This window comes from Arthrobacter sp. TRD_SC_6 (genome assembly GCF_055361185.1).
On sequence record NZ_CM143953.1, the window covers coordinates 112055 to 224489 of the forward strand.

112 protein-coding genes, 1 tRNA gene, 1 pseudogene and 3 riboswitches (2 of these 117 cut by a window edge) are annotated in these 112435 nt (G+C 64.3%); of the genes and pseudogenes, 48 read left to right on the forward strand and 66 right to left on the reverse strand.

What is annotated here, in order from left to right:
• Positions 1 to 118, reverse strand: partial view of an endo-1,4-beta-xylanase gene (locus ACWA1U_RS00525; protein WP_463723397.1) — the 5' end (the start) only. 1022 nt of this gene lie to the left of the window's left edge; only the first 118 of its 1140 coding nucleotides appear in the window; its start codon is at positions 116 to 118; the stop codon falls past the left edge of the window.
• A 191-nt stretch (positions 119 to 309) separates the two neighbouring features.
• Here ACWA1U_RS00525 and ACWA1U_RS00530 point away from each other — a divergent pair, with 191 nt between their 5' ends.
• The 3 genes from ACWA1U_RS00530 to xylB all read left to right on the forward strand — a co-directional run bounded on the left by ACWA1U_RS00530 (position 310) and on the right by xylB (position 4094).
• Positions 310 to 1311, forward strand: a complete 1002-nt coding sequence (locus ACWA1U_RS00530; protein WP_463723398.1) for a LacI family DNA-binding transcriptional regulator — start codon at positions 310 to 312, stop codon at positions 1309 to 1311.
• 101 nt (positions 1312 to 1412) lie between these two features.
• On the forward strand, positions 1413 to 2603 hold the full coding sequence (xylA, locus tag ACWA1U_RS00535) for a xylose isomerase (protein WP_463723399.1): 1191 nt from the start codon (positions 1413 to 1415) through the stop codon (positions 2601 to 2603).
• A gap of 3 nt (positions 2604 to 2606) precedes the next feature.
• The gene (gene xylB, locus ACWA1U_RS00540; protein ID WP_463723400.1) at positions 2607 to 4094 is read left to right on the forward strand and encodes a xylulokinase; all 1488 of its coding nucleotides are present in this window, start codon (positions 2607 to 2609) and stop codon (positions 4092 to 4094) included.
• A gap of 52 nt (positions 4095 to 4146) precedes the next feature.
• Here the strand turns inward: xylB and ACWA1U_RS00545 are convergent, their stop codons facing one another.
• The 4 genes from ACWA1U_RS00545 to ACWA1U_RS00560 are packed head-to-tail and all read right to left on the reverse strand — an operon-like array spanning position 4147 to position 9571.
• Positions 4147 to 6489: a beta-xylosidase/alpha-l-arabinosidase gene (locus ACWA1U_RS00545; protein WP_463723401.1), complete on the reverse strand. Its 2343-nt coding sequence runs from the start codon at positions 6487 to 6489 to the stop codon at positions 4147 to 4149.
• A gap of 2 nt (positions 6490 to 6491) precedes the next feature.
• Positions 6492 to 7310, reverse strand: coding sequence for a carbohydrate ABC transporter permease (locus ACWA1U_RS00550; protein WP_463723402.1), 819 nt, complete (start codon positions 7308 to 7310; stop codon positions 6492 to 6494).
• Positions 7310 to 8257 (reverse strand): carbohydrate ABC transporter permease, encoded by a 948-nt coding sequence (locus ACWA1U_RS00555; RefSeq protein ID WP_463723403.1) that lies wholly within the window; start codon positions 8255 to 8257, stop codon positions 7310 to 7312. The genes ACWA1U_RS00550 and ACWA1U_RS00555 overlap by 1 nt, the downstream gene beginning before the upstream one ends.
• 9 nt (positions 8258 to 8266) lie before the next feature.
• On the reverse strand, positions 8267 to 9571 hold the full coding sequence (locus ACWA1U_RS00560) for an ABC transporter substrate-binding protein (RefSeq protein WP_463723404.1): 1305 nt from the start codon (positions 9569 to 9571) through the stop codon (positions 8267 to 8269).
• A gap of 160 nt (positions 9572 to 9731) precedes the next feature.
• Here ACWA1U_RS00560 and ACWA1U_RS00565 point away from each other — a divergent pair, with 160 nt between their 5' ends.
• Positions 9732 to 10790 (forward strand): LacI family DNA-binding transcriptional regulator, encoded by a 1059-nt coding sequence (locus ACWA1U_RS00565; RefSeq protein ID WP_463723405.1) that lies wholly within the window; start codon positions 9732 to 9734, stop codon positions 10788 to 10790.
• Between the two features lie 104 nt (positions 10791 to 10894).
• Positions 10895 to 12055 carry an ROK family transcriptional regulator gene (locus tag ACWA1U_RS00570; protein WP_463723406.1) on the forward strand — a complete coding sequence of 387 codons (1161 nt, stop codon included), beginning with the start codon at positions 10895 to 10897 and terminating at the stop codon, positions 12053 to 12055.
• A 5-nt stretch (positions 12056 to 12060) separates the two neighbouring features.
• On the opposite strand, the gene ACWA1U_RS00575 is transcribed toward ACWA1U_RS00570, so the two are convergent.
• From ACWA1U_RS00575 to ACWA1U_RS00585, 3 genes are all read right to left on the reverse strand, one after another.
• Positions 12061 to 12297: a DUF1059 domain-containing protein gene (locus ACWA1U_RS00575; protein ID WP_463723407.1), complete on the reverse strand. Its 237-nt coding sequence runs from the start codon at positions 12295 to 12297 to the stop codon at positions 12061 to 12063.
• A gap of 122 nt (positions 12298 to 12419) precedes the next feature.
• Entirely contained in the window at positions 12420 to 13259 is an 840-nt protein-coding gene (locus ACWA1U_RS00580) for a sigma factor (protein WP_463723408.1), read from the reverse strand.
• A 39-nt stretch (positions 13260 to 13298) separates the two neighbouring features.
• Positions 13299 to 14021, reverse strand: coding sequence for a helix-turn-helix transcriptional regulator (locus ACWA1U_RS00585; protein ID WP_463723409.1), 723 nt, complete (start codon positions 14019 to 14021; stop codon positions 13299 to 13301).
• A 69-nt stretch (positions 14022 to 14090) separates the two neighbouring features.
• On the opposite strand from ACWA1U_RS00585, the gene ACWA1U_RS00590 reads away from it, so the two are divergent.
• On the forward strand, positions 14091 to 14969 hold the full coding sequence (locus ACWA1U_RS00590) for an NAD(P)H-binding protein (protein ID WP_463723410.1): 879 nt from the start codon (positions 14091 to 14093) through the stop codon (positions 14967 to 14969).
• Between the two features lie 6 nt (positions 14970 to 14975).
• Here the strand turns inward: ACWA1U_RS00590 and nhaA are convergent, their stop codons facing one another.
• Both nhaA and ACWA1U_RS00600 read right to left on the reverse strand, forming a co-directional pair.
• Positions 14976 to 16334: a Na+/H+ antiporter NhaA gene (nhaA, locus tag ACWA1U_RS00595; protein ID WP_463723411.1), complete on the reverse strand. Its 1359-nt coding sequence runs from the start codon at positions 16332 to 16334 to the stop codon at positions 14976 to 14978.
• Between the two features lie 212 nt (positions 16335 to 16546).
• Positions 16547 to 16774 (reverse strand): DUF3073 domain-containing protein, encoded by a 228-nt coding sequence (locus ACWA1U_RS00600; protein ID WP_463723412.1) that lies wholly within the window; start codon positions 16772 to 16774, stop codon positions 16547 to 16549.
• 267 nt (positions 16775 to 17041) lie between these two features.
• On the opposite strand from ACWA1U_RS00600, the gene ACWA1U_RS00605 reads away from it, so the two are divergent.
• Positions 17042 to 18472, forward strand: a complete 1431-nt coding sequence (locus ACWA1U_RS00605; protein ID WP_463723413.1) for a septum formation family protein — start codon at positions 17042 to 17044, stop codon at positions 18470 to 18472.
• Here ACWA1U_RS00605 and clpB read toward each other — a convergent pair whose 3' ends face one another.
• Together clpB and ACWA1U_RS00615 are read right to left on the reverse strand one after the other, a co-directional pair.
• Complete coding sequence (gene clpB / locus ACWA1U_RS00610; RefSeq protein ID WP_463723414.1) at positions 18473 to 21082, reverse strand: ATP-dependent chaperone ClpB; 2610 nt, start codon at positions 21080 to 21082, stop codon at positions 18473 to 18475. It lies immediately after the preceding gene.
• A gap of 119 nt (positions 21083 to 21201) precedes the next feature.
• Positions 21202 to 22200 carry an aldo/keto reductase gene (locus ACWA1U_RS00615; RefSeq protein ID WP_463723415.1) on the reverse strand — a complete coding sequence of 333 codons (999 nt, stop codon included), beginning with the start codon at positions 22198 to 22200 and terminating at the stop codon, positions 21202 to 21204.
• A 55-nt stretch (positions 22201 to 22255) separates the two neighbouring features.
• Between ACWA1U_RS00615 and ACWA1U_RS00620 the strand changes: the two genes are divergently transcribed.
• Positions 22256 to 24232 (forward strand): penicillin-binding transpeptidase domain-containing protein, encoded by a 1977-nt coding sequence (locus ACWA1U_RS00620; protein ID WP_463723416.1) that lies wholly within the window; start codon positions 22256 to 22258, stop codon positions 24230 to 24232.
• Positions 24233 to 24244: 12 nt separating this feature from the next.
• Here ACWA1U_RS00620 and ACWA1U_RS00625 read toward each other — a convergent pair whose 3' ends face one another.
• The 3 genes from ACWA1U_RS00625 to ACWA1U_RS00635 form a co-directional block, all read right to left on the reverse strand.
• A complete protein-coding gene (locus tag ACWA1U_RS00625) occupies positions 24245 to 24646 on the reverse strand; it encodes a YccF domain-containing protein (RefSeq protein WP_463723417.1) in 402 nt (133 codons plus the stop codon).
• Positions 24647 to 24823: 177 nt separating this feature from the next.
• Positions 24824 to 26308, reverse strand: a complete 1485-nt coding sequence (locus tag ACWA1U_RS00630) for a glycoside hydrolase family 3 protein (protein WP_463723418.1) — start codon at positions 26306 to 26308, stop codon at positions 24824 to 24826.
• A 149-nt stretch (positions 26309 to 26457) separates the two neighbouring features.
• A complete protein-coding gene (locus ACWA1U_RS00635; protein WP_463723419.1) occupies positions 26458 to 28119 on the reverse strand; it encodes a DEAD/DEAH box helicase in 1662 nt (553 codons plus the stop codon).
• 329 nt (positions 28120 to 28448) lie between these two features.
• On the opposite strand from ACWA1U_RS00635, the gene ACWA1U_RS00640 reads away from it, so the two are divergent.
• Together ACWA1U_RS00640 and trmB are read left to right on the forward strand one after the other, a co-directional pair.
• Complete coding sequence (locus ACWA1U_RS00640; RefSeq protein WP_463723420.1) at positions 28449 to 29681, forward strand: M20 metallopeptidase family protein; 1233 nt, start codon at positions 28449 to 28451, stop codon at positions 29679 to 29681.
• Positions 29682 to 29736: 55 nt separating this feature from the next.
• Positions 29737 to 30612: a tRNA (guanosine(46)-N7)-methyltransferase TrmB gene (gene trmB / locus ACWA1U_RS00645; RefSeq protein WP_463723421.1), complete on the forward strand. Its 876-nt coding sequence runs from the start codon at positions 29737 to 29739 to the stop codon at positions 30610 to 30612.
• A 39-nt stretch (positions 30613 to 30651) separates the two neighbouring features.
• On the opposite strand, the gene ACWA1U_RS00650 is transcribed toward trmB, so the two are convergent.
• The 5 genes from ACWA1U_RS00650 to ACWA1U_RS00670 form a co-directional block, all read right to left on the reverse strand.
• Positions 30652 to 31131 carry a mycothiol transferase gene (locus tag ACWA1U_RS00650; RefSeq protein ID WP_463723422.1) on the reverse strand — a complete coding sequence of 160 codons (480 nt, stop codon included), beginning with the start codon at positions 31129 to 31131 and terminating at the stop codon, positions 30652 to 30654.
• Between the two features lie 24 nt (positions 31132 to 31155).
• A complete protein-coding gene (locus ACWA1U_RS00655; protein WP_463723423.1) occupies positions 31156 to 31494 on the reverse strand; it encodes a YciI family protein in 339 nt (112 codons plus the stop codon).
• A gap of 50 nt (positions 31495 to 31544) precedes the next feature.
• Positions 31545 to 32831, reverse strand: a complete 1287-nt coding sequence (locus tag ACWA1U_RS00660) for an RNA polymerase sigma factor (protein WP_463723424.1) — start codon at positions 32829 to 32831, stop codon at positions 31545 to 31547.
• A 47-nt stretch (positions 32832 to 32878) separates the two neighbouring features.
• On the reverse strand, positions 32879 to 33217 hold the full coding sequence (locus ACWA1U_RS00665) for a YciI family protein (RefSeq protein WP_463723425.1): 339 nt from the start codon (positions 33215 to 33217) through the stop codon (positions 32879 to 32881).
• Between the two features lie 104 nt (positions 33218 to 33321).
• Positions 33322 to 33834 (reverse strand): DinB family protein, encoded by a 513-nt coding sequence (locus tag ACWA1U_RS00670; protein WP_463723426.1) that lies wholly within the window; start codon positions 33832 to 33834, stop codon positions 33322 to 33324.
• 85 nt (positions 33835 to 33919) lie between these two features.
• Here ACWA1U_RS00670 and ACWA1U_RS00675 point away from each other — a divergent pair, with 85 nt between their 5' ends.
• The 6 genes from ACWA1U_RS00675 (at position 33920) to ACWA1U_RS00700 (ending at position 37682) form a co-directional block, all read left to right on the forward strand.
• Entirely contained in the window at positions 33920 to 34588 is a 669-nt protein-coding gene (locus ACWA1U_RS00675; protein ID WP_463723427.1) for a hypothetical protein, read from the forward strand.
• Positions 34581 to 34889, forward strand: coding sequence for a transcriptional regulator (locus ACWA1U_RS00680; RefSeq protein WP_463723428.1), 309 nt, complete (start codon positions 34581 to 34583; stop codon positions 34887 to 34889). The genes ACWA1U_RS00675 and ACWA1U_RS00680 overlap by 8 nt, the downstream gene beginning before the upstream one ends.
• Entirely contained in the window at positions 34886 to 35824 is a 939-nt protein-coding gene (locus ACWA1U_RS00685; RefSeq protein ID WP_463723429.1) for an ABC transporter ATP-binding protein, read from the forward strand. The genes ACWA1U_RS00680 and ACWA1U_RS00685 overlap by 4 nt, the downstream gene beginning before the upstream one ends.
• A complete protein-coding gene (locus ACWA1U_RS00690; protein WP_463723430.1) occupies positions 35821 to 36612 on the forward strand; it encodes an ABC transporter permease in 792 nt (263 codons plus the stop codon). The genes ACWA1U_RS00685 and ACWA1U_RS00690 overlap by 4 nt, the downstream gene beginning before the upstream one ends.
• Before the next feature lie 111 nt (positions 36613 to 36723).
• Positions 36724 to 37095 (forward strand): DUF4267 domain-containing protein, encoded by a 372-nt coding sequence (locus ACWA1U_RS00695; protein ID WP_463723431.1) that lies wholly within the window; start codon positions 36724 to 36726, stop codon positions 37093 to 37095.
• On the forward strand, positions 37092 to 37682 hold the full coding sequence (locus ACWA1U_RS00700) for a TetR/AcrR family transcriptional regulator (protein WP_463723432.1): 591 nt from the start codon (positions 37092 to 37094) through the stop codon (positions 37680 to 37682). Before ACWA1U_RS00695 ends, ACWA1U_RS00700 begins: the two co-directional genes overlap by 4 nt.
• A 17-nt stretch (positions 37683 to 37699) precedes the next feature.
• Here the strand turns inward: ACWA1U_RS00700 and ACWA1U_RS00705 are convergent, their stop codons facing one another.
• From ACWA1U_RS00705 to dnaK, 7 genes are all read right to left on the reverse strand, one after another.
• Positions 37700 to 38377: an SDR family NAD(P)-dependent oxidoreductase gene (locus tag ACWA1U_RS00705; RefSeq protein WP_463723433.1), complete on the reverse strand. Its 678-nt coding sequence runs from the start codon at positions 38375 to 38377 to the stop codon at positions 37700 to 37702.
• Positions 38378 to 38500: 123 nt separating this feature from the next.
• Positions 38501 to 39193, reverse strand: a complete 693-nt coding sequence (locus ACWA1U_RS00710) for a PspA/IM30 family protein (protein ID WP_463723434.1) — start codon at positions 39191 to 39193, stop codon at positions 38501 to 38503.
• Between the two features lie 4 nt (positions 39194 to 39197).
• Positions 39198 to 39791 carry a hypothetical protein gene (locus ACWA1U_RS00715; protein ID WP_463723435.1) on the reverse strand — a complete coding sequence of 198 codons (594 nt, stop codon included), beginning with the start codon at positions 39789 to 39791 and terminating at the stop codon, positions 39198 to 39200.
• Between the two features lie 65 nt (positions 39792 to 39856).
• Positions 39857 to 40282 (reverse strand): heat shock protein transcriptional repressor HspR, encoded by a 426-nt coding sequence (locus ACWA1U_RS00720; protein ID WP_463723436.1) that lies wholly within the window; start codon positions 40280 to 40282, stop codon positions 39857 to 39859.
• A 17-nt stretch (positions 40283 to 40299) separates the two neighbouring features.
• The gene (locus ACWA1U_RS00725) at positions 40300 to 41304 is read right to left on the reverse strand and encodes a DnaJ C-terminal domain-containing protein (RefSeq protein WP_463723437.1); all 1005 of its coding nucleotides are present in this window, start codon (positions 41302 to 41304) and stop codon (positions 40300 to 40302) included.
• Positions 41305 to 41453: 149 nt separating this feature from the next.
• The gene (locus ACWA1U_RS00730) at positions 41454 to 42146 is read right to left on the reverse strand and encodes a nucleotide exchange factor GrpE (RefSeq protein ID WP_463723438.1); all 693 of its coding nucleotides are present in this window, start codon (positions 42144 to 42146) and stop codon (positions 41454 to 41456) included.
• Positions 42147 to 42148: 2 nt separating this feature from the next.
• Positions 42149 to 44023 (reverse strand): molecular chaperone DnaK, encoded by a 1875-nt coding sequence (gene dnaK / locus ACWA1U_RS00735; RefSeq protein ID WP_463723439.1) that lies wholly within the window; start codon positions 44021 to 44023, stop codon positions 42149 to 42151.
• 361 nt (positions 44024 to 44384) lie between these two features.
• On the opposite strand from dnaK, the gene ACWA1U_RS00740 reads away from it, so the two are divergent.
• From ACWA1U_RS00740 to ACWA1U_RS00750, 3 genes are all read left to right on the forward strand, one after another.
• Complete coding sequence (locus ACWA1U_RS00740) at positions 44385 to 45419, forward strand: WXG100 family type VII secretion target (RefSeq protein ID WP_463723440.1); 1035 nt, start codon at positions 44385 to 44387, stop codon at positions 45417 to 45419.
• Positions 45420 to 45490: 71 nt separating this feature from the next.
• Positions 45491 to 46171, forward strand: a complete 681-nt coding sequence (locus ACWA1U_RS00745) for a hypothetical protein (protein WP_463723441.1) — start codon at positions 45491 to 45493, stop codon at positions 46169 to 46171.
• Position 46172: 1 nt separating this feature from the next.
• Positions 46173 to 46529, forward strand: a complete 357-nt coding sequence (locus ACWA1U_RS00750) for a hypothetical protein (RefSeq protein WP_463723442.1) — start codon at positions 46173 to 46175, stop codon at positions 46527 to 46529.
• Between the two features lie 5 nt (positions 46530 to 46534).
• On the opposite strand, the gene ACWA1U_RS00755 is transcribed toward ACWA1U_RS00750, so the two are convergent.
• Positions 46535 to 48676 carry an MMPL family transporter gene (locus tag ACWA1U_RS00755; protein WP_463723443.1) on the reverse strand — a complete coding sequence of 714 codons (2142 nt, stop codon included), beginning with the start codon at positions 48674 to 48676 and terminating at the stop codon, positions 46535 to 46537.
• A gap of 92 nt (positions 48677 to 48768) precedes the next feature.
• Here ACWA1U_RS00755 and ACWA1U_RS00760 point away from each other — a divergent pair, with 92 nt between their 5' ends.
• The 4 genes from ACWA1U_RS00760 (at position 48769) to ACWA1U_RS00775 (ending at position 52310) form a co-directional block, all read left to right on the forward strand.
• Positions 48769 to 49242 (forward strand): MarR family winged helix-turn-helix transcriptional regulator, encoded by a 474-nt coding sequence (locus ACWA1U_RS00760; protein ID WP_463723444.1) that lies wholly within the window; start codon positions 48769 to 48771, stop codon positions 49240 to 49242.
• Between the two features lie 10 nt (positions 49243 to 49252).
• Entirely contained in the window at positions 49253 to 50050 is a 798-nt protein-coding gene (locus ACWA1U_RS00765) for a methyltransferase domain-containing protein (protein WP_463723445.1), read from the forward strand.
• 42 nt (positions 50051 to 50092) lie between these two features.
• Complete coding sequence (locus tag ACWA1U_RS00770; protein ID WP_463723446.1) at positions 50093 to 51739, forward strand: phytoene desaturase family protein; 1647 nt, start codon at positions 50093 to 50095, stop codon at positions 51737 to 51739.
• 61 nt (positions 51740 to 51800) lie between these two features.
• Positions 51801 to 52310 carry a low molecular weight protein-tyrosine-phosphatase gene (locus tag ACWA1U_RS00775; RefSeq protein WP_463723447.1) on the forward strand — a complete coding sequence of 170 codons (510 nt, stop codon included), beginning with the start codon at positions 51801 to 51803 and terminating at the stop codon, positions 52308 to 52310.
• A gap of 23 nt (positions 52311 to 52333) precedes the next feature.
• On the opposite strand, the gene ACWA1U_RS00780 is transcribed toward ACWA1U_RS00775, so the two are convergent.
• Complete coding sequence (locus tag ACWA1U_RS00780) at positions 52334 to 53050, reverse strand: TetR/AcrR family transcriptional regulator (RefSeq protein ID WP_463723448.1); 717 nt, start codon at positions 53048 to 53050, stop codon at positions 52334 to 52336.
• 134 nt (positions 53051 to 53184) lie between these two features.
• On the opposite strand from ACWA1U_RS00780, the gene ACWA1U_RS00785 reads away from it, so the two are divergent.
• From ACWA1U_RS00785 to ACWA1U_RS00810, 6 genes are all read left to right on the forward strand, one after another.
• Positions 53185 to 54132, forward strand: a complete 948-nt coding sequence (locus ACWA1U_RS00785; protein ID WP_463723449.1) for an NAD-dependent epimerase/dehydratase family protein — start codon at positions 53185 to 53187, stop codon at positions 54130 to 54132.
• Positions 54133 to 54159: 27 nt separating this feature from the next.
• Entirely contained in the window at positions 54160 to 54777 is a 618-nt protein-coding gene (locus ACWA1U_RS00790) for a LysE family transporter (protein WP_463723450.1), read from the forward strand.
• A gap of 42 nt (positions 54778 to 54819) precedes the next feature.
• Positions 54820 to 56859, forward strand: coding sequence for an aminodeoxychorismate synthase component I (pabB, locus tag ACWA1U_RS00795; protein ID WP_463723451.1), 2040 nt, complete (start codon positions 54820 to 54822; stop codon positions 56857 to 56859).
• Positions 56860 to 56961: 102 nt separating this feature from the next.
• Positions 56962 to 57828: an aminodeoxychorismate lyase gene (locus tag ACWA1U_RS00800; RefSeq protein ID WP_463723452.1), complete on the forward strand. Its 867-nt coding sequence runs from the start codon at positions 56962 to 56964 to the stop codon at positions 57826 to 57828.
• 83 nt (positions 57829 to 57911) lie between these two features.
• Positions 57912 to 58036, forward strand: a riboswitch (SAM riboswitch).
• Between the two features lie 7 nt (positions 58037 to 58043).
• A complete protein-coding gene (locus ACWA1U_RS00805) occupies positions 58044 to 58487 on the forward strand; it encodes a rhodanese-like domain-containing protein (RefSeq protein ID WP_463723453.1) in 444 nt (147 codons plus the stop codon).
• Positions 58480 to 59781 carry an O-succinylhomoserine sulfhydrylase gene (locus ACWA1U_RS00810; protein ID WP_463723454.1) on the forward strand — a complete coding sequence of 434 codons (1302 nt, stop codon included), beginning with the start codon at positions 58480 to 58482 and terminating at the stop codon, positions 59779 to 59781. Before ACWA1U_RS00805 ends, ACWA1U_RS00810 begins: the two co-directional genes overlap by 8 nt.
• 40 nt (positions 59782 to 59821) lie before the next feature.
• Here the strand turns inward: ACWA1U_RS00810 and ACWA1U_RS00815 are convergent, their stop codons facing one another.
• From ACWA1U_RS00815 to ACWA1U_RS00825, 3 genes are read right to left on the reverse strand one after another with little or no spacing between them, the layout of a single operon-like run.
• The gene (locus ACWA1U_RS00815; protein WP_463723455.1) at positions 59822 to 60619 is read right to left on the reverse strand and encodes an energy-coupling factor transporter transmembrane component T family protein; all 798 of its coding nucleotides are present in this window, start codon (positions 60617 to 60619) and stop codon (positions 59822 to 59824) included.
• Positions 60616 to 62088 carry an ABC transporter ATP-binding protein gene (locus ACWA1U_RS00820; protein WP_463723456.1) on the reverse strand — a complete coding sequence of 491 codons (1473 nt, stop codon included), beginning with the start codon at positions 62086 to 62088 and terminating at the stop codon, positions 60616 to 60618. The genes ACWA1U_RS00815 and ACWA1U_RS00820 overlap by 4 nt, the downstream gene beginning before the upstream one ends.
• A 1-nt stretch (position 62089) precedes the next feature.
• Positions 62090 to 62716, reverse strand: coding sequence for an ECF transporter S component (locus ACWA1U_RS00825; protein WP_463723457.1), 627 nt, complete (start codon positions 62714 to 62716; stop codon positions 62090 to 62092).
• A gap of 53 nt (positions 62717 to 62769) precedes the next feature.
• Positions 62770 to 62883, reverse strand: a riboswitch (TPP riboswitch).
• A gap of 134 nt (positions 62884 to 63017) precedes the next feature.
• Between ACWA1U_RS00825 and ACWA1U_RS00830 the strand changes: the two genes are divergently transcribed.
• Positions 63018 to 63278, forward strand: coding sequence for a DUF4235 domain-containing protein (locus ACWA1U_RS00830; protein ID WP_463723458.1), 261 nt, complete (start codon positions 63018 to 63020; stop codon positions 63276 to 63278).
• A 3-nt stretch (positions 63279 to 63281) separates the two neighbouring features.
• Here ACWA1U_RS00830 and mnhG read toward each other — a convergent pair whose 3' ends face one another.
• Genes mnhG through ACWA1U_RS00860 form a run of 6 tightly spaced genes read right to left on the reverse strand, consistent with a single transcriptional unit; the run spans position 63282 to position 69638 of the window.
• A complete protein-coding gene (gene mnhG, locus ACWA1U_RS00835; protein WP_463723459.1) occupies positions 63282 to 63665 on the reverse strand; it encodes a monovalent cation/H(+) antiporter subunit G in 384 nt (127 codons plus the stop codon).
• A gap of 7 nt (positions 63666 to 63672) precedes the next feature.
• On the reverse strand, positions 63673 to 63930 hold the full coding sequence (locus ACWA1U_RS00840) for an MrpF/PhaF family protein (RefSeq protein WP_463723460.1): 258 nt from the start codon (positions 63928 to 63930) through the stop codon (positions 63673 to 63675).
• On the reverse strand, positions 63927 to 64496 hold the full coding sequence (locus ACWA1U_RS00845; protein WP_463723461.1) for a Na+/H+ antiporter subunit E: 570 nt from the start codon (positions 64494 to 64496) through the stop codon (positions 63927 to 63929). Before ACWA1U_RS00845 ends, ACWA1U_RS00840 begins: the two co-directional genes overlap by 4 nt.
• Complete coding sequence (locus tag ACWA1U_RS00850) at positions 64493 to 66130, reverse strand: Na+/H+ antiporter subunit D (protein ID WP_463723462.1); 1638 nt, start codon at positions 66128 to 66130, stop codon at positions 64493 to 64495. The genes ACWA1U_RS00845 and ACWA1U_RS00850 overlap by 4 nt, the downstream gene beginning before the upstream one ends.
• Entirely contained in the window at positions 66127 to 66624 is a 498-nt protein-coding gene (locus ACWA1U_RS00855; protein ID WP_463723463.1) for a Na(+)/H(+) antiporter subunit C, read from the reverse strand. Before ACWA1U_RS00855 ends, ACWA1U_RS00850 begins: the two co-directional genes overlap by 4 nt.
• Positions 66621 to 69638 (reverse strand): Na+/H+ antiporter subunit A, encoded by a 3018-nt coding sequence (locus ACWA1U_RS00860; protein WP_463723464.1) that lies wholly within the window; start codon positions 69636 to 69638, stop codon positions 66621 to 66623. Before ACWA1U_RS00860 ends, ACWA1U_RS00855 begins: the two co-directional genes overlap by 4 nt.
• Positions 69639 to 69826: 188 nt before the next feature.
• Between ACWA1U_RS00860 and ACWA1U_RS00865 the strand changes: the two genes are divergently transcribed.
• Positions 69827 to 71176, forward strand: coding sequence for an MFS transporter (locus ACWA1U_RS00865; RefSeq protein WP_463723465.1), 1350 nt, complete (start codon positions 69827 to 69829; stop codon positions 71174 to 71176).
• An 80-nt stretch (positions 71177 to 71256) separates the two neighbouring features.
• On the opposite strand, the gene ACWA1U_RS00870 is transcribed toward ACWA1U_RS00865, so the two are convergent.
• The 3 genes from ACWA1U_RS00870 to ACWA1U_RS00880 all read right to left on the reverse strand — a co-directional run bounded on the left by ACWA1U_RS00870 (position 71257) and on the right by ACWA1U_RS00880 (position 73354).
• The gene (locus ACWA1U_RS00870; RefSeq protein ID WP_463723466.1) at positions 71257 to 71523 is read right to left on the reverse strand and encodes a hypothetical protein; all 267 of its coding nucleotides are present in this window, start codon (positions 71521 to 71523) and stop codon (positions 71257 to 71259) included.
• Between the two features lie 356 nt (positions 71524 to 71879).
• Positions 71880 to 72467, reverse strand: coding sequence for a dCTP deaminase (gene dcd / locus ACWA1U_RS00875; protein WP_463723467.1), 588 nt, complete (start codon positions 72465 to 72467; stop codon positions 71880 to 71882).
• 32 nt (positions 72468 to 72499) lie between these two features.
• Complete coding sequence (locus tag ACWA1U_RS00880; RefSeq protein ID WP_463723468.1) at positions 72500 to 73354, reverse strand: tryptophan 2,3-dioxygenase; 855 nt, start codon at positions 73352 to 73354, stop codon at positions 72500 to 72502.
• A 100-nt stretch (positions 73355 to 73454) separates the two neighbouring features.
• Here ACWA1U_RS00880 and ACWA1U_RS00885 point away from each other — a divergent pair, with 100 nt between their 5' ends.
• From ACWA1U_RS00885 to ACWA1U_RS00895, 3 genes are all read left to right on the forward strand, one after another.
• Complete coding sequence (locus ACWA1U_RS00885) at positions 73455 to 74525, forward strand: M4 family metallopeptidase (RefSeq protein WP_463723469.1); 1071 nt, start codon at positions 73455 to 73457, stop codon at positions 74523 to 74525.
• A complete protein-coding gene (locus tag ACWA1U_RS00890) occupies positions 74522 to 74797 on the forward strand; it encodes a protealysin inhibitor emfourin (protein ID WP_463723470.1) in 276 nt (91 codons plus the stop codon). The genes ACWA1U_RS00885 and ACWA1U_RS00890 overlap by 4 nt, the downstream gene beginning before the upstream one ends.
• 63 nt (positions 74798 to 74860) lie before the next feature.
• Positions 74861 to 74934: transfer RNA gene (locus ACWA1U_RS00895), tRNA-Gly, on the forward strand.
• Positions 74935 to 74959: 25 nt separating this feature from the next.
• Here the strand turns inward: ACWA1U_RS00895 and ACWA1U_RS00900 are convergent.
• Entirely contained in the window at positions 74960 to 75298 is a 339-nt protein-coding gene (locus ACWA1U_RS00900) for a YnfA family protein (protein WP_463723471.1), read from the reverse strand.
• A 62-nt stretch (positions 75299 to 75360) separates the two neighbouring features.
• Positions 75361 to 76743, reverse strand: a complete 1383-nt coding sequence (locus tag ACWA1U_RS00905) for an MFS transporter (RefSeq protein WP_463723472.1) — start codon at positions 76741 to 76743, stop codon at positions 75361 to 75363.
• Positions 76744 to 76874: 131 nt separating this feature from the next.
• Between ACWA1U_RS00905 and ACWA1U_RS00910 the strand changes: the two genes are divergently transcribed.
• The 8 genes from ACWA1U_RS00910 (at position 76875) to ACWA1U_RS00945 (ending at position 85864) form a co-directional block, all read left to right on the forward strand.
• Entirely contained in the window at positions 76875 to 77735 is an 861-nt protein-coding gene (locus tag ACWA1U_RS00910) for a LysR substrate-binding domain-containing protein (RefSeq protein WP_463723473.1), read from the forward strand.
• 95 nt (positions 77736 to 77830) lie between these two features.
• The gene (panD, locus tag ACWA1U_RS00915) at positions 77831 to 78259 is read left to right on the forward strand and encodes an aspartate 1-decarboxylase (RefSeq protein WP_463723474.1); all 429 of its coding nucleotides are present in this window, start codon (positions 77831 to 77833) and stop codon (positions 78257 to 78259) included.
• 211 nt (positions 78260 to 78470) lie between these two features.
• Positions 78471 to 79775, forward strand: a complete 1305-nt coding sequence (locus ACWA1U_RS00920) for an extracellular solute-binding protein (protein ID WP_463723475.1) — start codon at positions 78471 to 78473, stop codon at positions 79773 to 79775.
• Positions 79776 to 79804: 29 nt separating this feature from the next.
• A complete protein-coding gene (locus ACWA1U_RS00925) occupies positions 79805 to 80746 on the forward strand; it encodes a carbohydrate ABC transporter permease (RefSeq protein ID WP_463724920.1) in 942 nt (313 codons plus the stop codon).
• Positions 80746 to 81591, forward strand: a complete 846-nt coding sequence (locus tag ACWA1U_RS00930) for a carbohydrate ABC transporter permease (protein ID WP_463723476.1) — start codon at positions 80746 to 80748, stop codon at positions 81589 to 81591. Before ACWA1U_RS00925 ends, ACWA1U_RS00930 begins: the two co-directional genes overlap by 1 nt.
• 53 nt (positions 81592 to 81644) lie before the next feature.
• Positions 81645 to 82940, forward strand: coding sequence for an ABC transporter ATP-binding protein (locus ACWA1U_RS00935; RefSeq protein ID WP_463723477.1), 1296 nt, complete (start codon positions 81645 to 81647; stop codon positions 82938 to 82940).
• Positions 82941 to 83059: 119 nt separating this feature from the next.
• Positions 83060 to 84790: a helicase HerA-like domain-containing protein gene (locus ACWA1U_RS00940; RefSeq protein ID WP_463723478.1), complete on the forward strand. Its 1731-nt coding sequence runs from the start codon at positions 83060 to 83062 to the stop codon at positions 84788 to 84790.
• Between the two features lie 90 nt (positions 84791 to 84880).
• A complete protein-coding gene (locus ACWA1U_RS00945) occupies positions 84881 to 85864 on the forward strand; it encodes a hypothetical protein (RefSeq protein WP_463723479.1) in 984 nt (327 codons plus the stop codon).
• 12 nt (positions 85865 to 85876) lie between these two features.
• On the opposite strand, the gene ACWA1U_RS00950 is transcribed toward ACWA1U_RS00945, so the two are convergent.
• From ACWA1U_RS00950 to ACWA1U_RS01005, 12 genes and pseudogenes are all read right to left on the reverse strand, one after another.
• Positions 85877 to 87886: an NHL domain-containing thioredoxin family protein gene (locus ACWA1U_RS00950; RefSeq protein WP_463723480.1), complete on the reverse strand. Its 2010-nt coding sequence runs from the start codon at positions 87884 to 87886 to the stop codon at positions 85877 to 85879.
• Positions 87883 to 90033: a bifunctional copper resistance protein CopD/cytochrome c oxidase assembly protein gene (locus ACWA1U_RS00955; RefSeq protein WP_463723481.1), complete on the reverse strand. Its 2151-nt coding sequence runs from the start codon at positions 90031 to 90033 to the stop codon at positions 87883 to 87885. Before ACWA1U_RS00955 ends, ACWA1U_RS00950 begins: the two co-directional genes overlap by 4 nt.
• Positions 90034 to 90143: 110 nt before the next feature.
• Positions 90144 to 90434 carry an HU family DNA-binding protein gene (locus tag ACWA1U_RS00960; RefSeq protein WP_463723482.1) on the reverse strand — a complete coding sequence of 97 codons (291 nt, stop codon included), beginning with the start codon at positions 90432 to 90434 and terminating at the stop codon, positions 90144 to 90146.
• A gap of 142 nt (positions 90435 to 90576) precedes the next feature.
• Entirely contained in the window at positions 90577 to 91743 is a 1167-nt protein-coding gene (locus ACWA1U_RS00965) for an MFS transporter (RefSeq protein WP_463723483.1), read from the reverse strand.
• A gap of 118 nt (positions 91744 to 91861) precedes the next feature.
• Positions 91862 to 92167, reverse strand: coding sequence for a 30S ribosomal protein S14 (gene rpsN, locus ACWA1U_RS00970; RefSeq protein ID WP_026532176.1), 306 nt, complete (start codon positions 92165 to 92167; stop codon positions 91862 to 91864).
• Positions 92168 to 92171: 4 nt separating this feature from the next.
• Positions 92172 to 92339 carry a 50S ribosomal protein L33 gene (rpmG, locus tag ACWA1U_RS00975; protein WP_019481734.1) on the reverse strand — a complete coding sequence of 56 codons (168 nt, stop codon included), beginning with the start codon at positions 92337 to 92339 and terminating at the stop codon, positions 92172 to 92174.
• Complete coding sequence (rpmB, locus tag ACWA1U_RS00980) at positions 92339 to 92575, reverse strand: 50S ribosomal protein L28 (RefSeq protein WP_463723484.1); 237 nt, start codon at positions 92573 to 92575, stop codon at positions 92339 to 92341. Before rpmB ends, rpmG begins: the two co-directional genes overlap by 1 nt.
• Positions 92576 to 92818: 243 nt before the next feature.
• Entirely contained in the window at positions 92819 to 93172 is a 354-nt protein-coding gene (locus tag ACWA1U_RS00985) for a GlgC family sugar phosphate nucleotidyltransferase (protein WP_463724921.1), read from the reverse strand.
• Positions 93170 to 93931, reverse strand: a pseudogene (locus ACWA1U_RS00990) (glucose-1-phosphate adenylyltransferase family protein); the annotation flags it as partial. The pseudogene ACWA1U_RS00990 and the gene ACWA1U_RS00985, both read right to left, overlap by 3 nt.
• Positions 93928 to 94425, reverse strand: coding sequence for a MarR family winged helix-turn-helix transcriptional regulator (locus ACWA1U_RS00995; RefSeq protein ID WP_463723485.1), 498 nt, complete (start codon positions 94423 to 94425; stop codon positions 93928 to 93930). The pseudogene ACWA1U_RS00990 and the gene ACWA1U_RS00995, both read right to left, overlap by 4 nt.
• A gap of 27 nt (positions 94426 to 94452) precedes the next feature.
• Positions 94453 to 95241, reverse strand: a complete 789-nt coding sequence (locus ACWA1U_RS01000) for an SGNH/GDSL hydrolase family protein (protein WP_463723486.1) — start codon at positions 95239 to 95241, stop codon at positions 94453 to 94455.
• A 6-nt stretch (positions 95242 to 95247) separates the two neighbouring features.
• Positions 95248 to 95490: a hypothetical protein gene (locus ACWA1U_RS01005; RefSeq protein WP_463723487.1), complete on the reverse strand. Its 243-nt coding sequence runs from the start codon at positions 95488 to 95490 to the stop codon at positions 95248 to 95250.
• A 99-nt stretch (positions 95491 to 95589) separates the two neighbouring features.
• On the opposite strand from ACWA1U_RS01005, the gene ACWA1U_RS01010 reads away from it, so the two are divergent.
• Complete coding sequence (locus ACWA1U_RS01010) at positions 95590 to 96582, forward strand: diacylglycerol/lipid kinase family protein (RefSeq protein ID WP_463723488.1); 993 nt, start codon at positions 95590 to 95592, stop codon at positions 96580 to 96582.
• A 39-nt stretch (positions 96583 to 96621) separates the two neighbouring features.
• Here the strand turns inward: ACWA1U_RS01010 and ACWA1U_RS01015 are convergent, their stop codons facing one another.
• The 7 genes from ACWA1U_RS01015 to ACWA1U_RS01045 form a co-directional block, all read right to left on the reverse strand.
• A complete protein-coding gene (locus ACWA1U_RS01015; protein WP_463724922.1) occupies positions 96622 to 97635 on the reverse strand; it encodes a siderophore-interacting protein in 1014 nt (337 codons plus the stop codon).
• Positions 97636 to 97805: 170 nt separating this feature from the next.
• Positions 97806 to 98690 carry an ABC transporter ATP-binding protein gene (locus tag ACWA1U_RS01020; protein ID WP_463723489.1) on the reverse strand — a complete coding sequence of 295 codons (885 nt, stop codon included), beginning with the start codon at positions 98688 to 98690 and terminating at the stop codon, positions 97806 to 97808.
• Position 98691: 1 nt separating this feature from the next.
• Positions 98692 to 99756, reverse strand: a complete 1065-nt coding sequence (locus ACWA1U_RS01025; RefSeq protein ID WP_463723490.1) for a FecCD family ABC transporter permease — start codon at positions 99754 to 99756, stop codon at positions 98692 to 98694.
• On the reverse strand, positions 99753 to 100802 hold the full coding sequence (locus ACWA1U_RS01030; RefSeq protein ID WP_463723491.1) for a FecCD family ABC transporter permease: 1050 nt from the start codon (positions 100800 to 100802) through the stop codon (positions 99753 to 99755). The genes ACWA1U_RS01025 and ACWA1U_RS01030 overlap by 4 nt, the downstream gene beginning before the upstream one ends.
• Before the next feature lie 113 nt (positions 100803 to 100915).
• On the reverse strand, positions 100916 to 101911 hold the full coding sequence (locus tag ACWA1U_RS01035; protein ID WP_463723492.1) for a glutathione S-transferase family protein: 996 nt from the start codon (positions 101909 to 101911) through the stop codon (positions 100916 to 100918).
• A gap of 48 nt (positions 101912 to 101959) precedes the next feature.
• Positions 101960 to 102367 carry a four-helix bundle copper-binding protein gene (locus ACWA1U_RS01040; RefSeq protein ID WP_463723493.1) on the reverse strand — a complete coding sequence of 136 codons (408 nt, stop codon included), beginning with the start codon at positions 102365 to 102367 and terminating at the stop codon, positions 101960 to 101962.
• Entirely contained in the window at positions 102364 to 103470 is a 1107-nt protein-coding gene (locus ACWA1U_RS01045; RefSeq protein WP_463723494.1) for a YihY/virulence factor BrkB family protein, read from the reverse strand. The genes ACWA1U_RS01040 and ACWA1U_RS01045 overlap by 4 nt, the downstream gene beginning before the upstream one ends.
• Before the next feature lie 140 nt (positions 103471 to 103610).
• Between ACWA1U_RS01045 and ACWA1U_RS01050 the strand changes: the two genes are divergently transcribed.
• Positions 103611 to 104645, forward strand: coding sequence for an NAD-dependent epimerase/dehydratase family protein (locus ACWA1U_RS01050; protein WP_463723495.1), 1035 nt, complete (start codon positions 103611 to 103613; stop codon positions 104643 to 104645).
• On the opposite strand, the gene ACWA1U_RS01055 is transcribed toward ACWA1U_RS01050, so the two are convergent.
• The 3 genes from ACWA1U_RS01055 to ACWA1U_RS01065 are packed head-to-tail and all read right to left on the reverse strand — an operon-like array spanning position 104581 to position 106771.
• Positions 104581 to 105171 carry a GNAT family N-acetyltransferase gene (locus ACWA1U_RS01055; RefSeq protein ID WP_463723496.1) on the reverse strand — a complete coding sequence of 197 codons (591 nt, stop codon included), beginning with the start codon at positions 105169 to 105171 and terminating at the stop codon, positions 104581 to 104583. The two genes, ACWA1U_RS01050 and ACWA1U_RS01055, sit on opposite strands and share 65 nt — an antisense overlap.
• The gene (locus tag ACWA1U_RS01060; RefSeq protein WP_463723497.1) at positions 105168 to 106007 is read right to left on the reverse strand and encodes a ribokinase; all 840 of its coding nucleotides are present in this window, start codon (positions 106005 to 106007) and stop codon (positions 105168 to 105170) included. Before ACWA1U_RS01060 ends, ACWA1U_RS01055 begins: the two co-directional genes overlap by 4 nt.
• 26 nt (positions 106008 to 106033) lie before the next feature.
• Complete coding sequence (locus tag ACWA1U_RS01065; RefSeq protein ID WP_463723498.1) at positions 106034 to 106771, reverse strand: GntR family transcriptional regulator; 738 nt, start codon at positions 106769 to 106771, stop codon at positions 106034 to 106036.
• 134 nt (positions 106772 to 106905) lie between these two features.
• Here ACWA1U_RS01065 and ACWA1U_RS01070 point away from each other — a divergent pair, with 134 nt between their 5' ends.
• Together ACWA1U_RS01070 and ACWA1U_RS01075 are read left to right on the forward strand one after the other, a co-directional pair.
• Entirely contained in the window at positions 106906 to 108339 is a 1434-nt protein-coding gene (locus ACWA1U_RS01070) for an MFS transporter (RefSeq protein ID WP_463723499.1), read from the forward strand.
• Positions 108336 to 109319 carry a nucleoside hydrolase gene (locus tag ACWA1U_RS01075; RefSeq protein WP_463723500.1) on the forward strand — a complete coding sequence of 328 codons (984 nt, stop codon included), beginning with the start codon at positions 108336 to 108338 and terminating at the stop codon, positions 109317 to 109319. The genes ACWA1U_RS01070 and ACWA1U_RS01075 overlap by 4 nt, the downstream gene beginning before the upstream one ends.
• Before the next feature lies 1 nt (position 109320).
• Here the strand turns inward: ACWA1U_RS01075 and ACWA1U_RS01080 are convergent, their stop codons facing one another.
• Complete coding sequence (locus ACWA1U_RS01080; RefSeq protein ID WP_463723501.1) at positions 109321 to 110136, reverse strand: CPBP family glutamic-type intramembrane protease; 816 nt, start codon at positions 110134 to 110136, stop codon at positions 109321 to 109323.
• Between the two features lie 27 nt (positions 110137 to 110163).
• A riboswitch (TPP riboswitch) is annotated at positions 110164 to 110273 on the forward strand.
• Positions 110274 to 110336: 63 nt separating this feature from the next.
• Between ACWA1U_RS01080 and thiC the strand changes: the two genes are divergently transcribed.
• Both thiC and ACWA1U_RS01090 read left to right on the forward strand, forming a co-directional pair.
• Entirely contained in the window at positions 110337 to 112004 is a 1668-nt protein-coding gene (thiC, locus tag ACWA1U_RS01085; protein ID WP_463724923.1) for a phosphomethylpyrimidine synthase ThiC, read from the forward strand.
• 56 nt (positions 112005 to 112060) lie between these two features.
• Positions 112061 to 112435, forward strand: partial view of a DUF2252 domain-containing protein gene (locus tag ACWA1U_RS01090; RefSeq protein WP_463723502.1) — the beginning only. It continues 939 nt past the right edge of the window; 375 of the gene's 1314 nt are visible here — the first part of the coding sequence; it begins with the start codon at positions 112061 to 112063; its stop codon lies beyond the right edge, outside the window.

The following is a 112435-nucleotide window of genomic DNA, read 5'->3' on the forward strand; positions in this document are numbered from 1 at the left end:
TCTTATCGATCTTCGAAGGGTGGGAGGCTTGCTGCTCGCCTGCGAGCGCAGGCACCGCGGCGGGGAGGATGAGGGCCGACGCGAGAACCGCAGCAGCAAGGGATTTCGGGAATGACATGTGCTCTCTCCTTTGAGGCGCCTGACGCTTTTGCAGGCCGATAAACGAATCGGAACTTTCCGGAAGTTTCCGGAAGTGCCGTTGCTGTAGGTTAGGTACACCGTGCCTCGTGAGTCAAGGGTGAGGTTGAAATGAACCGGCCGCCGAGGCCTGAGGAGAGGAAGCGCGTGCAGGAAAACCCTGAGCCGGCCGTGACGATTTCAGCTGTCGCCGCGGCCGCTGGCGTCTCTGTTCCCACGGTGTCCCGCGTACTCAACGGCCGCTCAGACGTTGCTCCCCGGACGCGCGAACGCGTGGAGAAGCTTCTGCGTGAATACGGGTATCGCCGCAGGGGCTCCACCCAGGAGCCGGCGTCGGGTCTGGTCGATCTGGTCTTCAATGACCTGGACAGCCCCTGGGCAGTGGAGATCATTCGTGGCGTTGAGGAGGCCATGGACTCCGAAGGCCGGTCGGTAGTGGTCAGCGCGATCCACCGGCGCGGAAGCGCAGACTCCACGCGCAGGTGGTTGGACAAGCTGGGCGCCCGAAGCAGCGCTGGCGTCATCCTCGTCACCACGGACCTTGACTCGTTCCTGCATGCCGAGCTGCAGCGTCTTGAACTGCCCGTTGTAGTGGTGGATCCCGCTGGCGTACCGGACCTCGAAGTTCCAACTATCGGCGCAACCAATTGGACCGGAGCCGTAACGGCAACCGAATACCTGGTCTCGCAGAATCACAGGCGCATCGGATTTGTGGCCGGCCGCCCAGGGCTTTGGTGCAGCCGGGCACGCCTCGACGGGTACCGCGCGGGGCTGGACGCAGCTGGGATCCCCTTCGACCCCAGCCTGGTGGTCAGCGGTGAATTCGACTACTCCTCCGGATTCACGGCCGGTGCAGGATTACTCAACCTCGCCGTTCCCCCGACCGCAATATTCGCGGCGAGTGATCAGATGGCCCTCGGCGTATTTGAAGCTGCCCGCCAGCAGGGTTTACGCATCCCGCAGGATCTCAGCGTTGTCGGCTTTGACGACCTGCCCGAGGCGGGATGGGCCTCACCCCCCCTGACCACGGTCCACCAACCGCTGTCCGGGATGGGCGCACTTGCGGCCCGGACCCTCATGCGGTTGATCGGTGGAGAGGCTGTGGAAAGCCCGCGCATCGAACTGTCCACCAAGTTGGTGTTGCGGGCGAGCGTGCAGGCTCCCGCAAACTAAAACCAACTCTTTACGGGGTAGCCCGGGGCTTGACTATCGGCATAAACAGAATATGTTTATAACGGCAACATATCCAGTTCCCATACTTCCAGGAGCACTCAATGGCGATTCAGCCCACCCGCGATGACAAGTTTTCCTTCGGACTCTGGACTGTGGGTTGGGAAGCCCAGGATCAGTTCGGGTCCGCGACGCGTGCGCCGCTGGACGTTGTCGAAGCCGTCAACAGGCTCAGTGACCTTGGTGCGTACGGCATCACCTTCCACGACGACGACCTCTTCCCTTTCGGTTCCAGCGCCACAGAACGCCAGGCGCAGATCGACCGCCTCAAGGGTGCCCTTGAGTCCACCGGACTGATCGTTCCCATGGTCACCACCAATCTGTTCAGCCACCCGGTCTTCAAGGACGGCGGCTTCACCAGCAATGACCGCGGCGTCCGCCGCTTCGCCATCCGCAAGGTACTGGACAACATCGATCTCGCGGCGGAACTTGGCGCCAAGACATTCGTTATGTGGGGCGGACGCGAAGGCAGCGAGTACGACGCCGCCAAGGACATCCGCGGCGCACTGGAACGCTACCGCGAGGCAGTGAACCTGCTCGGTGATTACGTCACTGACAAGGGCTATGACATCCGCTTCGCCATTGAACCCAAGCCCAATGAACCACGCGGAGACATCCTGCTGCCCACGCTCGGCCACGCAATGGCCTTTATCGAAACCCTCGAACGCCCCGAGCTGGTGGGCATCAACCCGGAAACGGGCCACGAGCAGATGGCAGGGTTGAACTTCACCCATGGCATCGCGCAGGCCCTCTACCAGGGCAAGCTGTTCCACATCGACCTCAACGGCCAGCGAAGCATCAAGTTTGATCAGGATCTGGTCTTCGGGCACGGTGACCTGCAGAACGCGTTTTCACTGGTTGACCTGCTGGAGAACGGCGGCCCCACGGGCGGACCTTCCTACGACGGGCCACGCCACTTCGACTACAAGCCCAGCCGCACCGAGGATATGGACGGTGTCTGGGACTCCGCGGCCGCGAACATGCAGACCTATCTGCTCCTCAAGGAGCGTGCAGCCGCGTTCCGCGCAGATCCCGAGGTCCAGGCAGCACTCGCCGCGTCGCGGGTATCCGAGATCAACGAGCCAACACTCAATAAGGGCGAAGGTTACGAGGACCTGCGCGCGGACCGCGCTTCCTACGAAGAATTCGACGCCGATGCCTACTTCAACGGCAAGGGCTTCGGCTTCGTGAAGCTTCAGCAGCTGTTCATCGAGCACCTGCTCGGCGCCCGCTGATCCATGGCCCTCGTTGCTGGAGTCGACTCTTCGACCCAAAGTTGCAAGGTCGTGGTTGTAGATACCGGCTCCGGCGTTGAGGTTCGCAGCGGCCGTGCCCTCCACCCGGAGGGCACGGAAGTGGATCCGGCGGCATGGTGGGACGCATTACTCACCGCCCTGGAGGCCAGCGGAGGGCTCGATGAAGACGTCGACGCCATCGCCGTCGCGGGCCAGCAGCACGGAATGGTGCTCCTGGACAGCCGGGGCAGGGTCTTGCGTCCGGCGTTGCTGTGGAATGACACCCGGTCCGCGCCGGCCGCACGGGCGCTGATCGAAGAACTCGGGGTTGACGCCCTCGTCGAGCGCACAGGGTTGGCCCCGGTTGCGTCCTTCACCAGCACGAAGGTGCGGTGGGTGCGCGATGCGGAGCCCGACGTCGTACCGGTGATCGCCGCCGTGGCACTCCCCCACGACTGGCTGACCTGGCGGCTACGGGGCTTCGGCCCCGAGGGTGAATCCCCGCTAGGGCCCGTTCTCGAGGAACTGGTAACGGACCGCTCCGACGCCAGCGGCACCGGGTACTGGAATCCCGCCACCGGCCACTATGACCTGGAACTTTTCGAGCACATCCTTGGGCGCACCGCTCACGAGGCACGCGGAACCGCTGGCGCGGCGGACGGCGATCGTGCCGGCGTCGTACTCCCCCGTGTGCTCCCTGCGGAGGGTGTGGCCGGCACGGTTCATCCCTCGCTTGCCCGCGCTTCCGGCCGACCCATTACTATCGCGGCCGGCGCGGGAGACAACGCGGGTGCTGCACTGGGCCTCGGCGCGGTAGAGGGTGACGTCGTCGTCTCGCTGGGGACGAGCGGTACCGTCTTCGCCGTCGCCGCCGATCCCATCGCGGATCCGTCCGGGACGGTGGCAGGTTTCGCTGATGCCAGCGGCGTGTTCCTTCCACTGGTCGCGACGCTCAATGCGGCCCGCGTCCTTTCCTCGGTCGCAGATCTTCTCGGAGTGGACCACCACGGCTTGGCAGCCCTGGCTCTTGATGCTCCTCCGGGTTCGGGCGGGCTGGTCCTGCTGCCCTATTTCGAAGGCGAGCGCACACCCAACCTCCCCACGGCGAGGGCGAGCTTCCACAACCTCAGCATCACCTCGACCACCAGGGAGAATGTTGCGCGCGCTGCGATTGAGGGGATGCTGTGCGGGCTCGCCGATGCACTCGACGCCGTGCGGGCAACCGGCGTCGTGCCACGCCACCTGCTGCTGATCGGCGGAGCGGCCCAGAACAGGGCCGTGCAGGAGGTCGCCGCGCAGGTGTTCGATGTGCCCGTCCGTATTCCGGCGCCCGCAGAGTACGTCGCACGAGGCGCCGCAGTGCAGGCCGGATGGGCACTCACGGGTTCGAAACCGCAGTGGCGCGTGGAGACGGTGGAGGATCGGGCGGTGGACCATCGGCCGGTCATCCGTGAGCAGTACCGCACCGCAGCGCAATCGGTCATTTTCTAGCAGGAAGTGCAGAGGCGCCATCCCGGCCGGGATGGCGCCTCGCGTTGCCCTGTCAGTCGGTGGCCACCTGCACCAGACAGTGCAACTTCCGGGTGTGATCCACAATCCGCGTATTCCCGGTCAGGGTGAATGGAGCAACGTACCTGATGTCGCTGCTCGAAGCGCCGAAGCGCAGTTCCAGTTCGCCTGGTTCGACTATCCTCACACCGTCCCGGCCGGTGAATGATGCGACGTCGGCGGGGACGGTAAAGCTGACCCGGGCCGATGCACCCGCAGCGAGGGGAATCCTGGCGTAGGCAATCAGTCGCTGCACAGGCCGCACCACCGACGCCACGGGATCGTGGAGGTACAGCTGAACGACCTCGACGCCGTCGCGCCGGCCACTATTGGTCACCTTCAGGTGAACCGTGACCTCGCCGTCGGTGGAAGCGGTATCCGTTGTGGCCTGTTGATCTGACCAGCTGAACTCGGTGTACGTGAGCCCGTGTCCAAACCCGAAGGCCGCGCTTGGATCGATGTTGGACACCCCACTGGCCTGCGCCAACGGTGCGGCAAGGTAGGTTGATGGCTGCGCACCCGGCGTTGCCGGGATGCTCACGGGAAGCCGTCCGGCCGGGTTGACGCGCCCACTGAGTACCGCGGTAACGGCTGCCGCACCCTCCTCACCGGGGAAAAACCCCTGCACGACGGCGGCTGCACCTCCCGCAGCGGAGCCGAGGGCGTAAGGGCGCCCAGTGAGAAGTACGACGACGACAGGCTTGCCGGAAGCCATGAGCCGGTCGAGTAGTTCCTGCTGCACCCCTGGAAGAGCAAGCGACTCCGCGTCGCAGCCCTCGCCGCTTGTGCCACGCCCAAAGAGACCTGCCCTGTCCCCGAGAGCGGCGATGACGACGTCGGCCCCCGCAGCCACGGCGAGCGCCTCATCGAAGCCGGTTGTCGCGCCGCCGTCGATGGTGCAGCCCGCGGCAGTGGTGATACTGCTGCTGGGGAATTCCTGAACGAGCGCATCGGCGAGCGTGGGAATCCGCAAGCCCATCGGCACGTCCGGATGTTGCTCTCCCACATGGGCCGGGAAGGAATAACAACCCAGGAAAGCGCGGTGGGTATCAGCGTTCGGCCCGATCAGTGCGATCCGCGGCGTACCTGAGAGCGGGAGGATTCCAGTGTTGCGGACCAGGACAATCGACTGTTCAGCGAGCTCCGAAGCGATTTTCCTGTTACCGGGTGAGTCCAGGTCGATGGTGGGGACGGCTGAGCCGGTGCCCGTCAGGGCCGGAGGAACAGCCGACCAGTCAGGCTCCAGCAATCCCAGGTCAAGCTTCTGCTCCAGGACCCGTCGGAGTGCGCGGTCCACCAGCCGCTCGTCCAATCTCCCGCCGTCGATCTCGTTGACCAGGTGCTCACCGAAGGTGTGCACAGTGGGAAGTTCGACGTCGACGCCGGCAGCCAGGGCCGCGGCAGCCGCGGCGCCCAGCGTGTCGGCTACCCGGTGAAGCTCCTTCAGGAAGGCGATGCCGAAGTAGTCCGCCACCACGGTCCCATCGAAGCCCCAGGTGTCCCGGAGGAGGGAGGTGAGCAACGAGGTGTCAGCCGCCGTCGGGACGCCGTCGATGTCCGTGTAGGCATGCATGACGGACCGGACGCCGGACTCCCGGATGGCCATCTCGAACGGCGGCAGCAGCACGTCCGCAAGCTCTCGCGGCCCTACTGATACCGGTGCAAGGTTCCGGCCAGCCTTCGACGCCGAATAGCCTACAAAATGCTTGAGGGTAGCGACCACTCCTGTGTGCTCCAGCCCCTGCACGTAGGCAGTGGCGACCGTACCGATGAGGTATGGATCCTCTCCGATGGTTTCCTCGACGCGGCCCCAGCGGGCATCCCGCACCACGTCCAGCACGGGTGCCAGGCCCTGATGCACTCCCACCGAGCGCAGGTCGGTACCGATGGCGGTTGCCATGGTTCGAACCAGGTCCGGGTTGAAGGTGGCTCCCCAAGCGAGCGGAACGGGGTAGGCCGTGGCTTTCCAGGCGGCGAATCCAGCCAGGCACTCCTCGTGGACCAGCGCCGGGATGCCGAACCGATTCGCTGCGACTATCCGCTCCTGTGTGCGCTGCAGCGACAGAGCACCGAGTCCGGGTTCCACCGGCGCAGTACCGAAGGGCCGGGTCAGCTGCCCTAGACCGTGGGGCAGGAGTTCGTCGAGGTCTACGGCGTCGTTCATCTCGTGCTGGTGGGGGGCAACCTCGCCACCTTCGGTATTGGCACCAACCCAAACGCCCACCAGTTGGGCGACCTTCTCGCGGAGCGTCATGGCGTCGATGAGGGCCTCTACCCGGTCCTGGGGCGTTCGCCCGGTATCCCGCCACGGGGCATCGTTCATTGTTGTCTCAGTCATTGCTACTTTCCTCCAGCGCCCATAAGGCCCTGGACAAGCGCGCGGCGCGCAAACAGGTAAACCAGGAGCACGGGGATCATCGACAGGGTGACCGCGGCCAGCAGCCCGGGGATGTTGATGCCGTACTGCGTCTGGAAGTTGAAGAGTCCGAGGGTCACCACACGGGTGGACTCGGATTGCGTGAGGATCAGCGGGAAGAGGAAACCGTTCCAGGCCTGCAGTGCCGAGAAGACGGCAATCGTCGAGATGCCGCCCCTGGACAGCGGAAGCACCAGACGGAAGAAAGCCCGCGCCGGGCTGGCCCCGTCCATCGCCATTGCCTCGTAGAGCTCGCCCGTGATGTCACGCATCGTCCCGCTGAGGATCAGTGTGCAGATGGGCAGTGCAAATGCTGCGGTGGGGAGGATGACTCCGAGCAGGTTGTCATACAGTCCCACGGTGTTGATCAGGTAGAAGACCGGAACAATCACTGCCTGCGCGGGGATTGCCAAACCCAGCAGGAAGAACCGGAAAACGAAGGTTGCTGCCCGGCTCCGGCTCCGCACAATGGCGTAGCTCAGCGGCGGCACAAGCAACAGGACGATGACGACGACGCCGACAGTCACCACCACGGTGTTGAGGAAGTACCGCCCGAAGCCGCTGGACAGGGCATCGGCATAGTTCTGCAGTGTGAAGCTGCTGGGAAAGGACAGAGGGCCGTTGTCCCCAAACTCCTCGCGGGTCTGGAACGTGCCCGACAACATGACGTAGAGCGGCACTGCAACGATCGCAAGCCACAGAATGGACCCGGCGCCGGCCAGGTAATTGGGACGGGTTTTCATCACAGACCTTCCAGGGAGCTGCTCATCTTGTCGTAGCCGGATACCTTGACCACTACGAGCGAGATTCCGGTGGCAACCACCACAAGCACCAGGGCAATGGCGCTGCCTACGCCGAAGTCAAAGCTCTGGAAAGCCTCCTGGTACATGTAGAAGGCTGTAATGGTGGTGTCTGTACCCGGGCCGCCGTTAGTCAGGATGAGGACTGTCTCGAACGTGGTGAGTCCACCGACCACCATCAGGATGATCGAGGTGATCGCCGTGTTGCGCAGTTGCGGCAGTGTGATCGAGAAGAACTGCCGCACCTTCCCGGCTCCGTCAATTGACGCCGCCTGGTAGAGCACAGTGGGGATGCCCTTGGCGGCACCCTGATAGATGAGCGTGTGGAACGGGGTGAACTGCCACATTCCAACGAAAATGAGGACACCGATTGCTCCGGCCTGGTTGCCGAGCAGGTTGCCGTCGCCGAACAGCCAGGTCAGCTGGCCCGGTATACCGAAGTTCGGATCGAGCAGTGCGCGCCACAGCACTGAGATTGCCGCAGAAGAGAGCAGCAGGGGAATGAAGTAGATCGCGCTGAGAATTGCACGGTTTCGTTGGTTTCCAGCTGCCCACACTCCGAGCAGGATGCTGAGCGGCGTCTGGGTCACCACGCCCAGCACAATGAAGAGCAGGCTGAGCCAGAGGCTCTTCACCATCACCGGATCGGCAATCAGCGTTTCCCAGTTCTCCAGTCCCACGAACTCGGGTTCCCCTAGTCCGCTCCACGAGGTGAAAGACAGCACAGCCACCGCCACCAGTGGAACGAGCGCGAAGAGGGCGAAGAAGATGGTGGCAGGTACAGCCCAGGCGAACCCCGGACGTCCCACGGATGAGGCGCCGTTGCGGGCCGGGCGGCTCACCGTGGAACCGCCCGGCGCTGGCTGCCTGCGGGTAGCAAGCGTTGTCATGGATTGGTCCTAGAGGCTCTGCATGGCCGCGATGAAACCGTCTTCATCGATCTGCCCGCTGAAGAACTGCGACACTGCGGTGTGGATGGTTACGGTTGCTTCGGGCGGGTAGGCCTGGTCCCAGGAAAGCTGGAAATTAGGCGCTTCCTGCACGAGCTCGAACTGGTACTTCGCGTAATCCGGGTTGGTGGCCTGATCCAGGAACTCCTCCGTGTTGGTGGTGGTGGGCAGGTTACCGATGGCAATCTGCTCCTGCACGAACTCGTCCGAGTACATGAGCTTCAGGAATTCCGCGGCTTCTTCGGGGTACCTGGTGTCTTTGTGGATCGAGTAGAAGTTGTTCGTGTTGCCGGCGAGGTTCGCAGGGTCTCCGTCTCCGCCTTCGATGGCGGGGAATTCGCTGTAACCGAGCGCACTTTCGGCGAACTCGGGGCTGGCATCGAGGTGGGTCGAGTATGCCCACGAGCCCATGAGTTCGAAACCCGCCCGGCCGCTGGATAACAGGGTGGGAGACCCACCGTCGGTGAACTTCACGGAATCGAAGTTGGTACCGAAAGCACCCGCGTCGATCAGTTCCCGCAACTTACCGAGTGCCTCACGGCTCTCCTCGGAGTCCCAAACGCTGGTGTCGCCGTCGAGTGCGGCCTGGAAGAGGTCCTCTCCCGCAACGCGGTCGAAGACATACTGGAACCACATCTGGGTGGGCCACTGGTCGGCGCCACCGAGAGCGATAGGGGTCACCCCGGCTGACTTCAGCTTCTCAACCGCCTCCAGCAGTTCCTCCCAGGTGGCCGGGGGCGCATCGATGCCGGCATCCTTCAGCACCTCGGAGTTGTTGAAGAGCATTACGGGCTGGGTACCGCGCATTGGGATGCCGTAGCTCTTGTCCTCGATGACCGCGGTATCGAACACCGAGGCCAGGAACGCTTCCTTGAGTTGCGGGTCCTCCTCGATGAAGTCGTCGAGGGGCATCAGCAGGTCCGCCTTCACGAAGTTTGCGATGCTGCCGCCACCCCAGTTGAAGAAGATGTCCGGCGCTGACTCGGTATCGATGATCGTCTGCAGCTTGCTCTGATAATCCGCACCGGGAATTGTGTCGAGCACAATCTTGACGTCGGAGGTCTCGTTGAACTTGTCCACCATGGCCTGCTCCACCTTGTTGCCGGCGTCGCCATACACGGCCAGGTGCAGTTCATTTTCGGGGCGGCTGGAAGCGTCCCCGGAACCTCCGCCGCACGCCGAGAGGGTAAGTCCCAGCATGACGGCGGCGCTTCCGGCAACGCTGCGCGTCACCCAAGTGCTGTTGTTCTTCATCGAACGCCTCTCGAAAGTTTCGATAATAGTATCGAAAGTTGACTAGTGGCTCGAGTGTATATTTCGGTCCGGTGGAAGCGCAAGGCCAAATTGTGCGGGCGGTCACATATTGCGACGAACGGCTGATTCATCGGACGAACGGCGGGGGTAAGCTGACGACATGTCGATTCCGGCGGACGAACCGCGCATCACTCTCGCCCAGCTCGCCTCCGAGGCAAGCGTCTCGCTCTCGACGGTCTCAAAAGTCCTCAACGGGCGCGCTGACGTGTCAGCGAAAACCCGGGCGAAAGTTGAGGAGCTGTTGGAGGAGTACGGCTACAAGCGCCGACAGGTCTCCTCATCACGGTCGGGGCTCGTTGAGCTCGTCTTCCACGAGCTCGAGAGCGCCTGGGCGCTGGAGCTTATCCGCGGAGTCGAGAACGTGGCACGCGAGCATGGCATGAGCGTTGTGCTCACGGAAACTGGGACGCGGCATGCACCGGGCGCCGAATGGATCGAAGGTGTGATGTCCCGCCGTCCAGCCGGCGTCGTCCTTGTCTTTTCCGATCTCCCCCTGGACTTTCGCCAGAAACTGGATGCCCGCGCTATTCCGTTCGTCATCATCGACCCGGCAGGCGATCCGGCTCCGGATGTCCCTTCCGTGGGGTCCGCCAACTGGGCGGGCGGAATGATGGCAACGCGCCACCTCATCGAGCTCGGTCATACGCGGGTAGCAGTCATCAGCGGACCGGAAGACATGATGTGTTCCCTGGCCCGCGTTGACGGGTACCGCTCCGCAATGAACATGGCTGCGCTGCCGATTGACCCCGAGCTCATCAAATACGGCAACTTTCATGTGGACGGCGGCCGGGACCATGCATTCACCCTGCTGCGAGGCGAGAATCCTCCAACGGCAATCTTCGCTGGAAGCGACCTTCAGGCCCTTGGAGTGCTCGACGCCGCCCGCCAGATTGGTCTGCGGGTTCCGGAAGAACTGTCGATAGTCGGGTACGACGACCTCCAGCTAGCCCAATGGTCCAGCCCCGCGCTCACAACCGTGCACCAACCGCTGATCCAGATGGCGGAGGAAGCCACCCGGATGGTCCTCCGGCTTCGCGGGGGAGAACGCCCCAATAACCTCAGGCTGGACCTTGCCACCAGCCTGGTGATCAGGCAAAGCACCACGGGACCCGCGCCACGGCCGAGGGGCGGATCGAAGAAGGTGCGTCAACAGGCCTGAGTTGGGTGGGGGATGCGGCCTGCACACTCCGCGAGATCCGCTCGGTACCATAAGAGGCGAGCAGGACTCCCCGGTCCAACGCGACCAATGAGGAGGTGTTGCTGTTGCACTCCAACCCGCGCGCTCCCGGCGGCAATGACGGCCTTCGAACCCACAACCTGTCGCAGATCCTTACGCTGGTACACCGCAATGGGCCCCTGTCCCGCGCCGAGCTGACCCGGCGCACTGGACTGAATCGTTCGACGGTGGGTGCGCTGGTGGCGGACCTCGCTGAATGGCGGCTGGTGCGGGAGACAGAACCAGCAGTTGGTGGCCGCGTGGGGCGGCCCAGTCCTGTTGTCCACGCGAACCGGGACGTGGCGGCCCTCGCCATCAACCCTGACATAGACGCTGTGACCGTAGGGGTCGTCGGACTCGGCGGGCACGTTCACAAGCGGGTTCGGCACTCGATGCCCAATGCGCCCACACTCGCTGAAGCCGTGGCAGTAAGTCAGCAGTTGATCTCTGACCTTGAGCCCGTCCTTACCGGATTGGACAGGGTGGTTGGCGCCGGAGTCGCCGTTCCCGGCCTCGTGAACGGCGACGCGGGCACGCTGCTACTTGCTCCGCACCTGGGCTGGCGGGATGCGGACCTCGTTGGATCATTCAGTGAAGCACTGGGGCTTCCGGCTTCAGCGGCAAACGACGCAGCCTTGGGCTCGCTCGCGGAAAGCATCTTCGGCGCGGCTGTCAACGTACGCGACGCCGTCTACGTCAACGGAAGTGCGAGCGGGATCGGAGGAGGGATAGTCACCGGAGGAACCCAACTACGCGGCAGCCGGGGCTACGCCGGGGAACTGGGGCACACCCTGGTGAACCCCGACGGAGCACTCTGCCACTGCGGCCGGTCTGGATGCCTGGACGCCGAAGTACGTTTGGAACGGCTCCTACTGGCTGGTGGGCTTTCGGATGGGGACGGGGAAGCGCTTGAGCCTCTGCTCTTCGGACAGCCCCCACCTGCGGTGCAGGCCGAAGCTCACCGCCAGCTCGAACTCCTGGGGTTGGCACTGGTCAACTTCGTCAACATCTTTGACCCTGAGGTGATAGTTCTTGGCGGGTTCCTGGGCTCGCTGTTCGACTTCGACAAAGAGCGGCTCATTGATTCGGTGAACAGCGGAGCCCTGGTGGGTGGCGTTTCAATCTGCCGTGCAGCGCTCGGGCCGGAACTGCTTCTTGTCGGCGCGGCCGAACTGGTGTTTGGACCGCTCCTGAAGAACCCGGCCTGAGCAGGTCAGGCTTCGGGGAGTGCTGCGAAAGCCTTCTTCGTCTCCCGGTACCAACCCATACCCTTGATCGGATTCCTCCAGCGGCCCTTCATTGCCTCGTGGGCTTCCTGGTGAGTCAGGTCGCCGGCCTTAAGTGCTTCCCGGAGGTGCTGGTCCTGGGCTTTGATCACGAGGTCGGCGGTGTCGCCGCGCAACGCCACTTCGCAGGGGCCGCCGAGGTCTTTGCAGGTCATGGTCTTCATGGTGGTTCCTTCCATCGGGGGACTATCTGAGAGTTCATCTCGAACCTCTACTCCTATGACGAGTGCACCACCACAAATGTGACCGCCGGACGTGGACAGCTCCAGAAAATATTGACGCTGGCCTATCTGCGCTTCGAGTCAGCCCGCCGGGCGAGCGAGTCCAGGATGTCCTGTCGCGCTCGGAACGTGATGCGTTGAACAACACCGTTGGCGACGGTGAAGTCGAAAGCCACCCGGGCCTGCCCTTGGTGGAACCAGGCAGCACCGGGACGATCCTCAACAAACACCGGTAGCGCGGCCTTCGCGGCACCATTGAACATCGCTGCGACCTCGTGCCGCCCTTCGAGCCGCTCAGGAGTGCCAGCGGCGATGGCCTCCGCGTCCGCGGTGAGGACAACATCAGGTGCAAGAAGATGCAGGAGACGAGCAAAATCACCACCCCTGGAAGCGGAAAGAAAAGCATCGACCACCTCCCAGTCAGCTGGTGTCCCTCCTGGCGCACTGGCGGAGACTTTCGAACGTGCCCTCGAAGCCAATTTGCGTGCAGCAATGGACGAGATGTTGAGAACCTCGGCGATGGTGCGAAAGTCCACCCCAAAGGAGTCATGCAGAACGAAGGCCACCCGCTCCGAAGGTCCCAAGCGTTCAAGGACCACCTGCAAAGCGACTCCAACAGTGTCCGCCAAAACCACGTGATCACTCGGATCCGGAGAGAGCCCTATGTCAGCCAGTTGTGCCGGTTCCATCGGTTCGGGGACCTTTGAACGAAGACGGTCCAGGCACAAACGCGTCGTGACTACTGTGAGCCACGCAGGCACATTGTCGATAACGGCTGCTGTGCCATGGAACCGCAACCACGCCTGCTGGACAATGTCTTCCCCCTCGGCCCTGTCATCCAGCAAACCCGCGGCAATGCGCACAAGGCGGGTACGCTCCGCCTCAAACTGTTCAATCGAGCTCATAGAGCCATACCCTAGGCGCAACCATGACATCCGTCAGCCTCATCGTTCGTTCCCAGCCCGGACTGGCGCTCCGGCTCTGCCAAAGTCTGTGCGTAGCCATGTTGAGAGGTCGGCAGCGGGCGGAACACGTCGAGGTGCCGGACTGCCCTCGCGCACGTCGCTGACCCGATCGAGGCGGAACACCCTCCAATCCACGCGGTCGAGATCGTATGCCAGCACGTTCCACCGCCCCCGCAGGTACAGGCACCGCACGGAGTCGACCCGACGTCGCGAAGAAATCCCCTGCTGGTCCACGTAAGAAAAGAAGACACCCAAGTCGGCTGCGGCTGCAGCCGTCAACGGTCCGAGGTCGCTGCCCGTTTCTGCACTTTCAAGTTCGAGCGCCTCACTGTTTGCTGCAACGCCACCCGCAAGGTTCGCTAACCGACGAGGCAGGACCTGGTACAGCTTGACCAAAGCTCGGCCGGCCGCCTCGGAAGTCAAGCCGCGCTCGGCCATCCGAAGCCCCACGACCAGGGCAATTACCTCGTCGTCGTCGAACACCAACGGCGGTAGCCGCGCTCCCGCGGCCAGGCGATAGTAGCCACCTGGCCCGGGTTTGCTCTCCACCTCGTACCCGAGTCCGGCGAGGCGATGCAGGTCACGACGGAGCGTGCGCGGACTGGTGCCTGTTCGCAGAGCCAATTCGGGCCCAGACCATGCGGGCCGAACCTGAAATAGGGTCAGCAGGCGCAGTGTGCGGGCGGCTACATCGGAGTCCATGACCTTCACAATCGAAAGGTTCCAAGATGTGGCCAGAATTCGGCCACATCTGAGACTAGCGTTGTTTCCATGAAGATCGCTACTACCGCACCGTCCGGAAATGTAGGTCGCCACGTCGTTCACAACCTCGTCCGCGCGGGGGTGAAGCCAGTCGTGTTGGCACACCGTAGGGAGAGCCTCGACGCCGCTCTCAGGGATCACGTTGAGGTGGACGTCGTCGACCTGGCCGATGAAGCTGCTCTGACGGAGGCCGTTCGGGGCGTTGATGCTCTCTTCGTCACGGTTCCGTCAGTGATGTCGGAGGACCCTCTTGCCGACTACGGCCGTTTCGGTTCTTCAATCGCTGCCGCAGTGAGCCGAGCCGGCGTCGCCCGGGTGGTTCTGCAGAGCAGCGTGGGCGCGGAGTTACGCCATGGCGCCGGTGAGATCGACGGGCTGGGCCAGGTCGAGCAATTGCTCGATGCCACCGGCGTGTCGGTGGTACACCTGCGCTGCGGATTCTTCTTCACAAACCTGCTGCTGCAGATCGAGGACATCAGCGCCGGGCAAGTACCGGTTGTGCTTCCCACGGATCAGCCGATGGCATGGGTTGCTCCGGTCGATATCGCCCACGTCGCGACGACATGGCTGCTCAGAAGCGATTGGTCGGGCCGCCACGTCCAGGCTGTACACGGACCGCAGGACCTCAGCTGGGACGACGCTCTTGCGTCCGTCTCGCAGGCTACGGGACACCCCGTTCACGCCCGGCGAATCGCTGACGACGAGATGCGCGCCACCTTAGAGGCTCTAGGGATGAGCAAGAGGCAGATCGGGGCAATCCTTGGGATGTCGACCGGCCTTCGTGAAGGGTTCATTCCTGAGCAACCCCGCGACGCAACCACGACGACGACCACTACCCTGGCAGCTTGGTCCTATGACGTCCTCCGCCCCGTCCTCAGCGGCGCCTGACGCCCTCTAAGGCGTCCCGGGCTCCTGGTAGACATCCGGAATCCCGTCACGGTCGGCGTCGATCCTTTCCTCGGCCTCGATCAGCCGGTAGTGCTTGTTACGGGTCCTGAGAAGAACCGCCGCGATCAGCGCCGCCAGGATGGAGGCAGCCAGGATGCCGACCTTGGCGTGATCGTTGGTGGATCCGTCAGGTGCGAAGCTGAGGTCTGCGATCAACAGGGACACAGTGAAACCGATTCCTGCCAGCAGCGCTACGCCGACCAGATCCACCCAGCGAAGCGCGGGGTCGAGCTTGGCTTTGGTGAGCCTGGTGAGGAGCCAGGTGGTACCGACGATTCCAATAGGTTTTCCGATCACCAGCCCGAGGATGATCCCCAGCGCCACCGGGTCGGTGACTGCCGAGACGAACCCGTCCCATCCACCGACCATCACACCGGCGGAAAAGAAGGCAAAGACAGGAACAGCAAAACCTGCCGAGAGCGGCCGGATGCGGTGCTCGAACAATTCAGCCAGGCCTGGTCCGGCTTCCACACCGCCGGTGCCCTTACGGTGCAGGACGGGAACCGCGAATCCGAGAAGAACCCCAGCCACAGTGGCGTGGATACCGCCTGCGTGGACGAGCGCCCAGACCACGAAGCCGATGGGCAGCAGAATGAACCAGGCAGCCGCGGGCTTCAAATGGAAGAACTGGCGGTACTTCTGTGCCAGCACGGTGTACAGAGCCAACGGGATCAGGGCAAGAAGCAGTGGGGTGGCCTGAATGTCATCCGAGTAGAAGACCGCAATGATGGTGATGGCCAGCAGATCATCGACTACGGCGAGGGTGAGCAGGAAGATTCGGAGCGCGCTGGGTAGATGGGACCCCACGATAGCCAGGACAGCGACGGCGAAGGCAATGTCGGTAGCGGTGGGAATAGCCCAGCCGTTGAGAGTGTCAGGGCTGGACAGATTAACGCCGGCGTAGACCAGGGCTGGGACGACGACGCCACCGACAGCTGCAGTGACCGGGACGATGGCCCTGCCCGGGCTACGGAGATCCCCTGCCACAAACTCCCGCTTCAGCTCAAGACCGACGAGGAAGAAGAAGATGGCGAGGAGACCGTCTGCAGCCCACGCACCCAGGCTTAGCTCCAGATGCCACGGTTCGTAGCCAAAGGTGAAGTCCCGCAGCGCGAAGTAGCTATCGGACGCAGGAGAGTTCGCCCAGATAATTGCGGCTGCGGCTGTGATAACGAGCAGGATGCCGCCAACAGTTTCCTTGCGGAGAATCTCGCCTACCCTGAGCGACTCGGCGTATGTGCCCCGTCCAAGCACACCTGATTTGGGTTTTGGGTCCGTGCTTGGGTGATTGGCTGGATCTGCCATGGGTGGGGCTCCTAAAGTGAGGTCGGCAATAGACGTTGCCGACCAGACTTCCCGGCTCACCTGCAAACAGCCTACCGGGATTACGGGGATCTCTGCTCAAATTGTGCAACCAGGTAAGGCTTAGATAGGCCGGAGCCACGCGCGCGGCTTAAAGCCAAAGACGCACCATCCCGTGCGGGCTTGATGCGTCTGCGACTTAGGAGGAGCCGGGGCTACCCGATACGGCGGGTGCCGCCGTCGTCCTCTTCCTCGTCAATCTGGTCTGCGTACTTGTCCTCATACTCCGTATAATCCGGCTCCACCGGATCTTCACGGCGGGAGGCACGGCTACCAGGGCCTGTGAGCTCGCGCTGCAGTGCCGTGTAGTCCGTGGACGGGCTGAAGTACTTCATATCCCGTGCCTGCTTTGTGGCTTTCGCCTTCTGACGGCCGCGCCCCATGGCGTGACCCCCTTTTTGCGTCGATCCGGAGGTGGTCGCTGTGAACATAGCTGTCGCGAGGCCCCGGAGTATCCGGTTGATGTGTCGTGACTCTAGGTTACATGCTTTCAGTACCCCCCGCGTTATCGCCAGACGGTAGCGCCTTCGGATATGTTCTTCAGGACCGCTGACCCCCATGCGCGGAATCGCCAACATTGGCTAGAGTCAAGGGTAATTCGACGATAGTCAGCCCGTCAGCCATGCCGGGAACAGGAGGGGCAGTTCACTATGAGCGATCAACCGGACAGGCCGGAACGCGAGGACGCACCCACAGGCGGCGACCCTGACGCGTCGGAGGGTATATCTGGGGCCGCCAGCCCCAACCCGGAGGAAGTGCGCGAGGAGCCTGTCAAAGCCCGCGATTCTGAGCCGCAGATAATCGACCCTGACAGTGTCGAGATAGACCCCGACAGCATCCACCTCGACGCTCAGTTGAATGAGTCAGCTGACGAGCCCACGGAAGCTATTGAGCCGGTCCTCAGCACCTCCGCCGACGAGGTTCAACTCACCGAACCCACCCTGGGCGCCGCTGAGATCAGCGAGGAGTCCGCGGAAGCAGCCTCGCTCCGGGACGCCGCCGCGGAGGCCAGGGCAGTTGAACAGGAAGCTGAGGAAGTGGGCACGCTGGTCGGCGGGCCCGTGCCGGTCGACCGGAACGCGGAACCCTCCGGTACCGCGCCTGCAGGAGGTAAGGCCGGAGACGCCGCTGATTCCACCAGCCTGCCGAGTTTCGCAACGTCCAGCGAGGAGCCGGGCTGGTCCGGCAGCACCGAGGATCAGACCCGCTGGGACGCGCTGTTCGAGAGCGGACTGACTGACGCCGCCTCGACTCATACCTCGGCTGCTGCTGACGTGCACAGATCAGAGGCGCAGCTGCCCGTCGAGCAGGCGTCAGCACCCGATGCACTCCCTACCGAAGCCCCTGGGGCCGCCTCGGACGACGCCTCGACTGATACCGAAAAGTCATCGGCGCCAGCCGTGCCTCAATCTCCGTGGGGACAGCAATTCACCGCGCCACACCCGAACCCACGGTCGCCGGATGGTCCCGGAGCGCCGCTGGGCGGTGCCTACGGGCTGCCACCATCAGGGTCGGATCAAGGGCCGGGCGGATCCCACGCGGAGGGGTCGAAGCGCAGCGGACCGAGCAGGAAAACGCTGATCATCCTTGCCGTGGCCGGGGCAATAGTCCTTGGGCTACTGATCTTCGGGATTGTCCGGATAGTCGACGCGATCAGCGGTGGCGAACCGGAGGCAGGCCCGTCCGCCAACCCGACGCCAGGAGCTGACGGGATCATTGCCGAGAACGTCTCGCCACTGGATCTTGAAGCGGGCGCCTGCGTTCTCGGCTTCGATCTCGAGGACGTGAATGCGGAACTGACCACCGTGACGTGCACTACGCCACACAATGCCCAGCTGCTCGCGACCGACAACTTCACCGACGAAGCCGAGTTCCCGGGCGAAGAAGCGTTGAACGCCCGGGGCGACGAGCTGTGCAACTCGGCGGTTATCGACGAGAATGCTGCCGCCGACTACCCCGAGCTCGCCCTCACAACCGTCACACCCACGGCTCAAACGTGGGCGGACGGCGACAGGCGCGTCGACTGCTACGTGGTCTCGAGCGAAGGCGACATCATCTCCGACAACCTGCTGACGGAGTAACTACTCAGCCACCCCTGTGACGCTGGTGACTGCGAGGCCCTCGGAGGCGCCGTCGCCGGGCCTGTCCACCCGCACGGTATCGCCGTCGTTGATGGTCCCGGACAGGAGCCCGCGCGCCAGCCGGTCCCCGATCTCCCGCTGCACCAGGCGGCGGAGGGGCCGCGCCCCGTACGCCGGGTCGAAACCCGTGAGCGCCAACCATTCGCGGGCGGCATTGGTGACATCCAGTGACAGCCGGCGTTCCTGCAGCCGGGCAGCGAGGGCCTGCACTTGAAGGTCAACGATTTGTGACAGTTCATCGATGCTCAGGGCGTCGAACATGATGATGTCGTCGAGGCGGTTGAGGAACTCGGGCTTGAAGCTCACATTCACAACGGACATCACGGCCTGCCGGCGGGCGGCGTCCTCCAGCACCGGGTCCACGAGGAACTGCGAGCCGAGGTTTGACGTCATGATCAGGATGACGTTGCGGAAGTCCACGGTGCGGCCCTGCCCGTCTGTGAGGCGGCCGTCGTCGAGCACCTGGAGCAGGATGTCGAAGACTTCCGGATGGGCCTTCTCCACCTCATCCAGCAACACCACACTGTAGGGACGACGACGGACGGTCTCGGTAAGCTGCCCGCCCTCCTCATAGCCCACGTAGCCCGGCGGAGCACCAACCAGCCGAGCCACCGAATGCTTCTCGGAGTACTCGGACATGTCGATGCGGACCATCGCACGTTCGTCGTCGAAGAGGAAGTCGGCGAGCGCCTTCGCAAGTTCGGTCTTGCCGACGCCGGTCGGGCCGAGAAACAGGAAGGAACCGGTAGGGCGGTCCGGATCGGAGATGCCCGCACGTGCACGGCGAACGGCATCGGAAACCGAAGCCACGGCCTTGCTCTGGCCGATCAGCCGCTCGCCCAGGGTCTGCTCCATCTGCAGCAGCTTTTGGCTCTCCCCCTGCAGCATGCGACCAGCGGGGATACCGGTCCACGCGGAAATCACCTCAGCGATGTCTGCAGCAGTCACCTCCTCCGCGACCATCAGCTCCGGCGAGTCCGCGGATCCGGCTTCCTCTGCCTGTGCAGCATCGAGCTCGCGCTGCAGTTGCGGGAGCTCGCCATAAAGAATCCGCGAGGCCGTTTCCAGGTCACCTTCGCGCTGGGCGCGGTCAGCATGCGAGCGCAGCTCATCCAGCGACGCCTTCAGGTCGCCCACCCGGTTCAACCCGGCCTTCTCCGCTTCCCAGCGGGCGTTGAGCGCGGCGAGCTGCTCTTTCCGATCTGCCATGTCGGCGCGGAGTGCATCGAGGCGTTCGACTGACGCCTCGTCGCTCTCACCCTCTAGCGCCAGTTCCTCCATGGTCAGCCGGTCCACCGCACGCCGCAGCTGGTCAATCTCCTCCGGAGCGGAGTCGATTTCCATGCGCAGCCGTGAAGCGGATTCATCCACCAGGTCGATGGCCTTGTCCGGCAGTTGCCGGCCGGTGATGTACCGGTTGGACAGCGTGGCCGCAGTCACCAGTGCGGAGTCGGCAATGGAAACTTTATGGTGCGCCTCGTAGCGCTCCTTCAACCCGCGCAGGATGCCTATGGTGTCCTGAACGCTCGGCTCACCAACGTAAACCTGCTGGAAGCGGCGCTCCAGGGCGGCGTCCTTTTCGATGTTCTTGCGGTACTCATCCAGCGTGGTTGCGCCGATCAAGCGCAGCTCGCCGCGGGCAAGCATCGGTTTGAGCATATTGCCCGCGTCCATCGAACCTTCGGCGGCTCCTGCGCCCACAACGGTGTGCAGCTCGTCGATGAATGTGACGATCTGACCGTTTGAGGCCTTGATTTCTTCCAGCACGGCCTTGAGCCGTTCCTCGAATTCACCACGGTACTTGGCGCCCGCGACCATCGACCCAAGGTCAAGGCTGATCAGCGTCTTCCCGCGCAGCGACTCAGGAACGTCTCCAGCGACCATGCGCTGGGCCAGACCCTCGACGACGGCGGTCTTACCGACGCCGGGCTCACCGATCAAGACCGGATTGTTCTTGGTGCGCCGGCTCAACACCTGCACCACGCGACGGATCTCGGTGTCACGTCCGATTACCGGGTCCAGCTTGCCGGAGCGCGCAATTTCAGTCAGGTCCACACCGAACTTCGCGAGGGCCTGGAAGGTGTTCTCAGGGTCCGGTGAGTGTACGCGCCGATCGCCGCGAACGCCCGGGAGTGCCGCTTGGAGCGCTTCCCTGGACGCACCCTCCTCGCGCAGGATGCGGCCGGCGGCACCGCCGTCGTCGGCTATGCCCAACAGAAGGTGTTCGGTGGAGACAAAGGTGTCACCAAGAGACTGTGCTTCCTCCTGGGCAGCGCTCACCACCTGGAGCATGGGCCGCGAGAACTGTGCCTGCGCCACGGAGGAGCCCGACGACGCCGGCAGCACCTTGATTGCCGAGCTCGCCCTGACGCTGACGCTGTCTGCGCTGGCACCCGCAGCCGTGAGGAGCGCTACTGCTACGCCGTCCCGCTGGTCCATCAGCGCTTTGAGCAGGTGAGCCGGCTCCACCTGGGGGTTGCCCGCAGTCGAAGCGTTCATGGCGGAAGCGGACAGGGCTTCCTGGCTCTTGGTGGTGAATTTGGTGTCCATGCGGCCTCCTCTGTGCGGGCGATGAGTCTTACTTGAGTCTACTACGCTCAACTTTTGCGAAGCGCCACTGGGAGCGGTTTTCACTTCAGGCGAAAGCTGCAAGAACCTGCAAGGCTGGCCTAACCCTCCCGCCCCTCCGACACCCAGTTGGCGTCGGCGCTGCGGCTTCCGGAAACAAGTTCCGCCGCGGCGTCGAGCACGTCGAGATCCGCCTCGGAAAGCTGCACATCGAGCGCTCCGATATTTTCGTCGATACGTGCGGGTTTGCGGGTCCCGGGGATGGGGACAACGGGCAATCCAAACTTTCGCCCCTGCGCGCCGAGCCAGGCCAGCGCCACTTGCGCCGCCGTCGCACCCGTTCCCACTGCAACAGACTGGACCGCCTCGACTACGGCGGCGTTTGCTGCCATGGCATCGCCCTGGAACCTGGGAACCCGGTGGCGGAAGTCGCCGTCGGCCAGTGAATCGGCCTGCACCGTACCGGTCAGGAAGCCACGGCCGAGCGGAGAATAGGGCACAAAGCCGACCCCAAGGCGTGCAGCCGCGGGAACAACGTGCCGCTCGACGTCGCGGCTCCAGATGGACCATTCGCTCTGCACCGCGGCTATGGGATGGACGGCATATGCAGCCGCGAGCTCGTCAGCGGTCACCTCCGACAGCCCGAGCTGGCGCACCTTGCCGGCGGCGACCAGCTCAGCCATGGCGCCCACTGTCTCCTCAATGGGCACAGTGGTGTCCCGGCGGTGCAGGTAGTAGAGGTCGATGACGTCGGTTCCGAGACGGCGCAGGCTCGCCTCCGCGGCGCTACGGACATACCCGGCATCTCCGCGGATACCCGAGTAACCTGCGGACGGACTGCCCAGGATGCCGAACTTCGTGGCGACCTCCACCTCGCTTCGGCGTTCCGCCAGAAGCTTCGCAACGAGTTCCTCGTTGCTGCCAGCGCCGTAAACGTCAGCGGTGTCGAGAAAGGAAACGCCGACGTCGACGGCGTGATGGAGGGTCCTGAGAGCGTCCTGAGGGTCCAGGCCGCCATACACCTCCGTAAGCGCCATTCCGCCAAAACCCTGCGGGCTGACGGCGAATCCGGGGACAAGATTTACGCGGGTGAGGTTCATACGTTGATGGTATGCGCGGTCAGGAGAGTCGGACAGGTACGCCATAATGGGGGCCATGGGGAAAAACACCGCCACTTCCGCTCTGACCACTGCCGCTCTTGCGATGACGCTGGCCCTGACCGCTTGCACTCCCGAAGGGCCAACCGCTGAGGACGCCGCCAAGGTGCTCGCCGAGGGCCTCACCAGCGGCGATGTAGGGGCTGTCACCTTCAGCTCCGCCGCCGCGGAAGAGGTCAACACGCAGCTGGATGAAATCACCGCTGCGCTTGACCCCGTCACTCCCACCGTCACGGTTGCCGGCGTCGAATCCACGGGCGAGGACACCGCAACCGCCCAACTGGAGCATGTGTGGGACCTCGACTCAAGCGAATCGGACTGGACCTACACCACCAGCGCCGAACTCACCCTCGTGGAAGACGTCTGGCAGGTGGCCTGGGATCCTTCTGTCGCCGTGGACGGGCTCGGCGCAGATGCAGCCGTCGCTGTGTCGCGCACCCCCGCTGAACGCGCCGAAATCCTCGGAGCTGGGGGCGAAGTCCTTGTCACTGACCGGCCGGTCATCCGGGTAGGCGTCGACAAGACGCGGGTCGAAGCTGAAGAGTTTGAGAGTTCGGCAGCTGCCCTCGCAGAACTGACGGATGTCGATCCCGCCGCCTACACCGAACAGGTGCTCGGCGCCGGTGAGCAGGCGTTCGTCGAAGCGATTGTCTACCGTGATGATGACTCCCGCCCGGTATCCGACGAGCAGATCGAGGCCATCCCCGGTGCCGTGGGCATCCCTGACACCATGTCGCTCGCGCCAACCCGCACGTTCGCCCGTGAGCTGCTCGGTGGCGTCGGCGCCGCAACAGCTGAGCTGATTGAACAGTCCGAGGGTCGCCTCGAAGCCGGTGATGTCGCTGGCCTTTCCGGCTTGCAGCTGCAGTATGACGAGCAGTTGGCGGGCTCCCCCGGGCTGCTGATCGAGGCAGTCACCGGAGAAGGTGAAACCCGCACCAGCGAGGTCCTGTTCGAGAGGGCCCCAACAGCCGGTGAGCCGCTCGAACTCACCATCGATCCCCAGCTCCAGACGCTCGCTGAAGACGTCCTGGCCGAGGAACCTTCCGCCTCGTCGATCGTGGCCATCCGGCCGTCAACCGGGGAGATCCTCACCGCGGCGAACGGTCCCGGCAGCGAAGGGCTCCAGACCGCCCTCCTCGGCCAGTACCCGCCTGGGTCGACGTTCAAGGTCGCCACCTCACTGGCGTTGCTCCGTAACGGCTTTACTCCCGAAACGCCGACAGACTGTCCCGAGCAACTCGTGGTGGACGGGCGGGAATTCAATAACGTCCCGGGCTATCCCGCTGAATTCACCGGCGAGATCCCACTCCTGCAGTCCCTCGCGCAGTCCTGCAACACCGGTTTCATTTCCCAGCGCGACGTCGTTTCCCAGGAAGCATTGGCCGCTGCGGCAATGGATCTGGGAATTGGTGTCGAGACAGCGATCGGCACTCCGGCCTTCTTCGGCTCGGTCCCGGCCGAAGCTGACGGAACAACCCATGCAGCTTCCATGATCGGCCAGGGCGAACTGCTCGTTTCCCCGCTCTCACTGGCCATCATGGCCGCTTCGGTCGGCGCCGGGGAGCGCGTTGCACCCACCCTCCTCGCAGGGGGTGCGGACGGCGAGGCGGCGCCGTCGTCGTCCGCTTCGGCTGAACCTTCGGCTGAAGCTTCGGCAACGCCGTCTGCGGAAGCGACCACCGAACCCGCCGCGAGCAACTTCACCACTGAGGAAGCCGCTGCGCTGCGCGAGATGATGGGTGCCGTCGTTACCGTCGGTGGAGCACAACTCCTCGCGGATGTCCCCGGCGAACCCATTCTCGCCAAGACCGGCACTGCAGAGTTCGGCACGGAGGACCCACCGCGGACCCACGCCTGGGTTGTGGCGCTGCAGGGCGACCTGGCCGTTGCAGTCTTCGTCGAGGAAGGCGAGCGGGGGTCCATTTCGGGTGGACCGCTGATGGAGGAGTTCCTCCGCGGGATCGGTCAGTAAACCCTGGACCCCTTAGCGCAATTGGGGAACCCGTGTGCCGTAGGAGGGCACAATCTCCTTGCCCAACGGCATGAGTGAAACGGGAATCAATTTGATGTTGGCGATGCCCAGCGGGATGCCGATGATGCTCAGGAACATCGGGATGGACGTGAGCACGTGTCCAATGGCAATCCAGACGCCCGCAACAATCACCCAGATCACGTTGCCCACCGTCGAGAAGAAATAGGTCTGCCCCCCGCGGTCAACCACCGAGCGCCCGAACGGCCAGAGGGCGTAAGCGCCGATCCGGAAGGACGCGATGCCGAACGGGATGGTGACGATCAGCAGGCAGCACACTATTCCGGCGATGAAGTAGCCGATAGCCAGCCAGATTCCACCGAAGACGAGCCAGATGACGTTCAGGATTGCATTCATGGGGTCCATTCTCCCCGCATTCGTCCGGCGCCGCTATGAGGGGATGCCCTGAGTGGGCCCCCATCTCCCTACAGGCATGTCATTATCGATCGATCCGTTAGATGTCACCACATGTTCGCGCGCTCTGGAAGATATCGATCGATGATGTCAGCGGGCCGTACCCTGATTGCCCACTGGTTAGCCCGCGGCAGCACCCACGAGCGCCCGCGCGGCCGCCGTTGCCGCCGGACGCGAAGCGCCGAAGCACGTAACAGTGGGCGGCTCCAGTTCCACGGACAGCCCGGCATTGATGCAGCGGAGGTCCGGCCGTTCAGCGAACAGCGCCGCGAGCGTCGAGTGTTGCGCGGACCCCGGCGTTGCCCGGTCCACGATGGCAACCACGGCCGACGACGTCGGCAGGGTCCAGTTGGCAGCGCCACCTGCGTGGGGCCCGGGGTGGCCGGCCGTGAGGTCACCGGAAGTGAAGTAGGAAACGGGCCGGTGTTCAGACAACGCCGCCGAGAAGACGTCGGGCATCGCGCCGGCAGCCATATTGACGGTGTGGCGGAGGTCGATCACCGTGACGTCGCCGTCGGGCAGGGTCACGTTTCCATCGGTGCGCACCGCAGAGGGAAGCGCGTCGAGGTCCACCGGGCGGCCGTCGTCGTGAGCTCCAGCTGACCACGAGGCAAGGTCCGCACTCCGCTGCCCGGCCTCGAAGAGGCGCCCAAGGGGAAGCCGCCCGCTCTGCAAAGAGGATGCAAGAGCGTCGAAAACCTCGCGGTAATCGGCCTCGTCGACGGACCCGCCGTCGTTCGCCGGATTACCCACGCACAGCAGGTCAGCACCCGCGAGCATCGCCAGCACGGCCCCCTCCCCCGATCCGTAGGTGTGCCGGACGGCACCCATATCGAGCGCATCGGTGACCACCACCCCATCGAATCCGAGTCCGCGCAGCATCCCGATGGCTTTAGCGTTGAGCGTCGCGGGGTGCTCCCCCAGTTCTGGAACCACGATGTGCGCGGTCATGATCGCCCGGGTACCGGCGTCGATCGCTGCGGTAAACGGCGGAATATGGGAGGCGGACAGCTCATCGAGCCCTAACTCAACCTTCGGCAGCCCGACGTGCGAGTCGGTCACTGTGTCACCATGCCCCGGGAAGTGTTTTGCGCAGGCTCCCACGCCCGTGCTCTGAATGCCGCGCGTTATCGCGGCTGTGTGACGGGCGGCCAGGGAAGTGTCGGAACCGAAGGAACGGACACCGATGACGGGGTTCAAGGGATTGGTGTTCACGTCCGCTACCGGCGCCAGCAACAGGTTGATCCCGGCCTCCCGCGCCCTCCTGCCCAACGTGACGCCGACGGCAGCGGTCACCTCGTAGTCGTCGATCTGCCCTAACTCTGCTGCACCAGGGACTGAGGATCCGGTGGCCGCTTCCAACCGCGTGACGGTGCCGCCCTCTTCATCAACGCCGATGATCGCGTTCGGGTTGAGCGACCGGATCTGCGCGCACAGGGCGGGGAGCTGCTGAGGGTCTGAGGTGTCGATGTTGTGCGAGAAGAGGACGACGCCGGCCAGCCCACGCAGCAGCGCCTGCTCGAGCCAGGTGGGGACGGTGGTCCCGATGAAACCGGGCCAGATGACGGCGTTGACGGCGCTGGTGTATTCGGCTGGCTCGGCCATGTATGCACTCCTGTTCGCTGGCAGACAGCCTGCCGATTCCGGCTGAACCTAGCACGGCGCCACCGGGGGTGCAAAGACACTGGATGCTGCCGTTAAAGAACGCCGCCCACCGGCTGTTGTCAGCTCGGTGGGCGGCGTTACGCAGATCTTTAGCGGCTGCGGCGATCGTTCGACGCCGGCGCTGTTGCGCGGCGCGGGCCCGATCGCCGGGCTGCTGCAGGACGGCCCGACGGCGCATCGCTGCGCTGTCCGCCGCTGCGCTGTCCGCCACCGGCCGACGGCGACCCCTGGCTTCCGCCGCGGGTGCTGGTGCTGTGCGCTACTACATCGCCTGAGCGTGCGGAACGGGGACGGCGAGTGCGGCCGCCTCCACCGGCTGCGGCGCCTTCAGCGGTACGACGGCGTTCCCCGTCGCCGCCGAAGCGCGGGGCCTGGGGCTGATCCTTGCGGCGCTCGGAGCGGTTACCCGTGGGCTCTGCCGTAGCTACGCGGCCACGCCCTCCGCGGCCGCCACGACCGCCGGCCGTGGGCGCTGCGCGACGGGCGCGCTTGCGCTGTGCGTTGGCTCCCGAGGACGAACCCGGTGCACCCTGAGTGTCGCGCTGGGCAATCAGTGCTGCCCGCGTGCGTGGGTCGACCTTCTCAGCGGTTTCACCGATGAGCTTCATCACCAGCGGGGATGTGGCAGTGACGCTCTCGACGCCGACATTCACGCCTGCCGCCTTCATGAGCTTCTGCACTTCGCCCTTCTGCTCGGGCAGCGTGATGGTGACAACAGTGCCGTCCGAACCCGCGCGGGCGGTGCGTCCTGAGCGGTGCAGGTACGCCTTGTGCTCGGTGGGCGGATCGACGTGGACCACGAGTTCGACGTCGTCAACGTGCACTCCGCGCGCAGCGACATCGGTAGCGACCAGAACGCGGACGCCGCCGGTAGAGAACTCGGCGAGGTTGCGGTCACGCGCGTTCTGCGAAAGGTTGCCGTGAAGGTCGACGGCAGGGATGCCGGCGTCGGTCAGGGTCTTTGCCAGCTTGCGGGCATGGTGCTTGGTGCGCATGAACAGCACGCGCTTGCCCTGCCCCGACGCCAGCTGAACGATCAGCTGCTTCTTCTGGGTCTGGTCGTTGATCAGCAGCACATGGTGCTCCATGGTGGTCACGGAAGCCTGCGTGGTATCCACTGAGTGCGTGACCGGGTTGGACAGGTAGCGCTGGACAATCTTGTCCACGCCGTTGTCCAGCGTCGCCGAGAACAGCATGCGCTGGCCTTCGGTGGGCGTGGTGTCGAGGATCTTCTTGACGATCGGCAGGAAGCCGAGGTCCGCCATGTGGTCAGCCTCGTCGAGGACGGTGATCTCCACCGAATCGAGGGTGACCAGCTTCTGCCTCATGAGGTCTTCGAGGCGCCCGGGGCATGCGATGACGATGTCGACGCCGGCACGCAGCGCCTTCTCCTGGCGCGCCTGGGACACACCGCCGTAGATGACGGTGGTGTTCAGACCGAGCTCGCTGGCCAGTGGCTCCACCGTGGCGTTGATCTGGGTTGCCAGCTCGCGGGTCGGAGCAAGGATCAGTGCCAGTGGGCGGCCCGGCTTGCGGCGGTACGCAGCTTCCCGCTCGGCCAGGCGGGAGACCATGGGCAGCGCAAAGGCGAGGGTCTTTCCGGAGCCTGTGCGGCCGCGGCCCAGGACATCGCGTCCTGCCAGGGTGTCGGGGAGGGTCTTCACCTGGATGGGGAATGGTTCGGTGATTCCCTGGTTGGTGAGGGAACGGACGAGCGCTGTGGGCACGCCAAGCGCAGCAAAGGTAGTCATGTAAAGTACACGAACTTTCTTCTCATCTTCCCTGGGCACCGGTTGGCGCTCAGAGTCCGCCGAAGGAAAGTCAGACAGTGTCAACCGCTCTCACAAACTCAGGAGATAGTGCGGGACAAAAGAATGCGTTCATCGACGCAGGCTGCGGCCGCAGGTTCCTGTAGTTGTGGTGAAAATCCGACACAAATACAGGTACAGAGCCGCAAGCAAGTGGAACCAGTCTATCAGCCTGCAGCTTGCACTCCCGACGGGAGGCGGCGAAGATGGAGCGCGTGTGAGCATGATCACCCCTCATCCGCACCACAACCTGACAACCCGCAGGAGGCACCATGTCCGCCGCAAGCATCCGCTCCGACGCCGAAAACCTGCAGGAGGAAGTGGCGGACCTTCGCCATCGCCTGCATCAGGAACCAGAAATCGGCCTGCACCTTCCGCGCACCCAGGAGAAGGTTCTTGCGGCGCTGGATGGGCTCGAATATGAAATTTCCCTCGGGACGGAGACGACGTCGGTCACTGCGGTCCTCAGGGGAAACGCTCCCTACACGGGTGAGCAGAAACCGGTGGTCCTGTTGCGCGGCGATATGGACGCGTTGCCTGTGCAGGAGCAGACGGGCGTGCCCTACACCTCGACCATCGACGGCGCCATGCACGCGTGCGGACACGACCTCCACACGGCGATGCTCGCCGGAGCCGCGCGGCTGCTGGCCGACCGGCGGGACCAACTCGCTGGCGACGTCGTACTCATGTTCCAGCCCGGCGAGGAGGGTTTCGACGGCGCGGGCGTGATGATCCGCGAAGGCGTGCTCGAGGCCGCCGGACGCAGGCCGGATGCCGCTTATGGCATCCACGTGATGTCTTCGCTGCTGCCTGGCGGCATGTTCGCAAGCCGGCCGGGGACGCTGATGTCGGCGTCGGACAGCCTCTTCGTGACGGTGCTTGGCGCGGGCGGCCATGGGTCCGCACCTCACCGCGCGAAGGACCCGGTGACCGTCGCGGCGGAGATCGTGACCAGCCTGCAGACCATGGTCACCCGGCAGTTCGACATGTTCGACCCCGTGGTGCTCACGGTCGGCCTCCTGCAGGCGGGAACCAAGCGGAACATCATCCCCGAGTCAGCGCGGATCGAAGCGACTGTCCGGACTTTCTCGGACCAGAACCGCGAGCTGATGCGGGCTGCGGCACCGCGGCTGGTTCAGGGTATTGCCGAGGCTCACGGACTGCACGCCACCGTGGAGTACGAGACCGAGTACCCACTCACCGTCACCGATCCGATGGAAACTTCAAATGTGGAGCGCCACGTCAGCGAGCTGTTCGGCGGCGAACGCTACACGCAGCTCGTCAACCCCATCAGCGGCTCGGAGGACTTTTCGCGGGTCCTTGCGGCCGTTCCGGGCAACTTTGTATTCCTCTCCGCCGTCGAACCGGGCGTGGATCCGGCGGGTACGGCGTTCAACCACTCGCCCTACGCAGCGTTCGACGACGGCATCCTCGCCGACGGCACGGCCCTCTACGCGCAGCTTGCCGTAGCCCGGATCGCGGAACTCGCCGGGGCACAGGGATAGCTGGAGTCCCAACGAAGCTCACGCACTCTCTCATCTCATCGCTACGCTTGTACCGATGAACACGCACCCTGAACCCCAGCCCCGCCTCGCCCAGCCCGTCTCCTTCGTGCGTCGCGGCTCAAGGCTGCAGGGCCGGCGTCGTGATGCGTGGGCCGAGCTGTCCGACGGGCTGGTTATCGACGTGCCGCGCAACTCCGCGGCGGATACGTCCGTGGATCCCGCGTGGGAGTACGACCCCGCTGCCTCCTTTGGGCGCGAGGCTCCCCTCGTGGTGGAGGTAGGGTCCGGCCTGGGTGAGGCTGTTGCTCACGCGGCGGCCGAAGATCCGGACCGCAACTACCTCGCCCTCGAGGTTTATAAGCCGGGACTGGCACAGACGCTGCTGCGCATTGAACAGGGCGACCTTAAGAATGTCCGCGTTGCCCAGGTCAATGCAGCCGAGGCGCTCGCCACCATGATCCAACCTGCATCCGTCGCAGAGCTGTGGATCTTCTTCCCGGACCCCTGGCACAAGACCCGGCACCACAAGCGGCGGCTGGTCAAGGACACTTTCGTCGAGCTCGCTGGACGGGTGCTGCAACCGGGCGGGGTTCTGCGCCTGGCCACCGACTGGTCCGACTACGCGTTCCAGATGCGCGACGTTGCGAATGCTTCCGCCCTGTTCGAGAACCTGCACGACGGCGAGCGCACGGGTGCGCACAGCCCCCTCACCCATGTCTGGGAAAGCGGCGTCGAGCATGAGGTGGGTGGGGCGCCACTCCGCGACGGGCGAGATAAGGCCGGAACCGCGCGGGACCACGAGGGCGAGGACACCCTTGGCGGGTGGGCTCCCCGTTTCGAGGGGCGCGTCCTCACCAGCTTCGAGAATAAGGCGCACGACGCCGGGCGGCTGGTTTTCGATCTGGCCTACCGCCGGGTGCCGCTGCAGTAGCCACGGGCGGGTGGACGGCGGACAGAGGGACGATCAATATCAGTTCACGACGAGGTGTTGGTGCCCGTCGATCAGCTCACGCACGATGTCGAGGTGGCCCGCGTGGGTCGATGTTTCTACCAGCACACGAAAGACGACTTCGCGGCCATCTTGCATCGGCGGCCCACCGAACTCGTTCGCAGGCGGCCACCAGCGCGGAGCGGCAGACAGGTCAGTCTTCAAAAGAACCTCGTCGCTCCGTTCAATCTCGAACTTGTAAAGACTGACAGCTTCGGCGCCCGTCATCGGCTCGGATGACCACCCGTCGTGAAGGGCCTCGATCGCCCTGGGGTCGCCGCCGAGGACTGCTGAGATCCAGAACATTTCGTCGTCGTACGCAAGGTGGTTGAGGAGGCGCGTTATGGTCCACCCAGATGGGACCAGCTGCCCGTTCATCTCGGCCTCGGTGAGCCCGTCCACAGCGCTCAGAATGTGGGCGCGTTCGTTGGCCAATTGGGAGAGGAGAAACTCATCACTCATATTTGGACTCGTCTCCCGTGACTTCTACGCGTCTATTCGGCGTACTTCGATCGGCCATCGTTCCGCTTCCCCTAACTTGCCGGCGATCTCCACCGCACGTTCCGTGTCCACACAGTCGACAATATAGAACCCCGCGATGAATTCTTTGGTCTCCATGAACGGACCGTCGGTTACTGCGAATTTGCCGCCGTCCGATCTAACGAATTTTGCTTCCTCGCTCAGCTCATGCGACTCCACTAATTCTCCGGTGGCCTTCAGTTCCTTATGCAATGAATTATGGGCCTGCATGATGGCCTCGATTTCGGCTTCAGAGAGCGCGTTCCAGGTCGCGTTATCGATTGGAATCAACAACAAATGTTTCATGGTTTCTCCTCCGCACCCGGTGTGGGGCGCCGGTCTTTGATTAGTTGGGATTAGGTCGAGGGACCGGAGCCTGTTTCGGACAGGCGCCGGCCAAGAAAGCGGCGCTCAACTTCCGACGGAGCCAGTTCCCAGGCCCGTTGATACTCGCCGTTTGCCTCCGTCATTCTGCCCAGACGCCGCAGCAGGTCAGCTTTGGCCGCAGGCAGAAGGTAATACCCTTCAAGGGCCCGTTCCCCCGCCAGCCGATTCATGAGCTCGAGGCCCGCCTCCGGCCCCTCAGACATCGCGACGGCGACGGCACGGTTGAGCTCGATAACCGGCGACGGGGCAATTCGTCCGAGGTGCTCGTATAGCCGGGCCACCCTCGCGAAGTCCGTGCTGCCGAAGTCCGGGGCGATCATATGGCAGGCGGCAATGGCGGCCTGGACGCGGTAGCTTCCGGGCCGGGAACGGCGTGCGACGCCGGTCTGCTCGGCCTTTGCGAGCACCGCTACCGCTTCCTCGATCGCAGCCCTGTCCCATGATCGGCGGTCCTGCTCTTCCAGAGTCACCAGATCGCCTGCGGCGTCTGTCCGGGCATCCCTGCGCGCGTGGTGGAAGAGCATGAGCGCCAGGAGGCCGGACGCTTCCGATTCCTGGGGGGATCCGCCGAGCAGGACAATCAACAGCCGGGTCAAACGAATTGCTTCCCGGACAAGGGATTCACGGATCAAGGTGTCGTTGCCCGTGGCGGAATATCCTTCGTTGAACATGAGGTAAAGCACCGCCAGGATCCCAGCTGTCCGCTCGGAGATGAGCTCCGGCGGCGGTACCCGGTAAGGGATCCCGGCGTTCCGTATCTTGGCACGGGCACGGACCAGCCGTTTCGACATGGTTGCTTCCGGGACAAGGAACGCCCGTGCGATCTCCCCTGTGGAGAGCCCGGCGACCGTGCGCAAGGTCAAGGCAACCCTGGCGTCGAGCGGAAGCGCCGGGTGGCAGCAGGTGTAGATAAGGCGCAACCGGTCATCGTCCGCGGCAGGGTTCCCTGTGGGGTCGTCCGCCGGTTCATCAGGCTCGATGAGGATCGCCAGTTCACGCACTGCCCGCTTTTCGGTGGCAGAACTGCGCAAACGGTCGATCGCCCGGTTCTTGGCAACAGTGGTTAGCCAGGCCCCGCTGTTCCGGGGTATGCCTCGTACGGGCCAGTCGGTGAGGGCACTTGCAAAGGCATCCTGGACGCAATCCTCGGCAAGGCTCCAGTCACCCGTGACGCGGATGAGCGTTGCAGTGATTCGCGCGGTCTCGGTGGTCGAGGCCCGTGCGAGCGCCGTCTGCACGTCCGTCAGTGCAGACACCACTTCACCCCTCCCGGAACCATCTGTGACGGCTTCGGTGGGGACGGCTACTCTCCGAGCGGCCATACTGGCCTGATTTCAATCTTGCCGAAGCGTGCCATGGGATGTTTCGACGCAACTTCGATGGCCTCGTCGAGGTCGGTGCAGGCGATGATGTCATAGCCCGCAACCCATTCCTTGGTCTCGGCAAACGGCCCGTCGGTCACCACCACTTCACCGCCACGGACTGTGACGGTAGTTGCGTCCTCCACGGGTCGCAGCCGGTCACCGTGGCGGGCTATACCCCGCGCGTCCATCTCAGCCCCCCATTCCTCGATGTTGTCCTCGGCAGCCACATATTCCGGCGCTGAGGGATCGCTACAGATGAATAGCATGTACTCCACCATGACTCCTTCTTGTCGGTTGATATACAGCACGACGTACGGGATACGGGCAAAAGGACACTTGGAGCAAATCTTCTACAGACTGCACTCTCGAACGGGCGTGCCGGTCAGCCGCGCACGTCGGAAAGGTGATGGACGACGTCGTGCAGGCCGTACTGCGCGAGGGACGCCACAGTGAAGCGCGAGCCGTTGCTTCGGCGGCCGGTTCGGCCCCAGTCCTCCACGCTCTCAAGCAGGGCCGCGTACTCCTCACCCGCATTCGTCAGTTCGGCTGAAACTTTAGCTGGATCCTCCCCCGCATAGTCTTTCTCTTCCGCGGTGCGGTCCTGATCCCAGTTCTCGAACTCAGGATCAACCTCGCTGACCATCAGCTCCGTACGCTGAGCGAACAGCGCGTAGACGTCGCGTACGTGGGCCGCGTACTCGAGCGCGGACCAGGTGCCGGCGTCGGGCCTGTTCCGCACGTCTGTGCGCTCCAGGACCGCCTGCCACCGCGGGAGGTCCGCGCGAACACTTTGGGCAACTGTCTCGGGAGCATTGTCAGCAGCTTCGAAGCCGCATTCGCTACAGGGTTTATCAAGCACCCAGGTCCAGTCTTTGGTTTCAGGTTCAATCGCCATGAAGCCGACAGTACCGGGCGACCACGCCAACTGTCGCCAACAGCAACTCTTGCCACAAACCACTTTGTAGTACAAACTAGTTTGCATGAACCGTAATCCGGACCTGCCTCACACCGACGACGACACCCTCGACCTTCAACGCGCCCTGTCCCTCGTCACCAATGCCGAGACCGAGGCCCGCAAACAACTCAGCCCCAGCGGTCCGCTGCTCTACCTGATCTGGGGCATCACATGGCTGCTCGGCTTTGGGGCACTGCACGGTTCCCGCTTCGGATGGCTCAACCTGGAGTACCTCGCCGCGCTGTCCTTCGCCGCCGCGGTCATGTCGCTGGGCATCGTCGCGACCATCGTGCTGGCCACCCGCCACAGCACCGGAATCCGCGGACACTCAGCCTTCATCGGTTCCGTGTACGGCGTCGGGTGGTTTCTTGGATTCGCGGTGGTCGGCATTCTCAGCGCCACCATCAGCCGCACCGTCGACGATTTCTGGACACGCGGCATGCTCATCAACAGCATCGCCGTCCTGGTGGTCGGGCTCATGTACATCACCGGTGGCACCACCTTCAATGACGTCACCCAGGTGGCCATGGGCGTGTGGTTCCTCGTGGTTGACTTCGTTGCCCTCCTCAGCGGCACCGACCATTTCCTGACCGTCTTCTTCATCTTCGGTTCCGGCGGGTTCCTGGTGGGCGCAGCCGTCGAATTCCTCCGCCAGAAGCACCAGCGCAACCGCCCGGGGTTTGCACATGCCTGACCTAGACCCGGTAATCCACGCCGAATCCCGCCTCCGGGCGATTACTACCCTCAACGAGGTCGGCGAACGCAACAGCATCGCCTTCACCAAGCTGCAGAGAATCCTGGACATGACGGCGGGCAATCTCTCCACCCACCTCCGCAAACTCGAGGACGCCGGCTACATCGCCGTCTCGAAGACCATCGAGGGGCGCACGCCTGCAACATACGTGTCCATAACGCTGGCCGGAAAGGCTGCCTACGCCGCGTACCGCGAGGCGCTCCACGAACTCCTTTCGGCACAACTCACGGAGAAACCATGACCTCCCGACCCCTTGCTGGAACATCTCCGCAAACCTCAACCAGTACGACGGCGGCACTTGCCACCGCGGATTCCGTCACCAAGACGTTCGGTGGCTCCACGGCCCTCGACTCAGTGTCGCTGGAGATCCACCCCGGAGAATCCGTTGGCCTCCTCGGGCCTAACGGTGCCGGCAAGTCCACGCTGATCAGCCTCTTCTGCGGCCTCCGCCGGCCCGATTCCGGCATTGTCACCCTGTTCGGCGGCAGCCCCGGGGACCCGGCATCACGCCTGCGGTTAGGGATCACCCCGCAGGCTACAGCTGTTCCGCAGACGCTGCGGGTATTGGAAGCGGTCGACTTCGTAGCCGCCCATTACCCGGACCCCGTCCCGAGTGGTCAGTTGCTCGCGGACTTCGGCCTTGAGGAGTCCGCGAGCAAGCAGTGCGGCGGTCTCTCCGGCGGCCAGCAGCGGCGGCTCCTGGTGGCACTCGCCCTGGTTGGCCGGCCCGAACTCGTCATCCTCGACGAGCCCACCACCGGCCTCGACGTCGACGCCCGCGAAACGCTGTGGCGCAGCCTCCGTGAGTACCGTCGCTCAGGCGGGACGCTCCTCATCACCAGCCACTACCTCGAAGAGATCCAGGCCCTGTCCGGCCGGGTTGTGGTGATGGACCGCGGCTCGGTCATCGCGGACGGAACGGTCGACCAAATCCGTAGCCGCGTGGCAGTAAGCAAGGTCTCCTTCCGGACGGACCTGCCGCCGTCGTCGTTCACTTCATTCCACGCCACCGAACTCTCAGCCGACGACGACGGCCGCCTCACCATCGTCACGCACGACGCCGACTCGACCGTCCGCGAACTGGTCCACAGCGGCGTCACTTTCAGCCAGCTCGAAGTCCGGGGCGCAAGCCTCGAAGAAGCTTTCCTCGCACTGACCTCACAGGAGCATGCATGAACACGCAGACCGCGCCCGGCCCCATTTCGCTGATCCGCACCCACACGAGGGCGCAGGTCCTTGAGCAACTCCGCATCCCGGTGGCGGTGATCTCGTCGGTCATCTTTCCTGCGCTCGCGTTGCTCTTTTTCGTGGTGCCGCAGTCCTCCGTTGTCGAGAGCCCTACTGCCTCCCTTGCCGCCGTGGCCCAGTTGGCACTGTTCGGGGTGATGAGCTCGTTTCTGTTCAACTATGGGATCGGCGTGGCTGAAGACCGGCAGAATCCGTGGACCACCTACGTCCGGACGCTTCCCGTGGGCCCGCTCCCGTCGACTGTGGCCCGGGCGCTGACGGCCATGCTGTTCGCGCTGCTGTCCCTGATTCCGGTGCTGATCCTCGGCGGGCTGCTGACCTCGGCACCCGAGGCCTTCGCTAATGGGACCCTGCCGTTGTGGCGGGTGCCGATGTCGGTGCTCGTGTGGCTGCTGTGCGGGTTGCCGTTCCTGGCGCTGGGCCTGTTCATCGGGTACCTATGCACCTCGAAGGTAGCCATTGCGGTGACCCAGGTGGTGTTCTTCCCGCTGGCGTTTGCGGGCGGAATGATGCTGCCGCCGTTCCTGTTCCCGGAATGGCTGAACACGTTCTCCCTGTTCCTTCCCTCACGGGCGGCGCGGGATCTGGCGGTGTTCGCGCTGAGCGGTGACGGGCTGCACGCCACGACCCTGCTGTGCATCACGGCCTGGACGGTTTTGCTGGGTGCCCTCGCGCTGTGGGCCAACCGCCGTGACCAGGGGCGCCGGTTCCGCTGATCGGCCTTCGCGGAGGGCGGGTCGATGAGCGTTCATAACAGCCCGTTACTGCCTCAACTTATCGCTGATAGAATTTCTTTCATTGAAAGAGATACGACGGGGTGAGTAGCAGTGCTAGTAGCGGGAACAATAATCGCGATCATCTCCGGTGTCGGTATTTTCGCCATCGGAGTGCTCTACCTAGCCGTGCCGCGGCCGATGGCCGCGAACTTCGGACTACCGGTAATCCCGCACTCTGAAGCGACGGACTGGCTACGGGTGAAGGGCCTCCGTGACCTCGCAATGGGGGTTGTTGCAGGCGTTGTGGTCATCACTGCACCCGGAACAGTGCTGGGTTGGGTACTCGCCGCAGCGGCCATCATTCCTCTAGGCGATGCCGTGATGATCCTGAAGGCCGGCGGGTCGAGGGGCGCAGCAATCGGCATTCATGGGTCCACGGCAGCGTCAATGCTCGTAGCCAGCGCGCTTCTCCTCGCCGCATGAACAACGTCGAAGCCCCGAGAACCGACGACAAACGCCAACGGCGACTCGCAGCACGACGTGAACTCATCCTTGCGGTCGCCCTGGACATCGCAGAGTCCGAGGGGTGGGACGCGGTGACAACGCGCCGTGTCGCCGATGAAATTGAGTTCAGCCAGCCCGTCATCTATCAGCACTTCTCCAGTCGCGACGAGCTGATCCGCGCAATTGCAGTGAAAGGTTTCGTGAGACTCACGGAGGAGATCCATTCTGTGCGTGCTTCACAACCGCCGTCTCCCCTGAAGGAGCTCTGCTGCCGTTACGTTGACTTCGGCTTGAGCAATCCGCGGCTTTACGAGGCAATGTTTGTCTTACCCACCACAGCACGGTTCGCGACTGCGGACACTCCGGCCGAAATGCGTGCGTCATTCGACGCTTTAGTCAGCGTTGTTGTGCCGAACACCAGGTCCGACGACGCAGAGTCAGCGGCGGAGTTGCTGTGGGCAGCGTGCCACGGAATCGTGACCCTTCGGATAGCCAAAAGGGTACCCGGCACCCGGATAGACCAACATGTTGCCCGCATCGTAAACATCACAATGCAGCCTTCGTAGCCGCTGCGCCAGGCTGCTCAGCTGAACGACGACGACGGAAGGTCGCGCTCCCTGCCCACCATCGCATCAACGATCCTGCGGGCTACGGCGTCGGGATCCTTGCCCTGCGGAAGACGGGGAGGCTCACCGTCGATGGGACGCGTGGCCAATCCGGTCTCGGTGTGTGGCGGGCGTACGTCGAGCACCCGTATGCCGCTGCGCCGCAGCTCGAGGGATGCAGCCTTGCCGAACGCGCTCAACGCGGCCTTGGTTGCCGAGTAGGCAGCCATTCCCGCGGTCGGGCTTTCGGCGACCACTGCACTGAGCTGCACAAACAGCCCGTCTTTGTTCATTATTGGCGCCAGCGCACGGACCAGGCGGACGTATCCGATGAAGTTGGTGAGCAGCAGTTCGTCGAGGGTGTCGTCGTCGAGCTCGGTCAGTCCCCCAAAGGCCACCACGCCGGCCGCGTACACAACGCCGTCCAGTGAGGAACCGTTGAGCGCATCGGCGATTGCGGCAGGCCCGGCCGGCAGGGTCAGGTCAGCTCTGACCGATTCTGCGCCGAGCTCGGTTGCGAGTGCGGCGAGTTTGTCACCATCCCGGCCGGAGAGCAGAAGTTCCGCGCCCCTGGCGCTGAGTTCGCGCGCGATACGCGAACCCAACTCGCCTGTGGCACCGACTATAAGGAACCGCACTCCTGTGAATTCGCTCATCGACCGACAGTAGCAACCGGGGTCAGCGTGAGTCACCCGTTGAGTGCGCAGGTAATCGGTGAATCAGCGCGGTAGAAGGCGATAAAGTGCGCTCAGGGGTGGTGCTAGACCTTCACGGCAGGCTCAGGAACGCCCGGGGCGCGAGTCCTTGGTCCGCGCCTTGAGTTCACGCAGTTCCCGGTCGGTCTCCTCGAGGGACTCGAACTCCTCGAAAGCGCGGTCCAGCTTGCCCGAATTGGGGTCAGCCCACGCAAGTTCCTCCCGGGCGGCCTGCTGATGGCGGAGCCGCCTGGCCTCCTGCTCCGCCTCCCGTGCAGCGCGCGCAGCCTCGAGGCTGCTTCCCGCAGTTGCGGACACAGCCCCCTCCATGCTCAACGCAGCCTGGGTGGCACCGTGCTGTGCTTTCATGGATTGGTAGCGGATCGAGTTCTCGTGCAGGGCTGTCTCAAGCCGGTACAGGTCAGCCTCGAGTGACCGGACCTGACGGTCGACGTCGTCGCGCTGGCTGGTGAGGGTTTCGAGCCTCTTGCGCACCTCGATGCCGCGTTTGAGCGCGGCCCGGGCAGCGTCGTCGTCGTTCCTTGAAACCGCGAACTCTGCGGCACGGTTGGATTCCTCCAGGTCTGCAGTGGCCTGGCGGACGAGGGTGTCCACCCGGTGGCGCACCGCGGCGAGATCAGCCACGCTCCGGCGTGCCAGGTCCAACTGCTGCTCCTGGTGGCGCTGTGACTGGTCGATCGCAGTGATGGGATCGACCGGTTCAATGGCGTTGCGGCGGGCAGAAATGATGCGGGAAATTCGACGTCTGACGGACACGGCTTCAGGCCCGTTTGGTGCTGGAACCGTAAGTGTTGCTCCACGTTTGCAGCGCACCGATCTCAAGCGCGAGGCGGGATGTTGCCCGGTTCACCTGCGCGGTGCCGGAGACGTTGTGAACCTCAAGCAGGGTACGGCGGAGGTCCGCGGAGAGGGTCGACAGTGTGCCCACCTGACCGCTGATGCTGCGCGCAAGCTCCTCGCGGAGTGCCCGGTTCGGTTCGCGTTCGGCGAGTGCAATCCGTTCACAGAGGACGGCCTCGGCACGCGTCAGGTCCTCCGCGGTTGCCGCAAGCTCACCTCCCGGGACTCCCTGTGCGAGCGCCGCCTGGACGGACCGGCGGGTTGCATCGGTTGAGCGTTCCAGCTGAAGTCTGAGTTTCGCCAGCTCGCGTGACGCCGGATCCACCGATAGCGAGCGCATCCTGCTGGAACTGCGCTGGATACGGCGGCGAAGCACGCCCGACTTACGAACCCTGCGGACCACCAGCCAGGTGCCTGCAACTGCTGCGATGAAGAGTATGCCCAGCCCGGCTCCGACGAGCAGGAGGAGCTCGAACAGTGTCCCGGCGGCGTCGGTGAAGTCTGAATCAGGCATACATCAAGTGTGCCGTGCCAGGAAGTTTTTGTCGCCTCCCGACGGGATTGGAGGGCCAATCTTCGCTAAGAGCGGTTGCCCTCCGCCCGCCAGATCATCAGTGCCTGGCTCCTGGGACGCGGCCGCTGACCGCGGGCCAGGGTGACGACGTCGCCTGCTAGACCCGCCGCGAACACCCGGCTGGTCTCGGAGCTGCGCCGCTGGGCCAGTTCACTTGTGAGCTCCTGCACGCGGTGCTGGAGGGCCATCACCTGGTTCTCCAGTTCCAGGATGCGCTTGATGCCTTCGAGGGACACACCCTCCTGGGACAACCGCTGGACTTCCCGGAGGACGTTTACATCGCGCTGGGAGTAGCGGCGTGCGCGCCCCGGTGCCCGGCTGGGAATCACCAGGCCCAGCCTGTCGTACTGACGCAGCGTCTGGGGGTGCATGTCCGCCAACTCCGCGGCCACCGAAATGACGTAGATCGGCATGTTCATGTCGACGGTCATGCAACCCTCCTTCGGGACTAGAGCCGCGCCTTCTCGGCGAGGTTGCCGCGCGGGTCAGCGTCCTTCGTAGCCTCGGCGAAAGCCTGCACGGCTGCCTCGGCGTCCTTGTTCAAATTCTGGGGTACGACGACGTCGATGGTCACCAGCAAATCACCGGTCGCCTTCGAAGTCTTGACCCCGCGCCCCTTGACCCGGAGCGTGCGGCCCGACGGCGTTCCCGCCGGTACCTTCACTTTCACATTTTCTCCCTCCAGCGTGGGGACCTCGATCTGCGCACCGAGTGTGGCCTCCGGGAAGGTGACCGGGACGTGAACGCGGATGTTGTCGCCGTCGCGCTGGAAGAACGGGTGGGGCTTGACGTTGACGGCGACCATCAGATCGCCAGCACCTGCTGCTCCGGGTTGGCCCTTTCCGCGGACCCTGACTTTCTGGCCATCACGGATTCCAGCGGGAACCCGGACGTCAATGACCTCACCAGACGGTTCACGAAGGCCGATGGTTGTCCCACGGATTGACCCTGCGAAGGAAATGCTGGTGGATGCCGTGCGGTCCGCGCCCTTGCGCGAAGGTGGCTGGTAGCCGGGGAATCCCCCGCCCTGCGGGTACCCGCTGCCGCTGCCGAACAGGTCGGCGAACTCAGGCGGAATGTTCCCGCCGCCCCCGCCGAAACCTGCGCCGCCCCGGCGCTGGCGCCCGGCGGATTGCCCGAACAGGTTGCCGAAGACGTCCTCGAACCCTGCTCCCCCCGCCGGACCGCCAGCCCCGCCGGCCGTGAACCGGGCACCGCCGCCCATGGCGCGGATGGCGTCATACTGCTGGCGTTCCTCCGGGTCCGACAAGACTGAGTAGGCCTCGGAGATGTCCTTGAACATCTTGTCTGACCCACCCGTGCTCTGGTTCTGGTCAGGGTGGTGCTTGCGGGCGAGCTTCCGGTAAGCCTTCTTGATGTCGGCGCCGGAGGCATCCTTAGGCACACCAAGGATCTTGTAGAAGTCCTTATCGACCCAGTCCTGACTTGCCATTCAGCGTCTCCTTGTTAACTACGTCCGTTGCCCTGTTCGTTGGAAGCCTGGCCGCGGTCCACTCCGAGGAAGGGGGCTTAAAATTCCGAAGCGAGCTCTGCGAGTCTCGGAATTTCGTTGCCCCCGTTCGGAGGGGACCACGGAATCAGCTACTCAGGAACAGCAACAATCACTTGGGCTGCTCGCAGCACTCGGTCATCCTTTTTGTAGCCCGCGCGAAGGATCTGGCTGACGGCGTCGAACTGGACGTCGGCACTTGGCTGTTGGATCAGGGCTTCGTGGACGTTCGGGTCGAACTCCACGCCGGTCTCGTCAATACGGCTCAAGCCGTAGGTCTTCAGGGCGTTCTCCAGTTTTGTGGAGATCGCCGCGAACGGCCCATCAGCCAGGTCGCCATGCTGGCGGGCGGCATCAATGTCGTCGAGAACCGGCATCAGGGAGTTCAGCACTCCGATGACTGCCATATCCCGTGCAACGTCGCGGTCCCGCTCTACGCGCTTGCGGTAGTTGACGTATTCCGCCTGCAGCCGGAGTAGGTCGTTGCGGAGCTCGGCTTCCGCATCGGTGGCAGGAGTTTCGGCTCCGGCCTCGTTCAGGATCGCCTCAGCCTGGGCGAGTGCGTCGCCGTCGCCGGCTGCATCTGCGGCGGGTGCGTGGGACTCGGTTCCGGCGTCGGGCTCCTGCCCGGCACCCGCGGAGGGTGCCGGGTCAGGAGTGTCCGAGCCAGCCGAGTCACCGGTGTCATTGCGCCCACGGACCTTGCCAGTCTCCGGGTCGATCTTCCGATTGTCCCGGAAGCTGACCGGCTCTTGGTGCTCTTCTTCGTTTCCGTGGTGCGGCATAATTACTTCTTCTCGTCTTCGTCGACAACCTCGGCGTCGACGATGTCTTCGTCGTCGGCCTTGGTCTCCTCAGAGGATGGCTCACCGGACGGTGCTGCGCCCGGACCGGTTGCGCCTTCTGCCTGTGCCTGAGCGTAGATCGCTTCGCCCAGCTTGGACTGGGAGGCCTGCAGCTTCTCGAATGCTGCCTTCACCTCGTCGTCGTTGTCCTGGGACTCCAGCGCCTTCTTGAGGGCGTCGACGTCCGCCTGGACTTCGGTCCTGACCTCTTCAGGCAGCTTGTCCGAGTTGTCGGCGATGAGCTTGTCCGTGGAGTACGCCAACTGCTCGGCACCGTTACGGGTGTCAGCGGCCGCGCGGCGCTCCTTGTCCTCAGCGGCGTGCTCCTCGGCGTCACGGACCATGCGGTCGATGTCTTCCTTGGAGAGCGAAGAACCACCGGTGATGGTCATGGACTGCTCGGTGCCGGTGCCCTTGTCCTTGGCGGACACGTGAACAATGCCGTTGGCGTCGATGTCGAAGGTGACCTCGACCTGAGGGACTCCCCGGGGTGCCGGAGCAATGCCGGTTAGCTCGAAGGTGCCCAGCGGCTTGTTGTCGCGAGTGAATTCGCGCTCACCCTGGAAGACCTGGATGGCCACTGACGGCTGGTTGTCATCCGCGGTGGTGAAGGTTTCGCTGCGCTTGGTGGGGATAGCCGTGTTGCGCTCGATCAGGTGCGTCATGACGCCGCCCTTGGTTTCGATACCAAGTGAGAGCGGGGTGACGTCGATGAGCAGGACGTCCTTGCGCTCACCCTTCAGCACACCAGCCTGCAGCGCGGCGCCAACTGCGACAACCTCGTCAGGGTTTACGCCCTTGTTGGGCTCCTTGCCGCCAGCCAATTCCTTCACGAGCTCGCCGACCGAAGGCATACGGGTGGAACCACCCACCAGCACAATGTGGTCAATGTCGGAGACCTTGATTCCGGCTTCCTTGATGACGTCGTTGAACGGCTTCTTGGTGCGGTCAAGGAGGTCTTTGGTGAGGTCCTGGAACTTCGCCCGGCTCAGGTGCTCGTCCAGGTGGACCGGTCCGTCCGGGGTGACGGAGAGGTACTGCAGCGAGATGTTGGTGGACGTAGCCGAGGAGAGTTCCTTCTTTGCCTGCTCAGCTGCTTCCTTGAGGCGCTGGAGGGCGATCTTGTCCTTCGAGAGGTCCACACCCTTGGCCTTTGCCTGCGAGAGGAGGTAATCCACTACGCGCTGATCCCAGTCGTCACCGCCGAGACGGTTGTCACCGGACGTGGAACGGACCTGGATGGTGGAGAAGTCATCCTCGTCCTTGCCGACTTCGAGGAGCGAGACGTCGAACGTGCCGCCGCCAAGGTCGAAGACCAGGATGAGCTCATCTTCCTTGCCCTTGTCCAGGCCGTATGCCAGCGCGGCAGCGGTGGGCTCGTTGACGATACGCAGAACCTTCAGGCCCGCGATTTCGCCAGCTTCCTTGGTTGCCTGGCGCTCAGCGTCGTTGAAGTACGCGGGGACGGTGATGACGGCGTCGGTGACCTTCTCACCCAGGTAGCTCTCGGCGTCGGTCTTCAGTTTCTGAAGGATACGCGCGGAGATTTCCTGCGGGGTGTAGGACTTCTCGTCGACGTCCTTCTTCCAGTCAGTACCCATGTGGCGCTTGACGGAAGCAATGGTGCGGTCAATATTGTTCACGGCCTGACGCTTGGCGATTTCACCGACCAACACTTCGCCGCTCTTCGAGAACGCGACGATTGACGGGGTAGTGCGGGCGCCTTCTGCGTTGGCGATAACGGTGGGCTCGCCACCTTCAAGAACCGAAACAACGGAGTTGGTTGTTCCAAGGTCAATACCTACTGCACGTGACATGCGTTTTCCTTTCGACGAACCACCAGCTCGGGTAGCCAGCGGCTCAAATTACCGGAATAGACGGGGGTCTCCGCTCGATTGAGCGTTCTGCACTCAACTGTACTCAGGTCCCTCGCGGTGTCAAACCAGAGTTGAGCGCACTTCACTCAAGTACAAAATCCGCTCGCTAACTTTCCCCGTAATACCGGGCTTTTCAATCCCTGCCCGCACGACGTCGGCGGTTGCGCCAGCAGCGAAACAGCTCAGGCCGGCGCGGAGGGAAGGCGTGGGCAGCTCTCCCCATCGCGCGGGAAGGGCTTTGGCCCTAGGCTCAACGCAGGGCTCAACGGACATGGGGATGGGGAAAAGAATGGCCGGCGAAATGATTGGCGCTAACGTTGCGCAACTACGGGACCTGGCAATGCACTTCGAGGACGCTCAGGAGCGCATTCACTCCCTTACCGGAATAGTGACCGCCCGCGTGAACACCCCGGGTTATTGGGGCGGCGATGATGCCGACAGGTTCCGCGCCGACTGGAACACCGGCCACCGCTCGCGGCTCCTCGGCACACAAACACTGCTTAGTACGGCCGCAAGAGACCTGCGCCGGAATGCTGACGAGCAAGAGGGCACGAGCAGCTCCGACACAGGAACGACGACGCCGGCAAGTCCCGGCACTCCTGGTACGCCCGGGTCACCGGGAGGCCCGGGCGTACCAGGGAGCCCGACCGACCCCGGCGCCCCCGGACTGCCGGGGATTCTGGGTCCGCTTGGAGCGCTGGCTGCGGGCCTGACGGCGAATGGCCTGTACAGCGCGTTCACCACGGTCAACTCCTGGCGCGGGCGCATCGGCCTACCCGTGACGGCACTGCGCCTCCTGAATCACCTGCAGTTGAGCGGAAGCTTCGCATCGCTCGACGATGCGCTGCGCGTAGCGAGTCAGGGGCAGCTGTTCAACAGGCTCGGCGGCATCATCGGCGGGGCGGGCTGGGCTGATGAGCTCCAACGGGTAAGCAACCTCATTCCGGAAGGAGTCCTTGCCCGGGGTGCAGGATCCCTCGCCGGGCCACTGGGAGCTGCGGGGCGTGTCCTCGGTCCGCTCGGCGTCGTCCTGGGTGGAGTGACGATCGCCAGCGACCTCCATCAGGGCAACTACGGCCGAGCTGCATTCCACGGTCTGACGACGGGTCTGGGTGCTGCAGCGCTGTTCACTCCCCCTCCGGTCAACCTGGCGCTCGGGCTGGCCGCAGGTGGTCTTGCACTGGGCGAGCTGGCATACGATCACATCCCTGTCTTCCGGGATGCGGTCAACTGGACGGGTGAGACACTGAGCGATGCCGCCGGAGCTGTAGGCGAGGGCCTGCAGGACGTCGGAGAAGGCATTGCCGAAGCGGCTGAGGACCTATGGCCGTTCTGATCGGGTCCTGAATAACTCCGATGAAGTTCTGACACACTTCGAACAACGCACAAGCCCTCCCGAGGAGAACCGTGACCACTGCACCTACTGAACTCGCTGCACAGATACCCCTGTCCGGCGCAGGCGAGGAAGCCGGCGTCGTCGGTTTTGGTATCGCTGAAATCGCCTTCCTGCTCTCACTTGGGAAGGGTGCGTCCGCGGACAAATCCCGGGACGCCCTCAAAGTAGGCGACGATATGACTGAAGAACGCTTCACGGCGGCCGGTGCATCCTCGCTGTTGGCGCGCGGGCTCGTGCGTGTGGAGGGTGACGCTGTGGTGCCAAACGCGGCGGCGGAATACCTCGCGTATGCCTTTGCCGTTGGGCAGCGGTGGACTGAGGTCGGCCTATTCGGTGCTGCCAAGCTGGAATTTGCCCTGTACTTCCAGGCGCCGGAGGTTTCGGTTCTCCTGCAGCCTTCCGTTCTGAGCACGTGGTTCGCGGTGGTCAAGTCACCGGAGGCCACTGATGCCGACATGCTGAAGCAGATCATTGACGCCAATGTGGCCCAGCACCCCGAAGGCGCCGTTTATCTCGGGTCCACAACGTTGGCGGAGGAGAAAAACTTCTTCGTGCGGGCCGCAGAAGGCGGCAACTGGGATGTTGCGTTCGTCCGCTCGCCCGGGGACCAGGACCGAGACCCCTCGGTGGATACCGCAACGCTCATGGCGCACCTCGGCGCCCTTACCGTCCTGCCTACTGAGGCGGCGTAGGGTGGGCCGCGACCTCTACTTCCCGGGCCAATGGGACACCCACGTGCCGGCCGATTTGAAGGAACCTTTTCCCTGGGCGCACCCCAACTACCCGAAGAGCTTCCACCCGTTCTCCCGGCCGGTTGGCACGCTGGCGTTCGGCGTCGCGATCATCCTGGGAGGCATTGTGCTTGGAGCAACTGCTTTTTCGGGCACACCAAACCCGGGCGAGCCGGGGGCCGTTGCCACCGGCGTCTTCCTACTCTTGGGGTTCGGGGGCTTAGGGCTGTGGGGCACAGTCCTCGGAGCCGTCCGCATAGGGTGGCAGCGCCGGTTCACCAAGCGAATGGGTTTTTCACCGTTCGACCGGCGGCCTTAGCTCACCTACGCGCGGTGGGCCGCACCGCCGTCGTGCTTTGGCAGATCCTTTGAAAGCTTCGACGGCCACCAGATGGCACGCCCGACGTCGTACGCCAGTGCCGGCACCAGCAGCGAACGCACGATCACGGTATCGAGCAGCACGCCGAACGCGACGATGAACGCGATCTGCGCGAGGAACAGGATCGGGATGACACCAAGCGCCGCGAACGTCGCCGCCAGGACGATTCCCGCGGAGGTAATCACGCCACCGGTGACGCCGAGTCCGCGCAGGATTCCGGGCCTCGTCCCGATGCGCAGCGATTCCTCGCGCACCCGCGTCATCAGGAAGATGTTGTAATCAACCCCAAGCGCCACGAGAAACACGAACCCGAACAGCGGAACGGAGGCGTCCGCACCGTCGAACCCGAGCAGATTGTTGAAGACCAGCGCAGACACACCGAGCGCCGTGGCGTAGGAGAGCACCACAGAGCCGATCAGCAGCACCGGTGCCAGCACAGAGCGCAGCAACAGCATCAATATGACGAGAATGACGGCCAGCACGATCGGGATGATCTTCACCAGGTCTGCCTGCGCGGTCACGTTGGTGTCCAGGGCGATGGCGGTCACGCCGCCGACCAGCACATCGGGGCTCACCTCATCCAGCGCGGTACGGAGCTCCTGTACCGCGTCCTCCGCTTCGGCGGAGTCGGCCTGGAAATCCAGGGTGGCCCGCAGCAGGACATTTCCTTCGCGAACGACGACGGCGCCAGCCGGGTCCGCTGTGACGGTCGCTTCCGTGATGCCCTCCTGTGTTTCAAGGATCTCCAGTACCGCATCCTGCGACGCGACAGGTGCAATGACCGTGACCGGGCTGCCCGCACCGGCGTCGAAATGCCGTGCCAGCGCCTCCTGGCCGTCCACGGCGTTCGACGGGGCCAGGATCACAGACGACTGTGGAACTCCGTTGGCCTGCAGCTGAAGCAGCCCAAGCGAACCGGCAGCGAGCACCAGGAAGGACGCTATCCACACCGGCCGTGCGTGCCGCGAGATTAAGTGCGCAATCCGCTTCCAAATCCCGCGGAGCCCCTCCACCCCCGTGACGCCTGCACCCTTCACGCTGGCTGCGTGACTCCCTGCCTTCGGGCGGAGCGGCCAGAACGCAGCTCTGCCGAACAGGAGCAGCAACGCAGGAAGGAGTGAGAGCGCCGCCAGCAGCGAAAACACGATGCCGATGGCCGCGATCGGCCCGAGGCTCCGGTTGGAGTTGAGGTCGGAGAACAACAGGCACAGCAGGGCCAGGATCACCGTGGCCCCAGAGGCGACGATCGGTTCAATGGATCCGCGGTACGCCACCTTCATGGCATCCCACTTGGACTCGTGTTCGGTCAGCGCTTCCCGGAACCGCGCCACCAGGAGCAGCGCATAGTCGGTGGCAGCGCCGATCACCAGGATGGACAGGATCCCCTGGCTTTGGCCGCTCAGCTTTATCCAGTCCCAGCTGGCAAATGCGTACACGAGCAGGATGGACGTGGCGAGCGCGAACACCGAGGTGAACAGCACCAGGAACGGCAGCACCAACGCCCGGTACACCGCGAGCAGGATGAGGAAGACCGCCGAGAGCGCAACCGCCAGCAGGATGCCGTCAATGCCGCTAAAGGCGCCCACCAGGTCGGCGGTGAAGCCAGCCGGCCCGGTGACGTAACCAACGGCGTCGTCCGGCAGCTCGGCGTCGAGCACGGCGCGAAGTTCGGTGATCACCTCGCCGAGTTCGGCATCGTCGGCCACACTCGCGATGTACTGGACGGCCAGTCCGTCCTCGGACGGAATGGGCCCGACGACGGCGGGCTGGCCTTCCGCCGCCGCTTCAAGTCCTTCAACCTCCGCGAGGGAGTCAGCGAGCGCTTCGTACTCCGCCAGCCCCTGGGACGGGATCTCGCTTTCAGCCTCAACAACGACGACGGCGGGAACGGCCTCGGAGTCGGTAAAGTCTTCCTGCAGCTCACCGGCTTCGGTGGACTCCGCGCTTGCGGGCAGGAAGGATGCCTGGTCATTACTGGAGACCTCATCGAGCTTCCCGAAGGTCGGCCCGCCGAAACCGGCGCCAACCAGCCACGCCACCACGATCAATGCGGGCAGAATGGCGCGCACCCATTTCCTGCTGAACATCTTGAAGCCTTTCTGGAGTTATCTCTACTGCAGAGTATATCCATGATGGAGATATATGCCAGATGGCCTAATCTTGACGTGAGAGGTGAGCCATGTCCCCCACTGCCCCGCGAGAACTGATGGCCCTGCTGCAGCAGTTCACGGTTGAGACCGACCGCTACGTTGATACTGTCAGCGTCCGCGATTCCCTGCACCGAACCGACCTCAACGCGCTCGGCATCATGATGGGTGCAGTCCGGATGGGGAACACCGTGACGCCGGGAACGCTCCGGCAGGAACTGAACCTGAGCTCGCCGGCCACAACGGCGCTGATCGACCGCCTGGACCATGCGGGCCATGTGCGCCGAACCCGCAGCTCTGTTGACCGGCGGCAGGTTCACCTCGAGATGACGGAGAAGGCGCTCGAAACCGGTGCGCGACTCTTCACGCCGCTGGCCCGCGGCATCGAACAGTCGTTGAAGGGCTTCTCTCCGGAAGAGGTTGAACTCCTGGCTGCCATGATGCGCAAAGTCACCGAAGCGACCATCCAGGCGCGCCATCACGCAGTGGCAGGGGCGCCGGAGTAACCTTTCGTACATGTTGGACGAGGTGTACTCACACGGTCATCACCCGAGCGTCACCAGCACGCATTCCGCCCGACGGGCCGCTGACTCGGCGGCCTATCTGCTCGATCACCTGGCAACGGGCATGGACCTGCTCGACGTCGGCTGCGGGCCCGGGAGCATCACGGCAGACTTCGCCGCCGCCCTCGACCCCGGGCGGGTGGTGGGGACGGACCGCTCGCCGGACGTCGTCGCACTCGCTGAGAAAACCTACGCCGGCCTTTCGAACCTCACGTTCCGCACCGGCAACGTCTACGACCTCGACTTCGGCGATGAATCTTTCGACGTAGTCCACGCACACCAGGTGCTGCAGCACCTCACCGACCCGGTGGCCGCACTGCGGGAAATGCGGCGCGTCACCCGCCCTGGCGGAATCATCGCGATTCGCGAAGCCGATTTCCATGCCATGGCCTGGTACCCGCCCCGGGCGGAGCTTGACGAGTGGATGGACACCTACCAGCGCCTGGCCCGCAGCAACAGGGCGGAGCCCGACGCCGGCCGCCACCTTCTCGCATGGGCGCACGAGGCGGGACTGACCAACGTGGAGGCGTCGTCGTCGAACTGGCTGTACGCCACCGAAGACGAACGACACCGGCATGCAGGCGCGTGGGCCGAGCGCGTCCTCAGTTCGGGCTTCGCCGAGCAGAGCCTGGAGCGCGGCCTCGCCGACAGCGCCGCACTGGAGCGCATGGCCGATGGCTGGCGGCAGTGGGGAGAATCCCCGGATGGCTGGTTCCTCATCCCATGCGGCGAACTCATCATTCACGTTTGAGGAACACCGCTGACGGCGGCGCCCAGGTTGTAGGGTAAACGGATGGGCCGGTCCAAATCCGCTGCGCGAGCCACAGCTCGCGAGCATTTCGACATTGTGGTGGTCGGCGGAGGTCACAATGGCCTGGTTGCGGCAACCTACCTCGCGCGCGCGGGCAGGTCCGTCCTTGTCCTTGAGCGCCAGGATCACGTGGGCGGCGCAGCGGTCTCGGCGGAAGCGTTTCCCGGCACCGGTGCACGGTTGTCACGCTATTCATATCTGGTCAGCCTCCTTCCGCAGCAGATCATTGAGGACCTGCAGCTCGAAGTCGAACTGGTAAGGCGCAGGTACTCCTCCTACACCCCCCTGCCGGGCTCCGACGCTGGCCTCCTCATCGACAATGCTGACCGCAAGGCGACGCGCGCGAGCTTCAAGCGGATCGGCGCCGGCCAGGACGCCGGTGGGTTCGCCGAGTTCTACGGGTGCACGTCCCTACTGGCAGAGAAGCTCTGGCCCACGGTCACGCAGCCGCTACTGCGCCGGTCCGAAGCGCGGGCGCTCGTGGGTGACGACGCCGTGTGGGACTCGGTCTTCGAGCGACCGCTTGGAGAGGTGATCGAACGGATGGTCGGGAACGACACAGTGCGTGGCGTCCTGCTGACCGACGGGCTCATCAGCACCTTCGCCAGGGCGCACAGCGAGGACCTGCAGCAGAACAAGTGCTTCCTGTATCACGTGATCGGCGGCGGCACCGGAGATTGGGATGTCCCAGTGGGCGGCATGGGTGCCGTTTCGGGCGCCCTCGAACGGACGGCGCTGGAGGCCGGCGTCGTGATCCGCACGTCTGCGGAGGTGACCGCCATTGAGCCGGAAGGGGTTGTGCATTTCGCACGACAGTCCGACGGCGGTGCTCCTGCGGGTGCCCCAGCGAGCGTGAGCGCCCCCGCCAGCGTCAGCGGCGAGTACGTGCTGGCAAACGTGACGCCGGCGGTTCTCGAGCGGCTCATGGGCGGGCCGGAAGCGGAGGACGCCGTGCCGTCGTCGTACCCTGCCGAAGGCGCCCAGGTGAAGGTGAATATGCTGCTCTCGAGGCTGCCGCGCCTCCTGGACCCGGCTGTCACGCCGGAACAGGCCTTCGGCGGGACGTTCCACATCAACGAAACGTATTCGCAGTTGGACACGGCGTTTGAGGCGGCAACTTCCGGCCGTATCCCGGACCCGCTGCCCATCGAGATCTACTGCCACTCCCTGGCGGATCCCTCGATCCTCTCGCCGGAGCTGCGGGAGTCCGGCGCGCACACGCTGACGGTCTTCTCGCTGCAGACCCCGCACCGGTTGCTACGGGACGGCGATCACGCCGAGCTGAGGGATGCGCTGCAGCGTGCCGTGCTGGCATCGCTCAACAGCGTCCTTGCCGAGCCCATTGAGGACTGCATCCTCACCGGACCATCCGGCGGGCCGTGCATCGAGACCAGAACCACGCTCGACCTTGAAGAGTCCCTTGGACTCACTGGCGGCAACATCTTCCACGGCCCGCTGTCCTGGCCCTTCGCCGACGACGACGACCCGCTGGACACTCCCGCCCGGCGGTGGGGAGTGGCGACGGACTATCCGCGGATCCTTATGTGTGGTGCCGGTTCGCGGCGCGGTGGAGGTGTGAGCGGCCTCGGTGGGCACAGCGCGGCGATGGCGTTGCTCGAGGACGGCTAGCCGTTCCACACTGTGCGGCTTTGGTGGCCATGTAACGGGTGTGCCGCCCTACGATTGAGTTATGTACCGCATCGTCACTGTCTGCACGGGCAATATCTGCCGCTCGCCCATGGCCGAGATCATGCTCAACCGCGCCTTCGAGGAGGCGGGGCTGGCCGACGACGTCGCCGTCGACTCCGCAGGCACAACCGGCTGGGAGGCGGGGCGGCCGATCGACGAAAGGGCAGCCGCAAAGCTCACCGAGCTGGGGCTTGCCAGTGAAGCGCACCGTGCCCGGCAGTTTGACCCTTCCTGGTACGCGGACCGGGACCTGGTCCTTGCGCTGGACGTTGACCACTACGAGGACCTGCGTCTTGAAGCGCCCGACGCCGCCAGCCGGAGCAAGGTCCGGATGCTGCGGGAGTTTGATACCTCCACGGCGGGCACCCCGGTATCCGATCTCGGCATCTACGATCCTTGGTACGGGGACCAGGCCGACTTTGAGGCGACGTGGCAGATGATCAAGGATGCCATCCCCGGCATTGTGCAGTACGTCCTGGAAGAGCTTGCCAAGGGTCACGCGGCCCGCTGAGCTGGGCGGCACTTTAGCTCCGGCTACGCTCCGTCGAGACCGGCCACGTCCGCGAGTACCAACAGGTGCTCTTCGAAGAGCTGTCCAGGAGCGGTGAAGGTACTGGCGCCGTACTGACCAAAAACCTCGAAGTTGACGATTCCGAACAGCGATGCCCAGACCAGCGTGCCGCGGACGATCAACCGATCATCGGCTTCCAGCCCCATCTCCCCGCGGATGCGCGCGAGATCCTGCGCTAGAGGCGCTGCCGACGGTTCAACAGCTGGCTCCCCCGCAAGCTGGCCGCTCGCTGCGCGGGCCCGGAAGGCGTCGTCGTAAATTCGTACAAGAGCACGGATGATGCGCGTGCCCGGGCCAGTGGTCTGCTCAGCCGGCGCGTGATAGCCGGGAACCGGGCTTCCAAACAGGAGTGCGTACCGCGCGGGTTCACGCAGTGCCCACTCCCGCACAGTCCTCCCGAGTGTCATGAACCGGCCATGCGAATCCGCGGAAGGCACGCTCTCGACGGCGGCATCCACCTGGTCCCCCAACTCGTTGTAAGCGTCAACCAGCAAGAGGGTGAGCAATTCGTCGCGATTCTTCACGTAGCGGTACACCGCAGAGGAGACGACGCCGAGATCCCTAGCAACCGCGCGCAGGGACAAGGCTGCCGCCCCGTGAAGGGCAAGGTGCTCCCGCCCGATGCGGGTGATGTCCTCCATGGTCTGGGTGCGGGCGCGCTCTCGTGGGGTGGGAACCATTCATCCATGTAACCACACGGTAGAGAGCGGTATCAACAAAAGAGAGCACTGCTCTTGACAGCAGTGCTATGTGCAGTCATGCTTATGGCGAGAGCACTGCTCTCCTTTCGCCAGACCCACTCAAGGAGCACAAAATGTCCAAGATCTACGTAGTTATCGGAGCAGGACCAGTCGGCTGGACCATCGCAGAGCAACTGGCGCAGCAGGGCGAGCTTGTTCGCCTCTGCACCCGCTCCGGCAGCGGGCCGGACTTGCCGGGAATCGAGCGGGTCCGGATGGACGCCTCAGATCCCGGGCAGGTGGAGGCAGCTTTCGAAGGCGCCGCAGCAGTTTTCCACTGCATCCATGGTTCCGCATACACGACAGCCGCATGGGAAGCGGAACTGCCCAGGGCCGAGAAGATCGTGCTTGACGCAGCCGGGCGCGCGGGCGCCGTCGTCGTCTTCCCGGAGAGCCTCTATTCCTACAGCCGGCCTGACCAGGTGATGGCCGAAGACTCGCCGCGGGAAGCGGCCGCCGGCAAGCGGGGCGTGCGCACCGGGCTGCTCGCCGCACGGCAGGCATCGCAGATCTCAACAGTCAGCGTGGTCGCCTCGGACTTCTACGGGCCGCGAGTGCGGACCTCGCATGCCGGCGAGCGCATGGTTCCGCTGGTTCTAGCGGGCAAGACTATCCGCCCGTTGGGTCGGGTCGATGTGCCGCACTCCTTCACTTATGTTCCGAACCTGGCGGCTTCGATGGTCGTGGCGGCACAGCGTGAGGAGCTGTGGAATTCAGTGCTCCACGCACCCACCGCTGCGGCACCGACCCAGCGTGGGGTGGCGCAGGCATTCGCACACGCGGCCGGCCTGCCAGAGCCCAAGGTCAGCCCAGTACCGGCGTGGATGGTGCGGACCATGGGAACGGTATCCACGGAAATGCGGGAATTGAGCGAGATGCTGTATCAGTTCGATAAACCATTCGTCATGGACTCCAGCCGGAGTGAAGCGCTGCTCGGGCTGACGCCAACGTCGCTGTCGGATGGTGCTGCGGCGACTGTCCAGTGGTGGCGGAGCGAGGACCGCGTCCCCGTGGCCGGGTAAGGGCGCAGCATTCCCTAGAATTACCCGGTGACACTTTCGCTTTGGCTTGCTCTTGTCGGCGCGCAGGCCCTCATCAGCTTCACCCCCGGCGCCGGGGCCGTGAACACCATGAGCAATTCGCTCACCGTCGGGTTTCGACGCTCGATGTGGGGAATCCTGGGGCAGCAGGTTGCCCTGCTGGTCCACATTGCCGTTGTTGGAGCCGGCGTGGGGCTCCTGGTTGCGGGATCACCGGTCGCGTTCAACGTGATCCGGTACGCGGGGGCCGCTTACCTCGTCTATCTGGGCGTCCGGAAATTCTTCCAACGCCCAGTACCGGCTGAGCAAGCCGCGGAGCTCTACGCCGAGGGCGCAGCGTCCATGTTCCGCCGCGGGCTCTGGGTGAACCTGCTCAATCCCAAGGCAATCGTATTCTTCCTTGCATTCATCCCGCAGTTCATCCGACCCGACCAACCGTTGCTCGGCCAGTACGGAGTGGTAGCGGGGACGGTGGTCGCGATTGATGTCCTGGTGATGTGGCTGTTCTTCGCCGCTGCGGCGCGGTCCTTCAGCCGGTTCACCAGCGGCCCGCGCGGACAACAAACCCTCAACCGGGTCTTCGGCGTACTGTTTGTTGCCGTGGGCGCGATGCTCGCGTTCGCCTGAACCGCTCATGCCAAAGCAATCCCCAGTATCTGAAAGCCACCCATGGCACTGAAGCCTGCACACGCTTATCCCCCGCTCGTCATTGCCGTGGACGGGCGTTCGGGTGCGGGGAAGACCACGCTCGCCGTCGAACTGGCGGCACTTCTGCGCGAGCACCACAGCGTAAGCCTGTTCCATCTTGAGGACATCTATCCCGGGTGGGACGGACTCGATGACGGCATGGACCGGTACGTCCGAACAGTACTTACCCCGCTCGCGGCCGGCTCCCCCGCTAACTGGACGGCGTGGGACTGGACCAGGAACGACGACGGCGACGCCCGCTTCACCCAGCCCGCAGACATCGTCATTCTGGAAGGCGTTGGTGCCTCCTGTGCGGCGGCCCGCGACCTGCTTGATGTAGCCATCTGGATCGACGCCGAGGACCAGGTCCGCCGAACCAGCGCCCTCGAACGCGACGGCAACACCTACGCTCCTTTCTGGCAACGCTGGGCTGACCAGGAGGAGCGTTGGCTACGCGTCGATGAACCCGCTGCCCGCGCCGACATCGTGGTTCAGGGCCATCACGGGAATGCAGTTCCCCAGCAGATCCGCCTGGCGCTGACGGGGCTGCCGCAGTGCGAATCGTTGATGTCCATGGAACGGGCTGCCCGGCGCGGCCTGACCCTTGAGGTCGAGACTCTCGACGCCTACCCCGACGGCGCGGCGCTTTTCCGGGCCCTGTTCGCGGATTCGGATGCGGCGGCCTGGCTGGACAGCTCCACCGCGGAGGATCCGCAGAGCCGCAGCCGGTTCTCGGTCCTGGCCGACGACGGCGGGCGCTTCGGCCAGAAGGCCCGGCACACCGCTGGCGCAACGCTGGTCAGCAGCGGCCCCGTCACCGCACGGATCCAGGGGCCGTTCTTCCGCTGGCTCGACGGTGTGTGGGGGCGCCGGGCTGTGCGTTCACCGGAGGAGTATCCGGGCCCGTTCGCGCTCGGCTGGTTGGGCTGCCTCGGGTACGAGCTGCGGCGCGAGACGGGTGGGGGGCCGGTAGCACCCGGCTCAGTACCTGACGCCTCCCTGCTCTTCGCGGGGCGTGCCGTCGTACTGGATCGCCGGGAACAGTGCACCTACCTGCTGACGCTGCGCGACGGTTCCCGCGACCCCGACGCCGATGCCTGGCTGGAACATGCCCGCGCCGTCGTACTGGGGGGTCTTGAGGCAGCAACCCCAATTGATCCGTGTCCAGAATTGAGTTTTACCGCGCGGGACTCGCGCGGGGAGTATCTGGAGAAGGTGCGGGCCGCAAAGGCTGAGATAGCGGACGGAAATTCCTACGAAGTGTGCCTCACCACCGCGTTGACCGCCCGGGTGGATGTGCCGGTTGATCCGTTCCAGGCCTACCTCCGGCTGCGGAGCACCAATCCGGCGCCCTTCGCGCACTACTTCGCGTTCCCCGGCTTCGCCATTGCGAGCACTTCACCGGAACGGTTCCTGCGCCTCGACGCGGCCGGTGGCATGCGCGCCGAACCCATCAAGGGCACACGCCGCCGCTCGGCTGACCCCGCCGAGGACGTTGCCCTCCGCGAGGAACTGCAGGCCAGCTTCAAGGACCGGGCGGAAAACATCATGATCGTTGACCTGCTGCGCAACGACCTCTCCCACCTGGCCATCCCCGGGACCGTCATGGTCAGCCGGCTGTGCGACATCGAAACCTACGCCACCGTGCACCAGATGGTCAGCACCATCGACGCCCGTCTTCGCCCCGGTTCCTCCCGCGCGGAAGCGGTCGCAGCCGCGTTCCCCGCGGGCTCCATGACGGGAGCACCGAAGATCAGCACCATGGCCATCCTCGACCGGCTGGAGGGCGAACCCCGCGGCGTCTATTCGGGGGCCGCCGGATACTTTTCGCTGGACGGAGCGGCGGATCTCGCCGTCGTTATCCGCACCCTGGTGATGGAGGACGACGACGGCGGCACCCGCCTGACGCTGGGCGTCGGCGGCGCCATCACCACAGACTCAGACCCCGCCGACGAGTGGGAAGAAGTCCGGACCAAGGCGTTCGGGGTGCTTTCCGCGCTGGGTGCCGAGTTCCCGCACTAAGGCTGGAACACGCAATCGAGCGGGTGCTAACTACGCTTCCGGGCCCGTGAAAGCGTTATTTCTGCCCACTCGATGGCGGCCCGCGAGGATAGGCTTCTCCCCATGACTGTTCTGGTGTTCCTCGACCCCGCGGTGCCGGGCGGCCGCATCGCCGACGCTTCCCTGCCACAGCTGAAGGTGACCGATCCGGGCATCACCCGCGGCGACGGCATCTTCGAGACCATGCTCGCTGTCGACGGTGCACCGCGGAAACTGCAGGCGCACCTCGCCCGACTGGCAGGGTCAGCGGACGCGCTGGAACTCAACATCCCGCCGTCGGACGCTTGGGAGCGCGCAATCGCCACCGCGCTGGGCGAAATCGACGACGACGGCGAACTTACGGTCAAGCTCGTCGCGGTCCGCGGAGCTGAGCGCGCCGCAGGCACCGGCACTGCCACCGCGTGGGTGCTGGTCTCCCCTGTCCCAGCGGGCCTCCGCGGGCAACGGTTGTCAGTGCTCCTGCTTGACCGCGGCTACGACAGCACCGTCGCCCAACGCGCGCCGTGGCTGCTCATGGGTGCCAAGACGCTCTCCTACGCCGTCAACATGGCAGCCATCCGGTACGCCCGCTCGCAGGGTGCTGACGACGTCATCTTCACCTCCTCCGACGGCAAAGTGCTGGAAGGGCCCACGTCGACAGTCCTGATCGCGCGCGTGATCGACGGCGTGAAGCACCTCATCACCCCGCAGCTTGAGACGGGCATCCTCGCCGGTACGTCGCAGGGGGCACTGTTCAATGCCGCGCGCGACGCCGGGTGGGAGCTCGGTTACGGGCCCCTGGTCCCCGATGACCTGTTCAACTCCGACGGCGTCTGGCTGATCTCCAGCGTCAGGCTGTTGGCGGAGGTCGGCTCGATCGACGGCAAGCCGGTGTCCGTTTCCGCAGAACTCACTGCCGAACTTTCCGCGCTGGTGGAGTCCGTCTCCTAAGCCTCCGCGCGGCCGCGGGCGTTACCGCTTATTACGACGGCGCGTGGCAGAGTCCCGTGAGCCGGTGCTAGGTTCACAGGTGGAGTAATGAGCGCCAGCGCCAAGCCCTGACTTGCTGGCCGGCAACCCTCTTTCCACGGCGGGGTGCCTCAGGTGACTACTCGGCACAGGATCATGTCCGTTGATCAGCAGCGTGCACGCGTGAAGGAGACACAGTGTCACAACAGTCATCACATTCGCCTCAACCCGCCAACGGGTATGCAGGCGACATAACGCCCCGCCAGGCCGTGGAGCGCGTCAGCAAGGGCGCCGTCCTGGTCGATGTCCGGACCACTGACGAGTGGCGTACCGTCGGCGTCCCCGACCTCGCCGACGCAGGTACCGCTCCCCTCTTCCTCGAATGGAACCGGTCCGACGGCACGCGCAATGAGGCCTTCGTGAACCAGTTGGACGGGTTGAAGGGGCGCGAATTGCTGTTCCTCTGCCGGTCCGGCGTGCGTTCCGTAGCAGCAGCCCAGAGCGCGACGGCGGAGGGTCACACGGTGTACAACGTGCTTCATGGTTTCGAAGCCGACGGCGGCTGGCGCTCCAGCGGTCTGGCCACCACGGTGCATGGCGGGACCGACGGAACCACAACTGAAGGCAGCACAAATGACTGAGCCCACGCCGGCTGAGTCCACGCCAACGGCGTTTTCCCTGGCAAAACCCACCGAACCCCTCCCCGGCAACGGCGGGTATCCGAAAGTCCGCCGCCCGGACGAGGACGTCGCCGCCTGGTCGCTTGACACCCTCGCCGTGCGTGGGGGTTTGGCGCGGTCGAACTTCGAGGAGACTTCGGAGGCACTGTTCCTCAACTCGGGATTTGTGTACTCCTCTGCCGCCGCCGCGGAAGCTGCCTTCACCGGCGAAGTGGACCGGTTTGTCTACTCCCGGTACGGCAACCCGACCGTCGCCATGTTCCAGGAACGCCTTCGCCTGCTCGAGGGAGCTGAAGCATGCTTCGCCACGGCGAGCGGGATGTCCGCGGTTTTCACGGCGCTCGGTGCGCTGCTTGCGTCCGGTGACCGTGTGGTCGCGTCGCGAAGCCTGTTCGGCTCATGTTTTGTGATCCTCAACGAGGTCCTTCCGCGCTGGGGCGTCGAGACCGTCTTCGTGGACGGCTGGGACCTGAATCAGTGGGAGGAAGCGCTCAGCGTTCCCACCACAGCGGTGTTCTTCGAATCGCCCTCGAACCCCATGCAGGAGATCGTCGATATCCGGGCAGTCGTGGAGCTCGGCCACGCCGCAGGTGCGCAGGTCGTCGTGGACAACGTCTTCGCCACCCCGTTACTGCAGCGGTGTACAGAACTGGGTGCCGACGTCGTCGTCTACTCCGGTACCAAGCACATGGACGGCCAGGGCCGCGTGCTGGGCGGGGCCGTGCTGGGGCGGAAGGAATTCATTGACGGGCCGGTCAAGACGTTGATGCGGCACACCGGGCCATCGCTCTCCTCGTTCAACGCTTGGACGCTGTTGAAGGGGCTCGAAACGCTGTCCCTGCGGGTGAACCACTCCTCAAATTCGGCGCTCACGCTCGCGCGCTGGCTCGAGGGGCAACCCGCCGTGAACTGGGTGCGGTATCCGCTGCTGGAATCACACCCGCAGTTCGATCTGGCCGCGTCGCAAATGACCGCCGGCGGAACCGTCCTGACCTTCGAACTGGACGCACCGGCCGAACGCGCGAAGGAAACCGCGTTCAAGCTGCTGGATGCCCTCGACATCATCGACATCTCCAACAATCTGGGCGACTCCAAGTCGCTGATCACCCATCCAGCCACCACAACGCACCGCGCGATGGGGCCGGAGGGGCGTGCCGCCATCGGGCTGTCCGACGGCGTGATCCGCCTGTCCGTGGGGCTTGAGGACGTCACCGATCTCCAGGCCGATCTCGGGAAGGCCTTCGCCGGGTTCTGACCCTGCCATTCTGTGAGCACTGGATAGCGCAGCCGCGGGGTCAGCCGAGCACAAAGTTCCAGGTCCCGGCCACCACCGCTGCGGTCACGGCCAGCGCTGCAATGAACACGCCGCCCAACGCCACGCCGATATCCACCCTGCTGAACGTACTCTCCCGTGCCCACGTGCGCGGTCCGGCGCCAAAGCCACGCGCTTCCATCGCAACCGCCAGCCGGGTGGCCCTGCGGATGGCCTGAACCATGAGCCCGAAGGCCTGGCCGAGGAAATTCCCGAACCGGGCCAGCGGGTTCCCCTCATGACCCACACCGCGGGCATGGCGGGCCAACCCCAGCGTGCGCCACTCCTCGAACAGCAGGCCCACTAGGCGCATCCCGGCCAGGGCTCCGAGCACAAAACGGTGCGGGGCCTTCAGCTTCTGTGCCAGTGCGTCGGCAAGGTCGGTGGGGTCGGTCGTTGTAAGGAGGAAGACTCCGGGCAGCGCTATCGCCAGCGCGCGCAGCCCGATCGCCAGGCCCGCATTCACTGAATCCTCCGTGAACAGCACCGGTCCGGCTTCGAACAGGACCCGCCCGGTCTTCTCGGCGAGCAGGGCCGTCGAGTACGCGCCCACGGCCGCGGCGATCAGGAACGGCCACGTTCGCAGGAACAGCCGGCCCACGCTGATCCCGAGTAGAGGGAGTAGCAGGAGTTCACTGACCAGCACGACGCCGGCGCTCACCCAATCCACGCTCAGCATCACGACGATGGTGATGAGGACCGCAGCGAACAGCTTGGACAGTGGATTCGCTTTCGGCAACAGGCGGCCAGTCAGCACAGGGTTCAGGACGTCAGTGCTCACGCGGGAACTCCCAACGCAGCGGTGGCGCCACCGACCGGCAGGCTGCGGCCGCCGAGCGCAGCGGTGAAGTCGCGGTCGTGGGTTACCGAAAGCACGCAAGTCCCACCCGATATGAGCTCAGCGAGCAGGGCCACCAGTTCCGCCCACGTGTTGGCGTCCTGTCCGAAGGTGGGTTCGTCAAGGATCAGCACGGCGGGTCCTGTGGCGAGCATGGTTGCCACGGAGAGCCTTCGTTTCTCTCCACCGGAGAGCGTGAACGGGTTGGCCTTGAGCAGCCCAGTCAACCGGAGACGTTCGGCGATGGCATCCACCCGGCGTCGTACTTCCGCCTCCTCCAGGCGGGCCACCCTTCGCGGCCCGAATTCCAGTTCGTCGATCACTGTGTGGGTCAGGAACTGGTGCTCGGGTTCCTGGAAAACGGTCCCGATCCGGCTCACCAGTTCGGCCGATTTCCATTGGTGCGGCGCACTTCCGGCCCCGCGTGCGAGAGCTTCCGACGCCGCCAGAGTGCCGGCCCGCGGTTTGAGTAAGCCCGCCAAGGTGAGGGCCAACGTGGATTTGCCGGCGCCGTTCGGACCGAGAATGCTGACGGCCTCGCCGGCGCTAAGGGTGAGGTCAACGCCGTCGAGCACTGTCGGTCCGCGCTTTGCGCGTGTCACAGCGAGTCCATCCGCAGTGAGCAGATCTGATCCAGGTTGACCGGTCACCGGCGGTGTCTCCGGCCGGTAACCCGGAACCCAGACGCCTGCCTCGATGAGCCGGGCGCGCGTGTTTTCCTGCTGCAGGATGACGCCGGGGTAACCGTCGGCGAGGATGCCGCCGTCGGCGTCGAGCACCACCACCCGGTCCACGACGTCGGCCCACACCTCCACCCGGTGCTCCACGACCACGAGCGTGGCTTCGGTCCGTTCAAGGACGCGCATGACGGCGTCGCGCACCTCGATCACGCCAGCCGGGTCAAGGTTGGCCGTGGGTTCGTCGAGCAGGAGCAACCCTGGCTGCATCGCCAACACGGCCGCGAGAGCAAGGCGCTGCTTCTGCCCGCCGGAAAGCGCCGTCGTCGGGTGGTCGAGCGGGACATCGAGCCCGACGTCGTCGAGCGCCTGGTGGACGCGGGGCCAAATCTCGCTGCGGGGCACGGCGAGGTTTTCTGCCCCGAAAGCCACTTCGTCGCCCACCCGGGCCAGGACGAGCTGGGTGTCCGGATCCTGGAGAACGAGCCCGGACCGGCCGCGAACGTCCGCGGGATGCCGGCTGTCGACCACCAGTTCGCCGGCTTGTTCGCCTTCGTCGTGATCGCCCAGCACCCCGGCAAGGGCGTGGAGCAGAGTGGACTTGCCCGCGCCCGATGCGCCGAGCAGCAGCACACGCTCGCCGGGTTCCACCCTGAGGTTGATGTCGCGGACCGCCCATCTGGCGCGGCCGGGGTGACGCCAGCCCCACTCAACAGCGGTGATTGAGGCGCCCATGCTAGACGTCAGCCGTGCGGCCCGCTGCGAAGGATGAGAGGACGCCCGTTTTAGCGAGTCCACGGGTGGCCAGCCAGGACAGTAGGCCTGCGATCACCACGCCCGAGATGGCAGCGAAGACGCCGTACATGAGCTTGTGGTCCAGCGCCCACATCGCGTTGTACATGATGTTCTCGCTGACGGCGAGGAAGATGCCTGCGCTCAGTCCGGCCAGCAACGCAATGCCGATGTTCCAGCGCTTGTAGAGGAAGAGCGCAAAGATGAGTTCCGCGCCGATGCCCTGGATGAGCCCTGAGAGCAGGACCGCCACACCAAACTGCGTGCCGATCAGGGCAGAGACGGCCGCAGCCAGCACTTCACAGTAGATAGCCGCACCCGGCTTACGGATGATCAGCCCCCCGAGGACGCCGGCAATCAGCCAGCCACCCGAGTACAGTCCGCTCAGCGGCGGGTAGGCGAGCGTCAACGCACTGATGCCACTGTAACCGGCGGACCAGGCGAAGAATACGACGCCGACGGCGACCGCGATCACCGACGCGACGACGATGTCCACAACGCGCCACTCATAGCGGCGGCGCGACAGTTGCTTGTTTGAAGAGTTGGTGCTTGATGACTGGGTACTAGTCATGGTTTGGAATCCTCCTGGGTACAGGAGGGGAGGGCAGCTGGCGGGACGCCGAATACCCTGAGAACTCGACTCCCTTCGCCGGTACTAGCCGGATCAGGTTCGAGGGTCTGCGGAGTGCCGCACTCTCAGCGCCCACCACATGTGGCGGCGCTCCCCTGTCGTTGCTTAGAACGATACCGAGTTTACACCCGCGCGGTACTTGGGTGCCGCCGTCGTCATCTTGTCCAGCCCGCCACCGCGCAAGCCATGACGGGCCCGAAACGCTACGCTGGAAGAAAGTAAGCCGACTGAAGGAGGCAGCATGCAGGCATTTTTCAAGCTGATGGGCGTTGGGCTCGGAATCGTTGCGGGGCTGGTAAGTACACAGGCCGTCGATTTTTTGTGGAAGCGATTCACCGGCAACGAGCCGCCGAAGGACAAGGACGGTCTCGAGAACACCCTCCGTGAGGCGCTCGTGTTCGCCGTCGTTTCCGGTGCCGTAAGCACCACCATCCGGGTACTGACAAACCGCACCACCCAGCGCGCAATCCACCGCTACCAGCGCACGCGCCACATTACCTGAGCGTCACTCACCCGGCGGCTGGTCCTCCGCGGCACGCCGTCGGGTGGCGGCACGCTCCACCACTTCATCGAGTTCGTCCATGCTGAGCAGGTCGCGGCGCAGGTGCTTGGTGCGGTAGCCCGCCCGGCCCACCATGTGAGCCGATACGGGCGCCGTCAAGATCTGGAAAATCCAGCACAGTGCCAGCACCGGAAGCAGAACCCAGCTCCGGAACTCCATTGCCATGGCCAGCAGGAACAGCAGCAGTCCCAGCACCTGCGGTTTGGTGGCCGCGTGCATCCGGCTCATCAGGTCAGGAAAGCGCAGGAGCCCGACCGCGGCAGCAAGGGACATCGATGCCCCGCCAAGCAGCAGGATTGCAACGAGGGCGTCAAGAAAAGTTTCCATCAGGCGCTCACTTCCTGTCCGTGACGTAGCGGGCAACAGTCACTGAGGCGATGAACCCCACCACGGAGATTGCCACCAGCAGTACCAGGCTGTTGGTATGCCGGTTGAACACCATGTCAACGGCAAGCGCACCCCCAACGATCGCAAGCAGCACATCCACGGCCAGTACCCGGTCCAGGATCGACGGGCCCTTGGCCGCGCGGTAGATCGCGCAGAGCGCGGAAATTCCCAACACGGCGGCGATGATTCCAACGACAACTGTCACCGTTGTGCCCTCCCTTCACCGGATGGGATGCGGTCAGGCTGAAGCAGCGCGAGGTCATCCCGCGTTCCCATCACCTTGATGAGCCACTCCTCGGTGCGCCTTACGTTGCGGCGGATAGCCTCGGCGTCTTCAGGGGAATCCACGTTGAGGCAGTGCAGGTAGAGGGTGGAGGTTGACCGGTCCACCTCCACCACCAGCGAGCCCGGAATGAGCGAGATCGCGTGCCCCGTGGCGGTGACCAGCAGGTCCGACGGACTCCGCAGGCGGACGGCGACCACGGCGTTTTTCAGCCGGGGCCCACGCGTCAGCGCCAACCAGAAGACCTGGACGCTGGCCAGCACCAGCTGGGTGAAGAACCGTCCGGCGAAGCCCACGGCGTAGATGAGGTTGAACCGTCCGCTGAGCTCGACCGGCGGCAGGTAGAGCAGGTTGGCAACGGCGAAGGCGATGATCGCGCCGAACACGAGGTTGCCCAGGCTGAAATCCTGCCAGAGCGCACCCCACACCAGGGTCAGCCAGATCAGCAGCGGGATCTCGACGCGCAGCGGTATGCGTTGCCGGGTCATGGCGTAACACCTGCCTCGGCAGCTTCTTCCGTTGAACCTTCTCCAAGGACTGCGTCAATGTACGGTGTGCGTTCGAGCATTTGCTGCGCGGCCTGGTCGCTGAGGGTGAACAGCGGTCCGGCGAGCACGGTCAGCGACACTCCGAGGGCTACCAGGCCCATGGTCGGACCGACCATGGTGCGCGGCAGAAGATGCACGGGGTTCCGTCCGGAGAATCGGCCGGTGCTGTGGGTGTTGACCCGGCTGGAGGTCCTGACCCTCGACCCGTCCTCCTTCTGCACCATGAGAATTGGGTCGGGGTGCGTGGCGTCTTCGGGGCGCCGCCAGAACGCGCGGTTCCAGACGCGGGCGATCGTAAGGAGCGTGATCAGGCTGGTCAGGACACCGGCTCCGACCAACAGGTAGGCGATGGGGGTTCCAAGTTCGACGCCGGCCTGCAGCAAGCCGAGTTTGCCCAGGAAGCCGGAGAACGGCGGTATGCCCGCGAGGTTCATTCCGGGAATGAAGAACAGCACCGCGAGGACGGGCGAAATCCGTGCGAGCCCGCCCAGCCGGTCCATGTTCGCCGTCCCGCCGCGCCGTTCGATGAGCCCGGTGACCAGGAAGAGGCTTGTCTGGACGGTGATGTGGTGGGCCACGTAGTACACGGCAGCGCCGATGCCGGTCACTGTGGACACTGCGAGGCCGAACACCATGAAACCGATGTGGCTGACGAGCGTGAAGGAGAGCATGCGTTTGATGTCGGACTGCGCGAGTGCTCCGAGTATTCCCACGATCATGGTCAGCATGGCCACGATCATGAGCAGCGTATTGATCCGGTCCCCAGGGAACAGCAGGGTTTCCGTGCGGACCATCGCGTAGACGCCCACTTTGGTGAGCAGCCCCGCAAACACCGCGGTGACCGGCGCGGGTGCTGTCGGGTAGGAGTCCGGCAGCCAGAAGGACAGTGGGAACACCGCGGCCTTGATCCCGAACGCGACCAGCAGCATCAGGTGCAGCACCATCTGCGTTCCGTGGTCGAGCCCGCCAAGCTTGATGGCCAGGTCCGCCATGTTGATGGTGCCCGTGGCTGCATAGATCATGCCGATGCTGATCAAGAAGAGCATCGAAGAGACAACGCTTACGACGACGTACGTCACCCCGGCGCGGATGCGCGGTGTGGTGCCTCCAAGGGTCATGAGCACGTAGCTCGCGGTGAGCAGGATCTCGAAACCGACGTACAAGTTGAACAGGTCACCTGCCAGGAAGGCGTTGGACACTCCGGCCACCAGGATCAGGTAGGTGGGGTGGAAGATCGAGATGGGGCCGTCTTCGTCGCCGTCGGCCATGCCCTGGCCCGTGGCGTAGATCAGCACCGCCAGGCTCACAGCGGAGGAAACCACCAGCATCAGGGCCGAGAACTGGTCCACCACCATCGTGATGCCAAACGGTGCGGCCCAGTTGCCGATGAAGACCGCAGTGGTCCCGTGGGCGCCCGTATTCACGAGCAGGAAGACCTCGATCAGCAAGGTGATGCTCAGGGTCGAGATGCTGACAGCGCGCTGGGACCGCGAGTGGCGGATGAGCAGGAACGCGAGCGCGGCGCCGAGGAACGGGAGGACGACGGCGAGCGGTGCCAGGTTCGCTATGTTCATCGCTCCTCCGTCCTGGTTGTTTCTTCCGTTCTGCCGGCTTCCGCGCGTTGGGCTCCGGGTGCTTCCTCTGCCTCCTCGACGGGAGTGAACTCGGAGGTCTCGAGGGGGGCCTCGGCGTCGTCTTCTGCGTCGAAGCTGCTCTGCGAGGCCACGCGCCGATCCTCGATGTCGTCCTGGACTTCGTCTTGCCTGCCGAGGATCCAAGAGCGGTAGATAATGCCGAGCATGAACGCCGTGACAGCGAAGGATATGACAATCGAGGTGAGGATGAGTGCTTGCGGGAGCGGGTCGCTGTAGTCCTCAGCGGGAATGTCAGACGCGTACAGCGGTGCAACACCTGCAGGTCCGCCGGCGTTGAGGAGCAGGATATTGGCACCGTTCGCCATCAGGACCAGGCCGAGGAGCACCCGGGTAAGGCTGCGTTCCAGGAGCAGATAGATGCCGGCGGCGAACAATGCAGCCATGACCACGATCAGCGTGATGTTGACGCTCATTGGGCCACCCCTTTCCCGGACTCGGTGTGCTGTTGGTGTTGTTCGAGCAGGCCGTCTGCGTCCGTATTGACGGGCCGGGTTTCTCCCCGGGCTTCGCTGCGCTCGTCGATTTCGGAGCCAAGGCTGCGGAGCACGTCCAGCACCAGGCCCACCACCACCATGTACACGCCGATGTCGAAGATGGTCGAGGTAACGAACTTGATGTCCCCGAAGACGGGCCAGGTAAATTCAAGGATGGCGCTCTGGAACACCACCCCGCCCAGGAACACGGGCACGATGGCCGTCAGCGAAGCCGTTGCGAGACCTGCGCCAAGCAGCAAACCGGCGCTGATCGGTGTTGCCTCTGCAAGTTCGAAACGTCCACCGGCCAGGTAACGGATGGTCAACGCCAGCCCTGCGACCAGCCCGCCGGCAAATCCACCGCCGGGCAAATTATGGCCGGCAAGCAGCAGGTAGATCGAAAGCACGATGACCGAGTGGAACAGCAGGCGCGTGATTACCTCGAAGATGATGGAGCGCCGCTCCGGCGCGAGCGTACGCCCAGCGACCAGCCAGGCGTCCCCGGCCGACGTCGCGAATTTCTTGGCCAGCTCACGGGCGGCTGCCTCGCGGCCATACTCGACGACCGGTTCCTGGTTACGGTCCACCGAACCGCTCTCGACGTTCCCGGCCCGCACCCTGCCGTCGCTGCGACCACGGATGAAGATGAGGCTGGCGACACCCGTCGCCGCGATGGCGAGCACGCTGATTTCGCCGAACGTGTCCCAGGCCCTGATGTCCACCAGGGTGACGTTGACAATGTTGGCGCCGCCGCCGTCGTCGTACGCCAGGCGCGGATAGCTGAGGGAAACGGGATCGGTGACCCGCGACGCCATTGCGGACACAGCGACGGCGGCCATCACCAGTCCGAATGAGATCCCGAGCACCGCGCGCAGCAGGCGGTATTTGCGGCCCGGAGCCCGCTGCCACAGCCGCGCCGGAAGGGAACGCAGCGCCAACACGAACGCCACCAGCACGATGGTTTCAACGAGCACCTGCGTCAGGGCGAGGTCCGGCGCACCCTGCAGTGCGAAGATCAGGGCCATCCCGTAACCGGTGAGGCCCACCATGATGACCGCCATGAAACGCTTCGTCGCCCGGATGGCGCTGAACGCGCCGAGGATGATGACGACGCCGGCGATCATTTGGGCCGGCGAATCCGCAATACGCCACTGCGCCGGGAGCGGTGCGTCGAACAGGATCAGCGCCGAAAGCGGGGTGACGATCGCCGTCGAAAGGATGACGAAAAGGTAGAACGCCAGGGAGCCGCGCTGCGTGCGTCCGGTGACCCAGACGGCGACGTCGTCGAGCACGCCGATCACGTTTTTGTAGGTTGTCTCGGCGTCGCTCTTGAGCGCCACCCGCGTCTGCACGCGTTCGAAGCGCTCGCGCAGCAGGAAGAGCACGACGCCGGCCGCAATGGTCAGGAGCGAGAGGAAAAGTGCGGGAGTCAGACCGTGCCAGAGCAGCAGGTGCGGGGTTTCCTGGGCTTCGTTCGGCGCAAAGTTTGAGAGGTACGGCTGGATGGCGGCGTCGAGGGGCGCCGGCCACAGGCCGAACACCACGGTAACGGCCGCCAGGAGTGCGGGAGCGAGCAGGAACGTCGGCTCGATCCGTTTGAACGGCGTGGGCTCGCCGCCCTTGCTTCCGAAACCTCCCCAGACAAAGCGGGCGCTGTATGCAAAGGTCAGGACGGAGCCCAGCACCACCCCAATGAGGACCACCACACCCGCCGGCCCTTCCTCAGCGCGGTGGACAAAGGCCTCGAGCACCGACTCCTTCGCTACGAAGCCCAGCAGCGGCGGGAGCCCGGCCATCGACGCGGCGGCAATTGCGGCTGCGGCGGCCAGGAACGGAGCGGACTTGCCCAGCCCGGAGAGCTTCCGGATGTCGCGGGTACCCGACTGGTGGTCGATGATGCCTACCACCAGGAAGAGAGTCGCCTTGAAAAACCCGTGCGCAAGCAGGAGACCGAGCCCGGCCAGCGCTCCGTCCTGCCCGCCAAGGCCCACCACCATGGTCATGAAGCCGAGCTGGCTGATCGTCCCGTAGGCCAGCAGGAGCTTGAGGTCGTGTTGGCGGAGCGCACGCCACCCGCCGAGAATCATGGTGGTCAGCCCGAGGGTCGTGATCATCGGAGCCCACAGCGCACTGTCAGAAAACCCCGGCGCGAACCGCGCAACGAGATAGATTCCCGCCTTCACCATCGCAGCGGCGTGCAGGTACGCACTGACCGGGGTGGGGGCCGCCATGGCGCTCGGCAGCCAGAAGTGGAAGGGCACGAGCGCCGATTTGGAGACTGCGCCAACCAGGATCAGCACGACCGCCACATCGATGACGGCTCCGCTGAGATTCTCCGCGCGGGCAAGGATGTCCGAGAGGCGGTACGTTCCAGCCGACTGGCCAAGCAGGATGATTCCCACCAGCATGGTGAGCCCGCCAAGCGTGGTGACGACCAGCGCCTGCAGCGCAGCCCGCCGCGCCGAGAGCCTGTGGCGGGAGTAGCCGATCAGCAGGTAGGACAGGACGGTTGTCAGTTCCCAGAAGACGAACATCAGTATGAGGTCGTCGGCGATGACCAGGCCGAACATCGCGCCGGCAAAGGCGAGCAGTTGGGCGCCGAAAGGACCGATATTCGGCTCATCCTGCTTGAAGTACCTGGCGCAGTAGAAGAGAACCAGAGCGCCGACCCCAAGGACCAGCAGGCACAGCACCGCAGACAGCGCGTCGATCCGGAAGGCCAGTTCCAGCTGCAGTTCGGGAACCCAGGGAACGACGACGGACGGCGGCGCGTTGGACTGCCCGTTTGCCGCACCTTGGTCGGCGCCCGTGTAGGCGGAGAAAGTAGTCAGCAGCCACGCGAAACCGGCGGCAGGTACCGCGGCCAATACATAGAAGGCGGAGCGGCCGATTCGGCGGAAGATCAGGGGCGCTACCAAGGCCATCGCAAAGAGGGCGATGAGCACAATTAGCACGATGATCTCCTGATCTCTCTTGAGACGAGACGGTCAGCTGACGGTCAAGGGCTGTTATCTATTCTACCCGGGGAATACGACACTTACTGGGGTTACGGTTCGGTTCAGCTCGCCGCTGAGCCGCTGAAGTTCAGGAACAACCTCCACGCCGAACCTGTTGTACTTCGCCAGCAGATAACATGCACCCTATGAGCACGGATACCCGACAGCCCGCAGGTCGCCTCCTCACCAAGCCCGTCCTTGCCTGGGCGTCCTGGGATTGGGGATCCGCCGCATTCAATGCGGTGATGACCACCTTCGTCTTCACGGTCTACCTGACATCGGACGCGTTCGGCGGGGAGACCCATGCGTCGGAAGTGCTCGGCTGGGGCCTTGCGGTTGCGGGGCTGCTGATCGCACTGCTGGCGCCAGTGACCGGGCAACGATCCGACGTCGGCGGCCGCCGAAAGCTGTGGCTTGGCGTGAACAGCCTGGTGGTCGCGATCCTGACGGCGATGTGCTTCTTTGTCTTTCCGCGTCCGGAACTACTCATCTTCGGTGTTGCGCTCATCGCCGCAGCGAACATCTTCTTCGAGTTCGCGGGCGTCAATTACAACGCCATGCTCACCCAGATTTCGACGCCGTCGAGCATTGGCCGGATCAGCGGATTTGGCTGGGCGATGGGTTACGTCGGTGGAATCGCCGCACTGATCATTGTCCTCGTCGCGTTTGTGCAGCCGGTGGTGGACTGGTTTGGATCGAGCACCGATGACAGCCTGAACATTCGCCTGGTTGCGGTATTCTCGGCGCTCTGGTTCCTCGCTTTCGCGTTGCCGGTGATGTTCTCCGTACCTGAAGTGCCGCGACAGAAGCAGGTCAGCAAGCTGGCCTTCCTGGACTCCTACAAGCTGCTGTTCCGTCGGATCGAGGCGATTTACCGGACCAGCCCGCACACCATCTTCTTCCTGCTCGCCAGCGCCATCTTCAGGGATGGCCTTGCAGCGGTGTTCACCTTCGGCGGGATCATTGCGGCTGGCACGTTCGGGTTCACGCTGAGCGAGGTCATCCTCTTTGCGATCGTCGGCAATGTGGTCGCGGCGATCGGCGCGGTGATCGGTGGTTTCTTCGACGATCGGGTGGGACCCAAGCTGGTGATCATAGCGGCGCTGATCGGGCTGCTGGTAGCGGGATCGGCGATCCTGGTTCTCGGTGCATCCACGTATGAGGTGTTGGGTGCGCAGTGGACCGGCGACACAACGTTCTGGGTGTTCGGGTTGATGCTGACCCTGTTTGTCGGGCCCGCACAGGCCTCATCGCGGGCGTACCTCGCACGGCTCTCCCCGAAGGGCGAGGAGGGCGAGATGTTCGGTCTCTACGCGACAACCGGCCGTGCGGTCAGCTTCCTTGCGCCTGCTCTGTTCTCCATCTTCATCGGCGTGTTCGGCGAGCAGCGTTACGGGATCATCGGAATTCTGGTTGTCCTGTTGGCCGGGTTGCTGGTGCTCCTTCCGGTGAAGCCGCCCGCAAAGGTGATTCCCGCCGTCGTGCCCTCGGCCTAACCCCAACCCCCAACCCCCAACTCCGCTGAGTATTCACGTAACCACTGAATCCGGGCGGAATACGGTGGTTATCTACGCACTCAACGCTGTAGGTGAGGCCCATCCCGGCTCTGTAGCGCGCGACGGATACGCACGACGGCGTTATCCGCACCATGCGCGGTCAGCGCTGACGTCGTGATGGTGATTTGCAGCCAACCTGCGCGGGCGGTCTGTTCATTCCGCCTAATGTCCTGTTCGGCCTGCGGGCGCTCGAAGTGATGGCCGCCGTCGTACTGAATTGCCACCCGGTACTGCGGGTAAGCGAGATCCGGCCAAGCTATTTCACGCCAGGTGGCATCCGTGATCACGTACCCAAGTTCGGGTTCTGGAAGACCCGCGCGGACGAGGTTTAGGCGAAGGAATGTCTCGGGCGCTGGATCCGCACCAACCCGGACGAGTTCCAAAACTCCCCTGGCGTTCAGGATCCTCCGCGTCTTTGGGTGCCTTCTAACGACCTCGCGCAGCTGCGGGTGATGCCCGCCGCATCGGATTCGGCAAGGGAAAATGACCGCCCGGCAAGGTGTTCTGGCAGGGGTTCGGGAGTTCGCATGCCGGCAATTTTGGCTTCCGGATGCCTACTACAGAGGGTTATCCACAGACCTTCCACCCGTGGGTATTCACAAAATCCCCGAATAGCAGCTTGGAAGGGTGGTGATGTGAATACTCAGGGAAGCGTTTTGATGGTGGTGCGGTGAAAGTTCAAGTGGCTGCGCGACGCTGTCGGGCCCCGCTGGCCCTGGTAACGGTTGCCGTACTGGCCGGAACCGTAGGGGTGCTCGGTAGGTGAGGTGAGCTTGAAGAAGCAGAGCTGACCGATCTTCGATCCCGGCCACAGCTTGATGGGCAGCGTCGCCATGTTGGAAAGCTCGAGGGTGACGTGGCCGGAAAACCCAGGATCGATGAAACCGGCGGTGGAGTGGGTCAGCAGCCCCAGCCGCCCCAGCGAGGATTTACCTTCGAGGCGTGCAGCGACGTCGTCGGGGAGCGTGACCCTTTCATACGTGGAACCAAGCACAAATTCACCCGGGTGCAGGATGAACGGCTCATCGGGGTCCACTTCGACCAGGCGGGTGAGGTCCGGCTGGTCCTCGGCGGGGTCGATGTGCGCGTACTTGTGGTTGTCGAACAGGCGGAAGTACCGGTCAATCCGCACGTCCACGCTGGATGGCTGGACCATCGCCGGGTCATAGGGATCGAGCGCAATGCGCTGGTTGGCAATCTCGGTTCGGATGTCGCGGTCGGAAATCAGCACCGTCTAAAAATACCGCACGGACCCGCCTCGAATTACCTGCCAATTTCCGTTCTCACGGCGAACAATTCGGGGAAAAACGTCAGCTCAAGTGCTTTCTGCAGGAAACCGACGCCGCTTGAGCCACCGGTCCCGGATTTGAACCCGATGGTTCGCTCAACCGTCTTCAGATGACGGAAGCGCCACAACTGGAAGTTGTCCTCGAGGTCCACCAGCTCCTCGCACGCCTCATACACGTCCCAGTGCTCCGCGGCGTTTTCGTAGACGCTCTTGTAAACCGCTACGAGGCCGAGGCTGAAAACATGGGCCTGGGTGACGTCGCGCTCAAGCAGTTCGGCCGGAATCGGGTACCCGCGGCGGTGCAGGTAGCGGATGAATTCGTCGTAGATGCTGGTCTCGGACAGCAGGCCGGAAAGCAGCCCAAACGCCTGCGGATCACTCTCGAAAACCTGCAGCATTCCGGCGTTCTTGTTGCCGAGCAGGAACTCGACCGCCCGGTACTGGTAGGACTGGAAGCCGCTCGCGGCCTGCAGGGAACCGCGGAACTCGGCGTATTCAGACGGTGTGAGCGTGGCAAGCACTGACCATTGTTCCGTCAGGGAACGCTGGATGTGCTTGATTCGCGCTATCCCCTTCATGGCCGCGCGAAGATCGTCCTCCTGGAGCCGCAGCCTAACCGCACCAAGTTCGTGCAGCACGAGTTTGAGCCACAGCTCGGACGTCTGGTGCTGGATGATGAAGAGCATTTCGTCGTGGTGCTCAGGACGGCTCACAGGGTGCTGAGCGTCCAGAAGCGCATCGAGCGCGAGGTAAGACCCGTAGGTCATTTTTCCCGAGAAGTCTTTCTCGATGCCGTCTTCAAGGTCCCTTGTGTTCCGTTCAACGCTCATGGGTTCAGCGTAGCGACCTCTGCTCCCCCCGTTATCCCTGGTGGGCCATTGAATACTGTCGGAGGCGGCCGCTACGTTTGAGGAAACGCAGGAGGCCCCCTTGAGTGACACACAGAAGTCCACGCTTTCAGTCCGCCGCGGCATCGTCCCGCCCTATCTGCTGGCGAGGCTGGCCAATCTTGAGGGTCCGGCCCACCAAGCGGCCGCAGCGGCAGCGCGCAGGGCCCTGGTCCAACTGGATCCGTTGCACGCCGCGCGTTCAGCAGCGCCTACCGCGCCTCCCGGCGGTCCAGGATCCGCCGTCGTCCTCGCCCTTCGCCGAACCATTTCCGACGCCGGCGGCACCCAGACACTGCCCGGCGAGGCAGCTCGGCGCGAAGGTGAGCCACCTACCGGCGATGCCGCTGTGGATGAGGCCTATGACGGCCTCGGCGCCACCTATGAACTGTTCAGCGAGGTGTACGGCCGGTCTTCGATTGACGACGCCGGGCATCCGCTCAACGCGACCGTCCACTACGGCGAGCAGTACGACAACGCATTCTGGGACGGCTCGCGCATGGTCTTCGGGGATGGGGACGGTGAAATCTTCCGCCGGTTTACGTCCTCGATCACCGTAATCAGCCACGAGCTCGCCCACGGCTTTACGCAGTACACCACCAACCTTCGCTACCAGGGGCAGGCCGGCGCATTGAACGAATCCATCTCCGACGTCTTCGGTGTCCTGGTGGAACAGCGGGAGCTCGGCCAGTCAGCTGACGCGGCAAGCTGGCTGGTGGGCGAGGGCATCTTCACAGATCAGGTGCAGGGCCGCGCCTTACGCTCGCTCAAAGCTCCGGGAACCGCGTACGACGACGACGTCCTGGGCAAGGATCCCCAGCCTGCCACCATGGCGGATTACGTTGAAACCACTTCAGACAACGGTGGCGTCCACATCAACTCGGGCATCCCCAACCACGCGTTCTATATCGCTGCCACGCGGGTTGGCGGCTACGCGTGGGAGGGCGTGGGGCAGGTCTGGTATGACTCCGCCACGGGAGGCCAAGTACCGGTTGACTGCGATTTTCCGTTGTTCGCTCAGGTGACGGTCGAAGCTGCGAACGCGCGTTTCGGGGAAGGCTCCGCGATAGCCGATGCTGTCGCCTACGCGTGGCGGGAGGTGGGTGTGCTGTGACGCGGATAGTGGTGTCGCGCTCAGGCGGGTTCGCCGGCATGACCCGCACCTGGAGTGTGGAGGTGAGCTCCTCGGAAGCTGAAGAACGGTGGCTTCCCCTGCTTGAACAGGCCAAGGACACCGACGACGGCGGTACTCACCGCGATCGGTTTGTCTACCACATCACTGTGGGCTACCAGGAGGTCACTGTCACCGAAAGCGCCGTCGAAGGGCAGTGGCAGGAGCTGATTGACCGCGTCAGGGAGGCCACATCCGAGGAACCTGACCCGTAGGTCTGCGTGCGAGTGACGGGTCGGGAATGTTGTAGGGTTTTATCCAGCGGTCACGGCCGCATTGCGGGCGTAGCTCAATGGTAGAGCGCTAGCTTCCCAAGCTCGATACGCGGGTTCGATTCCCGTCGCCCGCTCCAAAACCTGATCTCCCAAAGCATCTCATCACGCGCTGTGCCGCGGACCGAACATGATGACGGCCACGCCCGCCACGCAGATTGCGCAGCCAATGATGTCCCACCGGTCGGGACGGAATCCGTCAAGCAGCATCCCCCATGCCAGGGAGCCGACAACGAAGACGCCGCCATAGGCTGCGAGGATCCGGCCGAAGTTCGCGTCGGGCTGCAGGGTTGCCACAAACCCATAGGCGCCAAGGGCCATGATGCCAATCCCTGCCCACCACCATGGCTGACCTTCTCGCACGCTCTGCCAGATGAGCCAGGCTCCACCGATCTCAGCGACGGCAGCGAGAGCAAACAGAATCACGACCCATAGAACGCCCATGGAATCACCGTACGCGGTCCAGTGCACCGGTGAAGGTGGCCTCCGCATGAGGCCAGCCGTTCCTAACGAGCGGCTCCCACAGGAACCGCTCCGGATTCCCTCTTCGGCACGATGGCGACCAGTCGGCGTCGTGCGTCCGGTGCCGGTGTCCAACGGAACCGCAGCGTCAGCTGACCCCGCCTGGCCAGCATGACGGCCATAACTGCCGCGGCGAGCACGGGCACTCCGCCTGCAATCAGCAGGGCGGTCTGAGCGCCGATATTCTCGGCAAGCCAACCGATCATGGGTCCGCCAATCGCCTGCCCGCCGATCAGCACCATCATGTAGAGACTCATGACCCGCCCACGGATTGCGACATTCGTGGAAACCTGCACCAGTTGGTTTGCTCCGGTGACAAACCACATACTGCCCACTCCGGCGAAGAACATGAGCGCAGTGAATACGATCTGGTTCGGCGCGAAAGCGGCTACTGCCATGAAACCGCCGAACGCCGTCATGCCTCCAAGTACGCCACGCAGGCGCAGGGACGTCCGGCGGGTGGACGCGAGCGCCCCTACCAGGGAGCCACTAGCCAGTGCCGTGTTCAGCAGTCCGTAGCCGCCCGGCCCGGAGTGGAAGACGCCGTCGGCGAAGGCTGCCATGAGGACCGGAGTACTCAGGGCGAAGACTGCAACGAACCCTGCGGCGATAGTGCTCCACAGGATCGGAGGCTTGCTCACAAGGTAGCGCGCACCTTGACGGAGTTGCCCTTTGCTCCTCGGTGCGGGGACGGACACGTTGAGCTGGTCGGTCCGCAGCCGATACAGCGTGAAGACCGTGAAAGTGCAGGCGAACGCGTTGATCGCGAAGGCCCAGCCGCCACCGACGGCCACGATCATCAGACCGCTGACGGCCGGGCCGACCATCGCGCCGAGCTGGAAAATCGAGGAGTTAAGGCTGATCGCATTGCGCAGGTAGGTGGGGCCCACGAGGTCGTTCACGAAGACCTGCCGCGCCGGCGCATCAACAACCGTCACCAGGCCAAGGACGAACGCAATGAGGTACACGTGCCAGACCTGAATCGCTCCGCTGAGAGCGAGCACTGCCATTGCCGTGGCCATCACAGCGGAGAGGCTTTGGGTGACCATCAAGAGCGTCCGTTTGCTGCAACGGTCCGCCACCACACCGCCCCACGGGCCAAGAAGGAGCATCGGCGCAAATTGCAGCGCGACAGTTATGCCGACGGCGGTGACGGAGCCCGAGAGTTCGAGGACCATCCAGTCCTGTGCGATGCGCTGCATCCAGATCGCGACGACGGCGACCAGGTGGGAGATCGCGAAGAGCCTGAAGTTCGGGATGCGCAGGGAGATGAAGGTGTCGCGCCAGGCTGGGCGCTGCGTAACGATGGGAATCTGTGCGGTCAGGGTCGGGTCTCCGGCTGGGGCGGAGGGCGGTGGGGGTGCCAAGGTAACTTTCCTGCAAAGGGGGTTTGGAAGGGAACGTGTTTAACGCTAGCCAGCGTGCAACCCATTTAGAAAGCCGATCGGCCCTATAAGTACTATTGAAGAACGTAATAAGACGTGATGGAGGACTCACCGTGTTCGATTCGCTTCAACTCAAGACCTTCCTTGCCGTCGCCGAGACCCACAGCTTCACAGCCGCGGCCGCCCGTCTCGGCTTGAGCCAGCCGACGGTCAGCCAGCACATCCGCAAACTCGAAAGCGCGGCGGGCAGGAGCCTGATCATGAGGGACACACGTGACGTCCGCCTGACTGACAACGGGGACGCCATGGCGGGGTTCGCGCGCACCATCCTCGCGGCGCAGGAGCAGGCCTTGAGCTACTTCTCCGGCTCGGCAATGCGGGGCCGGCTGCGCTTCGGCGTGGCGGATGACCTCGCCATCACCCAGCTCCCCCGCATCCTCCGGCACTTCCGGCAGCTCTACCCGCAGATCAACCTCGAGCTGACGGTCTCCCAAAGCCCACCGCTGCTCCGCCGGCTCCGCGCCGGACAGCTGGACCTTATCTTCATCAAGTACATGACCGGAACAGGCGAAGGAACACTGGTGCAGCGGGACCGCCTCGTGTGGGCCGGGCACGGCAAGACAACGCTCGACGACGGCGCTCCCGTCCCGCTCATCGCCTACCAGGCGCCGAGCCTCAGCCGCCAGATGGCCATCGACGCGCTTGAACAGGCCGGGCGCACGTGGCGCATCACCTGCAACACCCGGGAAATCAACGGGGTACTCGCGGCGGCTCGGGCCGGAATTGGACTCGCGGTCTTCCCGCAGTCACTGATCCCCGAGGACCTGGTGCAGGTGACCAACCGGTTTGACCTCCCCGCGCTGGGCGACGTTGATTTCACCCTGCTCAGCAATCCGCTGGCAAACCAGGAACTGGTCGAAGCGCTCAGTTCCGCGATCCTCGGACGGGCGTTACGGAAGGCACCCGATGCTTAGCTGGGACCGGCCCGCCGGGCGGCTGACGCAGCGCCTACTTGACGTGCCCAACCCCACATAGCACCCGTGAATCGGCAAGCGTAGACTGGAGGACGATGAATCGCACAATGTTCAAGTCCAAAATCCACCGCGCTACGGTCACTCACGCAGACCTGCACTACGTGGGTTCAGTAACGGTTGACCTGGACCTGCTTGAGGCCGCAGACATCCTGCCCGGAGAGCTGGTGTCCGTCGTGGACGTAACCAACGGCGCGCGCCTGGAAACGTACACGATCGCGGGAGTTCGCGGATCGGGAGTGCTCGGTATCAACGGGCCTGCTGCACATCTGGTGCATCAGGGAGACACAGTCATCCTGATCACCTACGCGGCGATGACAACCGAGGAAGCCCGGGCCTACGTGCCCACGGTTGTGCACGTGGACGGCGCAAACCGGATTATCGAGCTGGGCACCGATCCAGCGGAGGGCCTCACGGAAGGCCTTGAACGCCCTCCTTTCGCGTTGAACAACGCGGCGCTGCTCTAGCCTCAGCATCAAACTTCACTAACCGGCTCCGCAGATTCTGCGGGGCCGGTTCCGTTTTCCGCGCGTCCGTTGCGGGAGCGTGGCGCTTCCTAGCGAATTTTCCACTCAAGGCATATGGTCAGGAAGATAAGGTTGCTTCCGGTTCCCTCGACTGTGACTTTCACAGTTCAAGAATCCGGCGGGCGAGGCTCGATGTGGAGGCGAGGTACGTATGCAGGAAAAGAACCGAATCAGGAGGCGCCCGGCCGTTGTGGCCGCAGCTTCAATGGGCCTGGCGTCACTCCTGCTGACTGGATGCGGACCCGCAGACTCGGGTCCCCCCACGCTCACCTGGTACATCAACCCCGACGCCGGTGGGCAGGCCGCGATTGCAGAACGGTGCACCCAGGAAGCCGGCGGCGAATACCAGATCGAGACTTCACTTCTCCCGAACGACGCCGCCGCGCAGCGTGAGCAGCTGGCCAGGCGCCTCGCAGCGGGAGACAACTCGCTGGACATCATGAGCATCGACCCGCCGTTCGTCCCGGAGCTTGCCACGTTCCTCGCCCCGGTACCGGAGGAAACCGCGCAGAGCACCACAGAGAACACCCTCGAAGGTGCTCTCCAGGGCGCGATGTATGAGGACGAGCTGGTGACAGTTCCCTTCTGGGCCAACACGCAGATTCTTTGGTACAGGGAAAGTGTGGCCGAAGAGGCGGGCCTGGACATGTCGCAGCCGGTGACCTGGGACCAGTTGATCGAAGTGGCGTCCGCACAGGACGTGGAACTTGGCGTTCAGGGCTCGCAGGCTGAGTCGATGACTGTCTGGATCAACTCGCTGATCGAGTCAGCTGGCGGAACCATCCTTGAGAACCCGGAAGCACCCGCGGATGAGATCGAACTCGGAATCGCGAGCGACGCCGGTGCTGAGGCCGCACGGATCATCGGCACCATTGGCAAAGAGGGTTTGGGCGGACCGGGTCTGGCAACCTCAACCGAGAACACCTCGCTTATCGAATTCCAAGGCGACACCGGTTCGTTCATGGTGAACTACCCCTTCGTCTGGCCTGCTACGCAGGGAGCCGTGGAGGGCGGCACGCTTGACCAATCCGTCCTCGATGACATCGGGTGGGCTCTTTACCCGCAGGTGATTGAAGGTGAAGAGACAGCGCCTCCCCTCGGCGGAATCAACCTTGGCGTCGGCGCCGGCAGCGACAACCCCGAACTCGCCTACACAGCGATCGAGTGCATCGTCCAGCCGGAGAACCAGACCGAATACTTCCTCACCAACGGCAACCCGCCGTCGAACTCGGAAGCCTACGACGACCCGCAGATTGAGGAAACCTTCCCCATGGCGGAAACAATCCGCGACTCACTGGAGATCGCCGCTCCCCGGCCGCAGACCCCGTTCTACAACGAAATTTCCAGCGGGCTGCAGCAGACCTGGACCCCGCCGGAAGAGGTGGATCCCGAAACCACGCCGGAGGATTCGGCTGACTTCATTACCGCCGTGCTGAGAGGGGAGAGACTGCTGTGACCAGCGCGATCACCAAAAACCCAAAGGCCATGAAGACCAACGGCCGAAAGAGAAACGGTCAGAACACTGACTACAGCGACCGCGCGAAGGCTGAGCGGAAGCTTGGCTGGATGCTCGCCGGGCCAGCGTTCATCATCATGCTCGCGGTCACCCTCTACCCCATTCTCCAAGCGTTCTTCGACTCGCTCTTCGCATTCCGCCTGACCGCCCCGGACGAGCGCGAGTTCATTCTCCTGCAGAACTACGTGACCATCCTCAGCGACCCAGTCTGGTGGCGGGACCTCGTAGTGACGCTGCTGATCACCGTGGTGACTGTCGCCGTCGAGCTTGTGCTTGGCTTCGGTCTGGCACTGGTGATGCACAAGGCTCTCAAGGCTGTGCGGGGCTGGCTGCGCACAGCCATCCTGGTTCCGTACGGCATCATCACCGTGGTTTCCGCCTACGCATGGTTCTACGCGTTCGATATCAGCTCCGGCTACGTGAACAACTGGTTCGACTGGGTGCCGGGCATCAGCTCCGACCTGAACTGGTTTGCCCAGGCGAGTACCGCACTGCCGGTGATCATGGCCTCGGAGATCTGGAAGACGACGCCGTTCATCTCGCTGTTGCTGCTGGCCGGCCTGGCGCAGGTGCCGGATGAGCTGACCGAAGCAGCCAAGGTGGACGGTGCCACCTGGTGGGAGCAGATGCGCAAGGTCATCATTCCGAACATGAAAGCGGCCATCATGGTGGCGGTGCTATTCAGGGCGTTGGACGCGTTCCGGATCTTCGACAATGTGTTCATCATGACCAACGGCCAGTACGGCACGGAAGTGCTCTCGTTACTTGCGTATCGAACGTCCATCTCGAGGCTGGAGATAGGGCTCGGATCAGCGGTCTCGGTTCTGCTCTTCGCCTGCGTGCTGTTGATCAGTTTCATTGCCATCAAGGTGTTCAAGGTGGACCTCACCGGCTCGACAGGAGGAAAGTGATGAAATCTACCGGACGCCAGAAGCTCTGGTGGACAATCATTTCGATTGCCGTCGTGATCTACGCACTTTTCCCGGTCGCTTCGATCCTCGCGACGTCCTTCAAGGCAGCGGGAGACCTGACGAACGGCAGCTTCCTCCCCTCTCCGGGGGCTGCAACGCTCGACAACTACGAGCAGATCCTCGTTGGTGAGGCTCAAGGGTTGTTCCTCAGCGCGCTGTGGAACTCGATCGGTATCACGCTCATCGCGACGGCCATCGCCGTCATACTGGCGACCCTGTGCGCCTACGCCATCGCCCGCCTGGACTTCCCGGGGAAGAAGCTCATCCTGACGACGGCGTTGGCCGTGTCCATCTTCCCCGTGATCTCGATTGTGACGCCGCTGTTCAACCTGTGGCGGAATATCGGACTGTATGACACGTGGATCGGGCTGATCATCCCGTACCTGTCGCTGACGCTGCCGATCTCCATCTGGACACTGGCAGCGTTCTTCCGCCAGATCCCGTGGGAGCTTGAGCAGGCTGCGCAGGTTGATGGTGCCACCACCTGGCAGGCATTCCGCAAGGCGATCGTTCCGCTGGCCGCTCCTGGCGTCTTTACGACGGCGATCATCGCCTTCTTCATCGCCTGGAACGACTTCGTGTACGGCATTTCGCTGACCTCCACGGAGGCGGCACGCCCCGTCCCGGCCGCGCTGGCGTTTTTCACCGGAGCATCGCAGTTCGAGTCCCCCACCGGCGCTATCTCCGCGGCGGCGATCATTGTCACCATCCCGGTTGTGCTGCTGGTGTTGCTTTTCCAGCGGCAGATCGTGTCAGGCCTGACGCAAGGCGCAGTCAAGGGTTGAGAACCGAAGTATCGGCAGAGTTTGAAGAAACTGAAGGAAGAGGACCATAGGAAATGGCTTCGATAACGCTGAACAACCTCGTCAAGAAGTACGGGGACGGGTTCCCCGCCGTCAATGACATCAGCATCGACATTGAAGACGGCGAGTTCATCATCCTGGTGGGCCCGTCCGGCTGCGGGAAGTCCACGCTGCTGCGCATGATCGTGGGGTTGGAGGACATCACCTCCGGCGACCTCTATATCAACGGCGAACGGGTCAATTCGAAGGCGCCCCGAGACCGCAACCTCGCGATGGTGTTCCAGAACTACGCCCTGTATCCGCACCTGACGGTGTACGAAAACATCGCGTTCCCGCTGCGGCTTGCCAAGGGCAAGCACAGCGAGGATGAGGTGAAGAAGCTTGTCACCGAAGCGGCCGCGACCCTGGAGTTGACCGACCACCTCCAGCGGAAGCCTGCGAACCTCTCCGGCGGCCAGCGGCAGCGTGTTGCCATGGGGCGTGCGATTGTCCGGCAGGCGGACGCGTTCCTGTTCGACGAGCCGCTGTCCAACCTCGACGCGAAGCTGCGCGGCCAGATGCGCTCGGAAATTTCGCAGATGCAGCGCCGGCTCGGAACCACTTCCGTTTACGTCACCCATGACCAGACGGAGGCTATGACGCTCGGCGACCGCGTGGCCGTGCTGAAGAAGGGTGAGCTGCAGCAGATCGCATCCCCGCGTGAACTGTACGAACAGCCGGTCAACCTTTTTGTTGCCGGCTTTATCGGCTCACCGTCAATGAACTTCCTGCCTGCGACCATCGAGAACGGCAAGCTGCAGACCTCGCTTGGTGAACTGGACATCGACCCTGAGCGGGCTGCGAAGGCCGAGGGCCGCAAGGTGGTCCTCGTCGGGGTGCGTCCCGAGTTCTTCGAGGACGCCAAGCTGGTTGACGATGCGAAACGTCCGCACGGCTCCACCTTCACGGCCACGCTCACGCACACGGAGTGGCTTGGTAACGAGCAGTATGGGTATATTCACTTCGATCCGTCGCCCGAGGTCCGCGAACTGCTCAACAACCTGGCCCGGGACATGGATGCCGACGAGCTCCGCCCCCAGGTTGTGGTGACCCTGGATGCAGCCAGCCGCATCCGTGGCGGGCGCGAGTCGGAGATCTGGGTGGACACACGCAAGCTGCACCTCTTCGACGCCGAGACCGGCGAGAACCTCACCCGCGACGCCGAAGCAGGAGCCGCCCTCACGGCAGAGGCGAACGAAGAACGGGCCGAGGAGATCGCTACCGCCAAGGCAAACGATGACGCCCAGGAGCAGAAAAGACAGGACGGCGGGAGCCACGCCGCCGCCCACTAGGACTAGAGGGATAACGACGACGTCGGCACCCGGCAGAGATTTCCGGGCCCCTGGTGCCGACGTCCCATTCCCGCTTCCATTCCGTCCGTCGCGTGGGTGACGGTGTGTACGCTGACACCATGGTGAGCACAGGCGCAGATCAGGCCGCACGGATAACGGCCGGTTACACCTTCGAGGGGCCGTCCATTCAGTTGGGCACTGCACTGGTGGATGGCGAGCTCCAACCCGAGGCGAGGGTTCGCCTGCCGCTGGCGATGATGAACCGGCACGGGCTTGTCTCGGGGGCAACCGGCACGGGCAAGACCATCACGCTGCAGGTCATGGCCGAACAACTGAGCGCTCAGGGCGTGCCCGTGTTCCTGGCCGACATCAAGGGTGACCTGACGGGCCTTTCCACCGCCGGTACTGCGACAGAGAAGCTGTCCAAGCGCACGGCCTCTGTTGGGCAGGCCTGGGAACCAGCCAGCTTCCCCGTGGAGTACTTCTGCCTCGGTGGCGATGGAGCCGGAGTTCCCATCCGTGCCACAATCACCGACTTCGGGCCGCTGCTGCTGGCGCGTGTACTGGATCTGAACGAGACCCAGGAATCGAGCTTGCAACTGGTGTTCCACTACGCGGACCGGGCGGGGCTTGAGCTGTTCAACCTCGCCGACCTGCGCGCGGTGATTCAGTTCCTCATTTCGGATGAGGGCAAGCCGGCGCTGGAGGAGCTCGGCGGCCTCTCGAAGTCGACCGCCGGGGTGATCCTGCGGGAACTCATCACCCTTGAGGCGCAGGGTATGGACAAGTTCTTTGGCGAGCCAGAGTTCGACACCGAAGACCTGCTGCGGACCGATTCCACCGGACGCGGCGTGATCAGCTGCCTCGAGTTGCCCACCCTGCAGCAGAAACCTCAGCTGTTCTCGACGTTCCTGATGTGGCTCGTGGCGGACCTCTTCGCCGACCTTCCTGAGGTTGGGGACCTCGACAAGCCAAAGCTCATCTTCTTCCTGGACGAGGCGCACCTCCTGTTCAACGGCGCATCCAAAGCGTTCCTGCAGTCCATCCAGACCACGGTGCGGCTCATCCGGTCCAAGGGCGTGGGCATCTTCTTCGTCACCCAGACACCCCGGGACGTTCCGGCGGAAGTCCTCGGACAGTTGGCCAACCGCGTGCAGCACGCACTCAGGGCCTTCACCCCAGATGACGCGAAGGCGCTCAAAGCGACCGTCTCAACGTTCCCCACCAGCCCCTACGACCTTGAGGAGGTGCTGACCTCTGCCGGAATCGGCGAGGCGGTGGTCACTGTCATGAACGAGAACGGCGCGCCCACGCCGGTTGCCTGGACGCGCCTGTTCTCGCCGGTCTCGACCATGGGACCGTCGTCGTCGGAGGTGGTCGAAGCAATCGTCAGGGACTCTCCCCTGCTGGCGGATTACGGAACCCCCATCGACAGCCACTCCGCCTACGAAAAACTATCCGGAAAGCCGGCCCAGCCAACCACGACGACGACGACGCCACCTGCACCTGCATCGCGGCCACCCCACGAGCCGGGTAGGGCATCGCCCTCCGGCGCGCAGCGTTTCCCTTCACAGGCAGAAATCGACGCCGAAGCGCGCCGCATCGAGGAATCCATCCTCGGCAGGCCGAGCACGCGTCCGCCGACATCGACCGGTCAGCAGCGGCGAGGGGCTGAACCGCCGGCTCAGCAGCGACCCTCCGAGCGAGACCAGGGTTCGCCCACAGGACGGCCAGGGAGTGGAAATGACGAACTTATGGACGCTGCGCTGAAAGCGGCCGGCACCATCGGAGTCGAACTGGTTCGCGGACTGTTTGCTACCCAGCGCAAGCGCCGCCGTCGTCGCTGGTGAACGCAGCCGCCCAAGGCGCCAGTGATGCCCGGTCTGCGCGCCGTCGTCGTCGTTAGCAGTTGGAGCACCGCCATTGGGTAACGTGGGAGGGTGCAATCGTCCCGTGTGATTCGTGTCCTGGCAGCGTGGCTGCTTGGGCTCATGCTCACGGTGGTCGCCGCCATCGCCACAATCACCCTCGTCAACACCCACCTCTTCGGGCCGCATCAGCAGGTGGAGAGCTACCTTCAGGCGTTACGGGAGGGCAATGGCGAGCTGGCGATCGGACTGCTCAACGCCACCATCCCCGATGCCAATGCCGCGCTCCTCGACGGTCCGGCGCTGCAGAGGGCGGCAGAAGCTATCGGCAACGTCGAAGTTGGATCACCGGAACCGTCTGGCGATAACCGAGTACAGATCGACGTCACGTACACCATCGGCGACACCGAGCACAGCACCGCGTTCCTGCTGGAGCAGACCGGCAAGGAATGGCTGTTCTTCAACCGCTGGGAGTTTGTGCCTGCACCGTTGCCTACCCTTGAGGTGTCGGTCCTGAACGAAAACGAGGTCACGCTGAACGGTACGCGCGTGGCCGTGCCCGAGGGCCGCAGCCAGTTCGCCGCGTTCTATCCAGCCGAGGTCGAAGCCCAGTTCGAAAGTGAGTATTTCGAAGCCCCCGCCCAGACTGCAGCCGTCACTGACCGCCAGCAGAACGCGGCCCGGCTGCCGCTTGCCACAGCCGCCACACCCGCCCTCGTCGAAGCGGTCAACGCGCAGCTGAAAAGCTTCCTGGACTCCTGCGCCGAGCAGGCAGTGTTCCAGCCGACCAACTGCCCGTTCGGCTTCCAGACCGAAAACCGGGTTGCAGCGCCGATCATTTGGTCAATCAGGGAGTATCCCACCGTCAGTATCGAACCCTACAACGGCACCTGGGTCATCTCTCCGCTGAAGGGGACCGTAGTGTTGGAGACAAGCCTCCAGGATCTGTTCACCGGTGCGATCGAACCCGTGAGCATTCCCCAGGACTTCAATTTCACCGCACGCCTCGCCGTGACGGACGAGGAAATCAGCGTCACGCCCGTCGTCGAGTTCTAGTCCAGCCGAATTCTAGTCCAGGCCGCGAAGGTCGAGCGTCAGCTCGGTCTCCCCGTCAGCGCTCAACGTGACCGGGATTCCCCAGTCCTGTTGGTACAGGTGGCATGCGGCGTGATCAGGGATCTCGCCGCCTGGCTCACCGTCGCACGCTGCCGCACGCGCAGTGATGTGGAGGATGCCCTCCGGGACGTCGCCGGACAGCACCAGCTCCCGCTCCAACCCGATGCCGGTCCCGCCTCCAGAGGCGAGCAGTGTCTCGGGCGAGGAGGACACCTTGAGCTGCGTTGGGTCGCCCCACCGGTCGTCGAGCTTTTGGCCCTTCGGTGCGCTGAAGCGCACTTTGATCTTCAGGACGCCAGGCACGACGGCGGTCTTTGGCCGTTGCGTCTGGGACGCACCTTCATCGACCGCGAGTGCGTCCCTGGGAATCGGCAGCCGCACCAGCTGGTGCTTGTTCGCCTCAACCACGATGAGCAGCGGCTCGCCCCCGGCCTCAACGGGCGCTGTATCCACCAGCACGTCGGAGGGTTCCGCCAATCCGCGCATCAGCGTGGACACCTGCCGGGTCACCGGATCATACCGGCGGACCGCACCGTTGTAGGTGTCGGCGATGGCGATCGATCCGTCCGGAAGCGCGGTGACGCCAAGGGGGTGCTGGAGGCGGGCCTGTTCCGCGTCACCGTCGCGGAACCCGAAGTCGAACAGTCCCGTTCCGATGGCAGTATGCACCTGAGTCCGGTTGCGTCCGTTCACCGTGAGGAAGCTCAGGATGCGAACCGCCGATGTTTCCGAGTCCGCGACCCACAGGTTTCCGTGCGAATCCTCAGCAAGGCCGGAGGACTGGGCGAACCACGCGGCGCTGGAATCGCCGTCGAGCAGGCCCTCAAGGCCCGTTCCCGCGAGGATGTCTACCGAACCGCTTACCGGGTCCACGGTGAAGATCTGGTGTGTGCCAGCCATGGCCACGACAAAGCGCTGCAGGGTGGTCGACCACACCACATCCCACGGGGAGGAGAGCGAGATGTTGACAGCGTCCGTCCCGAGGTGGGTGTCTTCGAGGCGGGGAGCTGCGTCTTCGGGGATGTAATCCCCACCTCCGCCCAGATCATAGGAGGTTTCCTGCAGCTCGACAGGCCGGGCCTTCACCTGGTTCTCGGCGTCCAGGAGCCGTTGGACTCCGTTGCCGGCAATGGTCGTCACGGTTCCTGTTTCCAGGGCAACCCCGCGCAGGCGGTGGTTGACTGTGTCGGCAATAACGACGTCGTACCCCACCTGCCGCGCCACCTCCAGCGGGAGAAGGGCGAGGCCCTGGGGTTCGTTGAACTGTGCGTCGGACGAAGACCCATCAGCGAAGCCGCGGGTCCCGGAGCCGATGGTCCGGCGAACGGTGCTCAGGTCCGCTTCGAGTTCCACCAGGCGGTGGTGCCCGCTGTCCCCCACCAGGAACGTACCGGTGGTGGGCAATGCGAGGACCTTGCCGGGGAAACGGAGGTCCCCCGAGGTGGGCTCGGCGGGGACGTAGGGACCCTCGCCGCGGTGAAGCGTGCCCTTGGCTGTGTGCTCAGCAACAAGCTCCTCGACAAGCGATTCGAGCCCGGCAGCATGCCCCTCACCAGAAAGATGGGCCACGATGTAGCCCTCGGGGTCGATGACCACCAGGGTGGGCCAGGCACGCGCGGTGTAGGCCTGCCAGGTGGTGAGCTCGGGGTCATCCAGGACTGGGTGGTGGATGTCGTAGCGTTCCACCGCAGCGGCGAGCGCTACCGGATCCGCTTCGTGTTCGAACTTGGGCGAGTGGACACCGACTGTGACGAACACATCCGAATATTTCTCTTCGAGTGGGCGCAACTCGTCCAGCACATGGAGGCAGTTGATGCAGCAGAAGGTCCAGAAGTCGAGCAGGACTATTTTCCCGCGCAGGTCCTCCAGTTGAAGCTGCCTGCCGCCCGTGTTGAGCCAGTTCCGCCCGACGAGCTCGGATGCGCGTACCCGGTAGCCGACGCGGAGCGAAGTTTCGGTCATTCAGGGTCTCCAGTTCCAGTGGTGCGTGGGGCGCGGGTGCCCGGCGCCGTCGTCGTCGTCGTTCCGCTTCCGCTGCCCGGACGCTTTTGGTCCCGTTCAGCCAGGGAAGTGAACATGTTGTTGTAAGCGGAGAGCTCGGCGTCGTTATTCCTGTCGGCTGCGCGGTCCGTGCGGCGGGACTCGCGTGCGTCGCTGCGGGACCACATGATTGCGACACCGATCGCCAGCAGCAGCGTGGGCACTTCGCCGATCCCCCACGTCACGGCTCCGCCGATCTGCTGGTCCACCAACGCCGACGGCCCCCACTCCCGCCCCATGTTTCCGAACCAGGAAGCCTGAAGGAGCGAGGAGCTACCGGTGAGCGCGACGCCGAAGAAGGCATGGAAAGCCATCGTCGCGAAGAGGATGAGCAGCCGGAGCGGGAAAGCGGCACGGTGTGGAACCGGATCGATGCCGATCATCGAGAGCACGAAAATGTAGCCGGTGATGAGGAAGTGCAGGATCATCAGTTCGTGGCCCACATGCTCGCGGAGTGCAAACCCGAACAGCGGCGAATAGTAGAAGATCACGATGGAACCGGCGAAGTTCGCGGCCGCGAAAAGCGGGTGCGTGACGACCGCGGAGAAACGCGAGTGCACGATGACGAGGATCCATTCGCGGATCCCCCGGGTGCCGTCGCCCCTCGGAGTCAGGGCCTTCAACGCGAGCGTCAGGGGTGCGCCGAGCACAAGGAACAGCGGAACCACCATGGTGAGGGCCATGTGGTCAATCATGTGGGCGCTGAAGAGGACCATGCCGTAGATGGCCGGCGCACCGGAGGTGAAGTAGGTGAGCGCTGCCAGGCCGGTCAACCAGCAGATCAGGCGGATGACAGACCAGGAGTCGCCGCGCTGCCTGAGCTTGATCATGCCGAGGATGTACGCCACCGCTACGGTCAGGGCGAAAGCGATCCACAGCCAGTCCGGGCGCCACTCGGTCAGCCAGCGCATCGGCGTCGGCTCCGGCGGCAGTTCATAGCCGGTCAGGATACGTGCCGGTGTGGCGTCCGGCTGCAGTTCTTCCGAGCGCGGCGGGGCGGTACGGGCCAGCGCGACGGCGACACCGGAAACTGCGCCCATGATCGCGAGTTCGACGGCGATGAGTTGCCACAGCACGCGGCGAGCGGACATGTTGGTGTCCAGTTGCGGGATGATCCACTGCCGGTGCATCAAGCCGATTCCGCCCAGCAGGATGGTGGCTATCGCCTTGAACGTGACGAGCAGGCCCCATTCGGAGCCGAGCTGGGAGAGGCTGCCGATCCGCAGGCTCGCGTTGATGATCCCCGAGAGGAAGACGAGGGCGAACGCAAAGCCTGCCAGCGCAGAGAACCGCTTCAGGACGGCGGACGTGTGTGTGCCAAGCTTCCCGCCGATCACCGCAAGGACGATGATCCCGCCGATCCAGAGGCACACGCTCACCAGGTGGAGGGCGATCGAGTTGACCGCCGCGTTGTGGTCATCGCCGCTTGCCGAGTGGCCGATGAGCGCCATCGGCAACAGGCCGCCAAGAGCCAAAACTGTGGTGAGCGCGAGCCAGACGCTGGAGCGGGCGCCGAAGGTCATGGTGGCGACGACGGCCGCGATCATCGTGGTGGAGAGCCAGGCGCGTCCGGTGTCGAAGTCGGTGAGGTAGCTGGCGAGGCCCTGGGTGTACGTTGGGTCGCTGCTGAGCGGCAGGCCTGCGGCATCGGAGTAGGTGAGGACGAGGACAGCCAGCGCTGAAAGGGTCCAGGCAACCGCCGCCCCGGAGGCGAGGGCCATGGCCCTGGTGAAGGCGGGGTGCTCCGGTTCGTCGGACTTGGCGCTGTTCCTCGTGGGCTTTCCGGCCCGCCTCGGGAGGATGATCACCGCGAAAACCAGTGAGCCGATGACAGCTGCGACCGATACATTGTGCAGCGCCTTGGCGATCGGAAGCCCCCAGCGGGTGAGCGCACCCGGGTCACCAAGCTGCCGCGCGGACGCCGCACCGGAGAAGGCGAGGGCGAGCACAACGGCGACAATCACCAGCACTCCGGCAGCGATGAGCCAGCCGGGTTTTACTCCTGACTGACTCTTTTCCCCGGTGCTGCCGGGTCTGGACTGCTTGGTAGTTGTGGCCACGCTTTCCATTGTCTACCCGCAGTAGAACAACGGCCAACTAACGAGGTGGGAAGGAACACGGCCTTAAACGAAACGGGGCCGCCACCGGATAGGTGACGGCCCGTTCGATAACTACTTGACTACTTGACGGATGCCTTGAGCTTGGAGCCGGCGGTCAGCTTGACGCTGCTGCCTGCTGCAATCTCGATGGTCTCGCCGGTCTGAGGGTTGCGGCCGGTGCGTGCGGCACGCTCGGTGCGCTCTACGGCAAGCCAGCCGGGGATGGTGACCTTGACGTCGTTCTTGGCGGAAGTGGCGAGAACGTCGAACAGGGCGTCGAGCACGCTGTTCACGGCAGTCTGGCTGGTGTCAGCCTTTGCTGCTACCTCTGCAACCAGTTCGCTGCGGTTCTTAGTCTCTTTCTTAGCCAATGTGTGTCCTCCTGGACTCGTCCGGATATTTCAGAACCCCACCGTTCTGGTGGAGCTTCTGGAGGAAAACCTACCAGCTTCAACCGGAAAGTCCTGTTGATTGGCGGCAAATCCACCCCATTTGCACGGAAAACCCCGAAATTCAGCGTATTCGGCAGGGAAAGCCTGCCCTGGAACCGGTGAACACAACCCAAAAGGCCACCACCATCAGCGCCGCTGTCACGTAGGCGATATCCGACGGTGGGGCCACCAGCACCACCTGTGCACCGACGAATGCACCCGCACTGATGCCGATGTTGAAGGTCGAATTGTGAATCGCCGCCACGGTGTCAGGGTGGTCTGGGGACGCGTTCATGGCCGCGGTCTGCACGTAGGACGGCACCGGCCCGTAGAAAACGCCCCACACCACTACCAGGGCCAGCGTCCAGCCGGACGCACCGCCGAGCAGCCCAATAACGACGACGGCGCCCGCCATCACCGCGATCGACACCAGCAGGGCGCGGCGCAGGCTGGCATCGGTGAACCGGCTGAGCGCGATCAGGCCCAGCACTCCGGCGACACCGTAGGCCAGCAATGCCGCCCCGACGGACCCGCCGTTGAATCCGGCCTGCAGCAGCAGCGGCGTAACGAAGGTGTACAGCGCGAACTGCGCTGTCATGAGGACTACAACGGCGGCGATCACCCTGCGCAGCCCCGGCTGGGACAGCGCGGACCTGAGCTGGGCTCCTCCGGAGATGGTGGACCCGGCGATCGACGGCATGATCCTGGCCGCGCAGAGTGCAAGCAGGAAGGCGAGCAGGGCCGCGCCCCCGAACGCCCAGCGCCATCCCGCCGCCGATCCCACCCAGGTACTCAGCGGCACACCGCCCGCGATGGCGACGGCGTTGCCACCGTTCACGAGCGCGATGACCGCGCCAAGGCGCCCCACCGGCGCCAGCCTCGAGGCATAACCGAAGACGACGGCGAAGAACAGCGCGTGGCACGCTCCGGCGAGTAACCTCCCGGTAACAGCCAGCGCGTAGCTGTCGGCCAGGCACACCACAACGTTGCTCGCTCCGTACCCGGCCAGCAGGCCCACCAGCAACGGCTTGCGGGAGACCCCGCTGGTCCACGCGTTCAAGGGGATTGAAGCCAACACCACGACCGCCGCGTAGGCGGATACCAGCAAACCCACCGAGGATTCCGAGACACCCAGGTCAGCAGCCATCAACGGCAGGAGCCCGATGGGGAGCACCTCGGTGGCAACGGCCAGGAATCCACCCGCGGAGAGCAGCAGCAGGGGCGGGCGCAACACGCTCCGGTTCGTCACGCGCACCCTTTCGATGTGGGAAGCAGCCTTGCACGAGTTGGCCACGAATTGAAGTAACCCGTTAAATGGCTGGAGCGGCGACCCGTGAGAGTCGCCGCTCCAGCGTGAAACTGAAGGCTTACCAGCTGGACTTGGTTACGCCGGGCAGCTCGCCGCGGTGTGCCATGTCGCGGAAGCGGACACGCGAGATGCCGAACTTCTGGAGCGTGCCACGGGGGCGGCCGTCAATCTGGTCGCGGTTACGCAGGCGAACCGGCGACGCGTTGCGGGGCAGCTTCTGCAGGCCGAGGCGTGCAGCCTCGCGGGCCTCGTCAGTTGCGTTTGCATCGACAAGGGTCTTCTTGAGCTCGAGGCGCTTCGCCGCGTAGCGCTCAACAATGACCTTGCGCTGCTCGTTACGAGCAATCTTTGACTTCTTAGCCATATGTTTAGCGCTCCTCTCGGAATTCAACGTGCTTGCGGATCTTGGGGTCATACTTCATCAGAACCATGCGGTCCGGGTCATTACGGCGGTTCTTGCGGGTTACGTAGGTGTACCCGGTGCCAGCCGTGGACTTCAGCTTGATGATCGGACGTACGTCTTTGTCCTTTGCCATTAGAGCTTCACTCCCCGTGCCTGGATCGCAGCGACGACGGCGTCAATACCGCGGACGTCGATGGTCTTGATGCCGCGGGCCGAAACCTGCAGCGTGACGTTGCGGCGCAGGGACGGAACCCAATAGCGCTTCTTCTGGATGTTTGGGTCGAACCTGCGCTTGGTGCGCCGGTGCGAGTGCGAGATGCTGTGCCCGAAGCCCGGCTCGGCTCCTGTCACTTGGCAGTGAGCTGCCATGATGGTCCTCCAAATGTTGAATAGAGCAGGTAAACATGAAGTCCTACCTGCCTTGGAATGCATTCAGTGGCGTCCTTGGTGACGATCAAGACCGCCGGATACGCGCTACCTTGCGCAACTTGAGCCCCTAACTACCGGCCGCCGGGCAAGAATAATCCCGAGAACCGGAGCAATTGCGCACGCTCCGCCAACTGATGCCCCTCCATTCTAGGAGGTGGCAGGGTTTAAGACCAATCGCTGCGGCTATTCCGCCACGCCATCCGAATCAATCACCGTGACGCTCCCCGCTTCGCCGAAGTCGCCTGCCCGAACCTCAGCGGTGGAGTCCACGATCGCGGAGCGGACTACCGCGCCCTTGCGGATCCTCGCACCATCCAGCACCACAGAGTCGACGACGACGGCGCCCGCCTCCACAACGGCGTCGGGACCGATAACGCTGTGGGTGACCGCGCCCGCAATGCGCGCGCCCTGGGAGATGAGGCTCCCGTCGATGCGTGCGCTTTCCTCAATGAACGCCGGCAGACGGCGCGTGTTGGCGCCGAGGATGGGCCACTCGGGACTGTCAAAGGCCAGGCCTTGCCCGTCAAGCAGGTCCATGTGGGCGCGGTGGTAGTTCTCAGGAGTGCCAAGATCAAGCCAGTAGGACTCAAGGCGGTGCTCTGCGACCGTCTCCTTGTCCACCAGGTGCGGGATCAGCTGATCCCCGTAGTCCTCAAGGCTGCCCTCACGCTCGTGGAGTTGGTGAAGCGTTTCAAGCAGCACGTCTGCCGAATAGAGGAAGATCTCCGCTGCCACCAGGTCGGTTTTCGGCTTCTCCGGCTTGTACTCGAAGCCGGTAATCAGGCCGTCCGCCACTTCAACCACGCCGTGCTGGGAAGCATCGCCGTCGAACTGTTTGGTGACCATGGTGAGTACGGCACCGGTGTCCTGGTGGGTTTTCAGCACGTCCCGGTAGTCCAGCTGGTAAAGGTGGTCAGCGCTGAGAACCAGCACGTAATCCGGCGCGAACTCGCGGATGTACGCCGCCTGGCGATACAGTCCATCGGCGTTGCCTTCAGCGAAACCCTCGCCGTGCTCGCCCTCGAACGGAGGCAGCACGCGGAGCCCTCAGTTCGTGCGGTCGAGGTCCCATGGCCGGCCGTTGGCCAGATGATCGTTGACGGACTTCGGCTGATACTGCTCGATCACCCACACGTCGGAGATGTGGCTGTGGTGCAGGTTGGAGAGCGGAATGTCGATCAGGCGGTACGTGCCGCCGACAGGCACCGCCGGTTTGGCTTTATGGTCCGTTAGGGCACCCAGCCGTCCACCCGCCCCACCCGCCAGGATCAGCGCAAGGACGGAGGGTGTCTTCATGCCGGCACAACCGGTGCGGACTGCTTCAGGATCCAGTGGTTCTCATCCAATCGCCCCAGGATCTTCCTGCCGACCCGTTCAAGGTCCGCTACGTCCTCTTCGGTGAGCGCATCGAAGACCAGCTGCCGCACATACTCGACGTGGTCCACGGCGAGCGCCTGCACGTTCTCGATCCCCTCGGATGTGATGGTTGCCGTGGTCACGCGAAGATCCTGTGTGCTCTGGCTCCGGCGAACCCACTGCCTGCCCTCAAGTTTGGTCACCACATGGCTCAGCCGCGACAGCGAGGCGTTGGACCGCTTGGCCAGTTCACTCATGGGCAGCGTGTGGTCGCCGGTCTCGGAGAGCATGGCCAGCACGTGGTAGTCGAAGAGGGTGATTTTCGACCGTTTGTTGAGGTCCGCATCAAGGGATCCGGGAAGCATGGTCGCGACAGCGTAAAGCGCCAACCAAGCCTGCCGTTCCGCAGGATTCAACCACCGTGCGCCTGTCATAAGCCAATTCTGGCAGACGAAGACCTGTCAGGGCGACGCGGTGTGACGCTGGCGTACCGGGTGGGTGAGCTGAGGGTACCTGGACTGCAGCTGGTCCCCCGAGGATTGTCCACGCAACCTGCGTCCCACCCACGGGCCCAGATGCTCCCGCGCCCAGCTGGCATCAGCCTTTAACTGGGCCAAGCGGGTAAGTGCCGGCCGTGCGTCAAGCTCGGGGACCTCGATGGTGTGCGCTGACTTCAGGACTTCAAGCACCTTGGCGGCCATCAGCGTGTGCCCCGCAGTGGACATGTGCATCCGGTCCTCATCCCAGTAGTCCCAGTTCTGAAATTCGCGCATGCGCCAGTAGTCGGCAATCTCGGCGTCCCGCCGGTCCGCGATCTCACGTACCAGTTCGTTGTAGACCGCTGTCCGGCCGCGGGTCTTGCCGAAGACAGCAGACTTCGACGAATCAAACCCGGTGAACATCACCACAGCCGCACCGGACGCGCGCAGCCGCGCAATGCCGCCGTCGTACGCTTCCAGCAACTCATCCAGGTCGATCCTCGGACGCAGGATGTCGTTGGCGCCCGCGTAGATGGTGACCAGGGTGGGCTTCAACTCGAGGGCCGCGTCGACCTGCTCCGCGAGGATCTGGCGCATCTTACGTCCGCGGATCGCGATATTGGCGTAGCCCCAGGACGGGTCGGCGAGGATCAGCTGTTCCGCTACCCGGTCCGCCCAGCCGCGCACTCCGTTGGGGCTTTCCGGATCCCAGTCGCCCACACCCTCGGTGAACGAGTCTCCAAGCGCTACATACTTTTGCGTGAACTCCACCGCGCCTTAGTCCTCCTTCGAGCCGGACTGGTCACCGGCGTCGTACTCGGTTTGGGTGTGGTGCCCGGTTTCCGTGTAGGAACCGTTGAACTCCTTCGAAGCGCCCGTTGTGTCGCCCGCCGTGTCTCCGGGCTGGTGCCCGGTTGGCTGTGCCGAAGGAGGATTGGGGAAGGTCGGCGAGCCGCCGAAATCATTGCCCTCCTGTGCCGCCTTGTCGGCGGGCTTTGGCGTTTCCTGGTCCTTGCTCATGACCCCTCTTTCGGTCCCGTGAGTTCTGAGAGTTGGCCCACCCAGCATAGTCCTGAACGCTAAGCTCGGTTACGAGTCACTCTAATCAGGAGATCACACATGGAATCTGTGCCGGAAGTTTCATCCTCACCCCAATCAGGCACGGATTCAGGCCGCAAGCGCGCCGCCGTCATCATCAACCCGGTGAAGCCAACCGAGGCGGATATCCGCGGCATCGTCACGAAGCTCAGCGAGTCCGAAGGCTGGGATGAGCCCCTGATTCTGGAGACCACCGTTGACGACCCAGGGCATGGCCAGGCGCAGGAAGCGCTGAAGGCCGGCGTCGACGTCGTTATTGCAGCCGGCGGCGACGGCACCGTGCGGTGCGTGGCTGAGGAACTCGCGGGCACGACGACGGCGCTTGGCCTGTTGCCGATGGGCACGGGCAACTTGCTCGCCCGCAACCTTGATATTGATGTTGATGACCCCGAGGCTGCAGTCGAGGCGGCAATGCTGGGCACCGAGCGGCAGGTCGACGTTGTCTACGTAAACGTTGACCGCGCACAGGACGCCCATGTGTTCCTGGTGATGGCCGGCCTTGGTTTCGACGCGTCCATCATGGCCGACACCAGGGATGACCTGAAGGACAAGGTCGGCTGGCTGGCCTACGTGGACGCCGGCATCCGCAATCTGCAGGGCAAGCCGTCCAAGGTGACCATCCGGCTTGACGGCGGCAAGCAGATCACCCGGCGCCTGCGCAGCGTGATGGGCGGAAACTGCGGGAAGATCATGGGCGGTCTGGAAATTTTTCCCGGGGCAAAGATCGACGACGGACTACTGGACATCATGACCGTGGCCCCGAGCGGCGCCTTCGGCTGGTTCGCCGTGCTCGGCAAACTGGTGGCGCGCGGCAAGGGCAAGGATCCTTCGCTCGAGTACTTCCAGTGCAAATCGGCGGAGGTGCAGTCCGATACTCCGCTGGAAATCCAGCTCGACGGCGATGCCCTCGGCAAGGGCACCCACATGGCCTTCCGGGTTGAACCGTTCTCGCTGAAGCTCCGCATGCCATACGGCAAGAAGGACCCGGCAATCCTCACCAACCCGACGCCCTAGCGTTTGTGTGACTGGGCGCCTTGCCCAGACACACCCTGGCTAGAGCTCCGATTTTCCCTGACGCCAGTAGCCCATGAAGGCCACCTGCTTGCGGTCGATGCCGACGTCCCGCACCAGGTACCGGCGCAGTCCACGGACGACGGCAGCCTCGCCGGCAATCCATGCGTAGAACGGCAGCGCGCCGGAGGGCTTGTCCGGATTCAATGACCCGCCCAGCGCTGCGGCGTCCAGCAGTTGCGGGGTTTCCCAGAGAATGGTCTTGTCAATGTCGATCTCCTCGGGCTCGGGACCGGGAGCACCGCCAGCTGCGGCGGTGAGTGCCTGCGCGGCGGGGGTATCCGCTCCGAGGCTCACGCGGAATGGAGCTGCGAGCGAAACCCAGCCCGGAACCTTCACGGTCAGCCGGACAGCGGCGTCGAGAAGTTCGCCGTGCGGCCGCCCTCCGCGGACCAGCCAACTGATCCCGACGTTGGAATGGGTCTGAATGTCCTGGATGTCGGAGCTGTCCGGCACTTCGAGGAACGCGTGCCCGCTCATATCCACGGGAAGTGATTCCAGGATGGCGCTGATCGCCGGGACGGCGGTCTCATCCCCGGCCAGCACCACGTTCTGGGCCAGCCCGGGCCGCCACTCGATTCCGCCGTAGGCACCGGCAGTTGCGCAGGTCGCCGCGTGGACGTTCGGCCCGATAAGCCACACCCGATCACCGGGTACAGCGGCAGCAGCCCACTGGGAAGCCGGGCCGCCCTTGCCGTCCTCATCGAGGTGCATGACGAAGTCGACATCGATCTCGGGCACATCCTGGTCGCAGCGGGAGTCGCGGACCGTGTAGGTGCGCATGTCTCCGCGCTCCTTCGGGTCCAGCCCGAGCCACTGCTGGTACCAGGCGGCACCGCCGTCGGCCATCAGTTCCCCGATGTTGGCGCACTCGCCACCGGCCGGCGGGATCATCACCTTGATACGGAGGTCGAAGGTGTGGCCCTGCACACCGAAGTCGGCGAGGCATGCACCGCCGAACGTGATCCGCTGGAAGTTGGCGCTGAGCCGCTCCACACGGCTGACGACGACGTCGAACGCCTTGACCGCCGAGACCGCACCCTGCGATGAGGTGGCCGCCTTGGTTCCTGTGCGCGATTCCCTGCGGGCCTGTGACGTGGCCTGTGACCTCGCCTGTGACGTCGCCTGTGACCTCACCCTTCGGGTCCTGCTGGTGCTGACTTCGGTCACGATGCTGCCTCCATGGTCAGTGCTTGTAGCCCGTCCTGCGGGTTGGCTAAAAAACCCAGGTTCTGGCCCTGGGTGGTCTGTGATGCGGTGGCTGGCGCGCTGTGGTGGCGGCCGATCGGCACCACCATCGGCGTACCCGACACCGGGTCCACGAGAACGTGGGACTGCAGCCCGAAGACCTCGGCCACGGTTTCCTCCGTCACAACGTCCGATGGCGAGCCCTCCGCCACGATGCGCCCACCCTTCATGGCGATGAGGTGGTCGGCGTAGCGGGCTGCGAGGTTGAGGTCGTGCAGCACAATGGCGACCGTGGTTCCCGCCCTGCGGTTCAGGTCGGTGATGAGGTCCAGCACCTCGACCTGGTGCGCCACGTCGAGGAAGGTGGTCGGCTCGTCGAGGAGCAGGACGTCTGTCTGCTGGGCAAGTGCCATCGCGATCCAGACCCGCTGGCGCTGCCCGCCGGAGAGCTCGTCGACGTTCCGCTCGGCCAGTTCGAGCGTGTCGGTGGCGTTCAGCGCGGCGGCCACTGCGGCGTCGTCGTCGGGGCTCCACTGCCGGAACCACCCCTGGTGGGGGTAGCGGCCGCGGCCCACGAGGTCCGCTACGGAGATGCCGTCCGGGGCGACGGGAGTCTGCGGGAGCAGCCCCAGGGTTTTGGCGACCGCGCGGGTGGACAGCGAATGGATGTCCTTGCCGTCCAGCAGCACGGTGCCTGACGCCGGCTTGAGGAGCCGGGCAAGTCCGCGCAGGAGCGTCGACTTGCCGCACGCGTTTGCACCGACAATGACGGTGACCCTGCCCGCGGGCAGTTCAACCGTGAGGTCTTTGACGACCTGGCGGTCTTCGTACGCGAGCGTGAGGTCCTTCGCTTCGAGCCTCATGTCAGCCTCCCTGGCCGGATCGGTTGGATGTGGCCAGAAGCCACAGCAGGAACGGCGCGCCCAGCACGCCCGTGATCACGCCGACCGGCAGCGAAACTCCGGGGATCAGGTTGCTCCCGACGAAGTCTCCGGCCAGCACAATCACTGCCCCCACCAGCGCCGCGCCCAGCAGCGGTCTGTAGCCGCGCAGGAACCGGCGCGCGATGGGCCCGGAAAGGAACGCGATGAAGGCAACCGGCCCCGCAGCCGCCGTCGCAACCGCGGCAAGCAGCACGCCGGTGACAATGAGCCCGAGCCGAGACCTCTCGACATTCACGCCGAGGGCGGCTGCGGCGTCGTCGCCCAGTTCCAGCCCACGGAGCGAACGAGAAAGTACGACGACGGCGGGCGCCAGCACGAGGAGCGCCACTGACAATACGGTCACGCGGTCCCAGTTGCTCGAGTTGAGTGAACCGTTGAGCCAGACCAGCGCTTCAGAGGCAAGGTTGATATCGGTCCGGGTGAGTAGGAAGCTCACCACAGACTGCAGCACCGCCGAGAAACCGATGCCAACAAGGATGAGCCGGTAGCCGGCCACTCCCCCGCGACGGGAGATGGAGTAGATCCCCAGCGCCACCACAAGCGCTCCGGCCATCGCGAAGCCCGAAAGCATCAGCCCGGAAGCACCAAGCAGGACGATCGCGAGCACCGCCGACGCGCTGGCACCGTAGCTGATGCCGATGATGTCCGGGCTGGCCAGCGGGTTGCGGAGCATGGTCTGGAAGATCGCGCCTGCCACGCCGAATGCCATGCCGATCATCACGCCGATGAGCACACGCGGCAGCCGGTTCTCCATGACGATGAAGCTGGCCCCGGGGATGTCCGCGCCGCCGAGGATGCGGAAGAAGTCCGGGATGGTTACCGTGTACCGGCCGAGGAGGACGGTGACGGCGCTGAGCACCAGGATGGCAAGGAGCAGGGAGCCGAGCTTCACGGCCCGCTGAGTGCGCAGATGATCACTCTTTGGCAGCCGTATTCCCGTGTTATCTGCGCACTCAGCGGGTGGCTTGCGCTCGGTGAGGGTCATAGCTGCGCCAGCTTCCGGCGTCGTACCAGCCAGATGAATACGGGTGCGCCGATTATCGCGGTCACGATGCCCACCTGCACTTCGCCCGGCGGAAGCACGATGCGGCCAATGATGTCGGCCGTGAGCAGCAGCACGGGCGCCAGAATCAGGGAGAACGGCAGAATCCAGCGGTAATCCGGTCCCGTGAAGGCCCGCACCACGTGCGGAATGACGAGGCCGATGAAGCTGATCGGTCCCGCTGCCGCCGTTGCCGCACCACAGAGCACGACGACGCCGAGTGCCGTGAGCGCGCGGGTCACCGTGACGTTCTGGCCGAGGCCACGGGCGATGTCGTCGCCGAGCGAGAGGCTGTTGAGCACCTTGCCGGTGAGCAACGTCAACAAAATGCCGAACGCCAGGAAGGGAATCACGGGAACGATGACATCCCAGCCCCGGCCGGACACCGAACCTACCTGCCAGAACCTGAAAGTATCGAAGGTCTGCTGGCTGGAAACGAGCACGGCATTAAGCAGCGAGACCATGCCTGCCGAGAGTGCCGCACCGGCGAGGGCCAGTTTGATGGGGGTGGCGCCGTCGCGACCAAGGCTGGCGATCGCGTAGACCAGGACGGCCGCCGCTGCCGCCCCGAAGAAGGCGAACCAGATATACCCGGTGATGTTGGTGACGCCGAAGACGAAGATGCCAATGACTACTGCGAGCGCGGCTCCGGAGTTGACGCCCAGGATGCCGGGATCTGCCAGCGGATTGCGGGCGACACCCTGCATCGCCGCCCCGGCAAGGCCAAGCGCTCCGCCGACCAGCAGACCCACAACGGTGCGGGGCACACGCGAAACTACGACGGCGTGATCCCCGTTTGAGGGGTCGAAGGAAGTCAGTGCCTGAAAAAGTACGTCGAGACCGATTGGCCTGGCGCCGATAACCAGCGAAGCGAGGGCTGCCGCCACAAGCACGAGGGCTGCGAGGGCCAGTTTGAGTCCACGCACACTGTGACCTTTGCGGGGCGGTGCGGCTGAGGCCTGAGGGGAGATGACGGCGTCAATGGCCATTCGTTCCTCCCCTAAGTCTGGTCGATCTCGGACTTAAGTAAGGCTAGCCTACCCACGGCTTGATTAGGAAACGGTTCTGTACGCTATTCCCCCACGATGAATCACACTGGGGGTTACGGCGCTGCGGTCGGCGGGGTTCCCCGCCCGAAGGGGCTGCCACCCAAACGCTCACGCTGATGCTCGCTGTGCCAGTTCTCCAGGGACGGACCTTTTGGCACAATCCCGGTCGGGTTGATGTCCTCGTGGACCACGTAATAGTGCTTCTTGATCTGGTCGAAATCGATGGTGTCGCCAAAGCCCTGGGTCTGGAACAGGTCGCGGGCATAGCCCCACAGCACTGGCATCTCACTCAGCTTGTTCCGGTTGCACTTGAAGTGTCCGTGGTACACAGGGTCGAAGCGGGCCAGCGTGGTGAAGAGACGTACGTCGGCCTCGGTGATGGATTCCCCTACAAGGTACCGCTGGCTGGCCAGCCGTTCTTCAAGCCAGTCGAGGGCGGTGAAGAGGCGGTCATAGGCGTCGTCGTACGCTTCCTGCGACCCGGCGAAACCGCAGCGGTACACGCCATTGTTGACCTCGGTGAAGACCCGCTTGTTGACTGTGTCGATCTCTTCACGCAGATCTTCGGGATAGAGCTCCGGTGCTCCCTCGCGGTGGTGCTCGGTCCACTCGGTGGAGAGGTCCAGGGTGATCTGCGGGTAGTTGTTGGTGACCACCGCACCGGTGGTCAGGTCCACGATGGCCGGGACCGTGATCCCGCGCGGATACTCGGGATCACGCTTGAAGTAGGCCTCCTGCAAGCGTTCGATGCCAAGCTCGGGGTCCTTGCCGCCGGGGTCAAGGTCAAAGGTCCAGGACCGTTTGTCATGGGTTGGCCCGGGCGTCCCGAGGGAAATGGCGTCCTCGAGACCAAGCAGTCGCCGCACGATGATGGACCGGTTGGCCCACGGGCATGCCCGCGCCGCGATCAACCGGTAGCGGCCGGACTCAACCGGGAAACCGTCCCCACCGTCCCGGGTGATCCGGGTTTCGATGTAGTTGGTGTCGCGCTTGAACTCCCTGCCGGAGTCCACATAAGCGCCCTTGGTACTTTGGTTCTCTTCGCCCATGACCACACCCTATTCCTTAAAGCTTCAAGTTTCCCGAAAATGGTGAGTTTACGCGAGGCTCTCCAACAGGGCAGCGCACGCAGCTTCGCACCGGCGGCAGGCTTCGGCACAGATACGGCAATGGTCGTGCATGGATGCGTGCTTCTCGCACTCCTCCGCGCAATTGCGGCAGGCCTGCAGGCAGGCTTCGAGCAACGGGCGCAGCACTGCGGGGTGATGCCCGCCCTGGCGCTGCAGCATCCGCACTGTCGCAAGGCAGATGTCGGCGCAGTCCTGGCCGGTCCGGATGCAATGCCGCAGGTCGGCGATGCTCTCCTCACCGAGGCACGCGTCTGCGCAGCTGCCGCAGGTCGCCACGCAATCCAGGCACGCTTCAATCGCCGCCGCGAGGTCACCCGCCTGCAGGTGACCCGAGGGCCTTGGATGAGCGATGATCATGTCTGCGATGTGGGTCATGACTTGGAATCCTCCCGATCGTTGCGTTCGCGGCCGTATTTCTGACGCAGTTCGCGGCCCTTGTCCACGAGCTCAATCTGCTTGTCCCGTTTCTTGCGGGCCTGCTTGCTGTCCCTCGGCGGCAGTTGCACCGTTTCCTCTGCTTCGATGCCTGCCTGGAGTTCGCGGCCCCGCTCAAGCTCGGCGTCGAACTCGGCACCGAAGAGCAGGGACAGGTTTGCCAGCCACAGCCACAACAGGAAGATGATGACGCCGGCGATCGCACCGTACGTGCGCTCGTAACTGTCGGAGTTGGCGACGTAGAGGGAGAACCCGACCGTGGTGATGGCCAGGACAAGTAGCGCGATGATCGATCCGACGCTAACCCACTTGAACTTCGGCTGTTTCAGGTTGGGCGCCGCGTAGTAAAGGACGGCGATCATCAGCACGGCGAAGAGCACCATGACCGGCCACTTCGCGATGTTCCAGATGGTCACCGCGGTGGCACCAAGGCCGATTGCGCTACCGACGGCTTCCGCTACCGGCCCGGAGAGAACGAGCAGCAGCGCCATCAGCACCACAAGGAAGAGAACGACGATGGTGATGAGCAGCATCACCGGGCGCAGCTTGTAGAACGGGCGGCCTTCTTCAACCTCGTACATCCGGTTCATTGCCCGGGCGAAGGCGCCAACATAACCGGACGCTGACCAGATAGCGCCGAGGATACCGATAATGAAGGTCAGGCCGGCCGCTTCAGAGGAGGCCAGCTGCTCGATCGGCCCCTGCAGGGTCTCGGCGGTGTCAGGCGATACGTTCCGAAGAATGTCGAGCACGGCGCCGGTGGTTGCTTCGCCCTGCCCGAAGAAGCCAAGGATGGATACGAGGGCAAGCAGCGCCGGGAAAATCGAGAGCACGGCGTAGTAGGTGAGCGCTGCTGCGAGGTCGGTGCACTGGTCCCTGCCGAACTCGCTGACCGTGCGCTTGAAGACGTACCCCCACGCCGGCTTGGCAACGTCGGTGGGGCTGTCGGGCTTACGGGAGTCGTCCGGGTGCGGGCTGGAAGCGGCTTTGGCCTCTGTGGCCTCCTCGGTCGAGTCCGCCTTTGTTGGATCCTTGGTGCTCACCTGTTTACCTCCGGTTCGAAAAAGCCTGTTTCAACCGAACCATAAGGATACTTACTATTGCAATCAGAGGTCGAGCCTTTAGTGTGGTTTTCGAAGGCTCATTTCCACCTCAGCCTTGCCAGTCGACCGAAGGATCCCTAATGCGCATAGCTGTCATCGGAGCAACCGGCAACGTCGGGACCGCGGTGTTGCGGCGTCTCCAGCAGGCACGGGAGGAAAACCCGGCGATCGAACTGGTGGGCATTTCCCGCCGTCGTCCGTCCCCGGATCACCCGCCGTACGCGGGGGTGCAGTGGCACACGGCCGACGTCGGCACAGACGAGGGGCGCGAGGCCCTCACCTCCGCGCTCGAGGGAGCGGACGCCGTCGTGCACCTCGCGTGGGCCATCCAGCCGAACCGCGACGAGGACGCGATGCACCGCACCAACGTGACCGGCACCGAGAACGCGCTGCGGGCAGCGGCCGACGCCGGTGTGCGGCACTTCGTGTGTGCCTCCTCCGTGGGGGCCTACAGTGCGGCGCCGAAGGGCAAGGTGGTAACGGAGGACTGGCCGACCGGCGGGATCGCCACCTCGCACTACAGTCGCCACAAGGCTGTGCAGGAGGACTTACTTGATGCCTTCGAACGCGACTACCCGGAGATTCCCGTGGCGCGCGTCCGGCCGGGTCTGATTTTCCAGGCCGACGCCGGTGAGGAGATTGGGCGGTACTTCCTCGGACCGCTGGTGCCCAAGTCGATCCTGAACAAGCTGAAGGTTCCAGTACTGCCGATTCCGTCGCAACTGGTCTTCCAGGCCGTCCACGCGGCCGATATGGCCGATGCCTACTGGCGGATCATTGACCAGCGGGCGTCGGGAGCGTTCAACATTGCGGCCGAGCCGGTGCTGACCCCTGCGCTGGTCGGCGGGCTGCTCGGAGCGAAGCGCGTGCTGGACATCCCAGTGTCGGTGCTGCGCGCCGTCGTCGCCGCTTCCTGGTCGATGCACCTGCAGGCGACCGATCCGGGGTGGATCGATATGGCCGCTGGAGCGCCGTTGATGAACACCGACCGCGCGCGGACGCTGCTGGGTTGGGAGCCGACGCGGTCTTCGGTTGCGGCGATGCGCGAGGTCATCGATGGGATGGCTGGCGGTGCCGGGGTGCAGGGTTCGCCGAGCCTGCGTCCCGGGCGCTGACCCCTGCTTTCGCATCGAGGGTGCGGCGAAAGACCCAGAGGTTCTTCTCGGTTCCGTCGAAGCTCCAGTCGCGCTCCGGGATCCGCCCGAACCCGAGCGATTCGTACAGCCGGTGCGCCTGCACCATGTAGGACGCACTGGTGAGAACGACGGCGTCTATCCCGTCGAGCGTGCGGGCGTGGCTCAGGATCCACTCGACCATCGCCCTGCCGATGCCACGGCCCTGCGTGGCGGGATCCACCGCGAGCATCCGGAATTCCAGCTCCCGCTCCCGCGCCACCTCGGTATAGGGTTCCCCGGCAGCGGTCAGCATCACCGCACCCGTGACGGCACCGTCTGTCTCCGCCAGCCACACCTGCGCGAATGCTGCGCGACGTTCGACGTCCCCGAGGATGCGCAGGTATGGATGTGCCTCGTCGACGTGCCCGGCGCCCAGGTAGGCGTCCAGCGTGATGCGGCGGACGACGTCGTAATCTTCCTTCCGGGCGGGCCGGACCACGAGCTTTGTGTCGAGCAGCGCGCTCAAGCGACCGCCTCGACGTAGCGCTTCAACGGCGACAACTCGGGCTGCGAGGAGAGCTGGCCGACGGCGTCGGCGCCTACTTCATTTGCGACGGCGAGCGCCTGCTCATCGGGCAATCCTTCCTGCAGTGCCAGCACCAGCGCTGCGCAGAACGCGTCCCCGGCACCGATCGTGTTGACCACCTTCGCCTTCCGGCCCGGCGCGCGGGCCACCAGGGAACCCTCCCGGTACAGCGCTGAACCATCCGCGCCGTACGTCACTGCCACTAGCTTGGCGTGCGCGAGTTCCGGGATGAGCTGGTACTCGGTCTCGTTGACAATGACCAGATCACAGCGGTCAATCAGTTCCTGCGGCAGGGACTGCGCCGGCGCTGCGTTCAGCACAAAGTAACCGGGGTGCCGATTTGCCGCTTCAACGACGACGTCGAGGCCCACCTCAAGTTGGCAGAGCAGCACCTGAGCCTCGGAGAACTGCACTCCTTCGAGAGTCACCTCGCTATTAGCGCCGGGGCAGACGACGATCTGGTTCTCCCCTGCAGCGTCGACCACGATCAGCGCCGTGCCGGTAGGGCCGCTACGGCGCGCAACCAGCGCTGTGTCCACACCCGCGGAAGCGAGGGACTCGAGCATGCGCGTGCCGGCGTCGTCGTCCCCTACTGCCCCGAGGAGCTGCGCGGACCCACTGAGGCGCGCCGTGGCGACGGCCTGGTTGGCACCTTTGCCGCCGGGCTGCTCTGTCAGCTTGCCGCCGCCGATGGTCTCACCGGCGGTGGGCAGCCGCTCGGCGGTGGCGATGACGTCGACGTTGATGCTGCCGAGCACGGTAAGGGGGTGCAACATGGGCGTTCCTTGGTTCATAGAGGGGGTCAGGACTGACGGACGGAAAGCTGGCCGGCGCGGGCGGGAACCAGGCACTTGGCCAGATAGAAAGGTGCGCCGGCACGCCGCACGTACTGGGTGAGGACCATGACGCCGTCGGACGGGCGGAGGGCAAGCAATCTGGCACGGCTCGGCCCCACCACGGTCACGCCGATCTCACAGTGACCCGGGCCCAGCTCAGGTCCGAGACTGGCCTTGAGCGCGGTGAACATCGTGCTCACGCTGGGTTCCTGACCCTCCGGCAGCACGTGGTGCGGGGCTATGTGCTCCTGCAGGTGTGCGATCTCCTCGCCATCCCGAAGGATGACCGTCTCCCAGAGGACACATTCCTCCTCCGGCGCCACGCCGATCCCGGGCGCGATGAATTCCGACGCCGGCTGCCGCACTTCCTGGATCCGCTTCAGGGTCAGCTCACGGCCGGGCGCAGCAAAGAGCTCCTCGAACGGCTGCAGATGCTCGATTCCGAGGCGTGGCAAGGTCTCGCAGACAAACCGCCCCACACCCCGCTTGGCGCGGACCAGCCCGTCTTCCTCGAGCAGCATGAGCGCTTCCCGAATGACCGTCCTGCTGACCTCCATTGCCGTACCGAGTTCCGCCTCAGTGGGCAGCATCGAGTCCGGTCGGAGCTTCCCGGTCCGGATCGCCTCGGCGATGCGCGAGTAGGCGGCAACGCGCAGGGGCAAGCCTGGCCCGGCAGTGAGGCGACCGGCAAGGAGAGAGGTCATCGGCATCCCAGTTCGTCAGTAGGTGCTGAAAATGTTACCGCGAATCCGACGTCACGTTGTACTTGCACGTCATACATGGTTGTATAACAACCTATTCAGAGTGATGCACCCCGTTCGAAACAAAGGAGTTTGTTGTGCTCACACCTACGTCGCCGCCCGCACCAGCCGAGGCTGCACCATCCTCAAGGATTGCCCCGAAGCCAGCCATCCTCATCACTACCCTGCTCCTCGGCGTACTCTCCTTCCAGCTCAACGCGAGCATGGTGACGCCCGCACTCCCCCAGATCGGCGCGGATTTCGACGCCGATCCCGCCGCCGTCGCACAAGTGCAGTCGATGTTCTTCCTGGCTGGAGCCATCTCCGGCCCCATCATGGGCCGGTGGAGTGACTTCCTCGGACGCCGGAAAGCCCTGCTGCTGGTACTTGGCGTCATGGCCGTCGGCACGGTGCTGTGCCTGATTGCACCGACGCTGCCGCTGCTGATCGTTGGACGCTTCCTGCAGGGTGTCTCGAGTGCAATCTTCGCGCTCGCCTACATCGTGCTCCGTGAGAATCTCGATGCGCGGATGTTCGGCACCTCCGTGGGTATCCTTGCTGCCGTCAACGGCGGCGTCGCGGGCTTCGACGGGTACGTCGGCGGGCTCATGACTGAGCAGTTCGGTTTCCGGTCCATCTTCCTGGTGATCCTCGGCCTGACCGCAATTGCTTCCGCATGCATCCTGACGGTGGTGCCCGCGGGCCGGCCCGCTACTTCGGAGGGGCCCGCCGGCCGAATGGACTGGTGGGGAGCCGGGGCGCTGTCGGTGTTCCTTGTATGCCTGAGTTACTTCGTGACGACGGGTTCCTCCGCGGGTTGGATCTCGTGGCAGACACTCCTGCTCGGCATTGCAACCATCGCCGCCTTCGCCGCATTTTGTGCGCTTGAGAAGCGCCGCAGCTCACCGCTGATCTCGGTGCACCACCTCCGGTCGAGGAACGTGTGGACCGTCATTGCCACCACAGTGCTCACCCTGACAGGCATCTTCGCCATCATGAACTTCACCGTGGTGCTGCTCAGTCAGGACTCCGAGAACGGCTTCGGACTGACAGCCTCCCTGTCGGCGCTGCTGTTCCTCACTCCCGCGGCATTGATTGGCGTGTTCGCCGCGCCGCTCGCAGGTTGGCTCACCAGCAGGACCGGATGGATCAAGACCCTGCGGATCGGGACGGCAATGAGCCTGGCCTGCGCCGTTGCGGCGGCCCTCTTCGCTGACAACCAATGGGCTGTTCTCGCCGCCGTTGCTGCCCTCGGCATTTTCTACAACGGCTTCTTCCTGACGGCAATCAACGGCCTGTCCGTCCTGCTCTCCCCGAAAGATGCGCCTGGCTCCCTTCCCGGACTCAACGGGGCTTCATTCGGCACAGGTGCAAGTCTCGGCGTCGCACTCGTGGCGCCGTTCGCCGGGCTCGCCACACAGGGAGGCTACGCCGTCGCCCTCTGGATTTCCGTGGGTGTCACGGCCGCGGCATTCCTGGTAAGCCTCCTCGTGCCCGCGCCAGGCGAAGATTCCCCGAAAGGGCAGCCATGACCGCGCCCCTCTACCTCGACTGCGATACGGGCATCGATGACGCACTCGCCCTCGCCTACCTGCTCGCCGGACCAGCTGACCTCCGCGGCATCGGGACAGTCAGCGGCAACGTCTCCGCGGCCGTGGGCGCCGAAAACACCTTGAAGTTGCTTCAGCTCGCCGGCAAGCCGGAGGTACCAGTCGCGGTGGGTGCCCACAATCCGCAGGCTGGCGAGTTTGCCGGGGGCGCACCGCACGTTCACGGGCTCGACGGCGTTGGCGGGGTTTATCTGCCCGATTCCGGCCTGTCGGTGGTCGCTGAGAGCGCCGCCGAGATGCTGGTTCGCCTTGCACACGAGCATGCCGGAGACCTCCGGGTGCTTGCCGTTGGACCGCTGACCAACCTCGCCGAGGCCCTGCGGATGGATCCCCGGCTGCCGGAACTGGTTGCTGAAGTAACGATCATGGGTGGCGCCGCACTGGTCCCGGGAAATATCAGCCCGGTAGCCGAGGCGAACATCTACAACGATCCGGAAGCAGCTCAGGAGGTGCTTGCCGCGCCATGGAACATCACACTGGTTCCGCTCGACGTCACGATGTCCAACGTCCTGGAGGAGGAACACGCAGCCCAGTTGCTGGGTGCTGATTCACCATTGGCGCGGTCACTGGGCGAAATGCTTGCGCACTACAACGGTTTCTATGAGGGCATCTTCGGGCGCCGGTGCTGCGCCATGCACGATCCCCTGGCGGCGGCGATCGCCGTCGGCGGTGTGGCTGTTGGCACGGCGCCGGTGGTGCGCGTGGAGGTCGACGCCGGCTCTGGTCCGGGCCGTGGGCAGACGGTATGTGACCTACGCGGGCAGCACCTCGGCTATCCCGAACAGGCCGGCGCGCACTGCCGCGTAGTGCTTGATGTGGCGGAGGGGTTCGTGCCCCACCTGGTGGACACGCTCCTGGCCTTCGAACCGGTAGGCCCGCTTGCCCCCGTACCGGGGGGGTAAGTCAGTACAGGAAGATCGCGAACCATTCCCGGTTGTGCGCGTGCAGCAGCACCAGGAACAGCACGAAGTCGAAGAGCAGATGCACGCTCACGATGTAGCTCAGCGACTTGGTCTTCGAGAAGATCCACGCCTGGATCAGCGCGAACGGGTAAATGAGGAATGGCCCCCACGCGTGGAATCCGAGCTCCCACAGGAATGACGTGAACAGCACAGCCTGGAGGAGGTTGGCCTGCCAGTCAGGGAGGTGGCGCCGCAGCAGCGTGAACGCCGTACAGATGAAGAACAGCTCATCCCAGATGCCCAGGACGTTGGTGCCGAGGAACAACCGGGCGATCGTGTCGGCGTCTGAGGCTGCGGGCCAGTTTTCGTATACGCCGGTCGGGATCATGTAGACCGGCAGCAGGAAGTATCCGATGACGACGACGGCGAGCAGGTACCAGCGCTCCGTCCGGGTCCACTTCTGCCCGGTGAGGACCGGGAACCTGATTGCGTGGTCCTTGTACACGAACCGCGACAGGAGATACGGCACTGCCACGGCGAGGATCATGGCCGTACCCATGATCAGCATGTGGCTGAAGCTGATGTCGGTGGTGATGGGGACGGCGCTAATGATGGTCAGGCCGATCGCCAACAGCGAGAAATCCTTCAACATCGCACGACCGGCGAAGTAGGCGACAACCAATGCTGCAACCAGCACCATGTACCCGATGAGCCGCTGCTCCAGCGCAAACATGGTGAAGCCCGAAACCGACACCAAAGCCGCGGAAACTACCGGCAGAACCTTGGGCCGCGCGTCAAGACCCGCCGTTGCAATCATGCTTCGAGCTTACGCCTGCTAGGGTTTTCCCATCCACACGGGTGCCCCATTGCAGGGGCTGAGATCAGGCTGATGCTGCCTGCGACCGTTGAACCTGTCCGGGTAATGCCGGCGAAGGAAGTAGGAGTCCTTTGAGCGCACTAGATTCACATTCGTTGTCCCATGTCTACGACCAGGAGCACGCCCTTGCCGTTCCGGTGATGGAGATTGCCCTCGCCAATTCACCGAACGGTGAAACGAATTCGCCGCTTCGCGTTTACCGCACGGCAGGCCCGGGCAGTGATCCGCTTGTCGGTCTCACACCCCTACGGACGCCTTGGATCAATGGACGGAACGACGCCGAGAATTATGGGGGGCGGGAACGTAACCTGCTCGACGATGGCAAATCCGCGATGCGCCGGGGCCGTGCGTCCGCGGAGTGGCAGGGTGCCCGCCGACCTCCGATGCTCGCCCGGCCGGGGAAGCGGATCACCCAGATGCACTACGCACGCCGGGGCGTTATCACCGAGGAGATGCGGTTCGTCGCAATGCGGGAGAACTGCGACGTCGAACTGGTGCGGTCCGAACTGGCCGCCGGCAGGGCCATCATTCCGAACAACATCAACCACCCGGAATCCGAGCCGATGATCATCGGCAAGGCGTTCCTCGTGAAGATCAACGCGAACATCGGCAACTCGGCAGTCACCAGTTCCATCGCCGAAGAAGTCAGCAAAATGCAGTGGGCCACCCAATGGGGCGCCGACACAGTCATGGACCTCTCCACGGGTGATGACATTCACACCACCCGCGAATGGATCATCCGCAACTCCCCCGTACCGATCGGGACCGTCCCCATTTACCAGGCACTGGAGAAGGTCAACGGCGAAGCGAACGCGCTCACCTGGGAAATCTTCCGCGACACCGTCATCGAGCAGTGCGAGCAGGGCGTGGACTACATGACCATCCACGCCGGCGTGCTGCTGCGCTACATTCCGCTTACTGCACAGCGCGTCACCGGGATCGTGTCCCGCGGCGGGTCGATCATGGCCGGCTGGTGCCTGGCCCACCACCGGGAGAACTTCCTCTACACCCACTTCGACGAGCTCTGCGAAATTTTCGCGCGATACGATGTCGCCTTCTCCCTGGGTGACGGGCTGCGGCCCGGGTCCATCGCCGATGCGAACGACGCCGCGCAGTTCGCTGAGCTCGACACCCTCGCCGAGCTGACAAAGCGGGCCTGGAAGTACGACGTCCAGGTGATGGTCGAGGGCCCCGGCCACATCCCGTTCCACCTCGTGCGTGAGAACGTCGAGCGGCAGCAGGAACTATGCGACGGCGCTCCCTTTTATACGCTTGGCCCGCTGGTCACCGACGTCGCACCCGGCTACGACCACATCACTTCCGCGATCGGCGCCACGGAAATCGCCCGGTACGGCACCGCGATGCTCTGCTACGTCACACCCAAGGAGCACCTGGGCCTGCCCAACCGCGACGACGTGAAGACCGGCGTCATCACCTACAAGATCGCCGCCCACGCCGCGGACCTTGCCAAGGGCCACCCGGGCGCACAGGAGCGCGACGATGCCCTGTCGAAGGCGCGGTTCGAGTTCCGCTGGCGGGACCAGTTCGCCCTGTCGCTGGACCCGGAAACCGCTGAGGAGTTCCACGACGAGACCCTGCCCGCCGAGCCCGCCAAGACCGCCCACTTCTGCTCCATGTGCGGTCCGAAGTTCTGCTCGATGCGGATCTCGCAGGACATCCGCGACCAGTTCGGGAACAGCGAGGAGCAAGCAGCCATCGCCGGAATGGCAGCGAAGTCGGAGGAGTTCCGCGCAGCCGGCGGGCAGGTCTACCTGCCTGACCCGGTGCTGCTGCCCACCGGACAGTAGTGGTGAGTGAACGACGACGGCGGCAGGTCGCCGTCGTCGTTCACTAGACTGGCGAAATGGTAGACAACGCAGACCGCCAGCAGTTGATCGCCGACACGCTGGTCGAGGCCTTCAAACCGCTCATGGACGCCGACGCACACGGTTTCCGTACCAAGTTCCGCAAGATGGCCGCCGATCCGTTCGCGTTCTACCGGGGAAGTGCGTGCCTCTTCTACGCCGATATGCGCGATCTGAAGGACAACTGGGCGGATGAGCAGACCAACCGTGTCTGGATCCACGGCGATCTCCACGCCGAGAACTTCGGAACCTACATGAGCAGCACCGGCGAACTCACGTTCGACATCAATGATTTCGATGAGGCCTACCTCGGTCACTTCTCCTGGGACCTCCGCCGGTTCACCACCTCGCTGGCGCTGATGTGCTGGCAGAAG

Bases quoted from the DNA above. Each gene is read 5' to 3' on its own strand.
- dnaK (WP_463723439.1), bottom strand. From the start codon at position 44,023: ATGTCACGTGCAGTAGGTATTGACCTTGGAACAACCAACTCCGTTGTT.
- ACWA1U_RS00765 (WP_463723445.1), top strand. From the start codon at position 49,253: ATGTTGGACGAGGTGTACTCACACGGTCATCACCCGAGCGTCACCAGC.
- ACWA1U_RS00550 (WP_463723402.1), bottom strand. From the start codon at position 7,310: ATGAAAACCCGTCCCAATTACCTGGCCGGCGCCGGGTCCATTCTGTGG.
- ACWA1U_RS01065 (WP_463723498.1), bottom strand. From the start codon at position 106,771: ATGACCTCTCTCCTTGCCGGTCGCCTCACTGCCGGGCCAGGCTTGCCC.
- ACWA1U_RS00955 (WP_463723481.1), bottom strand. From the start codon at position 90,033: ATGGAAAGCGTGGCCACAACTACCAAGCAGTCCAGACCCGGCAGCACC.
- ACWA1U_RS01025 (WP_463723490.1), bottom strand. From the start codon at position 99,756: ATGACCCTCACCGAGCGCAAGCCACCCGCTGAGTGCGCAGATAACACG.
- ACWA1U_RS00770 (WP_463723446.1), top strand. From the start codon at position 50,093: ATGGGCCGGTCCAAATCCGCTGCGCGAGCCACAGCTCGCGAGCATTTC.
- ACWA1U_RS01010 (WP_463723488.1), top strand. From the start codon at position 95,590: ATGGAATCTGTGCCGGAAGTTTCATCCTCACCCCAATCAGGCACGGAT.
- ACWA1U_RS00820 (WP_463723456.1), bottom strand. From the start codon at position 62,088: ATGGGCGCCTCAATCACCGCTGTTGAGTGGGGCTGGCGTCACCCCGGC.
- ACWA1U_RS00950 (WP_463723480.1), bottom strand. From the start codon at position 87,886: ATGACCGAAACTTCGCTCCGCGTCGGCTACCGGGTACGCGCATCCGAG.
- ACWA1U_RS00985 (WP_463724921.1), bottom strand. From the start codon at position 93,172: ATGGACCTGCTTGACGGGCAAGGCCTGGCCTTTGACAGTCCCGAGTGG.
- ACWA1U_RS00630 (WP_463723418.1), bottom strand. From the start codon at position 26,308: ATGGCCGAGCCAGCCGAATACACCAGCGCCGTCAACGCCGTCATCTGG.
- ACWA1U_RS00620 (WP_463723416.1), top strand. From the start codon at position 22,256: ATGGGGAAAAACACCGCCACTTCCGCTCTGACCACTGCCGCTCTTGCG.
- ACWA1U_RS00625 (WP_463723417.1), bottom strand. From the start codon at position 24,646: ATGAATGCAATCCTGAACGTCATCTGGCTCGTCTTCGGTGGAATCTGG.
- ACWA1U_RS00880 (WP_463723468.1), bottom strand. From the start codon at position 73,354: ATGAGCGTTGAACGGAACACAAGGGACCTTGAAGACGGCATCGAGAAA.
- ACWA1U_RS00690 (WP_463723430.1), top strand. From the start codon at position 35,821: ATGAACACGCAGACCGCGCCCGGCCCCATTTCGCTGATCCGCACCCAC.
- ACWA1U_RS00800 (WP_463723452.1), top strand. From the start codon at position 56,962: ATGACTGTTCTGGTGTTCCTCGACCCCGCGGTGCCGGGCGGCCGCATC.
- ACWA1U_RS01020 (WP_463723489.1), bottom strand. From the start codon at position 98,690: ATGAGGCTCGAAGCGAAGGACCTCACGCTCGCGTACGAAGACCGCCAG.
- ACWA1U_RS00720 (WP_463723436.1), bottom strand. From the start codon at position 40,282: ATGACCGTCGACATGAACATGCCGATCTACGTCATTTCGGTGGCCGCG.
- ACWA1U_RS01060 (WP_463723497.1), bottom strand. From the start codon at position 106,007: ATGTTGCACCCCCTTACCGTGCTCGGCAGCATCAACGTCGACGTCATC.
- ACWA1U_RS00930 (WP_463723476.1), top strand. From the start codon at position 80,746: ATGAAATCTACCGGACGCCAGAAGCTCTGGTGGACAATCATTTCGATT.
- ACWA1U_RS00575 (WP_463723407.1), bottom strand. From the start codon at position 12,297: ATGAAGACCATGACCTGCAAAGACCTCGGCGGCCCCTGCGAAGTGGCG.
- ACWA1U_RS00850 (WP_463723462.1), bottom strand. From the start codon at position 66,130: ATGAACATAGCGAACCTGGCACCGCTCGCCGTCGTCCTCCCGTTCCTC.
- ACWA1U_RS01005 (WP_463723487.1), bottom strand. From the start codon at position 95,490: ATGAGCAAGGACCAGGAAACGCCAAAGCCCGCCGACAAGGCGGCACAG.
- trmB (WP_463723421.1), top strand. From the start codon at position 29,737: ATGAACACGCACCCTGAACCCCAGCCCCGCCTCGCCCAGCCCGTCTCC.
- nhaA (WP_463723411.1), bottom strand. From the start codon at position 16,334: ATGGCAGATCCAGCCAATCACCCAAGCACGGACCCAAAACCCAAATCA.
- ACWA1U_RS00830 (WP_463723458.1), top strand. From the start codon at position 63,018: ATGCAGGCATTTTTCAAGCTGATGGGCGTTGGGCTCGGAATCGTTGCG.
- ACWA1U_RS00775 (WP_463723447.1), top strand. From the start codon at position 51,801: ATGTACCGCATCGTCACTGTCTGCACGGGCAATATCTGCCGCTCGCCC.
- ACWA1U_RS00635 (WP_463723419.1), bottom strand. From the start codon at position 28,119: ATGACTACCTTTGCTGCGCTTGGCGTGCCCACAGCGCTCGTCCGTTCC.
- ACWA1U_RS01050 (WP_463723495.1), top strand. From the start codon at position 103,611: ATGCGCATAGCTGTCATCGGAGCAACCGGCAACGTCGGGACCGCGGTG.
- ACWA1U_RS00730 (WP_463723438.1), bottom strand. From the start codon at position 42,146: ATGCCGCACCACGGAAACGAAGAAGAGCACCAAGAGCCGGTCAGCTTC.
- ACWA1U_RS00705 (WP_463723433.1), bottom strand. From the start codon at position 38,377: ATGAGCGAATTCACAGGAGTGCGGTTCCTTATAGTCGGTGCCACAGGC.
- ACWA1U_RS00900 (WP_463723471.1), bottom strand. From the start codon at position 75,298: ATGGGCGTTCTATGGGTCGTGATTCTGTTTGCTCTCGCTGCCGTCGCT.
- ACWA1U_RS00725 (WP_463723437.1), bottom strand. From the start codon at position 41,304: ATGGCAAGTCAGGACTGGGTCGATAAGGACTTCTACAAGATCCTTGGT.
- pabB (WP_463723451.1), top strand. From the start codon at position 54,820: ATGGCACTGAAGCCTGCACACGCTTATCCCCCGCTCGTCATTGCCGTG.
- ACWA1U_RS00675 (WP_463723427.1), top strand. From the start codon at position 33,920: ATGAACCGTAATCCGGACCTGCCTCACACCGACGACGACACCCTCGAC.
- ACWA1U_RS00810 (WP_463723454.1), top strand. From the start codon at position 58,480: ATGACTGAGCCCACGCCGGCTGAGTCCACGCCAACGGCGTTTTCCCTG.
- ACWA1U_RS00855 (WP_463723463.1), bottom strand. From the start codon at position 66,624: ATGAGCGTCAACATCACGCTGATCGTGGTCATGGCTGCATTGTTCGCC.
- ACWA1U_RS00715 (WP_463723435.1), bottom strand. From the start codon at position 39,791: ATGCCTGATTCAGACTTCACCGACGCCGCCGGGACACTGTTCGAGCTC.
- rpmG (WP_019481734.1), bottom strand. From the start codon at position 92,339: ATGGCAAAGGACAAAGACGTACGTCCGATCATCAAGCTGAAGTCCACG.
- ACWA1U_RS01075 (WP_463723500.1), top strand. From the start codon at position 108,336: ATGACCGCGCCCCTCTACCTCGACTGCGATACGGGCATCGATGACGCA.
- clpB (WP_463723414.1), bottom strand. From the start codon at position 21,082: ATGGACACCAAATTCACCACCAAGAGCCAGGAAGCCCTGTCCGCTTCC.
- ACWA1U_RS00740 (WP_463723440.1), top strand. From the start codon at position 44,385: ATGATTGGCGCTAACGTTGCGCAACTACGGGACCTGGCAATGCACTTC.
- ACWA1U_RS01080 (WP_463723501.1), bottom strand. From the start codon at position 110,136: ATGATTGCAACGGCGGGTCTTGACGCGCGGCCCAAGGTTCTGCCGGTA.
- rpsN (WP_026532176.1), bottom strand. From the start codon at position 92,167: ATGGCTAAGAAGTCAAAGATTGCTCGTAACGAGCAGCGCAAGGTCATT.
- ACWA1U_RS00760 (WP_463723444.1), top strand. From the start codon at position 48,769: ATGTCCCCCACTGCCCCGCGAGAACTGATGGCCCTGCTGCAGCAGTTC.
- panD (WP_463723474.1), top strand. From the start codon at position 77,831: ATGAATCGCACAATGTTCAAGTCCAAAATCCACCGCGCTACGGTCACT.
- ACWA1U_RS00865 (WP_463723465.1), top strand. From the start codon at position 69,827: ATGAGCACGGATACCCGACAGCCCGCAGGTCGCCTCCTCACCAAGCCC.
- ACWA1U_RS00825 (WP_463723457.1), bottom strand. From the start codon at position 62,716: ATGACTAGTACCCAGTCATCAAGCACCAACTCTTCAAACAAGCAACTG.
- ACWA1U_RS00605 (WP_463723413.1), top strand. From the start codon at position 17,042: ATGAGCGATCAACCGGACAGGCCGGAACGCGAGGACGCACCCACAGGC.
- ACWA1U_RS00755 (WP_463723443.1), bottom strand. From the start codon at position 48,676: ATGTTCAGCAGGAAATGGGTGCGCGCCATTCTGCCCGCATTGATCGTG.
- ACWA1U_RS00995 (WP_463723485.1), bottom strand. From the start codon at position 94,425: ATGACAGGCGCACGGTGGTTGAATCCTGCGGAACGGCAGGCTTGGTTG.
- ACWA1U_RS01030 (WP_463723491.1), bottom strand. From the start codon at position 100,802: ATGGCCATTGACGCCGTCATCTCCCCTCAGGCCTCAGCCGCACCGCCC.
- ACWA1U_RS00590 (WP_463723410.1), top strand. From the start codon at position 14,091: ATGAAGATCGCTACTACCGCACCGTCCGGAAATGTAGGTCGCCACGTC.
- ACWA1U_RS00565 (WP_463723405.1), top strand. From the start codon at position 9,732: ATGTCGATTCCGGCGGACGAACCGCGCATCACTCTCGCCCAGCTCGCC.
- ACWA1U_RS00555 (WP_463723403.1), bottom strand. From the start codon at position 8,257: ATGACAACGCTTGCTACCCGCAGGCAGCCAGCGCCGGGCGGTTCCACG.
- ACWA1U_RS00650 (WP_463723422.1), bottom strand. From the start codon at position 31,131: ATGAGTGATGAGTTTCTCCTCTCCCAATTGGCCAACGAACGCGCCCAC.
- xylA (WP_463723399.1), top strand. From the start codon at position 1,413: ATGGCGATTCAGCCCACCCGCGATGACAAGTTTTCCTTCGGACTCTGG.
- ACWA1U_RS00685 (WP_463723429.1), top strand. From the start codon at position 34,886: ATGACCTCCCGACCCCTTGCTGGAACATCTCCGCAAACCTCAACCAGT.
- mnhG (WP_463723459.1), bottom strand. From the start codon at position 63,665: ATGGAAACTTTTCTTGACGCCCTCGTTGCAATCCTGCTGCTTGGCGGG.
- ACWA1U_RS00665 (WP_463723425.1), bottom strand. From the start codon at position 33,217: ATGGTGGAGTACATGCTATTCATCTGTAGCGATCCCTCAGCGCCGGAA.
- thiC (WP_463724923.1), top strand. From the start codon at position 110,337: ATGGAGATTGCCCTCGCCAATTCACCGAACGGTGAAACGAATTCGCCG.
- ACWA1U_RS00845 (WP_463723461.1), bottom strand. From the start codon at position 64,496: ATGACCCGGCAACGCATACCGCTGCGCGTCGAGATCCCGCTGCTGATC.
- ACWA1U_RS00680 (WP_463723428.1), top strand. From the start codon at position 34,581: ATGCCTGACCTAGACCCGGTAATCCACGCCGAATCCCGCCTCCGGGCG.
- ACWA1U_RS00580 (WP_463723408.1), bottom strand. From the start codon at position 13,259: ATGAGCTCGATTGAACAGTTTGAGGCGGAGCGTACCCGCCTTGTGCGC.
- ACWA1U_RS00780 (WP_463723448.1), bottom strand. From the start codon at position 53,050: ATGGTTCCCACCCCACGAGAGCGCGCCCGCACCCAGACCATGGAGGAC.
- ACWA1U_RS00655 (WP_463723423.1), bottom strand. From the start codon at position 31,494: ATGAAACATTTGTTGTTGATTCCAATCGATAACGCGACCTGGAACGCG.
- ACWA1U_RS00545 (WP_463723401.1), bottom strand. From the start codon at position 6,489: ATGACTGAGACAACAATGAACGATGCCCCGTGGCGGGATACCGGGCGA.
- ACWA1U_RS00585 (WP_463723409.1), bottom strand. From the start codon at position 14,021: ATGGACTCCGATGTAGCCGCCCGCACACTGCGCCTGCTGACCCTATTT.
- ACWA1U_RS00940 (WP_463723478.1), top strand. From the start codon at position 83,060: ATGGTGAGCACAGGCGCAGATCAGGCCGCACGGATAACGGCCGGTTAC.
- ACWA1U_RS00670 (WP_463723426.1), bottom strand. From the start codon at position 33,834: ATGGCGATTGAACCTGAAACCAAAGACTGGACCTGGGTGCTTGATAAA.
- ACWA1U_RS01040 (WP_463723493.1), bottom strand. From the start codon at position 102,367: ATGACCCACATCGCAGACATGATCATCGCTCATCCAAGGCCCTCGGGT.
- xylB (WP_463723400.1), top strand. From the start codon at position 2,607: ATGGCCCTCGTTGCTGGAGTCGACTCTTCGACCCAAAGTTGCAAGGTC.
- ACWA1U_RS00785 (WP_463723449.1), top strand. From the start codon at position 53,185: ATGTCCAAGATCTACGTAGTTATCGGAGCAGGACCAGTCGGCTGGACC.
- ACWA1U_RS00935 (WP_463723477.1), top strand. From the start codon at position 81,645: ATGGCTTCGATAACGCTGAACAACCTCGTCAAGAAGTACGGGGACGGG.
- ACWA1U_RS00615 (WP_463723415.1), bottom strand. From the start codon at position 22,200: ATGAACCTCACCCGCGTAAATCTTGTCCCCGGATTCGCCGTCAGCCCG.
- ACWA1U_RS00600 (WP_463723412.1), bottom strand. From the start codon at position 16,774: ATGGGGCGCGGCCGTCAGAAGGCGAAAGCCACAAAGCAGGCACGGGAT.
- ACWA1U_RS00920 (WP_463723475.1), top strand. From the start codon at position 78,471: ATGCAGGAAAAGAACCGAATCAGGAGGCGCCCGGCCGTTGTGGCCGCA.
- ACWA1U_RS00560 (WP_463723404.1), bottom strand. From the start codon at position 9,571: ATGAAGAACAACAGCACTTGGGTGACGCGCAGCGTTGCCGGAAGCGCC.
- ACWA1U_RS00640 (WP_463723420.1), top strand. From the start codon at position 28,449: ATGTCCGCCGCAAGCATCCGCTCCGACGCCGAAAACCTGCAGGAGGAA.
- ACWA1U_RS00925 (WP_463724920.1), top strand. From the start codon at position 79,805: ATGAAGACCAACGGCCGAAAGAGAAACGGTCAGAACACTGACTACAGC.
- rpmB (WP_463723484.1), bottom strand. From the start codon at position 92,575: ATGGCAGCTCACTGCCAAGTGACAGGAGCCGAGCCGGGCTTCGGGCAC.
- ACWA1U_RS01035 (WP_463723492.1), bottom strand. From the start codon at position 101,911: ATGGGCGAAGAGAACCAAAGTACCAAGGGCGCTTATGTGGACTCCGGC.
- ACWA1U_RS00700 (WP_463723432.1), top strand. From the start codon at position 37,092: ATGAACAACGTCGAAGCCCCGAGAACCGACGACAAACGCCAACGGCGA.